Origin of the sequence: Streptomyces sp. NPDC001351 (assembly GCF_042896045.1) — a bacterium.
In the GTDB taxonomy this organism is placed as follows: domain Bacteria; phylum Actinomycetota; class Actinomycetes; order Streptomycetales; family Streptomycetaceae; genus Streptomyces.
On sequence record NZ_JBIAWS010000013.1, the window covers coordinates 30,681 to 141,665 of the forward strand.

The following is a 110,985-nucleotide window of genomic DNA, read 5'->3' on the forward strand; positions in this document are numbered from 1 at the left end:
TGCAGCACGGGGACCCGGCGGTGTCGTTGCGAGAACAGGGGGGCGAGTGACATGAACGCGGTGCCGGCTCCCTGGGTGCGGACGCGGCTGCGTGCCATGCCCGTGCCACGGGCGTCGGCCGAAGTGCCCGTACCCCACATCGCCGTAACGCTGGCGGCCGTGGCGGCGACCCCGCTGCTCATGACGGTGGCCCTGGCGGTGCAGCACGGGGACCCGGCGGTGTCGTTGCGAGAACAGGGGGGCGAGTGACATGAACGCGGTGCCGGCTCCCTGGGTGCGGACGCGGCTGCGTGCCGCGCCCGGTGCCGCCTGTGCGCTGGCGCTGCTGGTGGCGCTGACCGCCTGCCTCGCGGCCGCCTTCCCGCGGGCGGTCGACCGGTACGAGGACGCCGCTCTGCGCCGGGCCGTCGAGCGGGCGCAGCCTGCGACCACCGTCGTGGGTGTGTGGGCCGAGCAGCCGAGCCTGCTCCTGCCGCGGGAGCAGCGCGAGGAGGCGCTGCGTCCCGGCCCGCTCGCCGCGCAGTACGCGAAGGTCCGTGCCGCCGTGCCGCGGCCCCTCGTCGTGGATCCGGACCAGTCGACGTACGGGGCGCGCACCAAGCCCCAGGAGGTGCCGGACCGTTGGCTGCCCCGGCCGAGCGGTCTGCCGGCGCAGATGTCCCTCGCCGCGCAGCACGGCCTCGCCGACCACGCGACGGTACGCAGCGGACGCCTCCCGCACGCCGGCCGGGTCACCGCCGCCACCGCCGGGGTGGAGGCCGCCGTCACCGTCGAGACCTCAAAGAGCCTGCACATCAAGGTCGGCTCGGTCATCCACGTGCCCGGCCTGGAACGCGCCCCGCTGGCCGTCCGCGTCACCGGCATCGTCACCCCGCGCGACCCCGAGGGCGCCTACTGGTCCGCCCAGCCCCTCCTGCGCACCCCCGACCTCGTCCTGCTGCCGGGAAACGGCGCCGACCCCGACAGGTACTGGGCCGGTTCTCTGCTGCTCGCCCCCGAGGCGGCCCCGGCGATGCTGGGCACAACCGGAAGCACTTGGCGCTACTGGCAGTTGGCCCCCTCGCCCGCCGCCCTCCACGCCCACGATGCGGACCGCCTGAAATCCGCCGTCGCGTCCCTCGAATCCGGCCCCACCCTGCTCAGGATCCGCACGCTCACCGACCCGTCCACGACGGTGGACACCGACCTCGACACCGTACTGAACGGCTTCACCGGTCTCCGGTCCGACGTCCGCCCGCTCGTGGCCGTCGCCGCCTTCGGCACCGGCACGGTCGCCGCCGTGGTCCTGCTGATGGCGGGAGGCCTGGCCGCCGACCGCCGCCGCACCGAACTGACCCTGCTGCGCGCCCGCGGCGCGTCCCTGCCGGGCCTGGCGGGCCGTCTGCTCGCCGAGACCGCGGTGGTCGCCCTCCCCGCGGGCGCCGCGGGCCTGGCGGTCGCCCTGCTCGCGCTCCCCGGCGGCCGCGCCCCCTACGCGATCGCCGCGGCGGCAACGGTCACCGCGGTCGCCTGCGCGGCCCTGCCCCTGCGGGCGGCTGCCGCGCACCGGACCGTCCGTATCCATGGCGGCCGTTCGGACCTGACCTCCCTGCGGCCGTCCCGGCGCCGTACGGTCGCCGAGCTCACCCTGGTCGTGGTGGCCCTGGGCGCGGTCGAGACCCTGCGCAGACGGGGCACCTCGGGCGATCAACTGACGGCGCTGGCACCGGTGTTGGTGGGGGCGGTCGCGGCTCTCGTCCTCGTCCGTCTCTACCCGCTGCCGCTGCGCGGCCTGGCCCGTCCGGCGGCCCGGCTGCGCGGCGCGCTGGGCCATCTGTCGCTGGCCCGCGCGGGCCGCACCTCCGCCTCCGCGGTGCTGCCCCTGCTGGCCCTGCTCACCGCCCTCACCACGGCGGCCTTCGGCGGCTCGGTCCTCGCGGGCGTACGCGAGGCCCGCGACCAGGCGGCCCTCCTCGCCGTCGGCGCCGACGCCCGCATCGAGGCGACGTCCCCGCTGCCGCCGGGCCTGCCCGAACGGATCCGCCGGGCACCCGGCGTACAGGGGCTCGCCGTCGCGAGCATCACGTACCAGGCCAAGCCGACCGACCTCACCCGTTCGGTACCGCTGGCGGGGGTGGACCCGCGGGACTACGCAGAACTGGCGAGCCGAACGGGCCTGGGCCCCTTCCCACAGGGGCAGTTGAGGGACCGGCCGGGCCACGCCCCGCTTCCGGCCCTCGCCTCCCCTGCGGTGGCGCGGACCTACGGGGCACGGCCCTTCCCGGTACGCCTGGAGGACGGCACCTCGGTCACCGTCCGCATCGAGGTCGTCCGGGACCACACCCCGGCCGTCACCGGCGACAACTTCCTGGTGGTGGACCGCGCCGGCCTCAACGGGCAGGCGTCCCTGCCCACCGCACTGCTGCTGACCGGCACCCACCTGGACGGGCCCGCCCTGCGCAGCACAGCACCCCCCTCGGCGGAGGTACACCTACGCACCGAGGAACGCGCGCGATACGCCGACTCGCCCCTGCAGACCGGCGCCGAACGCGTCTACACGACGGCGGTCGCCGCGGGCGCCGGCTACGCCGTACTGGCCCTGCTCCTGTCCCTCCTGCGCACAGCCCCCGAACGCACGGCCCTGCTGGCCCGCCTGCGCACCATGGGCCTGACCCGCACCCAGGGCCGCCGCCTGCTGATCCTGGAGTCCCTGCCCCAGGCGGCCCTGGCGGCAGCAGGCGGCACCCTGACGGGCTGGGCGACGATCCGGCTCCTGTCACCGGGCGTGGACCTCACCACCCTCGCACTGGCCTCGACCCGAGCACCGACGACGGATGCGGTGCTGCGAACGGACGCGACGTCACTACTGCTCCCGGCAGCGGCGATCGTCCTGCTGACGGTGGGGGTCGCAGCGACTCAGGCTTGGTGGACCGGTCGGCGGGGAGCGGTGGCGGAACTGAGGGCGGGGGATGCCCGATGAGCCATCCGATCCTCACCGTCGCCTGCGGGCAGTCGTGCCGCTGGGGCGGCACGGGTGGGCGCAGGCGGCACCCCGCCAGCGCCGGCGAGCGCCCCACCCCCACAGCAACCCCCACACCGGGCCACTGTCGACCAACCCGACGCCCAGGAGACCCCGATGCCCCCGGCACATCCCACCCTCACCGACCTGACCACCCGCGCCGCAGCCCAACGCGCCCGCCCCACCTACGGCCACGACGCCCTCATCACCTGCGACCGCCTGGTGCGCATCTTCACCACGGACGGCACAGAGGTCCAGGCCCTCCAAGGCCTGGACCTCCTCGTCCACGCGGGCGAGCTCATGGCCCTCGTAGGCGCATCCGGCAGCGGCAAATCCACCCTCATGAACATCCTCGCGGGCCTCGACACCCCCACCGCCGGCACGGCCCGCGTAGCCGGCCACAACCTCCTCACCATGACCGCGAAGGACCGCCTGGCCTACCGCCGCACCACCGTCGGCTTCGTCTGGCAGCAGACCTCCCGCAACCTCCTCCCCTACCTCACCGCGGCCCAGAACATCACCCTCCCCATGCAGCTCACGGGCACCCGCAAAAAGCGCCGCCTGCACACCGAACGCGCCCTGGAACTCATGGAGTTGCTGGAGGTCGCCGACTGCCGCGACCGCCGCCCCCACCAGATGTCCGGCGGCCAGCAGCAGCGCGTCGCCATCGCCGTGGCCCTCGCCAACAACCCGGCGGTCCTGCTCGCCGACGAACCCACCGGCGAACTCGACTCCCACACCGCGCAGCAGGTCTTCGCCGCCTTCCGCACCGCGAACGAGCGCCTGGGCACCACCATCGTCATCGTCACCCACGACCAGGCGGTCGCCGGCGAGGTCCGCCGCACGGTCGCCATCCGCGACGGCCGCACCTCCACGGAGGTCCTGCGCCGCAGCGAGGTCGACGCGACGACCGGTCACGAGACGGTGGTCGCCCGCGAGTACGCGATGCTCGACCGCGCCGGCCGCCTCCAGCTCCCCGCCGAGTACACCGAGGCCCTGGGCATGCGTGACCGCGTGGCCCTGGAACTGGAGTCCGACCACATCGCCGTACGCCCGGACGACAGCGAGTGATCTGAGCGGAGACGCGGTGACTAGCGGACGCTGACGTCCAACGCCCCAAGGCCCGCACGGCGTACGGCAATCGACCCGTACGGCGTACGCAGCCGCAGCCAGGCACCCGACGAGACCAACGCCAGATCCCCGGCGCCCTGCGGGGAGCGGAGGAACCCCAGCGACTGTGCCGCGTGCGCGGCCCGTACCGGAAGGCGGGTGTCGCCGACCGTCCGGGACCAGATCTCCCGTCCGATGCGGTCGAGTTCGGCGCGGGTGCGCTCCTCGGGCGCCAACTCCCCCGTACGGGAGCGGAATTCGGCGACGGCCGCGCCGACCATGTCCCGCAGGGCATCGGGCGCGGGCAGCCCGGGCTCGGGACGCCAGCCGCCGCGCGGCGGGAGGACGCCCGCCCAGGGCGGCCCGGTGACCGCCGCCGGAACGCCGGCCGTGGCGGCCGGCTCGTCCACCGTCTCCAGGAGTTCACCGGCGGACACGGTCACGTCGAGCGTGACGTCGAGCCCCTTCTCGTACGGCTTGGCGAGCCGCACCGCGCGGATCGCCAGCACCTCGAAGGACGGCGGCCGCCCGAAGACGGCGAGCGCGGTTCCGGCGGCCTGGAGGCGCACCGCGGCCCCGCGGTCGTAGTGGAGCAGCCGCGAGAGGAAGGCCGCGAGGTCAGCCGCCTCCCCCTCGTCGGCAAGGTGGAGCACCGTCATGCGGCGACGGCCTCCTCCTCGGCGTCGTCCCGGTACCCCTCGAGGAACTCCCGCTCCTCGGAGGTGATCCGGCGCGGCCGCTGCGTCTCGAAGTCGAACGGCACGACGACGGTCAAGGCCCGTACATAGACCAGGTCCTCGTCCTTCACCTCGTAGGTGACGGTGAAGGACGCGGCCCTGATCTCGGTGACCCACAGCTCGATGTCCACCGGGTCGGGCCGGTGCACGAGCTGCCGCTTGTAGTCGATCTCATGGCGCGCCACCACCGACCCCTGCTTGGACTCCTTGCCCCGCAGGGACAGGAAGTCGATGCGGGCCTCCTCCAGATACCGGAGGAAGATCGCGTTGTTGACATGGCCGTAGGCGTCCATGTCCGACCAGCGCAGGGGACAGCGGAAGATGTGACGCAAGATCGATCAGCCCCGGGTCAGCTTCTTGTAGGTGGCGCGGTGCGGACGCGCGGCGTCCGGTCCGAGCCGCTCGATCTTGTTCTTCTCGTACGACTCGAAGTTGCCCTCGAACCAGAACCACTTGGAGTCACCCTCGTAGGCGAGGATGTGCGTGGCGACCCGGTCCAGGAACCACCGGTCGTGGGAGACGACCACGGCCGCGCCCGGGAACTCCAGCAGCGCATTCTCCAGGCTCGACAGCGTCTCGACGTCCAGGTCGTTGGTCGGCTCGTCGAGGAGCAGCAGGTTGCCGCCCTGCTTGAGGGTGAGCGCCAGGTTGAGGCGGTTGCGCTCACCACCGGAGAGGACGCCGGCGGGCTTCTGCTGGTCGGGACCCTTGAAGCCGAAGGCGGACACATACGCCCGCGACGGCATCTCGACCTGTCCGACGTTGATGTAGTCGAGCTCATCGCTGACGACGGCCCAGAGGGTCTTCTTCGGGTCGATGTTCTCGCGGCTCTGGTCGACGTACGAGATCTTGACGGTCTCGCCGACCTTGATGGAGCCGGAGTCCGGGGTCTCCAGACCCTGGATCATCTTGAAGAGGGTGGTTTTGCCGGCACCGTTCGGGCCGATGACACCGACGATGCCGTTGCGCGGCAGGGTGAAGCTCAGGTTGTCGATGAGGAGCTTCTCGCCGAAGCCCTTGCTGAGGTTGTTGACCTCGACGACCACATTGCCCAGACGCGGGCCCGGCGGGATCTGGATCTCCTCGAAGTCCAGCTTCCGCATCTTGTCGGCCTCGGCGGCCATCTCCTCGTAGCGGGCGAGACGCGCCTTGGACTTGGCCTGCCGCCCCTTGGCGTTCGACCGCACCCACTCGAGCTCTTCCTTGAGCCGCTTCTGCCGCTTGGCGTCCTTCTGCCCCTCGACCTTGAGGCGGGTGGCCTTGGTCTCGAGGTACTTGGAGTAGTTGCCCTCGTAGCCGTGCAGTCGGCCGCGGTCGACCTCGCAGATCCAGCCGGCGACGTTGTCGAGGAAGTACCGGTCGTGGGTGACGGCGACGATGGTGCCCTCGTACTTGGCGAGGTGCTGCTCCAGCCAGTTCACCGACTCGGCGTCGAGGTGGTTGGTGGGCTCGTCGAGCAGCAGCAGGTCGGGGGCCTCCAGCAGCAGCTTGCAGAGCGCGACGCGACGCCTCTCACCACCGGAGAGGTTGGTGACGGGCCAGTCGCCCGGGGGGCACCCGAGGGCGTCCATGGCCTGCTCGAGCTGGGCGTCGAGGTCCCACGCGTTCGCGTGGTCGAGCTCTTCCTGCAGCTTGCCCATCTCGTCGAGCAGCGCGTCCGAGTAGTCGGTGGCCATCAGCTCGGCGATCTCGTTGAACCGGTCGAGCTTGCCCTTGACCTCGGCGACGCCCTCCTGGACGTTCTCCAGGACGGTCTTGTCCTCGCTGAGCGGCGGCTCCTGGAGCAGGATGCCCACGGTGTAGCCCGGCGACAGGAACGCGTCACCGTTCGACGGCTGCTCCAGCCCCGCCATGATCTTCAGGATGGTCGACTTACCGGCACCGTTCGGGCCGACCACACCGATCTTCGCGCCGGGCAGGAAGTTCAGCGAAACGTCGTCAAGGATGACCTTGTCGCCGATTGCCTTGCGCGTCTTGCGCATGGTGTAGATGTACTCAGCCAAGAGAAACCGTCCGGCAGCTTGAAATCTGGCAGTGGGCAGATACACCCCATCTTGCCTGAGGTCCAGCCTTGGGTGGTAACCCATATGGCCGGGGGGCTGTGACCTGGGGTTTCACCGCCGCCCGTCCCGGCGCGTCTGTCACTGTCGGTCGCCCTTGAGTAGCCTCGGGCGCCGTCGCACGGCCCAGAGACGGCCCAGGGAACGGTCACTCGGCATACATCCGCCACTCATCCAGCCGGACCCTGACCTGGTGGTTGTGGGCGTGCCAGAAGACCTCCCCCTCGACGGAGGCCCCGATGGCAGGTAGCTCCATCCCCAGCGGCATGGCGGTGATCTCAGCCAGCGCCACGGCAGCGGGCACACCGTCTATACGTATGAAGACGCCGAAGGGCTGGCGGCCGATGACCTCTCCAGTGATACGGGTCCCGACCGGCAGAGCTGCGACGGTTGCCGCCCAGCTCCCGAGAACTACGTCTGCGGCCGGCAGGTCGGGGCCCGTAGGCCACGCGTACTCGTCCATCGGCAGATCATGACGCAGCGATGGGCCGACGACAGTCACCCTCGACGGCGGGCGTGACGACCGACCACGCACGCGTGTGCCTCGCCGCACCACCACCGGCCTCACCCGCGCTGCTGGTGCCGTCGACCGGAGCAAGGCGCGCCGGCAGACCCGTAGGGAGAACTCCGAAGCGGCTCGACTCCCAAAAACTCTCAGCTTGGGAGGCTCGGGCGCTTGAGGGAGGGATGGCTGCTGACCTGCGGGGCAAGGGCGCTGGTGTCTGATACCCGCAGGCCGGTTTCCCCCGCATTCCCAGTGGTTCCCCGCACTGTCTGGCACGAGCTGGGCGGGTGCGCGGGCAGTTGAGGCCCCCTGCCATCGTCTCCTGCGACAATGCCGCGATGCGACGCTGGTCGTGGGGTTGGGGAAGGGAACGGCGTTGATCATTCGTGGGGTGCTCGGACTGCTCATGTTGCTCGCGGTCGGCGTCTGCACGGCGGTGGCATGTGGCTACCGCGGTATCGACGTTTGGTTCTGGGATTGGGCAGACGTGGTAGTCACGCGTCGGACCCGGTACGGAACGCCCTGGAGGAGCCTTACCACCATGCGGATCTACTTCGGCGTCATGGGGATCTTCTTTTTGGCGGGAGGGCTGCATACTCTGGCCCGCTGACAGCACTGGGAGTCGCTGGCGTCAGCATTTACCGAGCATGCACAGGGTTCTGGGTCCGGCGGCTGGTCAGGGTGTCGGGCAAGTAACGGGGGCTGTGACCTGGGGTTTCGCTGCGGGGCCTCGGTGGTGACTGCCGGGTCTCGGCGGTGATCAGGCTCCGGGGTGCTGGTGGGGCTGCTGCGGCTGGGCGTAGGGCCGGCCGCCGGGAGTGCCTGCGGCCTGTGCCTGGAGCTGTTCGGCCTGTTCCCTGGTCACCTTCTGTTCCGTGCCGCAGAAGGTGCACTGCGTGGCGTACCTCGTCGAGATGGGGAACAGCGGCACGAAGAACAGCGTGAACTTCATGAGACGCTTCCTGAGCGTGTGCGCGGCAGGGTTGCCGCAGCCTCCGCACACCAGCGTGAGTATCGCGAGCTGGTACAGGTATCCCTTGGTGCCAAAGATGATCACGAGCTCGGCCCTTCTCGGGTCGGTGTCCGCCGCCGGTGGAAGACGCTGACCGAGATCTTCTCGCAGATCCACCCCCTCGGCGCCAGGATCACTGTCAGTGGTCGCCGTTCGCCTTGGGCAGCCCCTGAGGCAACAGCAGGGCAGCCACGGCCGCCGCCCCGACCACGCCCGCCGACCGGAAGGCACGGGAGGAACGCCAGGACAGCACCGACCACCGGGACTGCGCGGACAGCAGTGACCCTGTGCTCAGCCAGGATCCGGCCGAGATCAGCGACAGCGCCGAACCGATCGACCCGGCGGAGAGCGCGCTCCCGATCGACCCGACGGACAGGGCCGACCCGACGGACCCGATGGACAGCACCGACCCCACCGAGCCGATCGACAGCACCGAGTCCTTCGACCACAGGGACAGCACCGAGCCCGAGGAGGTGCACGGCGCCGGCGACACGGATGGCTTCGTCATGAGGCCATCCTGCCCATCGATCTCGCCGGGCTCCATGGATCCGGCCGAACACGTCCTGGAGAAGCGCGGGTTGGGGAGGTGACGGATCAGTTCAGTACAGAGCCGCGGCGAACTCGGCGCGGTGCTCCGCCGTGTAGTCGTGCTCGCGCTCGGACCAGGCGATGCGGGCGGCGATCAGGTCTTCGCCCGCGCGGCGCGGTCCGGGCCGGTCGAGTCGGCCGTGCCACCAGCGGGCGTTGCGGGTCTGGCGGTCCAGCATCGCGTCGACCAGGGTCGGGCGGCGCTGCGGAGCGAGGCCGTAGGCGTCGGCGAGGAGCCGTACCTGGGCGGCCTGGGCGCAGACCGGTCCTCGGTCCGGGCGGGACGAGACGCACCAGGTCCAAGCCATGTATCCCAGGTCTTCGAGCGGGTCACCGGGCGCCGCTGTGTCGAAGTCGATGAACGCGGCGGGCAGGTCGTCGTGGAAGCCGAAGACGACGTTGTTGGGGCCGGGGTCGTGGTGGCACACGACGGGGGCGGCGCCGGTGAGGTCGCTGCCGCGGGTGGCCTCGTGCAGCTCGCGCAGCAGGGTGCCGGCCGCGGTGACCTGCGGGTCCGTCCAGCGCCGGAAGCGGGACGGCACCCATCCGGAGAGGTACGAGAGCATGTCGCGTCCCTTCTCGTCGGTGCCGAGGTAGCGGGGTGCGCCGGTGAAGCCGTACCGCTCGAGATGGGTGAGCAGGGCGCCGACGAAGGCGGAGGACCCCGTTGAGGGCCGCCGCACCGTGTCTGCGACCCTCACCACCCCTTCCGTGACGCGTCCCCCCGCCAGGGGCACTTCCTCGTCGTCACGGGACACCATCTCGGGGACACCCCTTCCTCCGAGGGCTCAGTCCTGCGTCGGTGCGTCCTTCTTTCCCACAAGGACCAGGGCCGCGCCGCCGATCACCACGAGGGCGATGGCGATGCCCGCGATCAGTGGGGTCGTGCTGGAGCCGCCGGTTGCGGCGAGGTTGGTGTCGTCCGCCGTGCCGCCCACCGTCGCGGGGCTCGGTTCGCTGAGGATCTGGATCGCGTTGCCGGTCTGGGCGGTCTGGGTCCTGCAGTCGAGGATGCCGGTGAAGCGCTTCTGGAGGCCGGCGGGTCCCGTGATCGTGAAGTCGTAGGGCTGGTCCTCCTGCAGGGGGATCGTCACCGTGCGCGACCCGCCTGCCGGGATGGTGTGCTCGATCCCCATCAACTCGAAGGTGAACGCCTCGTCGCCCTGGTTGGCGGCGGTGATGTCCACCCCCTCCTTGGTGCAGTTCCTCGCGGCGGAGAGGGCCGGTATGGCGCCCTTCTTCGCCCAGGTCGCGTCGGCCGTCGCCGAGACCGTCGACTCGCTGGAGCCGGCCAGGATCTGCGTCTGGCTGCGGGTGTCGGAGGCGAAGGCGCGGCCCACGGGCACGGTGGTCGAGGCCTGCACGGTGAGTTCGGCCGAGCCTTCGGCGGCGTGCTCGGGCACGTCGAAGAAGACCTGGCTGCCGTCGGCCGCGGAGGTGAGGGGCTTGCGGTCCTTGCCGACGATCCGCACCCCGCTCGTCGCCGCGTCCGCCGGTGGCGTCACGGTCACACCGGCCGCGTTGGTGTGCACGGTCACCGGGCCGAGCAGTTCGCCGGGGTGGCCGGAGACCGCGGGCGGGTCCAGCGTCAGCGACGCCTCGGGCTCCGCCAGGCCGACCGCGCTCTTCTGCAGGTAGTCGGCGAGCTTCTCGGCCTGCGGGTCGACGGCGTCGACGTCGGCGTGGTCCGAATAGCGCCAGATGGCCACCTGGGTGCCGGCCGCCGCGTCCTGCTCGGTCAGGCCGCCCTGGACGCCCGCCTTCGCCGCGAGCGCCGCGAGGTCGTTGACCTGCGGGTAGGAGTTCTGCAGGATCCAGCGGATCCGGCCCGCGTTGTGGTTGGCGCCCAGCGAGGTGCCGCTCCAGGCGGTCTCGTGGTACTTGGCGTCCCGCTGGGTGGGGTTGTGGATGTCGACGCAGTACGTCTGCAGGGTGCCGCCTGCGTCGACGGACATCTCGAACAGGCCCGCCGAGACCTGCTGGTCCCCGGTCTTCTCGTGGATCACCGCGGTGCCGTATGTCTTGAGGCCGCCCATGGTGGCGGTCGCCCCGCCCTGGCTCTGCGTCGTCTCCTCCGCGGTGGCCGTACCGGATGCGGTGAGCACCCCGACGGCCACAAGACCGGACACCAGCGTCGCGGCGGCGAGACGCACGGACCCTCGCCTGCGCGCGGACGGCGCAGAGAAAGAAGAAAACACCAAATTCCCCTTCGAGCAGGACCATTGACGTGGGGGGTGCGGTCCCACCAGCAGAATCAGAAGCCCCGAGAGCTATGCCGGGCATCCTATGGACGCGGCGCACCACGCTTGCCGGTCATACCGTCGGACAAGCGATCCGACTCGGAATCGTTATCGCCAAGACGGCCCACGAGCAGGGCTTATCGACAAATCCACCGGACCGTTCGGAACGCATTTGCCGATAAGCCGCAGTACGGTCAGCTCGGGGCACCGCCTGACATCACGTCACCGCAGCGGGCTCCGGCTCCCGTTGGGCCGAACCGGCCGGTGAACCGCCGGGCGGGGTCTCCCAGTTGGGCTCGGGCTGCTGAGGCGCTGCGGCGGTCGTCTCCGGTTGCGGCCTGCCCGGCCGCCGGAAGGCCGAGGTCCCCCGAGTGAGGTCATGGCCGATCGCCACCGCCTCGAGGTCCGCCGAGACCCAGTTCTGCCCCTCGCGCACCTCCTCACGCACCTTGAGCCTGCCCTGCACGATGACGGGGTCGCCCACGTCGAGCGAGGCCGTCACGTTCGTGGCCAACTGCCGCCTGGCCCACACCGTGAAGAAGTTGGTGTGGCCGTCGGTCCACTCGTTCTTCTCGCGGTCCAGATAGCGCGTGGTCACCGCGAGCCGGAAGCGCGCCGACGGCCCCGACGCCAGATCCCGGAACGCCGGCTTCGTCGCCACGTTCCCCACGGCGCAGATGATCGTCTCGTTCATCACGACCCCCTCCCTCGCCCGGCCGCCGGGGCCGGGCGGACATGCCTACGGGCCCGTCCCGTACGGCTGTGTCTGCCGCGGCGACCGTGTACCTCGGTGTACCTCGCGCTCGCCGCACCGCCAGACTGCCTCCGTCGGGCCGAGCCCGCTGAGCCCTGTGGACCGTCCCCCGCCTGTGGAAAACTCCATCACCCGGACGAGTGAGTCCAGGAGGACCCCGACGAGTGATCATCTGCAGAAAGGCTCACCGTCACCCTCCGGAACCCACCGCCCCGTCCGGGTGTCACCGGGGCCCGGTCCCCACCCCCGTCACCCGGCCGTACTGCTCCCGCACCTCCCGGTAGCGCAGCAGCTCCGCCGCCACCGGATCCAGCACCCGGGCCCGGCCGCACCCGGCGGCCGCCTCCCGCAACCGCCGTTCCGCGTCGGTGCCGTAGCGGCGGGCCGGTCCGCGCGCCGCCATCCGGCAGCTCCACTCGACGATCGGGCCGCCGATGATGCCGGCCGCCATCAGCAGCACCGGCACCCCGAGGTTCGGCGCCATGAACCCGATGATCTGCCCCAGCAGCCACAGGCCGCCCACGACTTGAAGGAGCGTCATGGAGACCTGGGCCATGACGGCCAGCGGCCACCAGCCGGGCCGCGGTGGCCGGCCCGGCGGCAGACCCGCCCGTACCGCCAGTTCGTCGAGCGCCTCGGGCAGCCCGTGGGAGCCGCGTACGGCCGCCTCGCGCACCGCCTGGGCCCAGGGCGCGGGCAGCCCGGTCGAGGCCCGGTCGGCGAGCGTGCGCACCGCCTGCTCGACGCGCTGGCGTGCCGTGGCCTCCTCGTCCGTCTGGGCCGGCAACGGCACCCGCCCGGTGGTCGCTTCGGACCGGTCGCGGTACCAGCGCCACAGCCGCAGCCAGGGCGTTCCGCAGGCACGGTTGGCGTTGCGCAGCCAGGCGCGCTCGGCCGCCTCGCCGGCGGCGGAGGCACCCACCGCGTCCGCGAGCCGGGCGGAGAACTCGTCCCGCGCCTCCTCGCTCAGGCCGGTCCGCCGCCGCGCCGCGTAGAGGGGCCGCAACTCCTCTGCGGCCGCGTCGAGATCGGCCGAAATTCGCCGCGCCGGAGCGCCGCGTTCCGCCACAAACTGCCCGAGTGCCTCGCGCAGTTCACCGACGCCGTCCCCGGTGAGCGCGGACAGCGCGAGCACGGTGGCACCGGGATCGCCGTACTCGCCCAGTGCGATCCCGTCCTCGTCGAGCAGCCGCCGCAGGTCGTCGAGGACCTGGTGGGTGGCCTCGCCGGGCAACCGGTCGGTCTGGTTGAGCACGACGAACATGACCTCCGCGTGCCCCGCCATGGGCCGCAGATAGCGCTCGTGCAGGACGGCGTCGGCGTACTTCTCGGGGTCGACGACCCAGATGACGGCGTCGACGAGGGCCAGGACCCGGTCCACCTGTTCGCGGTGCTGTACGGCCGCCGAGTCGTGGTCGGGCAGGTCGACCAGGACCAGCCCGCGCAGTTGCGCCTCCGTCTCGGGGTTCTGCAGCGGGCGGCGCCGCAGCCGGGGCGGGATGCCGAGCCGCTCGATGAGGCTCGCCGCGCCGTCGCTCCAGCTGCAGGCGATGGGCGTCGCCGTGGTGGGGCGCCGTACGCCGGTCTCCGAAATCGGCACCCCGGCCAGGGCGTTGAACAGCTGCGACTTGCCGCTGCCGGTGGCGCCCGCGATGGCGACGACGGTGTGCTGGCCGGAGAGCCTGCGCCGCGCCGCCGACTCGTCGAGCACCCGTCCGGCCTCGGCGAGCGTCTGACCGTCCAGCCGGGTGCGGGAGAGCCCGACGAGCTCCCGCAGCGCGTCGAGCCGCGCGCGCAGGGGGCGGTCGTAGGTGAGCGGGACCGTCGGCTGGACGCTGAGCGCCCGTGTCTCCACCGCCGGGACGTGTTCGGACCCGGTGTTCTCCTCGGTCGCGCGCCGGGCGATCAGCCCGTCGTCCCAGGCGCTCGCGGAGTCCGTACGACGGGAGGTGCCGACGTCCACCACGCGCGCGTGGCCGCCTTTGTCACGCACGCGGGACTCCCGCTCGCCGGGCCCCTGCTTGGCCGTCCGGTCCCCTCCCGTCAGGCCCTTGGCGCTCTCTTCGGGGTGCTCGGCCCGGCCCGTGTGGTCCTCGTCTGTGACGGCAGTCACCGGTCACCTCTCCTTCTGCAGTAGGGACAGCGCGGCGATGAGTTCGGCCTGTGGTTCGGGGTGGATCTCGAGGGCGTCGAGGGGTGCGAGACGGCGCTCGCGTTCGGTGTGCATGACCCGGTCGAGGTGCTCGGTGAGCAGCCGCCCGCCCCGGTCGCGCAGCCGCAGCGCACCGTGCGCCCCGATCCGCTCGGCGAGCCCTTCGCCGGCCGGACGCGCCCGGCGGCCGCCCAGCAGCGCGGTGGTGACGAGGGCGGCGACGACCTCGGGGTCCGGCGCGACATTGCGGTCGAGGTCGCGGACCTCTTCCTCGGCGTACTCCTCGAGCTCGCGCCGCCATCGCCGTACGGCCATCCCGATGCGGTCCTCGGCGCTCTCCGCGGACGGTTCCTGTTCCGTCAGTTCCGGGGCGCTCGCCGCGGGCTCGCGCCGCCAGGCCTCCCGGATGCGCTCGTCGGCGGCGGTGACGGCGCACAGCAGAAGCGTGGCCAGGCTCTCCACGAGCGCGTCCAGGAGCTCTCCGGCGGAGCAGTCCAGGGGGAAGGCGCGCCACCGCTTGAGGGCGTCTCCGGCGAGTACGGCGCCGGCCTGCAGCCGCCCGCGCACACGCGCGTGCTCGCTGTCGTACGCGCCTTCGACGGCGTTGGTGAGGCGCAGGGCCGCCGCGTACTGGGCGGAGGCGGCACTGGCCAGTTCGGGCAGCCGGATCCTGAGGGAGTCGAGCATCCCGTTCGCGGTACGGGCCATGGCCTGCTGCCGGGCGGCCGGGTCCTGCGCCAGGTGGACGAGCCAGGTCCGCAGCGAGGCCACGGCGGTGGCCGGCAGCAGCCCGCTTCCCCAGGCGGACTCGGGCAGTTCGGGCACGGTGAAGCGCGGTACGTCGCCGAGTCCGGCCTTGGTGAGCAGCGCGCCGTACTGCCGGGACACCTCGGAGACGACCTGGTGCGGCACGCGGTCGAGCACCGTCACGAGGGTGGCGTCGTACTCCTTCGCGGTGCGCAGCAGATGCCAGGGGACGGCGTCGGCGTAGCGGGCGGCCGTGGTGACCATGACCCAGATGTCGGCCGCGCAGACGAGTTCGGCGGCCAGGACGCGGTTGTCGGCGATCAGGGAGTCGATGTCGGGGGCGTCGAGAAGGGCGAGCCCGCGCGGCATCGTGTCGGCGGTCTCGACGCGCAGCACGCGCGCGGGGTCCTCCCCGGGCAGCAACAGGTCCTCCCCGGCGTCCTGATGGGGCACCCACACGCGGGTGAGGTCGGGCAGCACCCTCATCCCGCTGAACCAGTGATGATCCTCCGGATGGCACACGAGCACCGGTGTCCGTGTGGTCGGCCGCAGCACGCCCGCCTCGCTGACCCGCCGCCCCACGAGGGAGTTGACGAGAGTCGACTTGCCGGCTCCTGTCGAGCCGCCCACGACGGCCAGCAAGGGCGCTTCGGGCTCCCGCAACCGGGGCAACAAGTAGTCGTCGAGCTGTGCGAGCAGTTCGTCGCGGTTGGCACGCGCGCGTGGAGCCCCGGCCAGGGGCAGCGGGAAGCGTGCGGCGGCGACACTGTCGCGCAGGGCGGAGAGTGCGTCGAGCAGCTGAGGCCGTACGTCCAAGGTCACCACATGCGGAGAATGCCCGATTTTAGGGGAATTCTGAAGCATATGAGCATGTCTGCGTGCCGATAGGACACAAGGGACGGAAGGGATGACTGGGGCGCAGGCACAGTCCAGGCATAACGAGTGCACAACACCCGGTGCGCGGGGGCCCAAAAGCGATGCACGATTCGTACCTGCCTGCGATTATCAGGACCGCTTCACTGAACCTCCACATCGAGCCACGGAGGCGAAGCAACAGGGACAAGGACACGGGAGCCCTATCCTTGTCCCCGGCAACGTCACGGAACGGCCCACACCCGGGCACCCACGACAGCGGCCACACACCGGCCCCCGTAGCTCAGTGGATAGAGCAGGCGCCTTCTAAGCGCTTGGCCGCAGGTTCGAGTCCTGCCGGGGGCGCCCAGTCTCCGCCCTCCTTCGGGAGGGCGTTTTTGCTGGTCAGAGTAGGTGGAATCCCTCACAGAAGAGCGCCAGACCACTCCCCATTGATCACGAGGAGGGTCCGGCGCTGTCCGGCTGTCACCGGGTTTCTGCGGGTGGCTGTGGCAAATACGTGGCGAAGCCTTCCGGCGCCGTCACGCCGTCTCAGGCAGCTCCGGAAGGTCCTCCCCCGCCTCCATGCGGCGCTTGAGGTCCCGAAGCTGCCCAGAGACGCAGCGGGCGTAAATGGCCAGCAAGACCGGGACACTGTTCCCCGCCCACTCAGCCACCTGTGCGGGCGGTACGCCGTCGTTCAGCCACCGGGTTAGGCACGTGTGCCGCAGGTCATACACCCTCTTGCCCAGCGGCGAGGCGAACTCCTCCGGCGTGAGGACTTCCTTACGTGCGCTTCGCCATGCCCGGCGGATGACGGAGCCCGCGAGCATCTCGCCCTTCTCTCCTTGGAACAGCAGATCCCCTGGCTTCAGGTGCTTCGTCTTGATGTGCTCACGGAGGATTCGTGTCAGCGAGGGGTGGCCCGGTACGACTCGGGTGTCGTCCGCAGCGCGCCCCTTCAGGCCGCGCTCTTCGTGGATCTCGCCGTCGTCAGTCCAGTTTTTCCCGACCTCGGGCTGAGCTGTGTGGAACAGCAACTCACACCATTGGTCGTCGGCTCCTTCCTCGGGTAGCCGGACGTCCGCCACGTCCATCGCTACCACTTCCTCCGGGCGTGGCCCGGCGTAGTAGAGCGTGGCGAAGAACGCGTGCAGCCTCTTGCCGCCCCGGGGGCGGCGTCGCACCCAGCCCAGCAGTCGGGCCGCCTGCTCAGGATTGAGCAGAGACCGTTTGTCGATGGCGGACGATGTCTTGGGTACCGAGCCTCGCCCCTTCGGCAGCGGGTTGGTCCGCAGGATCCGGTGCTTCACCGCGTACTCCATCGCGACGTTCAGGATCCGCCGGTTGCGCTTGACGGAACTGGCAGCGGCACGCGTGCCGTCCAGCTTCGTTCCCAGGGCGTGCAGGACTTCGTCCACCTTGGCCGGGTCCTCCCATGCGGCCATGGACATGGTGTTGCGTTCCACCCACTTCAGGATCGTGAGCACCTCGGCGGAGGCCTCTTCCCGACGGCGGGTGTTGAACGCGAACTCTCGCAGCGCGGTGCGCACGTCGACCGACTTGAAGGCGGCCGGCGGCGTGCGCAGAAGCGCGACGGTTGCTGTCATCAGGGCTTTGGCCGTGTTCTTCCGGCTGTTTCCCGCAGTGCGGTGCCACTGAGCATCCGCGAACTGGACGGCGAAGTTGTACCAGTTCACCGCGCTCGCCCCGGACTGATGGGAGACCGGGCGGCCCGTGGTGAGGCTGAAGGCCTCACCACGGCGCGTGGCACTGACCAGCTCGGAGCGGAACGCGTCTGCGAGCGCCCGTGTGTCGAAGGGTTGGCGCCACTCTCGACCGTCCAAGGACCAGCGCACGCTGTACGAGGTCTTCTGCTTGCCCCGGTAGACCCTGATGCTCCAGATCTTGACGTTGTACGTCGTCTCCATCAGGCGCGGTCCTCCCGGTCGTCCAGCCAGTGCTCGTAATCGCTGCGGCGGATCCGCAGGTCGCCGTTGGGCAGCTTGATGCAGCGCGGTGCGCGCCCCTTCGCGCGCCAGTCGTAGAAGGTGGAGCGCGAGATCTTCAGGTCCGTGCAGATCTCAGCGAGCGTGAGCTTGTCGTCTCGTGACCTGGGCAGGGCCGTCGTCACCGCGCGCTCCTTCCATCGTCGGAGTCGGACAGTCGGACACTGGGGGTCTGGGGGTGTCCGGTCTGTTCGTGCAGGTCAGAGGGAGTAATAGGACAGTCGGACACCTGGGACACCTCCGGGGGCGCGGTGTCCGGGTAGTAGCGGCCTGCCGCGTCCTTGGTGAGCTGTCCTGCCTCCGCCATGCGGGAGCAGTAGCGGCGGACGGTGTCCGCGTCGACGTCCGGCAGCGCGGCGACGATGTCCCGCGGCCGGACCCCTGGGTTCTCGCGGACGTGCCGCAGGATGGCCGCGCGGGTGTCGCCTATCGTGTGGTCCGAGACCGGGCCATCGAGCATCTGCCAGGCGCCTGAGGCGGCTTGGAACTTCAGGGCGTATTCGGCTTCGTCGACGTCGCGTCCCGTGACGTGCAGGATGCCGTCTGCCTGCCCGCGTGCCCGCTTGAGTACGAGGGTGGCGTCTGCGGCTCCTGCGATGCCGTTGGTGCCGGACACCTCGGTCAGGAAGTCGTCCGAGCCTGCCTTGCGGACGTGGTGCACGAGCACCACGGCGATGCCGTAGTGGTCGGCGATCCGCTTGGCGTAGCCGACAGCGACATAGTCCGCGTCATAGGCGGATACGCCCTGCGGGGCGGGGCCGCGCATCTTGGCGAACACGTCGATGACGACCATGCGCGCGTCCGGGTTGCGCTCCAGCCAGTTGGCGATGGCGTCGCTGCCGCCCTGGGGGAAGGGCGGGCATTCGGTGACCAACGTCAGTCCGGCCGGGGCGGGTTGTCCCCCGAGCATCTTGCGCATGCGGGTCTGGAGACGGCGCGGGGTGTCCTCCAGGGCGAGGTAGAGCACCGGTCCGCCGTCGACCGGCAGCGTGTCGAAGGCGTGCCCGCCGGCCGCGACCGCGAGGGCCAAGCCGAGGGACAGCCAGGACTTGCCCACTTTCGGGGGTCCGGCGAGCAGGTTGACGCCCTCGGCGAGGATGCCGGGCACGGCCCACTTCGGCTCCGGGAAGTCGGCGGCCATGAGCTGATCCGCGGTCCATGCGGTGCGCGGGCGCTCCCGCTTCGGCAGCTCCCGCGGGGCCGCCTCGGGATCGCTGGGCACGGAGTACAGGTGCAGGGGCGGGATGGGGTTGCTGTTCATGCCGCGACCGTCCGGGGGCGGTTGGCTCCGGCCCGCAGGCCGGAGGCGATGGTGCGGCGTGCCTCGCGCTCGCCCTGGCCGACGCTGAGCGCGGCTTCGGTGAGCTTCTCGGTCACCTCGTACACGTCCAGCTCTCCCCCGGCCACCAGTTGACCCAGCGCCACAGACGCGTAGTACAGCGCGTTGTTGTGCTGATGGGCACCGGAGTTGGTGACGCGGGCCAACTCGCCGTTGAGCGCGGCGTTGAGGAACTTGCCGCGCCGGTCGTGGGTGGTCAACGAGACCGTCACCGGGCGCTGCGGGGGCAGCGGGGCGGGCCGCAGCAAGGTGGTCAGCCAGTCCGGCAGCGGAGCCACGGGCGCGTCGTGAACGGTCGTGTAGGGGCGGCCGTTGACGATGCTGCCCGCGCCGACGACGTAGCCGCCGGCCGCGCGGGTGTCGACCTTCCAGCCGAGTTTGCCCGCAGTGTTGCGCAGCGGCTCGCCGTCGGGGGCGGCGTAGTAGAGGTGGGTGCCGCCGCTGGGGGTCTTCACGATGTGCGCGGCGGGCAGCAGCTCGGCGAAGCCGTCGTGCGGCGCGCACGCGACGAGGGGGCCGTCGTCGCCGTGGCGCTCGCGCAGGGCGAAGAGCACGCCCACCCCGTCGTGGATGTCGGGGTGAGTCCATGCGGGCGGCGGGGTGTCGTCCGGGCCCTTGGGAACGTCCAGGTCGACGACGACCAGGCGTGAGGGGCCGGTGGCGATGCCGACGTTGTAGGGGGCGTGAGTCCAGCAGCGGGTGATGCGTTCGCGGTCGGTGGTGGCGCGGGTCTCCCAGTCGGTGACGGCGGGGCGCTTGTCGCCGGGGATGAGGGGGAAGACGTGCCAGCCGCGCGACGCGGCGTCAAGCGCGGCGCTGAGCTGGGCAGAGCCGTCCTGTTGAGGCATGCTGGAGGTTCTCCTGTTCTGTCGAAGGGACAAGGGAGCCGGGGCGGGCGCGGTCTTGTGGTGAGAGGCGCCCGCCCCGGGCGCGTCTAGAACGGCGGTTCGTTGCCGGAGGCCGGCGTGCCCCATCCGCCGTTGGCCGGGGCGGCTCCGGCGGGGGCGGGGGTGTTCCACGCGTCGTTGGCCGGGCCGGAGGGGGCGGTGCCGTTGCGCTGCGCCTTGGCGACCTTGGCCGTGGCGAACCGCAGGGACGGGCCGATGTCGTCGACCTCCAGCGCGAGCATGGACCGCTTCTCGCCCTCGGGGGTCTCCCAGTTGTGCTGCCGCAGGCGACCGACCACGACCACGCGCGTGCCCTTGCCGAGCGTGTCGGCGATGTGGTTGGCCAGCTCCCGCCATCCGGTGCAGCGCAGGAACATCGCGGTTCCGTCCTGCCACTGACCGGACGTCTTGTCGTAGGAGCGCGGGGTGGAGGCGACGGTGAACTTGGCCGTGGCCACGCCGGAGGGGGTGTAGCGGAGTTCGGGGTCGTCGGTGAGGTTGCCGACGATGGTGATGGGGGTCTCGCCCACGGACATGTGGATCACTCGCTTTCGGTGTTGGCGGGGTTGGTGCCGGAGGTGCGGTGGTCGGCGGTGACGTACAGCCGCAGCCGTTTGCGGTCGCGGGTGGGGTACTGGCGTGCCGGGCCGGTGTCGAACGCGGCGGCCAAAGCGGTGCTGACGCGGTCGGCGTCGTCCGGCGTGCAGATGACGCGGATCTCGAACACGGCTCAGTCCGTCTCGGCGGCCATGTCGTCGATCTGCAGGAGCAGGTCTCCGAGGTGGCGGCGGGTGATGTCGCTGCTGTAGATCGTGGGCAACCCGTCGTTGTCCCAGCGCAGTTCGACGGTGACGACCTCGTCCGGGTCGATGTCCACGTCAGTGCTCCTTGCTGATGTCGACGGACGGGAGCGCGGGCAGCCCCGCACGCTCCAGCGCGGTGAGGTCGAAGCCGGGCAGCGCGGCGCGGGTGACGAGGGCCTGGGCGAGCTGTTCGGCGTAGGCGGCTCCGGTGCGGGCCACCTCGACCTGCGTCTGAGCGCGCAGGGTTTCGACACGTTCGATGTGGGCGTGTTCCTCGCGCCGCTCGCTCACCTGCCGCTCGAACGCGACCGTCTCGCGCCGGTCCTGGCGCCAGTGGCGGGCGGCGAAGCAGTAGGCGAGCACGGTCGTGAGCGCCCACAGCAGCAGCGGCAGGGACAGCCCGTCGGAGTATCCGGCGACCCCGGCGAGGGCGAGGCTGCCGGAGGCGGCGTAGCCGGTGGCGGCGAGCACGGGTTCGCCGGCGCGGGCCAGCGAGGCGCCGCCCGCTGCGGCCCCGGCGGCGAGCACGGTCATGAGGGCGGCGTTGCCGACGGAGTGTTCGGCGCCGTTGGCGTTCCAGATCCGGGCCAGCGCGAGCACGGTCGTGGTGGCGACGGCGGGCGCTGCCTTGGGGGCGGCGATGGTGAGCCAGTGCCGCGCGACGATGGGTTCGTTCACGGGGTCTCTCCTCAGTTGCCGAGCTGGGACAGGAACCGGGCGAAGGACGCCACCAGGTCATGAATGGGGCCGTAGGCGCCGGTCCCGGCGGTGAAGAAGCCGAACAGGAACAGCAGCACCGCGGCGCCCCCGTTCGCCGACCTGGTCTTGACGGCGAACACGGAGGCGACGCCGAAGAGCAGCACGGCGGAGATGGTCAGGGTCATCGCGAGCCCCCCGGGCGGGGGGTGTCGGTGCCCGCGCGGTAGATGCGGGCCCAGCGGTTGTAGAGCCAGCGGCCGGCGCGGATGCGCTTGCCGGTGGCGTGGCAGCGGCGGCAGTCCTTGCCGCGCTTGAGCTGTCCCTTGCGGTTGGTCTTGAGCTGGTGGCCCATGCCGTGGCACTTGCGGCAGTCGCCGAACGGCGAGGCCGCACACAGCCCGCTGTAACCAAGAGTGACGACGAGCAGGCAGGCGATAGCAAGGAGGATGGGGGTCATGAAGGGCCCTTCCAGGCGGTTTTCCGGGGTTTCCGCAGATGGGCCGCTATGCACTAGCGGCCTGATCAGACGGGGTTTGGGCCGCTAAGGGGGCCGCTAACGATAGCGGGGCGTACCGCTATCGATAGTGGCCCTCGGGCGTCAGCTCGCGTCCCGCTTTCCGTCACGCTCCGCAATCGCGGCCGTGATGTGCGAGCGGTCGACGCCACGCCGGTTGACGACCTTGCCGTCGATGCGGCGCCCCACTTGGATCGTGGAGATGCCCAGCGGCTTGAGCGCTGCGGCGAGGGTCTCGGGCTCCCAGCCCGTGTAGACCTCCGGGCGCAACTCGGCGAGCCGGGTCACGATCGTCTCGGACCATTCCTTGGCCTGCGCGGCGGGTACGACGGCGAGGATGTCGGCGAGCAGGTCGTAGGAGGGGCCCGTCACCGCCTCCGCACTCTCCCCGGCCGCGTAGCCGGAGAGCAGTCCAGCCTTCTCGCGGGCGGTGCGGGCGCGGGCGGCTACGGCCACGGCGCCGGGGGCGTCGAGGAACGTGCCGTAGACGATCCGGGCATCGGAGCCCTCACCCACGAAGTAGTGCAGGCCCTTGTCCCCCCAGGCGAACATGGTCGCGCGCACGCCCCGCTTGTAGCTGGAGGTTCCGAGCACCATGTCGTTCTCGGTCTGGCCCATCACCTTCAGGCACCAGCGGGCGCCGGCGTTCGCGCTGATGCCGGTGGGCAGCGACCTGGCGTCCGGGCGCTGGGTGGCCAGGAGCAGCACGATCCCGGTGGCGGGGCCGCGCTTGACCAGGTCGGTGGCGATCTCCTCGAACTCCTTGCCGTGCTCGGCGTGCTCGAACAGCACCTGGCACTCATCCACCCCGATCACGATCGGGTGCAGACCGAGCGAGCGCTTGTCCGCGAGCTGGCTGGTCACCTTGGACTCGGGGCAGATGTCCCGGGGCAGCGAGCGGATCACCTTCGTACGGCGCCGCAGCTCCTCGCGCAGGGCGCGGAAGTCGTTCAGCGCGTACCGGATCGTCTCGTCTTCCTCGCCGACGCCGTGCCGGTGCGAGACGGCCTCGCCGACCGGGTCCAGGTCGCCGGTGCCCTTCATGTCGTAGGTGTGCAGCTCAGCGCGCGGATCCAGGGCCGCGATGAGCAGCAGCAGCCGCAGGAGGAAGGTCTTGCCCATGCGGGGAATCGCGCCGATCACCCCGGCGATGAACATGAGGGTGACCTCGACCCAGCGTCCGCGCTGGTCGGTGCCGTACGGGATCGCCTTGAACAGGTCGACCGTGCCGGACTTCAGCAGCGGCCATACGGGCTTGGGCGCGGACTTCAGGTCCTGGTCACCGACCCACAGCACCAGGCGCCCGGTGTGCTCATCGGAGACGGCCTCCGGCCACACGCAGCCGAGCGGGCGGCGCAGGCCCGATGCGAGCCGTTCGCGGCGCTCGATCACGTCGGTCACGGTCACGCCGTAGGGCAGGTTTCCCTCCGCGCGCCAGCCCGGCCCGTCGCGGGTGATCGGGGCGGTGAACTCGAACCCGTCCCGCCCCTTGGCCTGCGCCTGGTTGATGGCGGGGATGCCCAGGGCCCCGAGCGCCCGCAGGACGATGTCCGAGGTGAGCTTGGTCGCCTTGGGAACTTCCACAGCCCTGTGGATAACCGGATCATCAGCCTTGCGTCCGGCGGCCCCGAACGCGAGCACCAGGGCGCTCACGGAGACGGCTTGCAGCCAGTCGGGGGCGAGCACGTAGATGGCGAGCGCGGCGCCCAACCCGACGAACATGCCGAGCACGGCCACGAGGGTGCGCAGTCGGACGCGGCCGTCACGCTGCCGCGACAGCTTCAGGTACTCGGCAGCGTCCTCGCGCCGCACCGCGGCGAGTCGGACCGGTTCGCCCTCGCGGTCGGCGACCCACCGCATGGTGCCGCCCACGAACCGGGCCAGACCCGTCGGGGCCTGCATGGTCAGCCGGGCGGCGTAGACCGGGGAGCGCAGCGCGTGGTACCCGGCGGTGTGGGCGTAGTGGCGGGCCACCCATCCGGCGGCGGTGCGCAGTTCGGCGGTCGACCGCATCCAGATGGGGATGACGTCCCGGCGCTTGGCTGCGGCCAGCCGACCGAGGTAGCCCGGACCGGCCGCCTTCGCGGTCGGCTGGTCGACCATCACGCGCGCGGTCGGGTCGGCCGACTCGTCACCCGACCGGTCCGCGTCGGAGTCGGGCGACCGGTCGGCGCCGGGTCCGGCACTCGGGTCGCCCGACTCGATACGGGCCGATCGGGCCTTGTCGAGGTCGACCACCTCGCCCCCGGAGTCGGCCATTTCGGCTTCCAGCCGGTTGAAGAGTTCGTTGTCGTCGTCGGGGTGCTTCACTGAGATTCCTTCCACTTCAGGGTGTGAGGGAGAGCGGGCCCGGCCGTCGCTGTAGGAGGTGGGCGGCCGGGCCCGTGGGCTTACATGCCGGGCGGGAGTGCGCTGCCGGTGGGGAACTCGAAGACCGTGACCAGGACTTCAAGGCCGGGGTCGTCGGGGTAGGCAACGCGGGTGTAGACGACCGTGAACGCGGTGCCGTCGCGGCCGGTGGTCGGATAGGCGCGGACGTCGTGGCCCCAGGCCCGGCGTCGGCTGACCGTGAACCGGGCGTAGGACGCCGGGATCACGCCGTGCACGCCGAAGTTGCGGCCGGACAGGCAGACGGCCCGCGCTGAGTCGGCCGGTAGCGGCCGACCGGCCGAGCCACCCGAGCCGCCGAAGAGACGGGTGATCCGTTTCAGGTTCACCACCAGCTCGACTTCCTCTTGGGCACGAGGTACGGGCAGCCGTTGCGCATGTGGTCCAGGCACGGCTGGCAGTCCTCGCGGGGGCGGAGCCTGCGGTGGATGCTCCGGTCGTAGGCGTGCTGCCAGCACTGCGGGCACTCACCGGGCGGCGTCTCGCGTGCGGCCACGGTCACCACCACCCCGAAGATTTCTTGGCGGCCTTCGCGGCGGCAGCCTCGCCCACGATCCGCTGCCGCTCCTTCTGCAGCGCGGCCAGTTCGCTGCTCAGCCGGGTCTGCACGGAGTTCCAGACCTGCTCAAGCACACGTTCCGCGCGCCCGGTGCTCTTGCCCCGCAGCGTCCGGTAGGAGCCGCCGGCCAGGGCGGCGACGACCTTGCGGCGCTCAGCGCCGGTCAGCGGCCACATCTCCTCATTCCGCACCGCTGTGAGCTTGCGTTCCGTCTGCCGGATCTCGCGGTCCAGACGGCTGGTGTTGGGCTTGGCCATAGTCAGCCCCTCCTCGGGGTTATCTGTCGTCGGTGGCGTGGCCATCAGCCAGATACGTGGCCGCGCCGACGGGGGCAGGGAGGTCGTCAGGCCGCGTTCGCGGCCGTGCGGCTGAGGGCGTCGACGACACGTTCGCCAAGCCACTGGGCGACGTTGCAGGACACGGCGTTTCCGGCCTGCATGGTCTGCTCGCCCTTGGTGCCGTGGACGATGTAGTCGGCCGGGAAACGCTGCGCGAGCAGCTGTTCGCGCGGCTGGATCATCCGGTAGTGGCACTCCTCCAGCACCGGCGCGGGGGAGGCGATCGCGGCGGAGTCGACCGTGCCCAGGGTGTGCAGCGGCTCCGCCGTGGTCTTCGCCGCGGCGTTGCGGTACGGGATGACCAGCCAGTGATGCCGGCCCTTCGCGGTGACCGTGTCCACCGGCTCGGCGACCGGCGTCGGAGTCGCGTTGCGGCGCAGGGTCACGATGAACGCGTCGTCGGCCTGCGGCGGTACGGCGAGTGCATGGCTGTCCCGGGCGGTGACGGTCCCGAACGGTTCGGTGATGCTGCGCACCAGGTCGGACGGGCGGGCGTTACCGCCGTAGTTCTTGACGTAGAACGCACCATCCGGGACCAACAGGGCGTCCCCGATCTTCGCCGTGCGGGCGGCGAGCGGCGCCGCGTCGGCGGGCACCGGGCGGCCGTCGTGACCGCCGTGGTTGACCGTAAGCACCATCCGCCGGGTGCCGAGCAGGTCCAGCCCGGTGCGGATGCGGCGGACGGTGTTCGCGGCGAGCGGCGGCAGCTTGTGCTGTGGCCGGTCGGCGATGCGTACCCCGAGGTTGGTCCAGTCGATGATGTCGGCGGCGGGCCGCACGTACGGTTCGACGACCGTGTGGCGGCAGCGCGGGCCGTTGGGGCAGCGGTAGACGTACTGCTGCCCGTACTTGCCCAACTGCCGGGCGCTGGGCTTCTTCCAGGACTGGAACGCGGCCACCGTCTCGCCGCAGGCCGGGCACCAGGCCAGCGGGCGCGGCTGCACGTCCGGCAGCGGGATGCCCTCGCGGGTCAGCACCACATAGATCCGGTCGCGCCACTGCGGCGCCGGGAGGTTGCCCTGCCCGCCCACGTGGGCGGAGGAGACGGACACGAACTGATGCCGGTAGCCGAGGGTGCGCATGCCGGAGAGCCAGACGTCGAACAGCTCCCAGTCCGCGGCCTCCGCCACGTTCTCGATCAGCACCACCGGGTAGCGGTGCACCTCGGCCGCCCGGATCACGTCCCAGAACGTGGCCCGGGTCCGCTCGTACAGGCCGGAGGAGACTGGCCCGTCCTCTTCCAGGGCGAGTTGCCCGGGCGAGATCTTCTTGCTGCGGCGGCGCCCGCCGGCCGGGGACAGCTCGGTGCAGATGGGCGAGGCCCACAGCACGTCCGTCTTGGGCAGGCGCCGCATGTCGTAGTGGTCGATGTCGGCGCACAGGTGGTCGGCGTCCGGGTGGTTGGCCGCGTGGGTCTCGATGGCCACCGCACTGTGGTTCGCTGCGAGCCGCAACTCCAGCCCGGCCGCGACCAGTCCGGTGGAGGAGCCACCGGCACCGCAGAACAGATCGGTGAACGTCAGGCTCATGCCTGAACTTCCTTTCGCAGCAGGGGGATTCACAGCTCGAACAAGCCGGGCGCGTCCTCGGCGGGCGCCGCGGCGGCGTGAGCCTTCCGGGCCGTGCGGGCGGCGGCGGTGTGGCACTCCGGGCACCAGGCCCGCAGTTGTGCCGACGGCAGCGCGGCGGCCTCGACGGGCGGCGTGAGCGGGTCGGCGGGCGCGGCCATCAGGCGGACGCGGTGACCGTGCTTGCTGGTGTAGCCGTCGTGCTCGCGCGGGCAGCGGCCACCGGCCTTGGCATGCGGGTTGCCGCACTCTCCCGCGCACTGGCAGCGGTAACCGGCCGCCTCCATCACCGGCCGCCACGTGCCGACCGCGGCAAGGGGCTGAGACTTCACGCCGCGACCCCCTCGGCACCGTCGCCGGACGCGTCGACGGGGTGCAGGGCGCGGCCGTCGGCCCGCTCGGCGAGCAGGGCGTCACGCACCTGCCGGGCGGGACGGGCGCCGCAGTGCAGCGCCTTGCGCAGCGCCTCGGCGTTGACCTGGCTGTCTTTCCAGTCGGCCGTGATGGTGCGTGCCTCGGCGAGCAGTTCGGCCGGAGTGCGCGGCGCCGCGGTGTCCTTGCTCTTGGCGGGCCGCTTGCGCGGCGGCCTGGGCGCCGCGGGCTTCGGCTCCTCGGGGGTCTGCTTCGGCTCCTCGACGGGCAGGTCGGCACCGGCGGGGGCGAGTTCGCCCATGCGCAGCTGCACGCGCTCGCGTCGGGGGGTCTTCCACCGCCACTGCCAGCCGAACCGCTCGTGCAGGTCCGCGCGGACCAGCAGGCGTTCCCGCTCGCATGCGAGGGCGTCGGTGTAGGAGGTGACCTCCCACAGCGTCATGCGGCGCCACAGCGCGAAGGTGGACAGCGGGGCCAGCAGCCAGCGGGACCACCGGATCTTCTCCATGCGGCGGCCGGTGACGGCGCCGATGCGGACGGCGTAGACGTGGGCGCCGATCTCGGAGAACACCACCCACAGCAGCGGCATCGTGCCGTGAGCCACCTTCGCGGATACGGTGTGCCCGGCCGCGATGTTCAGCCAGCAGGTGACCAGGGTCAGTACCCAGGGCACGAATCGCACCCACCCAAGCGCCATGTCCAGCCGGATCAACAGCAGGTTGGCCAGGGTGAACACCGGAATGGCGATGTCAATGGCGATGGGCAGCGTGTGCGGGGTGGTGAAACCCCACCGCGCCGCGGCCAGGGAGACCGCGTCGAAGGACGAATACAGGCCCAGGGCGCCGACCGCGGCGGCGGCGAGCGCGCCGACTCCGGCAAGCCCCATCTCCGGACGGGTCAGCGGCGGCACCGCCGGCCGCTCGACGGTCTGCTCGGCGGTCATGACGCACCCCCCTCGAACGGCGGGTTGACCAGGCCGGTCAGGGCGGCGATCTCGTCGCCGGTCAGCACGGTGCTCGCATCCATGACGTGCGCCACGGCGCGGATCTCGCGCCACAGGTGGCCGACCTTGCGGCGAGCCATCCCGCGCACCATTCCCCAAGACTTGCCGCCCTCCGGGACGGTCCAACGTCCGAGGCGGTAGCCGAACCGGGCGAGTACGTCGATCGCCAGCTCACGGTCATGGTCGGCAGCGCACGCGGCGGCACGCTGCGGCGTCCACAGCCCGTAGGTCATCAGGTAGTTGACGTGCGCGATCTCTCCGGCCGCGCACTGCGCGGCGTAGCGCCACGGCGGAGTGTCGTGGGTCTGGTGCGAGGTGCTGCCGGTGACGGCCCACTTGCCGGGTTCCGGCTCCCAGGCAATGACCTCGGACGTGATGACGTGCATGCCGTAGGCCATGGACAGCACCGCGTGCCCGGCCTCGTGGAAGGCCATGCCCAACCGAGCCTGGTCGTAGGTCAGCGGCATGTTCAGGAACGGGCGCGGCTTGCCGGTGTGGTCGGCCAGCAGCTCGGGAGCGGGGGCCATCGTCGTCATGCCGCCGCTCCCTTCCGGGAGACCCAGCGGCGCCCGGCCGGGCGGGTCAGCGGGACGACGTTGAACAGATCCGGGGCGTGCGCCTCGATCACCTCTGCGACCACGCGGGCCACGTCGTCCGGGAGCTCCGGGTTGTCGGCGAGGATGTCGCGCGCGGCGTCCAGCCGAGCCGCGGCCTCTTCCTCGGTCTCCCCCTCAACCCCGAGCCACAGCTCAGCCGGGGTGCCCAGGGCCAGTTCGATGAACTCGTTGACAGAGACGGCCTGATGACCGCCGATGTAGGCACGCATGGCAGCGCTCCTGTTTTGTCGAAGGGTTGGAGAGGTGCCGGGCGGTCGTGGCCTGGTGGTGAGAGGCGACCGTCCGGGATGTGCGGCCCCAAGCCGCTTCTGCGGCGGGACGGTGCCCCGGCCGGGAGTCGAACCCGGCCTTGCGACCATCGGGGCTGTCGTACGGCTCAGCGGTGGACGACGGGCTTGTTCAGGTCGCGGTGGGAGACGGTGACGCTGTGCCCCGACTCGCGCAGCCGCTCGGCGAGCGCGCGGGCGAAGGTGGGGGCGCGGTGACGTCCGCCGGCGCATCCGTCGGCGACGGTCACGGTCCCGGCGGTGGGACCGGAGGCGAACGCGGCAACCGCCGTGGCGGTGGCCTCCACCAGCTCCGTAATGCCGGGGGTGTTCAGCACCGCGGTGCGGACCGGCTCATCGTCGGCGGTCATGTACCGCAGCTCCGGCGACACGTGCGGGTCCCGGAAGTGGTGACGCAGGTCGATGGTCAGATGCGCGGCGGGCGGCGCGTCGTGCAGGTAGCCGAACGAGACGATCTCAACAACGGCCATGAGGGCTCCTCTTGCTGCGAAGGGACAGGGCGGCCGTGGTCTTGAAGTGGTGAGAGACGACCGCCCCTAGCGCCCCGGCCGGGAGTCGAACCCGGTCTGCGACCATCAGGGCGATTGCGCTGTTCAGCACACGGACCAGGGCCCGCGTGCGCCGCCTACTTGGCCGAGGAGAGGCGGCATGATCCCCATTCAGTTGTCAAGGAACGAACGCTTCCGACGGGTGCGGTAACCCCTGAAGGGACTCCCGTTTTCACGGGATCCGTCGGCGCGCGATTTCAGATTGACCTAGGTCAATCCGACTGTCAAGAGGGTTCGGGCGAAGAGCAGAGATTGACCTAGGTCCGGCTACTCTCGAACCCATGGAGCAGAGCCCAGAAGCGCCCAAGCACACGCCCACGGCCAAGGAGATCGCCGCGGAGTTCCGCGAGAAGATCACGGGCCCCGACCGCGAGTACGCCCCGGGGGATCAGCTCCCCGCGGCTCGCAAGCTCGCCAAAGACCTTGGCGTGCAGCTCATGACCGTGCAGAGCGCGTTCGGTCAGCTCCGCGACGAGGGGTTGGTCCTCACCCAGCAAGGCCGCGGGACATTCGTTCGCGACCCCTCGGTGCCGCTCGGCACCGAGCCGGGCAGCAGCCCGGCATTCACCGCGCTGTCCGCAGAGCTCAGCTCGATTCATGACGCTCTCCGCCTGCTCGGTGAGCGACTCGACCGCCTTGAACAGCTTGTCGGCGACGGCACTCCACCCTCGCCGTGAGTTCGTCCGCACGCCGCAGCAGTCGTTCAACCGTGGCGCGCGCCTCGCTCAAACTCGCTTCGATCAAGGCAAGTTCCGTGGGAGTCGGACCTCCCAACTCACCGCTTCGCTCATTGATCCCTGACATGGCAATGAGCATGCGACCGGAAATGGAAGAGGACCCGGACAGACTGTCCGGGTCCTCTTTCCTTGCAGGTCAGGCAGGTTGACGACTCGTCATCGCGTGGCTTCCTCCACGGCGTCCAACACTGCGGCCCACGGAAGTTCGCGCCCCGCCGGCGCCTCCCTCGGCTCGTACAGCGGCCAGACGTTGGGGCCATAGACGACGTGCACTCCCCCGGCACGAAGAGCGTCGATGTGGCCTTGCCACGCGGGGTGGCGAGCATGCGCAGCGTTCACCCGCGGGAAGACGACCACGGGCAGACCGAGGGTGCCGATAGCCTCGCCAACCTGGGTCAGCGCCTGGTTGTCCATCAGGCCAGTTGCGAGCTTGGCGACCATGTTGGCGGACGCGGGAGCGACCACGTAGCAATCAACCGGCGGGTGCGGCCGGGCCTCACCAGGCATGCGCGGTTCGTCGCGTACGGGGAGGCCGGTGAGCTTCTCCAGCCGCTCAACCTCCCCGATCATCCGCAGCCACTGACCTGCGGTCGGCGTCAGCGTGACAGCCACCTGCCATCCGCGATCCATCGCGGGTTCCACGAGGCCGGTACGCAATGCCTCGACGCCCCCGGCCGCCGACCCGACGACCCCGAGCACCCCGCGCTTTCCTGAACTCACTGCACCGCCCTGCACCGTTGCGCCATCACGAACACCTCGGACGAACGCGAGCCGCCCGTCACAGGAGACTGCTTGATCAGGTCCCGCAGCGTCTCGCGCACCCTCGGATTGTTGCGTACGAGCTGCGGCGACGTGCGCTCAGCCATCCGCAGCTCCGCAAACGCCTCGTCTCCCTGGCCGGCGAGCGACAGAGCCCGCGCGTAGTCGATGCGGTGGGAGACGCTGCGCTCCTGCGGCATGTGGTCGACGTTGATCCGGCCGTGTTCCACCACGTACGAGACGTTGTCGAGGTCCAGCTCAACGGACAGGCGGTGGAGCAGGACGTTCGTCGGCCCGAATCCGGTCTGCCAGTAGTTCTCATCCGACCCGAGGTCGTCTGCGAGTTCCTCGGCACGGTCCAATAGCCCCGTGGCGGTAGGCCGGTCTTGATGTCGCGCTGCCGCAACTGCGGCACGAAGGTGGATCATCCCGAGCAAGCTGAGCGCAGCCGGGTCGTTCTCTGTCACCTGGGACGACAGCCACCTTGCCGCCGTGTTGCCCAGTTCGAGTGCGTCGTCGTAACGCCCGTTGGCGAGCAGAGCGTGTGTGCCGGACCGGGCCGCGGATGCCAACACAAGCGGATCGTCCGACTCGTCAGCGGCCCGCATTGCGCGCTCGGCAGCGAGCCATGAAATGTCGGACTCACCGATCTTTGCGAGCGTCGTAGCGGCGAGATGGTGCGTACGGGCCGACACTGCCCAGCAATCGCTACGGTCGTCACCGCGACGTGCCGCGCGATCCTCCAACTCCTGTGCGGTCTGAAGCAGCGCGGGAAGAGCAGCGATGACGCTGCCGAGCCGTCCGCCCTGGTAGTCGTTCCATGCCTGCTCCACCCGTACGGCCGCCGGGGCAGGTGTCGGCAACTGAGTCTCAGCCTCGGGGCCGAAGAGCAGACGCGAGAGGCGACGCGGGGTCATGAGGGCGTCGCGTACAGCGGGGACGTCGTCCTGTTGGCGCTCGTCTTCCATGAGGACGGTCTGTCCGAGCAGGTCCCCGAGGGGCACGCGCAGGATGCGCGACAGCTCCGCGAGCATGTCGATACGGGGCGGCTTCCGGCGCCCCGTCTCGATCTTCGCGAGCCAATCAGTACTACGACCGACCAGACCGGCCAGCACCTCTTGCGTGTAGCCGCGGCGCTTCCGGTAGAACGCGATGCGCTCGCCGATGCTGAGGTGATCTCCAAGACCACGCATTGCGTGTTGCCTCCTGGCTGTAGGGGCCCGCTTCACGGTACCGAGCCGGTCGTCGAGCTGGACAGATAGCGCTGCCCGCCCGCTCGATCGTGAGGGGCGCAACGAGGCACGGCCCGGACAGTCTGTCCGGGCCGTGCTCTCCGTGATGAGGTTGATGGATGGCGGGTGTCTTACGTGTCCGACTGTCCGATTAAGGCTCTGACCTGCGCCAATGAACCGGACACCCCCGAAAGGCAAGTGTCCGGGTGTCCGGCCTGAAAGGCTGTAACACCCAGGGGGGGTTACTGGGTCCTACTGCACGATCGGTTTCGGGATGGGCAGCCATGGCGTCGCTGGCCGTTGGCGCTCAGGGAAGGATGGTCATCCCGTCGGTTTGACCTGCTGTAAGGGGCTGAGTAAACCCTCGAACCTCCGTCAGGTCTGCTCCGCAGAGGTCGGCCTCAGTCAGCGTCGCCCCGGACAGGTCAGCCTCAGTCAGCGTCGCTTCGGCCAGGTTGGCTTTGGTGAGCGTCGCTTCGGCCAGGTTGGCTTCGGTGAGCGTCGCCCCGATCAGGATGGCCTTTGTGAGCGTCGCCTCGCGCAGGTGTGCCCTGGTCAACGTCGCGTTGGCCAGGTAGGCCCCGGTGAGCGTCGCCCCATGCAGGTAGGCCCCGGTGAGCGTCGTCCCATGCAGGTCGGCATGGGTGAGCGTCGCCTCGCGCAGGTCGGCGTTGGTGAGTGTCGCCTCGCTCAGGTCCGCCCAAGTGAGCTCGGCATGGCTTAGTCGTGCGCCAGCGAGGTGGAGTCCGACGAGGTTGAGGACTTCCCGGGGGTCAACGTGGGTGCGTGATTCCGCGCGGGTGAGGGCAGTCAGGGCTGCCTGGACGTCGGCATCCGGCACATCGGGGAGTTTCTCGGCGACAGCGGGCGTGGTGGACAGTGCACTCTCATGGAGGTTCAGGACTGGCTTGGTGGGCACCGCCTTTGGAGCGCGGTCGCGGATGAAATGGCCCAGGACGCGGGCCGCATCGGTGGCAGCTTGCTCGGGCGCGTCCTGGACGATTTGTTCCAGGGCAAGGATGCCGCCAATGCGCACATACTGATGCTCCGAGCCGAGGCGCTCCAACGCCTTGGTAAATCGCTCAGTTATCTGGCCGCGCTGGGTGAGGCGGTAGGTTCGGGCGGTATAGACCAGGGCGCCAAAGGCCCCGATAGCGGCAACGCAAGCGACCAAGGCGGTGCGCAGGCCAGTAACCAGGGCAGCCGACCCCTTCGCTAGTTCGCCATCGTCCAGATACTTGCCGTCGAACATGTAGGGCCCTCGCCACAAAAGCCATGGCAAGCCGGCGAGTAAGACAAGGCCACCAACCGCGAGGAGCGAGACCATGCCCCAGCGGCGGGCCCGAGCCTTCTGTCGGACCCTGGTCCGCCGCTGATCCAGGAGTGTCAAAGCATCCCATTCAGCGCGGCGGAGCGCTCGTGCTTGGCGGATACGGCGGAGCGGGCGTGAGGACTCCATACCCGGTACACACCCATGCCCGGGGCCGCGGTTGCACACCACCCCAAACTTATGAACCCTGCTCGACGGGGTGCAGACCTAGTGTGTGGCCCCCCTGGGTGTTCCAGCCTTCTCACCATGCGGCCAACGTGGCGGTTTGTATGGCGCCGGAATCCGCCCCTCCGGCAAATGCGTGGCAAAACCGAACAGTGGGACGTACCGTTGCGAGTAAACACGCAGGTCAGAAGCCTGGAAGATCGAAAGCAAACACATCCCTTCTAAGCGCTTGGCCGCAGGTTCGAGTCCTGCCGGGGGCGCCCAGTCTCCGCCCTCCTTCGGGAGGGCGTTTTTGCTGGTCAGAGCGGGTATCACGCGGCACGACGAAGCCCCGGGCCCTCCCCTGACGATCAAGGGAGGGCTCCGGGGCTGTCCGGCTGTCACCGGGTTTTTGCGCGTGGCTGTGTCGAATACGTGTCGAAGTTCTTTGGCTGAAGATCAACCAGCGTCGGGCAGCTCGGGGAGGTCGCCGGCGGCTTCGAGGCGCTTCTTCAGGTCGGCCAGCTGACCATCGACGCACCGGGCGTACGTGGCGAGGAGCACCGGCACGCTGTTTCCTGCCCACTCGGCCACCTGTGCGGGCGGGATCCCGTCGTTGAGCCACTTGGTCAGGCGGGTGTGCCGGTTGTCGTACACGCGCCTCCCGGTCGGCGAGTCGAAGACGTGCGGAGCCAGAACCGCCCGGCGAGCACTGCGCCAGGCCCGGCGGATCACCGAGCCCGCGAGGATGCCGCCGTTCTCGCCCTGGAACAGGAGATCACCCGGCTTGAGCTCTTCATCCTTGATGGAGCGCTGGAACACCTCCGTGGACGACGCCTTCGAGGTGTTCCGGTCTTACGCCCGCTCCCGCCGCCTGCGCCTGTCGGAGCTGGCCACGCAGATCATCTCGGGCGACTTCGACACCTCCGCCATCCCGCGCCCGGCACCGGACCGGAGCGGCGACCACCGCGGCTGACCGCCGTCGCGCCCTGGCGCCGCCAGGCCGGTACCGGTGTCGATGAGGATCTGTTCGGCCTGTATCAAATTGTCGGCGCGGACGGCCTCGGCCATCGCGGCGCTCCTGGTTGGAGACAAGCCGCTCCTCGGGCAAGGACGGCCGCTGGAAGTGAGGCGATGGCCGGGAGCGGTCCGTTCGGCCTCTTCGGGGCCGGTGCGTGAAGTCATCGGGAGCACTTCGCGCACCGGCCCCGATCCCGGTGTCGTTCCTGGTGAGCAACGACACCGGACAACTGCCGACGCGCAGAGGTCCGGGGACGGGTTCGCATGATGTCCGCGACCACCGACCATCCGGCGCTGGGCGCCGTGCCCTTCAGGGCTCCGACCGCACGCCTCGCCCTCAAACCCGTGAGCCCCTCCCCGGGACAGGTCGAACTGGACGGCGCCTGGTGGCCCCGCTCACGTGACCTGAGCGACGAACTCCCCGCCCTGGCCGACGTACTGGACCCGCTGTGGGGACGGATCACCCGGATCGCTGTCAACCCCCGCTACTGGCCGATCATCCCGCACAGGATCTTCGTCAACGGCCATGTGGTGAAGGTCGGTTGGTTTACCTCGGAGCTGGACCCGCACAAGATTCTGCTGCTGTCCGGCACGTCGGGCCGCTGGGACCTCCTGGTGATTCCCCCGGAGACCACCGCTCCCTCGGCCGCCCGGCTGATGGCCGCCGCAAGCGCGAGCACCGCCGCGCAGTCGACCGCGACCGCTCTCATGACGGCGGAACAGGCCGGCGACGCTTCCGTGTCGTACGAAGCCACCACGGGACGGCTCCGCTGACTGGTGGCGGGGATGGGACGGTGACGTCACCGCCATGGCCGTCAGTGCCCTGGTGATTCGCCGGGCAGTGCGTGACAGGCCGGATCAGACGTGACCGCCCGCGGCAGCCGCCATGAGCGGCTCCGCGGCCTCCTCGGTGGTGTCCGGAGGCACGACCAGCAGGTCCCAGCGCCCCCTGCCTGGGGCGAGCAGGACGATGGTGTGCGGAGCTGATGCCGTCAGGCTCCTGCGCAATCGTATGACCTGGTTGAACACGAGCATCCGGCCGGGCACCGCGGACCAGGTCGCCCCGTTGACCGTGACGCTGGTGATGTGGCCCCATGCGCGCGGCAACCCGGCGAGCAGCCGTGGGAGTTCGGCCAGCAGGTCGTACGAACGCGGCCACCACGCTCCGTCGATCGGCCGGGGCATGCCGCCGCGCGGTGCCAGGCGCAGACGGAGGAGGGGGAGCGAGGGAAGCGGGGGTTGCAGTGCGGTGGTCATGAGGGCTCCTGCCAACTGCAGTACACGGACGAGTGGTTGATGTCAGGCGCGGCGGGCCGCGACCCGGTCCGGACTCGGCCAGCGCACGTCGTGCACCCAGCCGAGCCGTTCGAAGAGGCGGATGACGGCGGCTGACGGGTCGAGCTGGCCGCGGTCGACGCCGTGCCGGGCGCTGGTGGGGTCGGCGTGGTGGAGGTTGTGCCAGCTCTCGCCGAACGAGAGCAGGGCCAGCGGCCACAGGTTGGTGGCCCGGTCGTGGCGCCTGGTGCGGAAGGGGCGCTGACCGATCATGTGGCAGAGGGAGTTGACGCTCCAGGTGACGTGGTGGAGCAGGGCGATGCGGACAACTCCCGCCCACAGCAGGGCGGTTACGCCGTACAGCCAGGTGCCGCCGATCGCCCAGCCCAGCCCGAACGGCAGCGCGAGCGTGAGGACGCACAGCGCCGGGAAGGCGCGGTCGACCGCCCGGATGTCGCGGTCGGCGAGGAGATCGGGGGCGTACCGCTCGGCGGGTGTGCGGTCGTTGCGGAACAGCCAGCCGACGTGGGCGTGCAGCAGCCCGCGCAACTGGCCGCGCAGATGGGTGCCGTAGCGGTAGGGGGAGTGCGGGTCGCCGGGCCGGTCGGTGAAGGCGTGGTGGCGGCGGTGGGTGGCGACCCAGCCGATGACGTCGCCCTGGAAGCTCATCGAGCCGGCCACCGCGAGCGCGATCCGCAAGGGGCGGACGGCCCGGTATCCGCTGTGGGTGAGACCGCGGTGGAAGCCGACCGTGACGCCGAGGCCCGTGACCGTGTAGAGGACGGCGGCGAGCACGATGTCGGCGGGGTGGACAAGACTCCCCCACAGCAGCCAGCCGACCAGCCCGAGGGCCACGAACGGCAGGACGACGATCAGGGCCGTGACGACGACATACAGCCGCTCACCGCCGTCACGCGCGGGCAACGGGACGTCCGATGGAAAGGGGGACGTCCCGTCGTAGCCCTGGGACGGCGGGACGGTATCCGACGGTATGACCGTCGTGGACGTGGCGCAATCGAGCGACATGCGGGGCTCCTCGGCCTCGGTGCGGGTGGCGCGGCCGGGGTCAGGGGCTGCCCCTGTGACGGGTGATGCGAGGACAGGGCCGGTTCGGACGCCGGCGACGAAGGGCCCTCGCTTCCTTCACCGTACTCCCGCGCGCTCCGGAAGGAGACGGACCGGACAGCGTGGCCACCGCGTTGACATGGACCGTCGCCGGACGTTGACTGACAGCACGGTGCAGGGCCATGCCACTCCGGAACCCACGGCGAAGCATTCCGCCTACCCGCCTCGCCCAGACCCCGCGGGAACCCACCTACCGGACAACAGCGAGGCCGGCCATGACCGTTTCACGGACCATCAGGAACCAGGCGCAGACGGTGAAGGGAAGGATCACTGAAGAACTCGGCCGGGTCACCCGCAACAGGCGACTGCAACACCGGGGCAGGGCCGACCGGGTTTCCGGAAGCCTGAAGCAGGCCGTCGAAAAGGCCAAGGGCGCCTTCAGGCGGAACGGTAGCGGCCCCCGATGATGTACGACCAGACACGCGCCCGGCAGTCTGCGGATCACACCCGGGGCCGCACCGAGCGCCGTACCCCGGGCCCGGAGCCGCTGCTCCCGCCGGACGAACAGGACAAGGTCGTCCAGCGCCTCCGGCACGCCCTCAACACCTTCGCCGACGCCCCGCTCGAGGCGCTGGAAGAGGCCGAGAGCGCCTACGACGAAGCCACCGCCCAGCTCGTCAACGCCCTCGCGGAACGACGGCGTCTGCTTCGCGCCGACTGGCAGGACCAGGACCGCGAGACACAGTCCGAACAACTCCGGCACGCGCTGAGGCAGTACCGGGAGATCACCCAGCGACTGCTCCACATCTAGGCAGCCACTACTCCGCGCCACGGGGGAGCGCGGAGTACTGTTGACAGCACCGAGGGCATTTCGCACACCGGCTTCCACGCCGGGTCGTTCTCGGCGAGAGATGAAACCCGGGCCGCCGCAGAGGCGGCCCGGAGACGGGTCCGCATCATGTCGGCGACCTTGCACCCAACCCTGCCGCACCCCGAGCCCGTCGCGGCCCCGGCCGCGCGTCTCACCCTGAAGTCCGACGGCGCCTCCCGTGGACTCCTGGACGGTGCCTGGTGGCCCCGCTCCCGGGATCTGCTGAGCGAACTGCCCGCGCTGACCGACGCGTTGGACCCCTTGTGGGGCCGCATCACCCGCGTCGCCGTCAACCCGAAGTACTGGCCGGTCATCCCCCGCCAGGTTCCCGTGAACGGCCACATCGTCAAGGTCGGCTGGTTCACCCCGGAAATCGACCCGCACAAGCTGCTGCTGCTCTCCTACGGCACCGGACGCTGGGACCTGCTGATCATCCCGCCGGAGACCGGGGCGGATTCGGCGGCCCGGCTGATGGCCGTCGCGTCCGACTACGACGGCCCGCCCCTGACCGCGAGCGCGCTCATCGCCGCGGACGAGGCCCGGCACGGCGTCGCCGCGACCGACGAGCCACTGGACCCGGACGAGGCATGGGAGTACGAGGGCGGCGCCTCCGCGGTCTCCGCGGCCGTCCCGCACCAGCCCGGTCCGCCCAGCCGGGTCAATGACACCAGCCGGACCAGTCGCCTGATCGTCGGTATGTGAGGCGGCCGCCATGAACGCCTTCCTGACGGCCGCCGCCTTCAGCGTCCTCATCGCAGCGGCGGCATACGTGATCCACCGGCTCAACATCGAGTACGCCGACAGAATCGCCGTGCACCGGTACAGCGCCGCCCGGCCCAGCCGTCACGGACGCGGCACGCCGCAGCCCCCGGTGGAACCCGGTCGGTCCGAGCCGCCGACCTCCGGCGACCGACGGGACCACCGCGACGGGGGCCGTGGCCGAATTCCCGGCGCGGCGCCGCAGCAGCCGTACCGCTCACCACAGGTGACCAGCCGGTTTCCGTCACCGGGCCATCGACTCCACAAGGAGCGGCCGAGCCCCATGAACCGAGGCATCATGACTCTTCCGCAGCTGAACATCTACCGGCACGACCGGGGCACGCGAGCACTGATCACCCTGGCCGGCGAGATCGACCCGGTCACCGCGCCCCAGGTGCGGACGGCTCTGGAGCGGTGCCTGTATGACGGCATCACCACCATCGACGTCGACCTGACCACCGTCGGCCGCTGCGACACCAGCGGCCTGGGCGTCTTCCTCGACGCGTCGCGGCACGCCGCCGAGACCCACGCGTCCCTGCGACTGCACCACCCGTCCCCGCAGACCGCCCGACTCCTCGCGGACACCGGCTCCGATCGAGTGCTCCTCTGATGAACCGGGCCGGAACAGCGGTGCGCAGGAGCGGAGTCGATGAGCCGGTCCTCCCGAACGCGATCCGGCTGCGCCGGTTGAACCGAGGGCAGGCCGAGGACCTGCGGGAGAACCTTGCCGACCTGTATGTGAGGTCCGCCGTCGGGGCGGGCGGCCGAGAGTACCGCGACCGGGAAGGGTTCCTCCGTCGTCTGGCGGGTGACATCCGGCATCCGGGCTTCGCCCTGCTGCTCGCGGAGACCACGACCCTGGCCGGCTACACCTTCGGCTTCCCGGTCGGCCGCGACGGCTCCTGGTGGCGGGGCTTCGTCGGCGCACTGCCGTGGAGCATCGGGCAGCTCACCGCCGCCGGGCGGGTCTTCACCCTCACCCAGGTCGTGGCCCACCCGCACGAGCAGAACCGCGCCATCGCCGACCGACTGCAGGAACGCCTGCTGACCGACCTCCACGCCTCACTCGGGGTGACCCTGGTCCATCCGTACGACCGGGCCGCCCGCACCGCGTTCCAGTCCTGGGGGTGGCTGGAGATCGGCGCGATCGTACGGCTGCCCGGGCCGGTCGCACTACGGGTGCTGGCCCTGCCCGTGGCACGGTCGCCACGGCCGGATTCCCCGGCGAACCGCACACCGGACCGAACGGATGCCGGGAACTCCCCGCACTCCGCGACCCTCGTCCCGAGGAGCCTCGCATGCAAGCCCTGATCGTTCTCGTCGTCGTGATCGGCCTTCTGGCTTTCCTCGGCCTCGCCCTCTCCCTGAAGGTCGTCAAGCAGTACGAGAAGGGGGTGATGTTCCGCTTCGGCCGGCTCGTCGGGACCCGCGACGCGGGACTGCGGTTCATCATCCCGGTCGTCGACGTCCTGCACCGGGTGTCGCTCCGGGTCGTCACCATGCCCATCCAGTCCCAGGGCATCATCACCCGGGACAACGTGAGCGTCGACGTGTCCGCGGTCGCCTACTTCCGCGTGGTCGACGCGGTGAAGTCGGTCGTCGCCGTCGAGAACGTCCATGCGGCGATCAACCAGATCGCCCAGACCACCCTGCGCAAGGTCGTCGGACAGCACACCCTGGACGAGACACTGTCGGAGACCGACCGCATCAACCTGGACATCCGCCGAATCCTCGACGTCACCACCGTCGAATGGGGCGTGCAGGTCACGCTGGTCGAGCTGAAGGACATCCAGCTGCCGGACACCATGAAGCGCGCCATGGCCCGCCAGGCCGAGGCCGAGCGGGAGAAGCGAGCGAAGATCATCAACGCCGAGGGCGAGTCTCTGGCGGCCGCCGCGCTCGGCGACGCCTCGGACACGATGATGGCCCACCCCCTGGCCCTCCAACTGCGCAATCTGCAGAGCCTGGTGGAGATCGGGGTCGACAAGAACACCACCGTCGTCTTTCCCGCCCCCCTCATGAGTACCATCGGCGAACTGGGCTCGTTCCTCGCCCGGGAAACCGCGGCCGCCGCCCCCGCCACGGCGCTGCCGCCGTCCGTCCCCGACCGGACGGACAAGACACTCAGGCCGGCCACCGACGCGCCCGGCACGGCAGCATGACCGGTGCCGCACCGGGCATCGCCCGTAGGCAGTGGGGGCGCGAGCTCTCCGGAGGAGTCGCCCCCGGCACTCGTCCCTCGCTGGTCTCCGGTCTGTCCCCGTGCGGCGAGCGGACGTCGTCGACCAGGTGACTCCGCTCCGGGCGGGATGGTGCACAACGGGATGGAGAGCCATCTGTCCTGACCGTGTGTGACATGCCGCATCCGGCGTAATGAGCTGTTCGGGGTGGTCGGCCGCGTCACTCTGTGCAGGGTGTTCGCGGTCGTGTCAGCAGCTCGTGCGTACAGATCACGTGAGCGGGTCGGTTATGGCGGAAGGTGGGCGGCGGCCCGAGAAGGGCATGCTGGACCGGTCGGAAGGCTTCGGTGAGCGGCTGCTGGGGGTGCTGCTGGACCGGGCACACGAGATGCCGCCGCAGCTGATCGCACCGCTGATCGCGGAAGAGGTGACGAGGGTCGGTGGCCGCGACGTCTCGATCCTGCTGCAGGACTACGGCCAGATGGTGCTGGTGCCGCTGCCCGGTCGGCAGCTGACAGTCGGCGAGCCCGAGCCGATCGATGACTCTCCCGCCGGCACGGCCTTCCTGCAGGCGACCACTGTCGAGGTGCCGCAGTCCGACGGCGTCCGGATGTACCTACCCTTGCTGGACGGCAGCGACCAGGCGGGCGTGATGGCCATCACCCTGGACACCCTCGATGACGACGACCGGCGGCTGCTGCGCAGGCTCGCCGGCCTGGTCGCCGACATGCTGGTCACCAAGCACAGCTACACCGACCAGTTCTTCCTCGCCCGGCGCCGCGAACCGATGAGCGTGGCCGCGGAGATCCAGTGGTCCCTGCTGCCGCCGCTGGCGATGTCCGTCCCGCAGGTCGCGGTGGCCGGAATCCTGGAGCCCGCCTACAGCGTCGCAGGCGACAGCTTCGACTACGCCCTCAACGAGGACACCCTGCACGTGGCCATGGTCGATGCGATGGGCCACGGACTGGACGCCGCCACGATGGCGACCGTCGCCGTCGGGGCCTACCGGCACGCCAGACGTGCCGACATCGGCCTGTCCGAGATCTACGCGTTCATGGACCGGGCCATCGCCGAGCAGTTCGGGCCCGACCACTTCGTCACCGCCCAGATGATGCGGCTGAACCTCGCAACGGGCCACCTGCAGTGGGTCAACGCGGGCCACCCCGCACCGCTGCTGATCCGCAACCACCAGGTCGTACGGCAACTGACAGGCCCGACCACCTTGCCGGTCGGCTTCGGCGGTGAAGAGCCCCGGATCAGCGAGCAGATGCTCCAACGCGGCGACCGAGTGCTGTGCTTCACCGACGGCCTGATCGAGGAGCACGAAGCCGGCGAAGAACAATTCGGCGAAGAGCAACTCATCCGATGGGTCAACCGCATCGAACACTCGACGAAGGGCGTACGAGCGATGGTGCGCTCGCTCTCGCACACCCTGAAGCAGGAACGGGGCGGCCGGACCAGCGACGACGCGACCCTCTTCCTGATCGAATGGCGCGGGGGCGCCGCCGACCACCTCGCGGTCCTGGAGTGAGCCGACGATCACGTTCTCGCGGACCTCCGCGGCGACCTCGGTGAACCCACCCGCGCTCTTGTGCCGTCCATATCCTGGGACCGGGCGGCTTCGGACCGTCCTTCACCCGACGCGAGGACTACGCTGCTGTGCAGACGTCCCAGACCCCGGCGGCATGCTGTTACTGAACACAGATCGCTGGAGCGAGCGGAGCTTGCGTCCGCCACCCGGCGCATCCCAGGAGGGAACCGGGCGGGCTCACTGTCCTGCTGTGCAGGCTGTCGAACCAACCGTTGCCCTGCCTCCGCCGAACGTACACCCCTGCCGACAGCGCGCCCTGGGAGGCCGGGACTCCGGCGTCGCCGGGCCCGCTGCCGGATGGTCTTCCGAACCGAGGCGTCATGCCCCTCCCACAGCTCACCGTGTACCGCCATGACCGAAGGAAACGGGCACTGATCACCCTGGCCGGTGAGATCGATCTCGAATCCGCGCCGTTGGTGCGCGCATCCCTGGAGCGGTGCCTGCGGGACGACATCCGCACCATCGACGTCGACCTCACCGCCGTCGGCTTCTGCGACTGCAGCGGCCTCAACGCCTTCCTCCACGCCTCGCAGCAGACCACCGTGGCCGGCGGGACCCTGCGACTGCACTACCCGCCGGCGATGCTGGCTCTGATCCTCGACGTCACCGGCTGCGGGATCCTCCTCCTCGGTGTACCGTCCGGCCGGCTGACAGCTCCTCTCGGGGACGCCCCGGCCGCACCCGCTGCAGCCCCGCCGCATGGGTCCGTCCCGCTGGTGATGGTCCTCTCGGGCGATGTGCGATGACGACCGACCCCCGGCAGGGACGGTCATGGAAGCCAGAGGGCGGCGAGCCGTCCGCCGTGGCTCCGATGCGGCTGCGTCGGCTGAACCGTTGGCTGGTGGAGGGCCTGCGTGAGGATCTGGCCGATCTGTATGTGGACTCCCGTGCGACGGCGCCGGGTGATGCGTACCGCCGTCCCAGCCGCCAGAACTTCCTGAACCGTCTCACCGCGGACATGCGCCGACCTGGATTCGGCATGGTGATCGCCGAGACGGACGGCCTGAGAGGATGCGCTTTCGGATTCCCGGGACGCAGCGACGGCTCCTGGTGGCTCGGCTTCGACGGACCACTACCGCGCGCCATCGAGCAACTCACAGTGTCCGGCAGGGTCTTCACGTTCTCCGGCATCCTGATCCGGCCGCACCCGCAGGACCGTGGCCTCGCCCGTCGTGTGCAGGAGGGGCTGCTGACCGACCACCAGGCATCGCTCGGTGCCACCTTGGTGGACCGGGCCGATCGCCCAACCCTCGCTGCGCTCCGCTCCTGGGGATGGCTGGACGTCGGAGGGCTCCGCGGGCCGGCCGACCCCACCGTGTTCCGCGTACTGGTGTTCGGCGCATACCGAGCGGAGATCGACCAGGCCAGCGGGATGGTCATGGTCCAGCTCGGAGTCGGCATCGAGGAAGCCTTCGTAAGGCTCCGCGCCTACGCCTATGCACACGGACGCCGGCTCGCCGACGTGGCCGCGGACGTGGTGGCACGGCAGCTTCGTTTCCCACCGGACGCGGAGCCGGATCAGGCCGAGGAGAAAACCTGACGCAGCGGTGCCGGCCGAGGAACCTGCCGTACTTCCCGCCCCTTCCCGGCGGGACTAGTCTCAATCGAGGGTGCCCACGATGGATCAACAGCTCCTGGCCAAGACCTTCGTCGAGCTGGCCGACAACCTGGTCGCCGACTTCGACCTCATCGACTTCCTGCGCCTGCTGACCGACCGCTGCGTCGGCATGCTCGACGCGAGCGCCGCCGGGGTGCTGCTCGCCGACCGGGACGGCAAACTCCGCGTCATGGCCGCCTCCGACGAACAGGTGCGTGTGCTGGAGCTGTTCCAGCTCCAGAATGACGAAGGCCCCTGCCTCGATTGCTTCCGCACCGGCGCACAGGTGATCATCCACGACCTGACCCGGGAGGTCGACCGCTGGCCGCGCTTCGTCACGGCGGCCCACCGCAGCGGATTCGGGGCCGTCCAGGCCCTGCCCATGCGCCTGCGGGACGAGACCGTGGGCGCCCTGAACCTCTTCCGCGCCGCGCCCGGCCCCTTCGACCCGCCCGCCACACTCATCGCCCAGGCGCTGGCCGACGTCGCCACCATCAGCCTCCTGCAACAACGCACCGCCCACCGCAGCACGGTGCTCAACGAGCAGCTGCAGACGGCGCTGAACAGCCGGGTGCTGATCGAACAGGCCAAGGGGAAACTCGCCGAACGCCAGGGCATCGACATGGAACGGGCCTTCACCGCCCTGCGCGGCTACGCCCGCTCCCACAACCGGCGCCTGGCCGATGTGGCCCGCGCCTTCGTCGACGACTCCGAACCCCTTGCCGGTCTGGGGCCCTGACCCACGCCCTGGCGGGGCCCGCTACGGCTCTGCGCCGTCCTCGATCAAACGGCGGTGCAGTTCCGTGGTCATGACGTGGATGGCCCGCGTCAGCTCGGTGTTGGTCTTGAGTTCCAACTCCTGCTCGATGAAATCGTGGTCGGCCTTGATCTGTTGGAAGGCCGCTTGCCGGTTCTGACCGATCATGACGAACGTGGAGAGGAAGATCGCTTCCAGCGACACGACGAGCGTCAACGTGGGCCAGGGGCTGCCCTCGACGAACAGCATCCAGAGCACGAACGCGATCGCATGGATGTAGACGAACGGCATCGAACCGGCGAACTTGGTGATGGCGTCGGCGATCCGCAGTTGGGCATCCCCGGCGCGGCGGTTGCGGTGCGCGACCACTGCCGGATGATGCACGGCCTGGCTGTCCTGCTCGCTCATGGCGGCGCGCCTCTCGCGTTTCGGGGCTTCGCGGGGCACCGCCGACCACAGACAACGGCTCCCGCGCGTCCCTAGAGCCTAATCGTGGGCCTCGACCATCACCTGGTCGCGCAGGCGTGCACAGATGCGGATGATCAGACGGGAGACGCACATCTGCGAGAGACCGTCCTGCAGGGCGATCCGGTTCTGTGTCATCTCGCCGAAGAACCTCATGTAGAGGATCTGCCGCTCGCGTTCGGGCAGGGCCCGTAGCAGTGGGCGGAGCGTCTCACGGTTGACGATCAGGTCGAAGCCAGGCTCCAGGCCCCCGAGCGTGTCGGTCAGTGGGTGGCTGTGCCCGGAGCGGCCGGGAACGGCGTCCAGGGACACCGCGGTGAAGCTCTCCAGCGCCTCCTGGCCGAGCCGTACCTCCGCCTCGGTGAGGCCGGCGTGCGCAGCGATCCCACCGACGGAGGGTTCGCGTCCGTAGAGCGAAGCGAACTCATTCCCGGCGGAGCGGACCCGGCCGCGCAACTCCTGCACGCGTCGCGGCACATGCACGCCCCAGAGGTGGTCACGGATGTGCCGTTTCACCTCGCCGAGGATCGTCGCTATGGCAAAGCTCGGGAAGGCGGTGCCAAGGCTCGGGTCGAAGCGGGCCACCGCCTTGACCAGGCCGAGTCGGGCGGCCTGCTGGAGGTCTTCGAGGGACTCGCCGCGGTGACGGAAGCGCCGGGCGAGCCGTACGGCCATCGGCGCCCAGGCGCACACCACCTCCTGGCGCAGCGCGGTCTTCTCCGGGCCGTCCGGCAGGGCGGCGATACTGCGGAACGCGGCGTCGGTGTCCGGGGCGTCGTCGTGGGCGTAGGGATGTGCGCCTCTTGGGCTCTGTGTGCGTACGTCCGGCATGGGAACGTGTCTCCCCGATCGGTGGCGTCACTCACCGTGGGAGCCGACAGGCCGCAGCATGTTGGGGACCAGCGACAGCTGCTCGCACGGGCGTGCCTCCGGTCTGAAGCACAGCGCAGGGATTCCCGGGCAGCCCGCGTTCAAATACGGTTTCCGTCCCACGACTGCGGCTGTCCACGGATGGTGTGCGGACGAATCCGGTTCGTCGCCGCGTTCCTCTTCGTCCTTGACAAGTCGGTCTGCTCACTCACCGTTCAGTTGCCTGGGCCACAGCGGCCCCGTGCCCCCAACGGCCCCCGGCGCGGCGCCGATCCGGGGATATGCTGACGAACAGACGTCCCAGACCCCGCCGCCGCACCGCACATCGGCCACGATGGCACTCCCGCACATCTGCCGGTCTCCTGAACCGAGGCGCCCTATGCGCACTCCGCGGCAATCACACGAACCCGAAGGCTCGGAGCCGTCCGCCATGGACACGGTGCGGCTGCGCCGGCTGAACCGCTGGCAGGCCGAGGGACTGCGGGAGGACCTGGCGGATCTGTACGTGGAGTCGTCCGTCACCCCGCCCGGCGAGGAGTTCCGCGGCCGGCAGGAGTTCCTGTGGCGTCTGACGGACGGCGTGAAACTGCCGGGATTCGACATGCTGGTCGCCGAGGCCCGGTCCCTGACCGGCTGTGTCTTCGGATTCCCCGTGCCGCGTGACGGCTCCTGGTGGGAGGGGTTCGACGGGCCGCTGCCGCAGAACCTGGAGCAACTGACCGCGTCCGGACACGTCTTCGCGATCCTTGAAACCGTCGTCCATCCGCACCAGTACGCCCGCGGGCTCGCCCGCCGGCTCCAGCAGCGTCTGCTTGCCGACCATCAGTCTTCGCTCGGTGTCGCCTTGGTGGACCAGTCCGACGGTTCGGCCCGTGCCGCCTTGGAGGCGTGGGGCTGGCAGGAGGCGGGCCATGTCCTCCGCGCCCCGACCGTCCTGTGCGTACTGCTTCTGCCCCTCGGAGAGCGCACCACGGAGCATCCGGACGGCCTCGCGCACAATGACCGGACCCAACGGTCCGAATAGTCGCCTGCGTCGTCCGCGCCGGCCGGGTGCGTCGCGCGCGAAGACGTGGAAGCGTTGAGAAGCGGTGGAGGAACGCGTGGAGCTGTCGCCGGAGCAGGATGCGCGGCGGATCGCCGCGGTGCGTCGTTACGACATCCTGGACACTCCGCCCGACGGCGCCTTCGACCGGATCGCCGCGCTGGCCGCCCGCCTGTTCGACGCTCCGTCCGCCACGGTGACGATCGTGGACACCGACCGGGTCTGGTTCAAGGCCGCGTACGGCCTGGCGGGGGTCACACAGATCGGCCGGGACCCGGGGCTGTGCACCTCGACGATCCTCACCGGCGGCCCTCTGGTCGTCCCCGACACGCTCGACGACCCGGTCGCCCGCGCCCACTGTCTGGTGACCGGTCCGGCCCGGGTGCGCTTCTACGCCGCCGCCCCGATCACCACCGGCGACGGTCAGCGCCTGGGCACCGTGGACGTCCTGGACACAAGGCCGCGCCGCATCACACCGGACCAGGCCACCGCCCTGACCGATCTGGCCGCGCTCGTCATGGACGAACTCGAACTGCGGCTGTCCGCCCTGCGCATGCTCCGTGTGGAACGGGAACTGGTGGAGGTCGAACACGCGGCACGCGAGCGCGCCGAGCGGGACCGGTCGGAGATCGCCGCGTACGCCTCCACCCTGCAGCGCACCCTGCTGCCCCCGGCGCTCCCGGAGGTGCCGGGCCTGGAGGCCGCCTGCCACTACACCACCGCCTCGGTCCACGACGTCGGCGGCGACTTCTACGACGTCTTCCCGCTCGGCGCCGGGCGCTGGGCGTTCTTCCTCGGTGACGTCAGCGGCCGGGGCGCACCCGCCGCCGCGCTCACCTCGCTGATCCGCTACACCCTGCGCACCACAGCCCTGTAGGAACCGGACCCGTGTGCCGTACTGCGGACGCTCAACTCCGCTGCTGTCCGCATCCTCCGACGGCAGCGGCTTCTGCACCCTGGTCTTGGGTACCCTCGCACCCGGCCCTGCCGGCGGTTTCGCCCTCACCCTGGCCGGCGGTGACCATCTCCCGGCCCAGCATCTGCGGCCCGCCCGCCGTGATGGGCCCGAACGGGCGGTCGCCCGAACCGAGCCGGTGAGTCTGGCCGGAGGGATGCTCGTCGGCGCTCTGCACCACGCGGACTTCGTCTCCCGGACCGTTCAACTCCTGCCCGGCGAGGCGCTCTTCCTCTACAGCAACGGACTCACTGAGGCCCGTGCTCCCCGAGGCGCCCGGTTCGGCGAGAGCGGCCTGTCCTCCCACCTCACCCACCACGCCGCCACCAACCGAGCCCTCGGCGCCGCCGCGATCATCAGCGATCTCACCGTGCTGCTGAACGCATTCCCCGCAGGACCCGCCGACGACGTCGCCCTCCTCGCCCTCAGCGCCACTTCCACGACACCCGCCACCACACCCTACGGCGCCTCGGGCACCGCACACACCAGCGTGCCCCTCCCACTCCCCGACAGCACATGACCGGGCCGAACGGGCGATGAGCCGACAGGACGACCGCCGGGCGCGCACGCCGTCATCTCCGGTCCGCCGAACGGAGGCGCCGCAGTGCTTGGCGCAGCTCCTGTCGTACCCGTTCCGGGAGCGCCTCGTCCTTCGTCGTGGCGACCAGCGCCGCGGCCACGTCCCGGAGCTTGATGTTGCAGCGCTGCGACACGTCCACCAGCAGATCCCAGGCCCTCTCACTGGTACAGGGCGCCAGGGCCATCACCATGCCGCGCGCCTGGTCGATCACCGCACGGCTCGCTAGCGCCCGCCCCAACTGCTCGTTGCTGGCGCGCAGTTCGACGACCTCGGCCAGCAGAGCCGCAGTCGTAGCCGTCGACAGCGGCTGCTCCTCACGGGGCGTGGTCACCTGGTGCATGGTGCGTACCTCACAACGCAGTCATCCTGTCCATAGGCGGTCGGCGGCACGCCAGTGGTCGTTCGCCGGCCGCGGTGGACTGCTAGGGCGGGCCGTGTGTCGGTCACCTGCGGGGCTCGCTGTCCCGACGGACCTCGCGTCTCCGCCGCGCCCAATGCCGACGGCGGTCCCGGTACTCCCCGCGATCGGAACTGCCGCCACGGTCCCAGCCCCCGCCTTCACCACGGCGGCCGTATTGGGCGGCGCCGAACACCAGCACGACCGAGGCCGCGGCCACCCACCAGATGGGATTGAGGAAGCCGAAGCCGAACAGGACCACGATGAGGACGAGAAGCAGGACGAACACGACGGCCCCCCGGAGCGGAACAGAGCATCACTGCCGGGGGCCGGGGCCTGTTCGGACAGCCTAGCCCTGCCAGGTGACTGCTGGTAACGCCCCATGTAACGGTCTCGCACCCCGAGCGGACGGCCACTTGCCGGCTGTTCAGGGAGCGCGGCAAGGGCTGGTGTGAGCGCGGTACGCATGTACGCCTGATCGTTCCGGCTTCGATCCCCTTCGTCCTACTCGCCGTTGTGATGGCCCTGTCGTGGTGGGAGGACCGCATCCTGCCCGGGTGTCGACACCGCGTTGACAAGGGAGCTTGCCGGGCGTTGACCGGCAGCACGACGTAGGGCCATGCCACTCCGGATCATGCGGTCACCGCATTCCACCTTCCCGATTCGCCGGACTCCGCGGAACTCAGGAAATCGCCGCGATCCGGAGCCCGGCGATGATCTGGATGCAGGCTCCGGTACAGGCGCAGGTGGTCACCAGGGGAGGATCCGCTGCCGCCGCGGATGCTGACGGTGACGGCGGGCAGCGGCATCACCCCGGTGGCGGGAATGCTGCACACCCTCACGCGCCGCCGCGTCTCCGGGCCCGGCCCCGGCTCGTACTCCTACACGGCGAACCTGGCCCGGACGGGTTTCCTCTTCCGGCCTCGCGGAGCCGCGGCGCGTCCGCCACGAGGGCCGGCGGGACCGGACCGGGAGATCACGCAACGGTTGCTGCGCGGGTGAGCATGTCATGGACCCCTCGCACCGGTGTATCCATCAAGGGTGCGAGCCGCACCAGCCGCAGTAACATGGATCGTGGGTTGGCTCACTCTCACGTGCAGCCGCCCGGAAGGGCGACTCCGGCGTGGTTGCGCCGGAGTCGTTGGCACAGCCGCACGGCCGGTTCCGGCCAGGCCGCGACCTTCCAAGAGCCGCGGCCCGCATCGACCGGTGTCCCGCTCGGGAGGGACGGCGCATGATCCAGTCAGCCGACATCCGCGAATGGCGCACCCCTGACGTCGTCGACCCGAAGGGGCACAGGATCGGCGTGCTCGAAGCGGTCTACGTGGAGAGCCGTGGGACCGGGGCGTCGGACGAGTTGTCGTAGCCTGGCGCGGCTGTTGTGCTCGACGAGGATCGGCACGTAGCCGGCGATACGAGCGTTGCTGAGCGGCTGGTAGCAGTCCTGCACCACCTCCCGCACGACCGCGGGCGTCAGCAGGCCGGCGTAGGAGGCCGTCAGATGGTCTGCGAGCTTCAGAAGGGTGTCGGGTAACGCGGTCTCGGCCGTGTTCGCGCCCATGGCGCGCTCCTCACTGTCACAGACGGCCGACCGCGGCAGCCGATCGGTATCCGGGTGCTCGGCGTCGGCCCGTCCACTTCCCACACTTGCACGGATCGCGTCCGTGGAACGGCCCGCCGGATCTGTTCATCAACTGGCCATCTGGGACAGGTCGACCTGCGGGCGGGCCCGTACAGCCGGCCGGAGGAGTAGACTGGTGTTACCGAGGGTATTTCGAGCACCGGCCTTCATGCTTGTGTCGTTTTCGGCGATTGATTACACCGGGCCGGTTCCGACCGGCCCGGAGCAGGGTTCGCATCATGACCGCGACCGTTTCGTACGCGCCGACACTCGAAGACCGGCCCTCTTCTCCGTCTCTCCGCATGCCGCCGGCTCCCACCGGTTCGGCTGCGGCTGTGCTGGATGGCGCCTGGTGGCCCCGCTCCTGTTATCCGGGGGCGGAACTTCCCTCATTGACTGCCCTGCTCGATCCGCAGACGACTCGCGTCTCGGCCGCCTGGCTGATGGCAGCCGTGAGCGACCCGCTGCGCACGTCGGCCACGGGCCGGCTGATGGACGAGGCGGCGCGTCTGCGTACCGTGACGGCGACCGACCGGGCCGTGGAGGTCGTCTGGGACGCTGAAGGAGGCCGTGAGGCCCGCGGTCCGACCCCCCGTCCACGGATCCCGGCAGTTACTGCTCCGGTAGTTGCCATTCCGGCAGCCGCCCTGCCGACACCGCATCCGGCGAAGGGCAGGTGAGGGTCATGGAGACCTTCGTGGCCGTGATGGCACTCCTGGCGATGGTGGTTGTGGGCGTGCTCCTGATCCACCTGCTCAACAACCAGCACGACGAGCGCATCGCCGCTTTCCACTACGGCCGCTCCCGGTCCGCTGTCCGGGGGTTGGCACCATCGGCCCCGCAGAGGCATCGCGGCCGTGGCGGAACGAGTAGCGCCGGTGATCGCCGCGACCACCGCGACGGGGGACGCGGACGGCTCCGGCCACGGCGCCGGACCCGGACGGCGGGGAAGTGAGTCGCCATGCTCCCCGCCACGCACCCCGTCAGGCTTCTGGCGGACACCAGCAGTGAGCCGGTGCTTCCCGGCACCGCGGTCCTGCGGATGGAGACGACAGCCCGGCGCACGGGGACGTTCGACGGCGCGTGGTGGCCGCGGACACGCGACCTCAAGAGCCAACTGTCGGGTCTCCTCACCGCGCTGACGGCTCGCCTGGGCCCCATCGCCCGCGTGGGCCTCGACGCGAGCGACTGGGACGGGTCCCCCGGCCATCTGTTCGTCGACGGGCACATGGTCCGCATCGATTGGTCCGCCGTGGGCGACAACACCATGATCGTCACCCGTGGCGACCAGGACCACTTCCTGTTCCTCGTGATCCCGCCGGGAGCAGGTACCGGCCCCGCGCGTGCCGCGATGGCCATGGCCGTACAGGACGACAACGCCGTCTCGGCCGAGCGGATCCTGGCCGCCACCGGCATCACCCGGGCCGACCGGAGCGACGTAGCGCAAAGTTCGCCCGGCTGAACCGGGCCGATACAGCAGAGCCTGCGACAGCAGCCCGGGACCCCGGCCGCACCACGGACAACAGGCCGGGGTCCTCCCGTGCCGTCTGCCTTCCGGACCGCTCGGGTGCGGGGACGCCATCGACGCAAGGAATGTGAGAACCATGGGTGTTCTGATCACTGTGCTGGTGGTGTTCGCCGCGGTCGGGCTGGTCCTGGTCGCCCTGAGCCTGCGCAACGTCCAGCAGTACGAGAAGGGCGTGGTGTTCCGCTTCGGGCGGCTGCTGCCGGACATCCGCGGGCCCGGCCTGCGCGTCATCCGGCCGATCGGGGACCGGATGCGGAAGGTGTCGGTGCAGACCGAGGTGCTGTCACGTACCCAGTAGTAGTCGGTACCAGCGGGATCCTTCCCGAAAACGCCGGAAGATTCACTGACTACCGCTCAGGCCATCACGTAAGAGCAGGTCAAAGGCACAGCAGCCGTGCCCTCGCCAGGCGCCTTCTAAGCGCTTGGCCGCAGGTTCGAGTCCTGCCGGGGGCGCCCAGTCTCCGCCCTCCTTCAGGAGGGCGTTTTTGCTGTCAGAGCGGGTTTCCCAGTGCCATGACCGCTTTTCCGAAGACACGGCGTCCGCGCAGGGCCTCGGCGGCCTCTTCGAAGCGGTCCCAGGAGCCCTGCCAGCCGATCTCGACCCGGAGGAACCCCTCAGCGGCCAGCTCGGTGAGAACGGCCAGGTCCGCGCCGGCATCGCCCTCGATGACGAAGGAGTTCAGCGACTTGGCCGGGCCGACGGTCGCATACGGCGCGAAGACCGCCGGCTCCCCGGAAGTCCAGCCGACGCTCTGCACGCTGCCCCCGGGGGCGAGCAGGTTCCATGCGGCGACCAGCTGAGGGCCGCCGACGCTGTCGACGACCACGTCGACCGGTCGGTGGAGTCCCTCCAGTCCGATCAGCACCTCGTCGGCGCCGGCCTCGGTCAGCCCCGCCGCGCGGGCTGCCGAGCCCACCGACGCGATCACATGGGCACCGGCCCGCGCCGCCAGCTGGACCGCGAACCGGCCGACCCCGCCGGAGGCCCCGGTGACCAGCACCCTTTTGTCCGGTCCGAGCCCCGCGGCGCGCAGCGAGCGCAGTGCCGCCACTCCGGCGACCGGCAGAGCCGCGGCCTGCGCAGACGCCAGGCCCTTCGGCACTTCGGCGAGCGCACCCACGTCGATCGCCACGCGCTCGGCGAACGCTCCCGCGGTCAGCGCCACCACCCGGGTGCCCACCGCCGGACCGGTTCCGTCGGCCGCGGCCCGGACGACCACTCCGGCGGCGTCCGAACCGAGCACCGCGCCCACCGGGATGCGTCCGGAGCGGGCGTCGTTGAGGTCGCCGTAGTTCAACGAGGCGTGGGAGACGTCCACCAGGGCCTGGCCCGGCCCGGGCACGGGGTCGGGCACCTCGGCGAGGCGGACGGCCGCGGCTGCGGACGGATCGACGACGAGAGCACGAACGGGCATGTCTTCCCCCTTGGTTCACGACTTGTAACCACCGACTGAACCGCCGCCCTTTCGTCACCGCCGGTCCGCTTGCGCGGCTGCGGCTTCGCCCCGGACGCGCCGGACTCACGCAGCGGCAGAATCGATCAGGGCGCCGAGTCCTCCTTGCTCCTCGCCGCCGCGTACGCCTGGGACGGTGTCATCGGCACTCCGTTGATCTGCACCGTCTTGTACGGGCTGACCTTCGCGCAGGTCTTGGCCTTGTCGGCGGTCTGGGCGTGCGCGTCGGCGACCGCGGCGTGCGTGTCGGCGGGAGCGGCGGCCGACGAGCCGCCCGAGGAGCCGTACGCCGTGCCGCTCGGCCAGTCGCTGCCGATGACGAGGACCACGCCGCTGCTGCCGCCCTGGGTGAGGTGCGAGGCGGGCAGTCCGAGGGCGGAGGCCGCCGTCTGGGCCTCGGCCTTCTGCCCGGGGCCGTAGGTGATCGTCGTCCTCGACGACTGCGCGGGGGCGTTGCCCGTGGTGGTGTTCGAGCTGAAGCCCTTGGTGAGGAGGGCCTGCGCGATCACGGAGGCGCGTCCGCCGGTGGTGGTGCCGTTCTCGACCTGTACGGCGACCTCGGAGGCCGGCACGGTGGCCGCCGGCGACGCGGACGGGGACGCCGAGGACGTCTTCTTCTTGCCGCTGTCCGAGGTCAGGGACTGGTCGTTCGCAATGGTCGCGAACAGCGACCTCGCGGAGGCCGCGGGGACGACCCGGTTGGCGTTGGTCGGGTCGGCCGCGGTCTGCATCGTGGTGAACGTCATCCGCTTGGACGGGACCTTGTTCAGATCGGTCGCCAGGTTCACCAGCTTGGTGACGCTGCCCAGGCCGGTGTCCACGGTCAGCGCCTTGGTGGCGGCGTCCGCCAGCGAGTAGACCTTCCCCGGGTCCGTCAGGGTCCCCGCGCTCTTGAACTTGCGGATCATGGCGCTGAGGAAGAGGTGCTGGGAGACGGTACGGCCCAGGTCGCTGCCGTCGCCGAAGCCGTGCCGGGAGCGGACGAACTCGAGCGCCGCATCGCCCTGGAGGGTGTGGGTGCCCTTGGCGAGCTTCAGGTGCGAGTAGGTGTCGTAGACGTTGTCGCTGACGCAGACGTCGACGCCGCCGACCGCGTCGGACATCTTCACCACTCCGGCGAAGTCGAGCATCACGAAGTGGTCGATGGTGATGCCGGTGAGCTGGTGAATGGTTTTGACCTGGCAGGCCGCGCCGTACTGCAGCGCGCTGTTGATCTGGCCGTAGTAGCCGGACGTCGCCTGGCCGCTGTCCGGGTCCTTGCACGCGGGGACGTGGGTCATGGTGTCGCGCGGGACGCTCATCACGGTGGCGTTGGAGCGGTCGGCGGAGACGTGCACCACCATCTCCACGTCCGCGTTGTGCCCGACGGTCGCACTCGCCTTGCCGCAGCCGCCGCCCAGTTTGCAGTCGGCCGCGTTGTTGCGGCCGTCGGAGCCGATCACCAGGATGTTGATCGGGGTCCGCCCGAAGGCGTCGGCCTTCTCTTTCCCGCCGGCGCCGTCGTCGATCGCGACGCTCTTGATGTTGCCGTTCAGATGCTCGTACAGCCAGGCACCTGCTCCGGCCGTGACCAGGATCAGCGCCGCCACCGTGAACAGGGCTATGCGGCCGATCCTTCTGCGCCGGGCGACGGGCTTGGCCCGGCGGCCCGCGCCGCGCCCCCGGGAGCGTGCCGCCTGCCGGGCCGCGGCCCGGCCTCCGTGCGGTGGGCGGGACGTGCCGTCATCGGACTCGCGCTGACGCGGAACACTTGCTGAACGATCTCGGGTGGCCGCATGGCCACGATTTCCGCCCCAGGGGTCGCTCAACTCCCACTCCCTACGCTGTGGCCGACGCCAACCGACGGCGCCACGGCGCACCCCTCGGGTTGGTTGATTGCGCAATATAGCAAGCGTTATCCCGTTCGCAGGTGGGCTATGTCACACCTCCCACCTGCGCCGGGTCGGTACACCGTACCGGCACGCCTCTCCGGCTCAGCGAACCGTGCTGTCCTCGGTCACCGGACGGGCCGATGCGGCATCTCCCGGGGAGGACTGGATGACGCGGGCGGCCGTCGCGTCGGACGCCGGCTCGGACTGCGGCTGGGCGGCTGGCGCCGGGGCGGTGCCGTCCTCCTTCATCGCCTTCGCCTCGCTCTTGAGGATGCGCATGGACTTGCCCAGACCGCGGGCGGCCTCGGGCAGCTTCTTGGAGCCGAACAGCAAGATGATGACGATTGCCAGGACCAGCAGGTGCCAGGGTTCCAGTCCGTTGCGGAGCATCCCGCCCACCCCTTCTCACTTCTCGCATGGTTGCTACGTTGCGCAACTGTACAACCAAGGTGCCCTTCTGACAGCCACCAGTCCGACGGTGTACAGCGCGAGAACGGCGGCCAGCAGAAGGTAGTAGAGAAGCGGCAGCGGGGTCAGCCCGAGCAGCGAGCCGAGCGGTGAGACCGGCAGCAGCAGTCCTACGGCGGCCAGCGCGCCCGCCGCCCAGCCGATCGGCCCGGGTCCGCGCCCCACCGCGAGACGCCCCGTGCGCAGCAGGACCATCACCAGGGCCTGGGTGAGCAGGTTCTCGGTGAACCAGCCGGAGTGGAACACCGCCCGGTCGTCCAGCCCCCCGGGTCCGTGCAGCGCGAGCTCCAGCACGCCGAAGGTGGCCAGGTCGGCGACCGCGTTGAGGACGCCGAAGCCGATGATGAAGCGCAGCAGGTCACGCGGGCGCAGCAGCGTCGGGCGGCGCAGCACCGACGGATGCGGCCGGTCGTGCGCGAAGGCCAGTTGGGCGGCGTCGAAGCACAGGTTCTGCGCCAGCACCTGGGCCGGCAGCATCGGCAGGAAGGGCAGCAGGAGGCCCGCAGCGAGCATCGCGATGACATTGCCGAGGTTGGAGGAGAGGGTGATGCGCAGATACGTGGCGATGTTGCCGCCCGAGTACCGTCCGGCCGCGATGCTGTGGTCGATCGCGGTGAGGTCCTTGTCGGCTAGGACCACGTCGGCGCTCTCCCGGGCGACGGCCACGGCGCCGCGCGGTGCGATGCCGACGTCGGCCGCGCGCAGGGCGGGCAGGTCGTTGACCCCGTCACCGAGGTAGCCGACGGTGTGCCCGCCGGCCCGCAGGGCGGCGGCGAAGCGGGCCTTGTGCTCGGGGCTGCAGCGGGCGAGGACGACGGTCCGGGTGGCGGCCGCGGCGAGTTCGGCGTCGGTGAGCCGGTCGATGGCGTCGGCGGTGAGGACACCGTCCTGCGGTACGGCGATCCCCAGGTCGCTGCAGGCCCGGACGGCGGTGCCCGGGTGGTCGCCGGTGAGGATCCGGACGGCGACACCCCGGTCGGCGAGGACCTTGAGCGCTTCGGCGGCGGTGGGGGCGAGCGCGTCCTTGAAGGTGACGAAGCCCCGGAAGTCCAGGCCGCGTTCGTCGGCGGCCGTGTACGCGCGGATCCGCGCGGGACAGTGCGCGGTGGCCACGGCCAGCACCCGCAGCCCGTCGTCCGCGTGCCGCGCCGCGAGCGCGAGCAGCCGCCCGCGCTCGTCGTCCTCCAGTACGCAACGCTCCAGCACGGCCTCGGCGGCCCCCTTGACGGCCAGGGTGTGCGTGCCCAGCCGTCCCGGCGTGCGGACGACGGCGGTCGCGAGCCGCCGCAGCGGATCGAACGGAAGGGCCGCCACCCCGTCGTACGCCATGACGTCGTCCTCGTCGGCCGCGTCCAGGACCGCGTCGTCGAGGGCGTCCGGGGCGGGCAGATCGGCGAGCTGCAGGGTCCACCAGGCGTTCACCGCGGCCCAGCGCAGCACCTCGGGGTCCTCCCGGCCGTCCGGGCCGAGGGCCTGGTGGAGGACCGGCCGGTCCTGGGTGAGCGTTCCGGTCTTGTCGAGGCACAGCACGTCGACAGCGCCGAGGTCGTGCAGCGCGGGCAGCCGCTTGACGATCACCCCGTGGCCGCGGGCCAGCAGCGAGGCGCCGCGGGCCAGGCACATGGTGACGATGACCGGCAGCATCTCCGGCGTCAGCCCGACCGCCACCGCCACCGCGAACGGCAGCGTCTCCAGACCGCGGTCGCGCAGCGCGGCGTTGGCCATCAGGACCAGCGGCGGGGTCAGCAGCATGAACCGGATGAGGATCCACGAGATGCCGTGCACGGACCGGTCGAAGGCGCTGGCCTCGGGCCGGGCGTCGCCTCGGCCGTGCGCCGCGGCGAACCGGGTCCGCGCGCCGGTCGCCACGACGACCGCGGTGGCACTGCCGGACGCGATGCTGCTGCCCTGGAAGCAGAGCTCGGGCCGGTCGAACGGGCCCCCGGCCGCCACGCCCGGTCCGTCGGCGGCGTCCTTCGCCACGGGGGCCGACTCGCCCGTGAGCACGGCCTGATGCACGGTCAGGCCCTGCGCGCGCAGCAGTCGTACATCGGCGGGAACCAGGTCGCCGGGGCCGAGCCGGATCACATCGCCCGGCACCAGCTCCTCCACCGGGATCTCCCTGGCGTCCGGCGGGAGATCCTCCCCGGCGCGGCGCAGGACGGTGGCGGTGGTGGCGACCAGGCCGCGCAGGGCGGCCATGGACCGGCCGGCCCGGTGCTCCCCCGACGCGCGCAGCACACAGCTCACGGCGACCAGCAGGAGGATCACACAGGCGGTGCCCCAGGAGGCGACGGCCGCCGACACCAGCCCGAGGCACAGCAGCACGGCGGTGAACGGATCGCGCAGACTGCGCAGCAGCGCCCCCGGCCAGGAGGCTTCCCGGTGCGTCGGCAGAGTGTTGGCCCCGAAGCGGGCCTGCCGCTCCTCGGCCTGCGCCTCCGTCAGACCGCGCGGCCCGCTGTCCAGGCTCCGCAGCGTCTGCAGCAGGGTTGAAGGGCCCCGCCCCGCGTCGGCGACCGGTCCCGGCCCTTCTGCGGAATCGAACGCCCCGGGGCCCGGTTCCGGGGCCGCGCTGATGTCAGCCACCGGCCCCGCGCAGCGGGTGCACGGGCGCGGACGACCCGTCGGCACGCGCGGCCAGCTGCCCCACCATCACCCGGACCACGGTCACGACGTCGGGATCGTCGACGAAGTAGATCTGCCGCCGCCCCTCCCGCCGGGACCGCACGAGCCCCGCGAGCTTCAGCTTCGCCAGGTGCTGGCTGACCGCGGGCAGGGCCCCGCCCACCCGGTCGGCGAGGTGGGTGACATCGCTCTCGCCCTGCGCCAGCGCCCACACGAGGTGCAGCCGGGCCGAGGAGGCCAGCAGTCCGAAGGCGGCGGCCGCCTCGGCCAGTACCTCGGCCGACGGATCCTCGAAGCCCCCGATGTCTGCCGCCACAGTCCTCTCCCGTCCCACCCGATAGCCGCGCCGCACCGCGCGGGGCCATTCTAGGTGTCGGGCTGCGCCCGGACCTCCGTCTCGGTGCCCCCTGCCGCCGCGTCGTCCGGCTCGGAGCGGCCACGAGCCGCCATCAGGAACCAGGCGACGTCGCCGAGGGCCGTCCCGGCGGCCACCGCGCCGGCGACCAGCCCCGCCGTGATCAGCCCCTGTCCGACGTAGGGCCGCCCAGCGAACGCGTCGGCTCCGAACCCGAGGAACAGGAACACGGCGGCGGCAACGGCCGGCACACCGGTCACGAGCATGGCCCGTACGCACACGAACCGCATGTATCTCCCCCGATGGATGGACGCCTGCGGCATGGAGTGGCGAGTGTAATGGTTCTCGGCTTGCGCAATTTTTAAAGGCTTACTTGATCTACCCCGCCGACGAAAGGGACCTCCGTGCGGCTGCGCTGCGCTGTGCTCGACGACTTCCAGCAGGTGGCGACGGAGCTCGCCGACTGGTCGCCGGTGGCCGACCGGGTGGATGCCGTCAGCTTCGCCGAACACTTCGACACCGAGGACGCACTCGCCTCCGCCCTGACCGACTTCGACATCGTCGTCACCCTGCGCGAGCGCGTTCCCTTCCCGGCCTCACTGCTCGCCCGCCTGCCCCGGCTGAAGCTGCTCGTCGCCTCCGGCATGCGCAACAGCGTCATCGACTACGCCGCCGCCGAGGCGCACGGCGTCACCGTGTGCGGCACGGCGAGCACCTCGACACCGCCCGTCGAACTGACCTGGGCGCTGCTCCTCGGCCTCGCCCGCGGCATCGTCGAGGAGAGCAACTCCCTGCGCTCCGGCGGCCCTTGGCAGCAGACGGTGGGCGCCGACCTGCACGGCCGCCGTCTGGGACTGCTCGGCCTCGGCAAGATCGGCAGCCGCGTGGCCCGGGTCGGCACCGCCTTCGGCATGCACGTCAGCGCCTGGAGCCAGAACCTCACCAAGGAGTACGCCGACGAGGTGGGCGTCGAACTCGCCGCCTCCAAGGAGGAGTTGCTGGCCGACAGCGACTACGTCTCCGTCCACCTGGCCCTGGGCGAGCGCACCCGCGGTCTGCTCGGCCCCGCCGAACTCGCCCTCCTCAAGCCCACCGCCTATCTGATCAACACCTCCCGCGCCGCGATCGTCGACCAGGACGCCCTGCTCGCCGCGCTGCACGAGGGCCGGATCGCCGGCGCGGGCATCGACGTCTTCGACATCGAGCCCCTCCCCGCCGACCACCCGATGCGCACGGCTCCCCGGCTGCTCGCCACACCGCACCTCGGGTATGTGTCGCGGGCGAACTACGAGACGTACTACCGGGAGGCGGTGGAGGACATCCGGGCGTTCCTGGACGGCGAGCCGGTACGCCGGCTGGGCTGAGACGGCCGGCTCCCGCGGAAACGGTCAGGCATACCGGTAGATCCCGCTCACGTCCTCCATCTCGTCCGGTGTCACCCCCCACGGCGGCATCGGCTCGTGCCGGGCGACGATGCGCCCGCGCTGCCCGCTGCGGGGGCCGGGCGGCTGGGCCGGCAGATAGCGCGGGGCGCCGTTCCTGTGCAGTCGCTGCCAGCGGGTCCACTGCAGGTCGACGAAGGCGTGGTGGAGCCAGAACACGGGGTCGTTGACCGAGGCGCCGCCGAGCATGGCACCGCCGACCCAGCGGTGGACGCGGTTGTGATTGCGCCAGGCGACGCCGTCCTGCCCGGTCCCCCAGCCCTCCAGCTTGTTGCGGAACCCCTCGTCGCAGGTGGAGTCCCAGGGCGAGGTGTCGTAGACCGGGTCGGCGAGCGCCTCCTGGAGTTCCTCCTCGGTCGGCAGCTCGATGGGGTCGTCGGCCCGGCCCAGGTCCCGGGTGAGGAACTCGACGTCGATGACGCCCTCCCGGATGCGCCAGTAGCCCTGCGCATAGGCGAACGGCCCGGTGACCACCTGGTGGTCGCCGCTGCGCCCGTTGCCGCCGAGGAGGTCGTCGCTCCAGGGCACGGACGTCGTCGAACGGTCCCGCGTCCAGTCCCAGTACGGCACGGTCACCGAGGGGTCGACCCGTTGCAGCGCCCGCTCCAGGTCCAGCAGGAAACGGCGGTGCCAGGGCAGGAAGGAGGGCCCCATGTGGGCGGGACGCAGACCGGTCTCGCCGTCGGCCTGGTAGTACGCGATGTGCACCCGCACGAACTCGTCGTACTCTCCCCGCCATTTGATCTGGAGCAGCGCGTTGACGAGCCGTCGCCGCTCGTCGCGCGTCAGCGTGCTCACGTCCTTACGCACGTACACCATGGCGTTCCCCCATGTGCAGGTGCCCTCCGCCGAGCAGGCCAGGCGCCAGGTCGCGCAGCCGCTGCCCGGGGCCGAGCTCGTCGACGGCCGCCCGGGTGGCCTCCACCAGGGTCCGGTACGAGCAGTAGTGGTTGACCATGCTCAGCCAGCTGCCGTCGGAGCGGCGCATCAGATGCAGCGGGCGGCCGTCCACGGTGACCTGCCACGCACGGCCGTGGGCGCCGCATCCCGGAGCGGGGAGCAGGGCGCCCCGGATGCGACGGCCCCGGTAGATCTCGTCGAAGGCCGACTCGGCTGCCTCCACGGCGCCTCCCGTGGACCGTGGGGCGCGGGAGGCGGCGAGGACAGGGGCGAGCGCGGCGAGGCAGACGAGCACCCGGCGCCTTGTCGCCCGCCACCCCGGCGGCTCGGCGCCGCTCGGTACTCCACCGGCACTGACGACCATGGCTCGCTCCCTCGTAGGGTCAACACCAGTACGTTCATACGATGCTGTCTCCACGCGGAACGTCGGCGGAGCCGGTACGTCAGCTCGTCCATAAATCCCACAAACGGGTCAGGGTCGGCAGGCCGACGACGCCCTCAGCGCGGGGTGAGGGCCGGCAGGAGCACCTGAGCGGCGGCCCTCAGGGTCTGCTCGGCGCCCGCGAAGGCGGCCGGCGCCGCGGGCTCGATCGGCCGGCCCGGCCTGCCCGCGGGCCAGGGGCGCGCGGTGAACACGAGACAGGCGTAGCCGCGTTCGGCGACCGCCGGGAGTCACTCGGGCGGAGCGGCGCACCGGGCACCCAGCTCCGGCATGGTGCCGAAGGCCTGCCCGGCCTCGAGAAACAGGCTGACGGCGATCCGGTCCCCGGTGGTGCCGTCGACGAGGCCCCCGCCGACCCGCAGCCCGTTGCCGGCCGGCAGCCCCTCGACCGCGGCGGACATCGCACGCGGGCCGCCCTCGGCGTCCCCGAGGGAGTCGGCCGGCAGATACGGCAGGTCGCCCCCGTCGGCGGCCGCGCCGCTCCAGGGCAGCACGACGAGGGTGCCGAGGTCGGTCAGGCGGACAGGGCGCGTTTCGGTCGGGGTTGAGGTCATCGCGCGACCTTATCGACGGGCTGCCGAACCTCCCGCTGCCCTCTCACCCGAACGACCGACGGCCCGGGTGAGGTTCACCCGACCGTTGCCGCCGCGGCGAGGACCTTGCCCAGGGCGCTCACCATGCCGCTGACGGCCGGGGGGACCTTTTCGGCGTCGCCGGAGGTGGAGGCCACGATCAGGGCGTCGACCGCCTTCTTCAGAGCGGTCAGCGCATCCCCTTTGACCGCCTTGGTCCGCAGCGGGGTGGCCTTGGCGATGGCGTCCTTCACGGCGTCGCCGAGCTTCTGCGCCTCGACGACGGACAGCTGGCCGCCGTCGGCCTTCAGTACGGCGTTGAGCAGTCTGGCGACCGGAGTGAGCACACCGCCGATGTCGCCGAGTTTCTTGACCTGCGGGATCAGTTCGTCCGCCCCGGGGACGGGTCCGAGGGACGACATGCGGGTGCGTTCCCGGGCGGAGCCGGCCGCGACGGCGGCCGGGGCGGTGATGCCGACCAGGAGGGCGGCGCCAAGAGCGACGGACGCGATACGCCGTGCGGGCAGTGCACGCATGGGGGCTCCTTTCGAGAACACTCAGCGGTAGACGCGAAGGTGGGCGACGGCGAAGGTGAGGGGGCCCGGACCGGAGGGGGCCGGGTGGTACTGACCGGCGCTCAGCGACAGATTGAGGATCAGGTACGCCGACCAGTCGGCGCCCACTCCGGTGCGGTCGCGGAAGACCCGCTCGCCGTTGACGTACCAGTCGACGGAGTGCTCGCCGTAACAGCTGCCGATGGTCACCCACTCGGCCGGGGCGATCGTGTCGGCATCCGTGTGATACGCGCCGGCGTGGTTGACGTGGTTGGACAGCTCCAGCAGGTGCGGGTTGTCGGGGTGGTACTCGAAGGTGTCGATCTCGTTCCCGCCGTCCTTCCAGGTCCACAGCGCCGGCCAGGCGCCGGTCCCGGAGGGCAGTTTGACCCGGGTCTCGGCGTAGTCACCGGTGCGCACCTGGAAGCCCTCGGCGGAGTACTCGGTGGTGAGCAGGCCGGTGTGCCAGGCCTGTCGGCCGTTCTCCAGGGTGTGGCGGGCCGGGTGGGCCGTGAAGGTGGCCACGCCTTCGGAGACGGTCACACAGCCGGGGCTGAGCCAGTCGAGCTTGTTGTCGTCCGGATTGTGGTTGCCGTAGCGGTAGGCGCTGGTTCGGTCGCCGACCCATTTGGTCCCCCAGGCGATGGGGGCGTCGAACTCCTCCGACCAGGTGAGCGACTTGCCGCCGGCGAAGGCAGGGGACGCGGTCGGCACGGGCTGGGCGCTGTCGGCGGTCATGGCGGTGAGGGTAGGGCCGCGAAGCGGCCGCCCCGGCCGAAGCAGCGACTGCACCGCTGGAATTCCCCTTTCACACTACCCATCCGGCCGAAACCGCACCCACCATACGATCAATTGATTCACCGACCATCTGAATCCCTTTGACGGCACCGTAAGCAAAGCATTGTTCACCCCTCCGACTTTCATGCGTATGGAGTAACGCATCGCTTTTACGGAGGGCATGGACTGCTATGTTCTCCAGCCGTCGGATCAGAGGTAACTTTCAACCGAGGTGAATCATGAAGAAGGCAATTTTCACCACTGCGGCGTTGGCCATCGGCGCGGGCCTCGTGGGTGGGTCCGCCGTCGCGGCGTCGGCCGCCACTCCGCCGGCCGCACCGGCCGCGTCGGGCGGCCTGCTCGGTCTCATGTCCCCGACCAAGGTGACCCCGGCGGTGGTGCCCGCGGCCGACGTCGTCTCGCGGCTGGCCCGCAACGGCAAACTCGCCAACGGTAGCGCCTTCGACAAGCAGAAGACGCCGGGCGTCTCGGGCGTCTACCTCGACGGCATGGACCCGAACGCTTCCAAGAAGCCCACGATTCCGGTGCGGAACCCGGCCGGAAACGGCGTCGTTCAGGTGCACCCGCTGCAGGCCCCGACCTCCACGGGGCTGGGGAGCCTGCTCAGCAAGTGACAAGACGGAAACCGTAGGAGCCGGCCGTACCGGCGAAAGCCCTCATACGAAGCATTTGCCCGGCCCACCGGCCCTCTCCCCTCCGGTGGGCCGGACACATGTCGACGGCCGTTCCCTCTTCGGATTGTCGTTCATTTACGCCACAAGGATTCCGGATCCAATCAGGTCCGGCCCCCAGGAACCTGCGGCATTGCGCCATCCGACGGAATAAACCTTGTTTAGGTGCCCGTCCCGTGACTTATACGCGCATATCAAGGTTTCCTGGTATGCAAGCGTGCGCAACCGTGAATTGAGGAAGGAACTAAGTTGCCCAGGAAGTTCGCGGTCATCACTGCCCTCACCCTCGGCGCTATGGTCAGCAGCGTCGGTCTCGCCTCGGCCAACGACAGCAACACCACCGTCAAGGGCGGCAGCGGCTTCGCGGAGTCGCCGGTCGTCGTGAACGCCCCTCAGCAGGGCGTTCTGGTGGTCAACGGGACGCTCGTTGACGGCCGTTGCATCGCCCCGTGGTCCAACGGATCCGTCCTCGGCGGCATCGTGGCCCCGAATTCGCACTACGCCGCGTGCAACACGGCGGCCGTCGACCAGTCGCAGAACGCCCCCTACTCGGGCGGCCTGATCTTCTGACCTGCTCCGAGCACATCGGAGCAAGCGCATCACCCAAAACAGCCCGGAAAGGCGCATCCCATGCGTAACAAGGTTTCGGCCATTTCCGCCCTCGCCGCGGGCCTCGTCCTCGCGGCGGCCGGCACCGCCGCGGCCGAGGACTGCACCGACGTCAAGGGCGGCAGCGGCTTCTCGTCGTCCCCGGTCGTCGTCAACGCTCCCCAGCAGGGGGTTGCCGTCGTCAACGGCTCGGTCGCCGACCTCCGTTGCGTCGCGCCGTGGTCCAACGGTGCCGTCCTCGGCGGCGTCGCGGCCCCGAACTCGCACTACGCCGCATGCAACACGGCGAAGATCGACCAGTCGCAGAACGCCCCTTACACGGGCGGTCTGATCTTCTGACCTGCTCCGAGCACATCGAAGCACGGAAACCCCCATCGCCCCACCGAAAGGCGCATCCCATGCGTAACAAGGTTACGGCCATTACCGCCCTCGCCGCGGGCCTCGTGCTCGCGGCCGGTGGCGCCGCCTCGGCCAACGACTCCAACACCACCGTCACCGGCGGCAGCGGCTTTTCGGAGTCGCCGATCGTCGTGAACGCCCCTCAGCAGGGCGTCGCCGTCATCAACGGCTCGCTGATCGACGGCCGCTGCATCGCTCCGTGGTCCAACGGTGCCGTCCTCGGCGGCGTGGTGGCCCCGAACTCGCACTACGCCGCGTGCAACACGGCGGCCGTCGACCAGTCGCAGAACGCCCCGTACACGGGCGGCATCATCTTCTGAGCCGCGCATCACTCGATGGCGGTCCGCCGGAATTCCGGTGGGCCGCCATCGGCTTTTCCATGCCCGCTTTTCTACTCTTCGCTTTCCCGCTCTTTTTTAAGCTTCTTTTCCGGGATCCATACACGCCCGTGGGGCCTGTCCGCATCTGCAGCAGACAGGCCCCACGATCAGGAGGTGGCCGCCAAGGAGCGCGCCAACAAGGAGGGAAAGGCGCTCCAGCGGGTCATTCCAATAGGAACAACGGCGTCCTCCGCCTGTGGTCACCCCGAATCCATCGTTCGGCCCAACGCGCGAAGTGCGGACGCATATGCCGAAGGGCCGACCCCGAGGAATGCGGAGCCGACCCGAATCGCGGATCCCCCGGCTACTTGCCGATCGGAAGCCCGCCCAGCAGCTTGCCGCCGGCGGGGGTCGCCGGCAGGGCCGGGTTCGGCAGGGCGCCGCCGACGACGGGGCCCTTCATGCCCGCCTCCTTCATGCTGCCCTTCACGCTGTCCTTCACGCTCTGCGCCACCTGACCGACGTTGTCGCCCACGAAGCCCGTCGACACCTTGGCTGCCGTGGGGACACCACTCGCGACCGTCTTCCCGCTGTCCACGAGTCCACCGGCCGGCATGTCCGCCGCGCCGGCGGGCACGGCCACCCCGGCGAGGGCGAGGGAACCGGCTACGACGGCGGCAGCCTTCAGAGTCTTCATCGTGTGCCTTTCTTTCGTAAGTCGTCTTCGAGCGGCCTAACGAGAGTGCGGCTTCCGGGAAACCCTGTTGCCGTTGCCGTAAGTCCAAACGGGTGATCGGGGGCGACAAATAGCTCATTGAAACGCCACCATTCCGACACAGATGACCGGTCCGCAGATAAATACGGGTGAGCGGCTAGAGTGGCTCACCTCGTGATTTCAGCGATGCCGGTTGAACAACGAACCTCACGCTCTCGAACGGGTGCGGGTTTTTATATCAAGAAGCACGAGCCGCACGTCCTGGCCCCGGCTCGGACTCTTTTGTTCGGAAGGGCATCCTCTCCCATGCGTTTTTCCCCACGCGTGCCGCACATCCTGCATGTCACGCAGCCCGTCGAGGGCGGTGTCGCGCGGGTCGTGGCGGACCTGGTGGCGGCTCAGCTCGCCACCGGGCTGCGGGTGACCGTGGCCTGTCCGGAGGGTGGCACGCTGACGGACGCTCTGCGCGCGCCGGGCTGCACGGTGCTGCGCTGGGACGCGACCCGCTCGCCTGGGCACCGACTTCCGGGCGAGGTACGGCGGTTGGCGCGGATCCTGCGCGAGGTGCGGCCGCACCTGGTGCACGCGCACAGCGCGAAGGCGGGACTCGCTGCCCGGCTGGCCGTGCGCGGCACTCTCCCGACCGTCTTCCAGCCGCACGCCTGGTCGTTCGAGGCCGCGGAGGGAATCGTCGCTCGGCTGGCGCTGGGCTGGGAGCGGTCAGGGGCGCGGTGGGCGACGCGCATCGTGTGCGTCAGCGAGGCGGAGCGGCGGACCGGGCAGCGGTGCGGGATCAGCGCCCCGTGGCGGGTGGTCCCCAACGGTGTCGACACGCTCAGGTTCCGGCCGGAGGGGGACGTCTCCCGGTCCGGGCCGGGGCCGCTCGTCGTGTGCGTGGGCCGGCTGTGCCGCCAGAAGGGGCAGGACGTTCTTCTGCAGGCGTGGCCCGCGGTGGAACGGCAGGTGGCCGGGGCCCGGTTGGTGCTGGTCGGCGAGGGCCCGGACGCGGACCTACTGCGCTCCTGCGCGCCCGCTTCGGTGGTGTTCGCCGGTGCCGCGTCCGACGCGGCCCCCTGGTACCGGGCCGCCGACGTCGTGGTCCTGCCGTCCCGCTGGGAGGGCATGGCGCTCGCCCCGCTGGAGGCGATGGCGTGCGCCCGGCCGGTCGTGGTCACGGACGTGGACGGGGCGCGCGAGAGCCTGCCGCCCGAGCAACTGCCGTACTGCCTGGTGCCGCCCGAGGACCCCGGAGCGCTGGCGCGGGCGCTGACGGCGTTGCTCAGGGACGAGCCGCTGCGCGCGGCGCTGGGCGCGCAGGGCCGCCGGCATGTGCTCGCCGCCCACGACCTGCGGCAGACGGCGGACGCCGTGACCGACGTGTACCGCGAATTGCTCGGCGAACTGCTCGGCGTCGTTGTCGCGCCGGTCGCCGTACCCAACTAGAGCAGGAAGTGCATCACCAGATGACTGCGGAAAGTACCGTTCCCCCTCGTACGGGGCAGCAGCCGCGGGCGGCAGAGCACGCTGTCTCCGTTCTCGCCCCGCGCGGCCCCGCAGCCGGACGTCGACTGCCCGCCGGACGCAGAGAGAGCCGGCCGCGGCGGGCCTTTCGGGGGACCCTGCCGCTCGTCGACGGCGGCGCCGCCCTGCTGGGGGTCCTGGTCGTGCCCGGGGCCCCGCGGTATCCGCTGGTCGTCGCCCTGCTGGTGCTGGGGGTGCTCGGGCTGAACCGGCGGGCCCGCCTGTACGACAGCTCCCAGGTGCGCGGTGTGCTCGACGAACTTCCCGCCGTCTGCGGACGGATCGCCGTCGGCTGGGGGGCTGTCGGGGCGCTCTCACCGCTGCGCCCGCTTTCGCCGGCCGTACTGGCCGGCGCGTTCGCGGTGCAGTGTGCGGCGGCCTGCGCGGGCCGGGCCGCGGTGCACGGGCGGCGGGCGCGGCGGCGCCTGCCCGATCCCGCGCTGGTGGTCGGTCCCGTCGCGGTGGCCCGGAAGGTCGCGGCCGCGTTGCTGCGCCAGCCGGGCTGCGGAGTGCTGCCGGTGGGCGTGGTCGGCGACGGCCTCGACGTCCTCGCCCGGCCCGGTGAAGGCCACGAGCTGCCGCTGCTGACCACGGATCAGGCGGCGCGTCGGGCGGTCATCCAGAACGGTGTGGAGACGGTGCTCGTCGTGGGCGCCGCCACCCGGGTGGAGAAGACCGCTCTGCTGCGGGATCTCGCCGCGTACGGCTGCGTGGTGTGGGAGCTGGACGCGGACGCGCCCTCGTACGGCCTCGGCGGGCGCCGCGAAGCGGGCGGTCATCTGGCGGGCTTCCCGCGCAGGCTGCTGTGCCCGGGGCGCGGACGGCGGCGGGTCGGCGTGGGCAAGCGGGTGCTGGACGCGGTGCTGTCGGGCTCGCTGCTGCTGCTCGCCTGCCCGGTGCTGCTGGTGTGCGCGGCGGTGCTGCGGATCATGGACGGGCCCGGTGTGCTGTTCAGGCAGGAACGCATCGGCAAGGACGGGCGGCCGTTCACCCTGCTGAAGTTCCGCACCCACCGGCCCGCCAGCGCACATGAGGCGGCGACCCGCTGGAGCGTGGCGAACGACCAGGAGATGAGCCGCTTCTGCCAGTTCCTGCGCCGCACCTCGCTGGACGAGCTGCCGCAGCTGTGGAACGTCTGCCGCGGAGACATGAGCCTGGTCGGACCGCGGCCCGAACGGCCTTATTTCGTCGCCAAGTTCAGCCAGACCTATCCCGGTTACCGGGAGCGTCACCGGATGCCGACCGGGATCACCGGGCTCGCCCAGATCCACGGGCTGCGCGGCGACACCTCCATCGAGGACCGGTGCCGCTTCGACAACGCCTACATCGACAACTGGTCGCTGTGGCAGGACATCTGCATCCTGGCGCGTACGGCGGTCCTGTTCGTACGGCCGACGGGGAGCTGAGCGCGGGTGAGCACTCCCTCGGCGGTCTGCGTACCGCGCGTGCCGCAGCTTGCGGCGCTGCGCCGGGCCGCTTCCGTGCTGCCCGTCCTGGCGGTGATCGCCCTGCTGGGGCTGCCGGCCGAGGCGGGCAGCGGTGCCACACCCGCCGACGCGGCCTGCGGGGTGGTCGTGCTCTGGGCCGCCGTGTGCACCGTACGGCGGGCGCGGCGCCCGCTGACGCGGACGGCGGCGGTCGTACTCGGACTGCCCGTGGTGGGTATCGCGGTGTCCGCGACCGGGGCGGTGACGGCCGGCGACGCGGTCACCGGACTGGCCCGCTATCTCCAGGTGTTCGTGCTGGTGCCGCTCGCGATGGTGCTGCTGGTGCGCGACCGGCGCGACGCCCGGCTGGTGTTGTGGGCGCTGGCCGGTCTCGCGCTGTGGCAGGGGGCGGTCGGGGTGCACCAGTACCTCACCGGGACCGGGGCCTCGTACCAGGGTGCCGACATCCGGGCGGTGGGGACGTTCGGGCCGTCCGACGTGATGGGGATGGCGGCCGTCGTCGCGTCCGGAGTGGTGGCGCTGACCGGTCTCGCGCTCGGGGCCGCGCCGCGGCGGCAGCGGGTGCCGGCGGCGGTATGTGCGCTGGCGCTGCTCGTGCCGCTCGCGCTGTCCTTCAGCCGGGGCGCCTGGATCGCCACCGCCGTGACCTGCGGGGCGCAGCTGCTGCTCGCCGGGGTACGGCGGGCGGTGAAGGCGTTCGCGGCGGCGGCCGCGGCGGCGGTGGTGCTGGTGGGCGGGTTCGGGGTGGGCGGCTCGGCGCTGCAGGAGCGGCTGGACAGCATCGGCCAGGTGGCCGGCGCACCGGACCAGTCGGTCGTCGACCGGTACACCATGTGGGCGGCGTCCGTCGACATGTGGCGCGAGCACCCGCTGACGGGTGTGGGCCTGAAGGCCTTTCCCGCCTACCGCGACGCGCACGCCTCGCTCGCGCTGTCCTCGGGCAGCGACACGGAAGGCGCGGGCCAGGCCTTCCGCCGTCAGCCCCTGCTCTCCCCGCACAACATGTACATGCTGCTCCTGAGCGAGCAGGGTCTGCTGGGGCTGCTCACGGTGGCGGGCAGCTGGGCGGCCCTGCTGGTCTGCGCGCTGCGCCGGCTACGGCGGGCGGGGCCTGCCCGGGACTGTGCGCTCGCGGCCTGCGGGCTGCTGCTGTGGCCGCTGGTGAACTTCCTGTACGCCGACATCGGTGGCCCCTCCACCGTCCTGACGGCCGTCTGTCTCGGTCTCGCCGCCTGGTGGTCGCTGGCAGACGAAGCGACGAGGGGCCCTGCCGCCGAATCGGGCGGGCGATGAGGCCCGGACCCGCGAGGACCGCGGGCCCCGCCGACCACACGACCGGCGAGGACGTCCCGCTCCCGGCGGGCGGCGCTCACGCCGCGGCCGCCGCCCCGCGCGCGGACGCTCCCTCGGGCCGTTTCCTCGCCAAGGCGACGTTGTTGTCCGCCGCGCTGTCCATGGCCGGGGCGATGCTCGGCCTCGTCCGGGACCAGGCGCTCGCGCATCTCTTCGGCGCCGGCGCGGCGACCGACGCGTTCCTGGTGGCCTGGACGGTGCCCGAACTGGCGGCGACCCTGCTGATCGAGGACGGCATGGCCTTCGTGCTGGTGCCCGCGTTCAGCACGGCGCTGGCGCGGCGGGCGCTCGGGAACCGCACGCCCGACCCCGTACACGCCCTGATCGCCGCCTCCCTGCCGCGGTTGTGCCTCGCCTTCGCCGCCACGGCCGCCGCGACCATGGCCGGGGCACCGCTGCTGGTCTCCGCCCTGGCGCCCGGTCTGCCCGACCCGTCCCTCGCCGTCTCCTGCACGCGGCTGACCGCGACCTGCGTGCTGAGCATCGGGCTGGCCGGGTACTGCAGCGCGGCGTTGCGGGCCCACCGTTCGTATCTCGCGCCCGGCGCGATCAACATCGCGTACAACACCGCGATCATCGCCACGATGGTCGTCCTCGGTGAGCACTGGGGCGTACGGTCCGCCGCTCTCGGTGTCGCCCTCGGCGGCTGCCTCATGGTCGCCGTACAGGCACCGGCCCTGGTGCGGCGGATCGCACTGCGGCCCCGTCGGCCCGTCTCCGTCTCCGTCTACGACGGGGAGCAGGGCCGGCCGCTCGCGCCCGGTCTCGTCTGCGCGGTTCTGCTCTTCGCCCTGTGCCGGCAGTCACAGGTCCTCATCGAGCGCTACTTCGCGTCCGGGCTGCCGGCCGGTGCCATCTCCCACCTCAACTACGCCCAGAAGGTTGCCCAGTTGCCGATGTCGCTGTCCATGATGGTGTGCGTCGTCACCTTCCCGGTGGTGGCGCAGGCCGTCGCCGAAGGCGACACGCGGCGGGCCCGGGACCGGGTCGAGCGGGATGTGCTGCTGATGTCCTGTCTCGTCCTGCTCGGCGCCGCGGTGGTCGTGGCCTGCGCGCCGCAGATCGTGCAGCTCCTCTTCCAGCGCGGTGCGTTCACGGCTCGGGACACCGCCGCGACCGCCGCGGTGATGCGGGTGTACGCCGCCGGACTGCTCGGACAGACGCTGGTGGGGGCGCTCGTACGGTCGTACTTCGCGGCCGGCCGCACCACCTGGTTCCCGCTGGGCGCGATGGGCGTGGGCGCGCTCACCACCGTTGTCGTCGACGCCTGGGCCGTCCGGTACTGGGGGGCGCTGGGCATCGCTGCGGCCAATGCGACCGGCATCACCCTCGTCGCGCTGCTCCTGCTGCGCCGCCTGGGGCCGGCCAGCGTGCCCGTACGCGTCCGCCGGGTCGTCGTCCAACTGGTCCGGCCTGTGTGCGCGGCCGTGTGCGCCACCGCGGCCGGGCTGCTCTGCGCGGGGCTGTTCACCTCTCCCGCGGCGTCCTTCGCCGTCTGCTGCACCTGTGTGACCGCCGTCTTCCTGCTGCTGGCCTGGCTCCTCGACGCAGCCGGCGCCCGGTCCCTTCTGCTTCCCGTCCTGCAGTTCGTCCGTCACTCCGTCACACGAAAGCTGGGCCATGGTCGCTGACGTCTCCATCGCACCGCACACGCCCGCCAAAAGACGCTCCAAGCGGGGCCCCGCCGTCTGGGTGGCCATGTACCACTCCGTCTCGGACTACCCGGACGACCCGTACAACGTCACCGTCACCCCCTCGCAGCTCGAGCGCCAGCTGGCCTGGATGTCCCGCCGCGGCCTGCGCGGGGTGAGCATCCGGGAACTGCTCGCGGCGCGCGCCCGTGGCACGGAGCGCGGACTGGTGGGGCTCACCTTCGACGACGGGTACGCCGACTTCGACACCATGGCGCTGCCCGTGCTGTACCGCCACGGTTTCACCGCGACGGTGTTCGCGCTGCCCGGGCGGCTCGGCGGCGAGAACGCGTGGGAGCCGTGCGGGCCGCGCAAGCCGCTGCTCGACGAGGACGGCATCCGCCGTGCCGTCGCCGCGGGCATGGAGGTCGCCTCGCACGGTCTGACCCACCTCGATCTGACCAAGGTCACGGACGAGGTGCTGCACGCCGAGGTCAACGACAGCCGTCACGCACTCGCCGGGATCATCGGCGCCGACGTCGAGGGCTTCTGCTACCCGTACGGCTATCTCGACGAACGGGTCGCCGCCGCTGTGCAACGGGCCGGCTACCGATATGCCTGCTCGATCACCCCCGGTCCGGACGGCTGCGGTGACTTCGCGCTGCCTCGCATCCACGTCGGCCAGGCCGACCACCCGGCGCGGCTGGAGCTGAAGCGCCGCCTCGCCCGTGCGTTCGGCCGCACTGTGGAGGCCGTGTGAGGGCCCTGCACATCATCACCGGCCTCGGCGTCGGCGGAGCGGAACAGCAGCTGCGGCTGTTGCTGCGCCACCTGCCCGCGCAGTGCGACGTGGTGACCCTGACCAACCCCGGCCCGGTCGCCGCGGGCCTCGCCGCCGACGGCGTCCGCGTCACCCACCTCGGGATGGGCGGCAACCGTGATCTCGGCGCGCTGCCGCGCCTGACCCGGCTGATCCGCGCGGGCGGCTACGACGTCGTACACACCCATCTGTACCGGGCCTGTCTCTACGGCCGGATCGCGGCGCGGCTGGTGGGAGTGCGGGCCGTCGTGGCCACCGAGCACTCGATCGGCGCCACCCGGCTGGAGGGCCGGCCGCTGACCCCGGGCGTCCGCGCGCTGTACCTGGCCGGCGAGCGCCTCGGCCGCGCCACGGTCGCCGTGTCGCCGACGGTGGCCGAACGCCTGCGTCACTGGGGTGTGCCCGGGGCGCGCATCCGCGTCATCCCGAACGGCATCGACGCGCCGCTCTTCCGCTTCGACGAAGTACGCCGCAAGGAGGCCCGGGCGTTCTACGGGCTGCCCGAGGACGCGTATGTCGTCGGCGGGACGGGGCGCCTCGCCCCGGGCAAGCGCTTCGACCTGCTGGTGCGCGCGGTGTCCCGGCTCCCGCGCGACGTACGGCTGCTGCTGGTCGGCGACGGGCCTGAGCGGGAGGCGCTGCGGCGCACCGCACGGGCACTGGGGATCGCGGACCGGGTGGTGCTGACGGGCGAGCGGCCGTGTCTGCCCGACTCCCAGGACGGTGCGCCCGGCCTGGCCGCGCTGCTGTCCGCGATGGACGTGTTCGTCTCGCCGTCGGCGGAGGAGGCCTTCGGCCTGGCCGTGGTGGAGGCACTGGCCGCGGGGCTGCCCGTGCTGTACGCGAGCTGCCCCGCCGTCGAGGATCTGCCGCCGGACGCGGCACCCGGTGCGCGGCGCATCACCGGCGGCACCGGGGCGTACGTACGGGAGCTGCTGCGGCTGCGGGCGGCGGGACCGGGCGAGCGAACCGCCCCGGACGCCGTGCACCGCTACGACATCGCATGCAGCGCCCGGCAGTTGATGGATGTGTACACGGCCGCTCTGGCCGGCTCGACCCTGGAAGTGAGTTCCCCATGACCGACACCCCCGCTCAGCGCACACGGCCGGTCCGCCGGGGAGGTGCACGGGTGAAGCTGCTGTCCTCATGGTGGCTGCTGCCGGCCGGCGCTCTGCTCGGTGCCGTGGCCGGCGGCGCGTACGGCGAGTTGAAGCCGGCTCAGTACACGGCGACCAGTTCCGTCGTCGCCGTGGCGGCCGGCCGGTCCGACGTCGACTGCGCCGACGCGCTGGGCTTCGCGCAGGCGTACGGGCGCGTGGCCCCGCAGCTTGCAGTGCTCGGCGACGCGCAGGTGGCGGCGGGTGTGCCGGCCTCGAAGCTGCGGGAGAGCGTGCAGGTCGCGACCTCGCCGGACGCACCGATGGTCGCCATCTCGGCGACCTCGTCGAGACCGGGCGAGGCCGTCGAGATGGCCGACGCCGTCTCCGGCGCGCTCGTCACCCAGGCAAACCACACCAAGGCCACCACCGGCATCCGGCTCGAGCGCTTCTCGCGTGCCCTGAGGCCCTCCGAGCCGTCGTCCGCGTCCTGGCAACTGACCTCGCTCGTGGGGGCGAGCGCCGGCGGCCTGCTGGGCGGTCTCGCGCTGCTGGCACGGCCGCGGCGTTCGGCGGGCGAGGCCCCGGCGCAGGCCACGGTGCCCGGCCCGACCCATGCCGCGGACGCCCGCGGGACGCTCGGATGACCGCGTCCGGACACGGGCTGTCGGTGGAGGTGTGCACCGACGAGCGTACGTTCGGTGCACTCGCCGAGGAGTGGGGACGGCTGCAGGGGTCCTGCCCGTCGGCGACGGCGTTCCAGAGCCATGCCTGGTTGTACTCCTGGTGGCTGTCGTACGGCACACCGGACGGGCTGCGGCTCTTCCTGGTCCGCCGGGGAAACGAGCTGGTGGCCGCCGCACCGCTGATGCGCGTACGGCGGCCACTGCCCAAGCTGGTACCGATCGGCGGCACCCTCTCCGACTTCTGCGACGTGCTGGTCGACGAGGCAGCGGCCGAGCACGGCAGCCTCGCGCTGGCGGACGCCCTGGCCGACGCCGCCCACACCGCACTGATCGACTTCCGGGAGGTCCGGCCGGGCAGTGCGGTGGAGCAGGTCTACCGGCACTGGCGCGGCCCGCGCCGCCTCCTGCGGGACTCGACGTGCCTGGAGCTGCCCGCCCTGCCCATGAGCGAGCTGGTCAAACGGCTGCCGTCGGCACGCGCCCAGGGGGTGGTGCGCAACAAGATGAACAGGCTCGCCCGGCTCGGTGTCGAGTGGCATGTGGTGGACCATGACGAGACGGAGGCCGCGCTGCGGCGACTGCTCGAGTTGCACCGCTTGCAGTGGCAGGGCAAGAAGATCACGCCGGAGCACGCCCGGCCGCGGTTTCTGGAGCACCTGATCCGGTCGGTGGTCCCCATGGCCCGGTCCGGCCAGGCAGCGGTGACGGAGTTCCTCTTCGAGGGCGCGGTGGTGGCAGTCAATCTGACGCTGCTGTCGGGCAGGTTGGCGGGCATCTATCTGTACGGCTTCCACCCGCAGTTGCGGGAGCGCAAAGTGGACGTGGCGACGATGCTGGTGCGCGCGTCGAGCGAGCTTGCGTCCCAGAGCGAGAGCCGGGTCCTGAGCCTGCTGCGCGGCGACGAGCCGTACAAGTACCGCTGGTGCCCCGAGACGGTCTCCAACCAGCGTTTCCTGCTGGCCGCCCGACGCACGGTGCCGCTGCTGGCCGCCACCCTCTGCGATGCCGCCGCCCGGCGCGGGGCCAAGAAGCTCAAGCAAGTCCGGCTTTACTGCACATGAGATGAAAGGGATGGCATGACAGTGCCAGATCTCCAGTGTCCGGCGTGTCCGGGCCAGGGAAAATCACTGCGCATGGTCGTCGAAGGCCGGTATCGGTTGGTCCGATGCCGCGAGTGCCGCACCGAATATTTCCGGCCCGACCCGACGCTTTCCCCCTGTGAGCGAACAGAACCGGTCAGCGAGTACTGGGAGGAGTACAAATTCGGCCTGTACTCGAGTGACGATGTCCGGCGCGGCTACGAGCAGCGGTACGCGGCGACACTCGATCAAGCCGAACGACTGACCGGACCGATCGAAACGGTTCTCGATATCGGATGCGGGATCGGGAACTTCGTTTCCTTCGCCCAGAGCCGCTATACCCATTCATACGGAGTCGACGTGGACCCCGATGCCGTGGAGATGGCGCGCTCCCGCGGATTGCGGGTCGCCCTGAGCGAGGACCTGGACTCACTGCTGCCCGACGCCACGGCGGATGTGGTGACACTGTGGGATGTCATTGAGCATCTCTACGACCCGTTTCCCGTGGTGGGCCGGGCTCTGCAGAAACTTCGTCCGGGCGGCACGGTGATTTTCGAGACGCCGGATGCATCGTTCCCGGTGCGCCCCGTCGTTCTGGCGGTGAAGGCCGCGAGTGGCGGCCGGGTGGATCTGACACGCCATATGTACTACTGGGAGCACAAGATCTATTTCACGGAAGCCGGGATGCGCGGAATCCTGAGCCGGCTGGGCTGCAAGGTGATCTCCGTGCAGCGACCGACGTCACCTCGGGCGAAGATGCAGGAAATCTTCACTCGCTATGCGGACTCGTCCTGGCAGAGCCGCGCTCTGGCCCGTGCGTGGCCTCGACTCGAAAGCGCGGCCCGTCGCACGAAGCGCGGCAACAAGCTGATTGTCATCGCCCACCGCAACCCGGGGGCGGTGAGTTCCAGCCGCGTCCAGTGAGGCGGTCAGAAGGGCATGGGTGCCGGGGGCGTGGGCACCGGCGTCGGCAACGGCACCGGTGTCGGCTCTGGTGGCACGGGGATCACGGGGGCGGGCGGGACGGGCTCGACGGGCAGCGGCGTCGGCTCCGGCAGGACGGAGCTGGCCAGCACCGCACGGTAGGTGGCGGCGGCGCGGGGGTTCTCGGTGCACAGCCATACGCCGTGCGGGCAGTAGTCGGTGATCGTGTTGTACAGCGGCTTGTGCTCGTCCATCCAGGCGAGCATGCGCAGCATGTACGTGACGTTGTCGCCGTTGCGGTACAGACCCCACTCCGGATACGAGATCGGCTTGTGGTGCTGCCGCGCGAAGTCCACGTGGAACTGCAGGCCGTAGGGCTCCGACACCTCCTCGTCGAACGACATGCCACGCGGCTGGTCGTAGGAGTCCATGCCGACGATGTCGACGAAGTCGTCGCCGGGATAGCACTTCGGCCATGGAATCGCGTCCGCACCCCGGTTCGGGGTGAAGTCGAACCGGAACTTCTGGCCGGGAACCGAGCGCATGACGGTGACGATGCGCCGCCAGTAGCGGATCCAGTCCTCCGGGTCGGGGCCGCAGCGGTGGGTGTAGGTGACGCCGTTCATCTCCCAGCCGAGCACCAGGACCGTGTCCGTCGCACCCAGGTCGACCAGGCGCTTCGCCAGCAGCCGGAAGTGCTCGTCGAACTCGCCGGCCGCCGCGCGCCGCAGCAGCCGTGCGACGGCGATGTCGGAGACCTGCGCCTCGTTGTGCTCCATCAGCGGGACGTTGAGCACGAGCAGCCGGTCGGGCTTGGCCAGCCGCCACTTGGCCCAGCTGTCCAGGAAGTTGTAGCCGCCCTCGATGTTCTCCCACACGTCGCCCGGCAGATAGGTGTGCCCCACGCGCAGTTCGGTGCCGCCCAGCCAGCCGCTGAACTCCCTCAGGCGGACCAGCCCTTCGGGCTCGGAGTCGAGGAAGGCGCCGAACGCGGCGCGCCGCACGTCCGCCACCGAGTAGGCGCGCGCGTCGTTCGCGGGCTCGGGGCTGGGATCCAGTGCGCCGGGCATCACGGCACGCTGGGAGGCGGGGTGCCGTGCGGCATCGGCCGGGGAGGCCGGGCCCCAGGCGAGAGCTGCCGACGCGATCGCTCCTGCGGTGATGAACGCCAGCCGCCTGTGGGCGGACCGGCGGCGACGGGGGGTCATTCATCCTCCTTTGCCGCAATTCCGCACACTAATGACACATAGTCATATATCACTTAATTGCACCACTTGAGTCGAGTGACCGGACATGGATCACCCGCATGAGTGACCTGGTCGGGCCGTCAGCCGCCGTACAGCGCCTCGATCTCCTTCGCGTACGCCGCCGTCACGGCGTGCCGCTTGATCTTCAACGACGGGGTGAGCAATCCGTTGTCCTCCGTGAACTCACCCTCGACCAGGGCGAAGGCACGGACCGACTCCGCGCGGGAGACGGCCTCGTTGGCGTAGTCCACGGCCTTCTGCACGTCGGCGCGCATCCGCGGATCCCGGACGACCTGCGACATCGGCGTGTCCGCCGGCAGCTTGCGGACCGCCAGCCAGTGCGCGACGGACTCGGGGTCGAGGGTGATCAGGGCGGCGACGAAGGGGCGGTTGTCGCCGACGACGATGCACTGGCCGATCGGCGGGCGGCTGCGCAGCCGGTCCTCCAGGACCGCCGGGGAGACGTTCTTGCCGCCGGAGGTGACGAGGATGTCCTTCTTGCGGCCGGTGATGGCGAGGTAGCCGTCCTCGTCGAGGGAGCCGAGATCACCGGTCGCGAACCACTCGTCCCGCAGTACGGCGTCGGTGGCGGCCGGGTTGTTCCAGTACGCGCCGAAGACGACACCGCCCTTGATGAGCACCTCCCCGTCGTCGGCGATCCGCACCGCGGTGCCGGGGACCGGGACGCCGACCGTGCCCGGGCGGGGCCTCAGGGGCGGGACGATCGTGGCGGCCGCGCTCGTCTCGGTCAGGCCGTAGCCCTCGTAGACGATGATTCCGGCGGCGTAGAAGAACAGGTTGAGGTTGCGGTCCAGCGGGGAGCCGCCGCTGATGGCGTAGCGCATACGGCCGCCGAGTTCCTTGCGGACACGGCGGTAGACCAGCAGGTCGTACAGGGCCCAGGCGGCATAGAGGGCCGGGCTCGGGCCCTTGCCGGTCTCCAGGAACTTGTTCAGGTACGCCTGGCCGAAGCGGACGCCGATGCGGTCCGCGCGGTCGAAGGAGGCGCCGCGGCCGATCTTCTCGGCGGTCGCACGGCCCGTGTCGTGGATCTTCTCGAAGAGGTACGGGACACCGACCAGGAAGGTCGGGCGGAACTCCTTGAGGGCGGGCCGCAGTTCGTCGGGCTTGATGCTGGGGCAGTGGCCGATCTCGATGCGGGCCATCAGACAGGCGATCTGGAGGGTGCGGCCGAGGATGTGCGCGAGCGGCAGGAAGAGGAGGGTGGAGGCGACCTGGCGGGTGACCTCCTTGAAGATCGGGTGGAGCAGTTCGACCGTGTTGGCGGCCTCGGCGTGCAGGTTGGCGTGGGTGAGGACGCAGCCCTTCGGTTTGCCGGTGGTGCCGGAGGTGTAGCAGATCGTCGCGGTCGTGTCCGGGGTGAGGGCGGCGCGGCGCTTGGTGACCTCCTCGTCGGGGAGGTGGCGGCCGAGGGTGGTGAGGCCGGCGAGTGCTTGGTCGTCCAACTGCCATATGCGCGGCTGCCGCTCGTGGCGGGCCGTGCCCGTCGTCACCGTGGCGGCGTTCTCGGCGGTCTCGGTGACGACGAAGCGGGCGTCCGAGTCGCGGACGATCCACTCCACCTGCTCGGCCGAGGACGTGGCGTAGATCGGGACGGTCTGGCCGCCCGCCGCCCAGATCGCGAAGTCCAGGACCGTCCACTCGTAGCGGGTGCGGGACATGACGGCGACCCGGCCGCCCGGTTCGAGGCCCGCGGCGATCAATCCCTTGGCCACGGCGGTGACTTCGCGGGCGAAGGCGGCCGCGGTCACGGGCCGCCAGGTGCCGTCGTCGTGCTTTCGGCGCAGCACCACAGCCTCGGGGGCCTCGGCCGCGTTGGTGAAGGGGAGGTCGGCGGTGCTGCCGGTGGTCGGGCGCGGGGCGAGGGCGGGGGTGCGGGCCTCGCGCACGACTCCGTCCTCGTCCTTGACGACCTCGACCCTGGTGCGGGACGCGAGGTCGGTGCGCCGTTTTGCCCTTTTCAGGTCCTTGCGTACGCCCATGACGGCTCCCGGTCGGCTCTGACTGGGAGGTCAACTTACTCGCAAGTAAGGAAAGGTCAATGGGGCGGCGGTGAGTGGACTGACGTTCTAGCCCTGCTCGCGGTCGGCCTGGTCTATCGCGTCGGCGAGCTGCTGTACGTCCTTGTCCTCGGTCTTCTTCGCCAACTGCTCGGCCCGGTCGCGGAGTTCGCCGAGGCCGGGGTCGCCGGGGAGGGAGCGCCAGCGGTCGTCGCCCTGACGGAGGGCGTCGGCGAAGTAGGCGGCGACGGCGGTGACCTGGAAGCGGGGGCTCGCCTCCCGGAGGGAGTCGCTCAGGGCGCCGGTCTCCAGTTCGCCGGACTTCTCGTGCGGGTCGCGGGTGTCGGGGTCGAGCCAGCGGACGGTCGCCGTGGCGAGGTGGCCGTCGGCGCCGGGCCTGGTGCGGACGGCGTAGAGGGCGGTGACCGTGTGGCCGGGGCCGACCTCGCCGCCGTCGACGCGGTCGTTGCGGAAGTCGTCGTCGGCCACCTTGCGGTCGTCGTAGCCGACGAGGCGGAACTCGGCGACCGTGGCGGGATCGAAGGCGACCTGGGCCTTGGCGTCGCGGGCGGTCAGATCGATGTTCTGCGGGAGCTGCTCGCAGAACACCTTGCGGGCCTCGTCCTGACCCGACACGTACGCGGTGTGGCCGTCGCCCTTGTCCGCGAGGCGCTCCATCAGGGCGTCGCCGTAGTCGCTGCCGACGCCGACGCCGAAGAGGGTGATGCCGTACTCGCGGCGGGCCGAGGAGATGCGGTGCAGGATCGCGTCCGGGTCGGTGTCCCCGTCGTTGGCGAGGCCGTCGGAGATCAGGACGACACGGTTGGTGGCGTTCTTGCGGCGGCCCTCGACTGCGGTGGCGTAGCCGGTCTCGACGCCCGCGCCGAGGTTGGTGGAGTAGGTCGGCTCCAGGCCGTCGATCGCGTGGTGGATCTCGCCGCGGTGGCCACCGAGGCGGGTCATCGGCAGGACCTGCTCGGCCTTCTCGCTGAAGGTGACGATGGCGACCGAGTCGTCGTCGCGCAGCCGGTCCGTCATCGTGTCGAGGGACTTCTGCGCGAGGTCGAGGCGGCCGGGCTCGGACATGGAGCCGGAGATGTCGATGACGAAGGTGAGGGCCGCGGGCCGGCGTTCGCCGCCGTCAGCGGCCGGGCGGGTGGCGAGGCCGACGCGGACCAGGGACCAGTTCTTCTCGTCGGTGCGGGCGCCGTCGACGGTGACCGTGAAGCCGTTGCCGTCGGGGCGTTCGTAGTCCTGGCGGAAGCTGTTGACGAACTCCTCGGGCCGGATGGTCGAGGGGTCGGGGCGCCCGCCCTCGGCGAGGGTGCGGCGGGCGTAGCCGTAGGAGGCGGTGTCGACGTCGAGGGCGAAGGTGGAGAGGTAGTCGGTGGTCGGGGACGGGCTTGCGAACCTGTCCTCGCCCTTCTGCTCGCCGGCCGTCGGGGCGGCAGGGGCCGGAAAGCCCTTGTGCGAGCCGTCCGAGCTCTTGTTGCTGCTGTCGGAGCCGCCGCCCGCACCGCAGGCCGTGAGCAGCAGGCCGCTCGTCGCCGTGAGGGCGAGAAGAGCTGCGCGCAGCCGTCGGGTGCGTGGGTGTGGCGTGCCCGGCCGTGGTGTTCGGTACCGCTCCATCTTCCGTGCCCCCTCGGTGCGTTGACGTCGCCTTCTGTGACTGTGACGGCGCAGGGGGTCGGAATGTGCGGCACGGCGTGTTGCGGATGAATCTCAAGACGGCCACGATCATGGCCGGCCGAGACCGGTGGGTGATCCTCCGTTGACCTAGGACACCACGTCCTTGCGGGCGAAACCCCGGAAGGCCAGGGCGAACAGCACGAGCGCGTACGTTATGGAAATCGCCGTGCCCTGGATCATGCCGGACCACTCGGGATGCGGCTGGACGGCGTCCGCCCACGCGAACTGCCAGTGGGCGGGCAGGAAGTCGCGCCAGTGGCCGAGGGCCGTCACGGCGTCCAGGACATTGCCGACGATGGTGAGTCCGACGGCGCCGCCGACCGCCCCGAGGGGTGCGTCCGTCTTCGTCGAGAGCCAGAACGCCAGCCCCGCGGTGACCAGTTGGGACACGAAGATGAACGCCACGACCACCAGCAGGCGCTGGGCCGCCGTACCCGAGTCCAGCGCACCGCCGGTGGGGATCTGCAGCGGGCCCCAGCCGTAGGCCGCCGTGCCCACGGCCAGTGCCACCACCGGGAGCAGGATCATCGCGGCCAGGCTGAGACCGAGTCCGACGACGAGCTTGGACCACAGCAGGCGGGCCCGTGGGACCGGTGCGGCCAGCAGATAGCGCAGGGAGGACCAGCTCGCCTCGGACGCCACCGTGTCCCCGCAGAACAGGGCGACCGGGATGACGAGCAGGAAGCCCGCGGAGACGAAGAGGTTGACGGCGGCGAAGTTGGCCCCCGACGCGGTGGCCGTGTCCATCAGCGTCACCTGACCGTTGCGGCCGCTCGGGTCGCCGCCGATCGCGAAGGCGATCAGCAGCACGAACGGCAGCGCGGCGAGGATGCCGGCCATGATCAGCGTCCGGCGGCGCTTCAGCTGCCGGGCCAGCTCGACCCGTAGGGGCAGGGTTCGGGCGGCCCGGTAACCGGAGGCAGCGTGAAGGGGCTCGGTGTGCTCGGCCAGCGTGCTCATGCGGAACCTCCGATCAGGGTGAGGAAGGCGTCCTCCAGGCGGCGGTGGGGGCCGAGTGAAGCCACCGGGACTTCCAGGCGCACCAGCTCTACGAGGAGGTTGGCGGCGGTGCCGGTGCCCGGGCGGGCTGCTGGGGGCGGTTCGGTGAGTGCCACGGTTTGCTGTTGTCCGTCTGCGGCGCCGTTGTGGCTGGTCGCGCAGTTCCCCGCGCCCCTTAGGGCGGCTGCCGCACCGTCGGGGGCCAGTCGTACCAGGAGGCCCCCATCCGTCCGTACCGCCGAATCCACGCCCGGTAGGGCCGCCACCTTCTCGATCAGCGGGTCGGAGATGTCGGATGCCAGGCCGACGAGGAGGGTGTCGCCGGAGCCGATGATGTCGGCCACCGGGCCTGCCTGGATCAGGCGGCCGCGGTCCATGACGACCAGGTGGGTGCAGGACTGTTCGACCTCGGCCAGGAGGTGGCTGGAGACGATCACCGTGCGGCCGGCCGCCGCGTAGCGGATCAGCACCTCGCGCATCTCGCGGATCTGCGGCGGGTCGAGGCCGTTGGTCGGTTCGTCGAGGATGAGCAGGTCCGGGAGGCCGAGCATGGCCTGGGCGATGGCCAGGCGCTGGCGCATGCCCTGGGAGTAGGTGCGGACCGCGCGGGCCAGTGCGTCGCCGAGGCCCGCGATCTCCAGGGCCTCGTCCAGGTGGGCGTCCTCGGGCGGGCGGCCGGTCGCCTGCCAGTACAACTCCAGGTTCTCGCGGCCGGACAGGTGCGGAAGGAAGCCCGCGCCCTCCACGAACGCGCCGACCCGGGACAGGACCGGGGCGCCGGGGCGGATCGCCTGGCCGAAGACGCGGATCTCCCCGCCGTCCGGCCTGATCAGGCCCATCAGCATGCGCAGGGTCGTGGTCTTGCCCGCGCCGTTGGGGCCGAGGAGACCGAGCACCTGGCCCTTCTCCACCCGGAAGGACAGGTCCCGTACCGCGTAACGGTCCGCCGACTTGGCGTACCGCTTGCTCAGGTCCGTGATCTGGAGCGGGACTTCGGCCAATTCGGGCGCCGGGGCCGGCGCGATCGTGCGGCGGCGGCCCGTCAGCAGCAGGGCCAGGGCGAGCACCGCGCCGGCCAGCGGGAGCCACCACACCCAGGAGGGCAGCGGGGCTGCCGCGGTTCTCACGCCGGGTGCCGTCGGCACCTTCAGGTCGCCCTTGAGGGAGACGGTGTACGTCGCCGGGGCGGCCGGGGAGGCGTAGCCGAGGTCGGTGGAGGCGAGGACCAGGCGCAGCCGGTGGCCCTGCTCGACCTCGTGGTCGACGGCCGGGAGCGTGATCGTCACGTCCTTGCCGGACTTCGCGCCCTCGACGCGGACGGGGGCCACCAGCTGCGAGGGCAGCACGGGTGCGCCGCCGCCGGGACCGACGTCGTACACCTTCCCGAACAGCACGGCGTCGTCGCTCGTCGACTTCACGTGGACGGTGACCGTGGGCGAACCGGTGATGCGCAGGCCGCTGCTCACCGGTGCCGACTCGAATTGCGCGTACTGGCCGGGGAAGTCCAGTGACACCCCGACGCCGAGCGAGGAGAGCTGGGCGAGGCCGCCGGAGCCGCCGAGGCCGGGCAGGGCGGAGACGGCGGGCGGGCTGGCACCCGCAGGGTTGGCGAAGCTCTGCTGCGAGCCCCTCAGCCGCACGGAGCGCTGTCCGCTCTCCAGGCCGGGGTACGTGTCGTCGGTCGCTCCCCGCAGCACGGCCGCGCCGTCCGTGGAGTCGACGCCTCCGGTGCGGGTGATGCGGAAGGCCGGGCCGGTGTCCGTGCCCTTCTCGTCCTTGAGGTACTGGTCGAACCATGCACGCACGCGTGTCTGGACGCGGCTGGTCTCCATGTCGCCGCCGTCGTGCCCGCCGGCGATCCAGTCGACGTTGACCGGGGCGCCATGGGCACGGATGGCCTTGGCCGCCGCGTCCGCCTGGCCGAGCGGGAAGAGGGAGTCCGTCTGGCCCTGCACCAGGAGCGTCGGCACCTTGATGCGGCCGGCGACGGCGGACGGGGAGCGGGCGGCCAGCAGCTCACGCGCCTGCGCGTCCGGTGTGCCCGACTCAGCGACCCGCTCGTACATCCGGCACAGCTCGGGCTGGAACCTGCCGCAGCCGCCTCCGGAGTTGATGAAGATGCCCGCCCACAGCTTCTTGAAGACGTCGTTCGGGAACAGGGCGTCCGCCAGGTTCCAGTACGTGATCGCCGGGGCGATGGCGTCCACCCGGTGGTCGTACCCCGCTGCCAGCAGGGAGATCGCGCCGCCGTACGAGGCGCCCGCGACGCCCACACGGGGGTCGCCGGGCTTGTCGAGCTGGACCTGGGGCTGCTCGGCGAGCCAGTCGATCAGCTTGGAGACGTCGGCGACCTCGCCCTTCGGGTCGTTCAGCCCGATCTTGCCGGTGGACTTCCCGAAACCGCGGGCCGACCAGGTGAGCACCACGTAACCGTCCGAGGCCAGGTCCTCCGCCTGCTGCCGGACGTCCTGCTTGCTGCCGCCGAAGCCGTGGGCGAGCAGGACGGCGGGGTGGCGTCCGCCGGCCCCGCCAGGGGTGAAGTACGAGGTGTCGATGCGTACCCCGTCCAGCGCCATGATCCGGTCGGTCCGGTGCACCGGAGCCTTCTCGTCCGAGGCGACGGCCGTCCACGTTCCCGCGCCCGCGAGTACGACGACGGCGGCCCCGGCGGCGAGTAGCCTCCGGGGCCCCCGAAGCAGCCCTCGCAGGCGGGGCAGTCGAAGATCCATGTCTCAACGGTACGGGGCGTCTCTGACAGTTGGGGCAGTCCTCGGGGTGAACCGGGGGTATCCCGTGGGAGTACGGGGTGATCGGTTTGTACCGCAGGTGCTGTACGGCTACGAGCTCGATTGCTTCTGTGGTTTGCCGAGTGCGACTGCGTCGTGGCTTGTCGCGCCCACGCGGCGGAGCCGCATATCAATACAGCCTCGCGCCCCTCAAGGGCGCTGGTCCTCCGGGATGGACACCAGCCACCGCGTGTCCCTGCGCGGGCGCAGGTAGAAGGCCCAGTACAGGGTGGCTACCGCTGTGATGCCGCCCGTCCACAGGAGGTAGCTCGTCTCCTGCTGGCTGAGGATGTAGGTCAGGACCGCGATCAGGAGGATCGGCATGGCGGGCCACAGGGGCATGCGCCAGGCCGGCGTTTGTTTGTGGGAGCCGCGGCGGGAGAGGAGGGCGGCTACCGCCACCAGGAGGTACATGCCCGTCACCGAGACGCCCGTGACGCCGTAGAGGGTGTCCAGGTTCACGAAGCAGAGCAGGGCGCCGGGGACTCCGACGGCGAGGGTGGCGACCCAGGGGGAGCCGAAGCGGCCGAGCTTGGCGAAGACGTTGTTGACGGGCTGAGGCCAGGCCTTGTCCCGGGCCGAGGCGAACAGGACACGGGAGTTCTGGATGACCATGACGATGCCCGCGTTGATGATCGCGAGGGCCACGCAGAGGCTGACGAAGGTGCCGACCGCGGAGTTGGACCAGGCGGTGACCATGGAGCTGATGTCGCCGCCGGTCAGCGTGGAGAGGTCCGAGGCGCCCATGGTGATCGCCACCACCGGGACCAGGATGATCACCGTCGAGATGGCGAGGGTGGCCAGGACCGTGCGGGCGACGTTGCGGCGCGGGTGCTCCAGTTCCTCGGAGAGGTAGACGGCGGTCGAGAAGCCCTGGGTGACGAACAGGGCGATCGCCAGCCCTGACACCACCATCATCGCCGTCACCGTGTCCGTGTGGTGGCCGGAGCCCGCCACCTGCATGGAGACCAGGCTCCCGGCGCCCCGCCGGCTGTGTGCGAAGCCCAGGACCGCCACCACGGCCGCCGCGATGACCTCCAGGACCAGGAAGATGCCGGTGATCCAGGCGTTGGCCCGAAGGTCCAGCAGACCGGCGAGCGTCGCCAGGAGCATGACGCCGGCGCCCGCGACCGCCGGGTCCAGATGGACGACCGGCGCCAGGTAGTCCGCCGTGCCCATCGCGATCACCGGCGGGACGATCATGACGACCAGGAGGGAGAGGACGAAGACGAGCCAGCCCGCGAGCCGTCCGGCCATCGTCGAGACCATGGCGTACTCGCCGCCCGCGCTGGGGATGAGGGTGCCCAGCTCCGAGTAGCAGAACGCCACGGCGATACAGAGGAGCGAGCCGATGGCGATCGTCAGGGCGGTGGCGGTGCCGAGCGAGCCGAACAGGTCCGGGACGACCACGAAGAGCGTGGAGGCCGGGGTCACGCAGGAGAGGGTCAGCAGTGTTCCACCCACCACGCCGATGGAGCGCTTGAGCTTCTGAGGGCTGTGGGGCGCGTCGACGACGGTGTCGACGGGGCGGAGCGTGTCGGTCATGCGCGGTTCCGATCGCCAGGGGCAGCAGATTGCGCTGATGGAATCCCAACGAAAACCAGCGCGTCAATAGCCGTTTACCTACGAAATTCGTAGATCAAAACGGCCTTTGATCGCGGATACGGCACACCGTGCGGGAATTCGCAGCCTTTCGCTCGTACGGGAACCGTAGCCCCGAGGCGCAAAAAAATGGGGCCGTCCGCTATACGGACGGCCCCTGACGCCTTGGTCAGTGGTTGCGCGGGAAGCCCAGGTCGACGCCGGAGGGGGCGTCGGCGGGGTCGGGCCAGCGGGTGGTGACGACCTTGCCGCGGGTGTAGAAGTGCGTGCCGTCGTTGCCGTAGATGTGGTGGTCCCCGAAGAGGGAGTCCTTCCAGCCGCCGAAGCTGTGGTAGCCGACGGGGACCGGGATCGGGACGTTCACGCCGACCATGCCGGCCTCGATCTCCAGCTGGAAGCGGCGGGCGGCGCCGCCGTCCCGGGTGAAGATCGCGGTGCCGTTGCCGAACGGCGAGGCGTTGATCAGCGCCACGCCCTCCTCGTACGTGTCCACGCGCAGGACAGAGAGGACCGGGCCGAAGATCTCGTCCTGGTAGGCCTTCGCCGACGTGGGCACCTTGTCGAGGAGCGAGATGCCGATCCAGTGGCCGTCCTCGAAGCCCTCGACCGTGTAGCCGGTGCCGTCCAGGACCACCTCGGCGCCCTCGGCCGCCGCGCCTGTCACGTAGGAGGCCACCTTGTCGCGGTGGACCTTCGTGATCAGCGGGCCCATCTCGGAGGTGGGGTCGTTGCCGGGGCCGATCTTGATCTTCTCGGCGCGCTCGCGGATCTTCTCCACCAGCTCGTCGCCGATGGAGCCGACCGCGACGACCGCGGAGATGGCCATGCAGCGCTCGCCCGCGGAGCCGTAGGCGGCCGAGACGGCGGCGTCGGCGGCCGCGTCCAGGTCGGCGTCCGGGAGGACCAGCATGTGGTTCTTGGCGCCGCCCAGCGCCTGCACGCGCTTGTGGTTGGCGGAGGCCGTGGTGTGGATGTAGCGGGCGATCGGGGTCGAGCCGACGAAGGAGACGGCCTTGACGTCGGGGTGCTCCAGAAGGCGGTCGACGGCCACCTTGTCGCCGTGGACGACGTTGAAGACACCGTCCGGCAGACCGGCCTCGGCCAGCAGCTCTGCGAGCTTGATGGAGGCCGACGGGTCCTTCTCGGACGGCTTCAGCACGAAGGTGTTGCCGGTCGCGATGGCGATCGGGAACATCCACATCGGGACCATCGCCGGGAAGTTGAACGGCGTGATGCCCGCGACGACACCCAGCGGCTGGCGGATGGACGAGACGTCCACCCGGCTGGCCACCTCGGTGGACAGCTCGCCCTTCAGCTGCACGGTGATCCCGCATGCGAGGTCCACGATCTCCAGGCCGCGGGCGACCTCGCCCAGCGCGTCGCTGTGCACCTTGCCGTGCTCGGCGGTGATCAGCTCGGCGATCGCGTCCCGGTTCGCCTCCAGCAGCGCCCGGAACTTGAACAGGATCGAGGTCCGCTTGGCCAGCGAGGAGGTGCCCCAGGTCGCGAAGGCGTCCTTCGCGGCGGCGACCGCCGCGTCGACCTCGTCGACCGAGGCGAAGGCGACCTTCGTGGTGACCGCGCCGGTCGCGGGGTCGGTGACCGGCCCGTACGTGCCCGACGCGCCTTCGACGGTCTTGCCGCCGATCCAGTGGTTGACGATCTTCGTCATGCCCAGTTACTCCTTCACAGATGGCGGCGTCGGGTCGAGACGTGCCGTTCGTACAGCTCGCGGGCCTTCACCGCCGACGGTCGGGTCGCGGTCTCGGCCACAGGTACATCCCACCAGGCCTGCGCCGGCGGCGGGCCCGACACAGTGTCGGCCGTTTCGGTCTCGACGTAGACACATGTGGGTGTGTCGGCGGCGCGCGCCTCGGCGAGGGCCGTCCGCAGGTCCGCCACGGTCTTCGCGCGCAGTACGCGCATGCCCAGGCTGGCGGCGTTGGCGGCGAGATCCACGGGCAGCGGCGCCCCCGTGTACGTACCGTCGTCCGACGGGAAGCGGTACGCGGTGCCGAACCGCTCGCCGCCCACCGACTCGGACAGACCGCCGATGGACGCGTACCCGTGGTTCTGGATCAGGAGGACCTTGATCGCGACGCCCTCCTGCACGGCGGTCACGATCTCCGTCGGCATCATCAGATATGTGCCGTCGCCGACCAGCGCCCACACGGGCCGGTCCGGCGCGGCCAGCTTCACACCGATCGCGGCGGGTATCTCGTACCCCATGCAGGAGTAGCCGTACTCCAGGTGGTACTGGTCCCGCGAGCGCGCCCGCCACAGTTTGTGCAGGTCGCCGGGGAGGGAACCGGCCGCGTTGATGATCACGTCCGACTCGTCCACCAGCGCGTCCAGGGCGCCGAGGACCTGCGGCTGCGTCGGGCGTACGTCCGGCTCGTCGGCCTCGTAGCAGGCGTCGACGCGCTGTTCCCAGCGTTCCTTGTCCTCGGTGTACTCGGTGACGTAGAAGGCCGCGACCTCGTACGCATGCAGGTCGAGGGCCGCGGTCAGCTCCTGGAGGCCGCTGCGGGCGTCCGCGATCAGGGGCAGACCGGCGAGCTTGTGGCCGTCGAAGGGCGCGATGTTGAGGTTGAGGAAGCGCACGCCCTCGCCGGTGAAGAGGGTGCCGGAGGCCGTGGTGAAGTCGGTGTACCTGGTCCCCACGCCGATCACCAGGTCGGCGGTGCGGGCGAGTTCGTTCGCGGTCGCCGTGCCGGTGTGGCCGATCCCGCCGACGTCCTGCGGGTGGTCGTGGCGCAGCGAGCCCTTGCCGGCCTGGGTGGAGGCGACCGGGATGCCGGTGGCCCGGGCGAACTCGTCGAGGGCCTCCTCGGCGCGGCTGTGGTGCACGCCGCCGCCGGCTATGACGAGCGGCCTGCGCGCGGACCGGATCGCCCGTACCGCCTCGGCGAGTTCGGCCGGGTCGGCACCCGGACGCCGTACGACCCAGGTGCGCTCGGCGAAGAACTCGTCCGGCCAGTCGAAGGCCTCCGCCTGGACGTCCTGTGGGAGAGCCAGGGTCACGGCGCCGGTCTCGACGGGGTCGGTCAGCACGCGCATGGCGTTCAGGGCCGACGGGATCAGGGCTTCCGGCCGGGTGATGCGGTCGAAGTACCTCGACACCGGGCGCAGGCTGTCGTTGACCGACACATCGCCGGCGTACGGGACTTCGAGCTGCTGGAGCACCGGGTCGGCGGGGCGGGTGGCGAAGACGTCACCGGGGAGGAGCAGCACTGGGAGGTGGTTGATCGTGGCGAGGGCGGCGCCCGTGACGAGGTTGGTGGCGCCCGGGCCGATGGAGGTCGTGACCGCGTGCGTGGACAGGCGGTTCGACTGCCTCGCGTAACCGACCGCCGCGTGCACCATGGCCTGTTCGTTGCGGCCCTGGTGGTACGGCATGTCGTCGGCGTACTCGACGAGCGCCTGGCCGATCCCCGCCACGTTGCCGTGGCCGAAGATGCCCCAGGTGGCGCCGATCAGCCGCTGCCGGACGCCGTCGCGCTCAGTGTACTGGGCCGACAGGAAGCGGACGAGTGCCTGCGCGACCGTGAGCCTCGTCGTTGAGGACGTCATCGGTAACCCTCCGTGTGTTCCGGATGGAAGCAGATCCGCCACTCCCGGGTCCGACCCGGTCCCGCCATGACGTTGAGGTAGTACATGTCGTGACCGGGCTGGGCGATGGACGGGCCGTGCCATCCGTCGGGGACGAGGACGGCGTCGCCGGAGCGGACCTCCGCGAGGACGTCCGATCCGCCCTCACGGGAGGGAGATACGCGCTGATAGCCGAAACCGTTCGGGCCGTCGATCTCGAAGTAGTAGATCTCCTCCAGCTCCGCCTCCACGCCCGGCCGGTGCTCGTCGTGCTTGTGCGGCGGGTACGAGGACCAGTTGCCGCCGGGGGTGACGACCTCGACGGCGATCAGCTTGTCGCAGTCGAAGGCGTCGGCGGAGGCGAAGTTGCGGACGTGCCGCAACCGGTTGCCGCTGCCGCGCTCTTCGACGGGGACCTCCGGCGCGGGGCCGTAGCGGGCGGGGAGTCGTCGCTCGCACTTCGCTCCTGCCAGGGCGAAGCGGCCTCCCGCGCCGGAGGCGATCTGGACCCGGGCGTCACGGGGTGCGTACGCGAAGTCGGAGACCGACGCGAACACGCTGTCCCTGCCCAGGAGTTGGAACTCTTCGTCCGTTGTGCCGTCGGCTGTGCGCACGGTACATCCGCCCTGCAGCGGAAGCACGATCCACTCACTGTCGCCGGTGGTGAAGGTGTGTGTACCACCCGGCTCCAGCTCGACGATCCGCAGACTGCAGTACGCCCAGCCGGCCCGCTTGGGGTCGATGTCGAGCGCGTATTGGGCGTCCGCGGTGGTGCCCCGCGCGACGTACAGCTCCTTGCTGCTCATGCGGTCCTCACAGCAGTCCTACGGCGGTGTCCACGGCGGCGGCCACATCGCCGTCCGCCGGGTACAGCAGCGAACGGCCGACCACCAGGCCGCGCACGGTGGGGAGTTGGAGGGCGCCGCGCCACTTCTCGTATGCGCCGTCCTGATCGTCGCCGACCTCGCCGCCCAGCAGCACGGCCGGCAGCGTGGAGGTCTCCATGACCTCGGCCATGTCGTCCGGGTTCTCGGTGACCGGCAGCTTCAGCCAGGTGTACGCCGATGTGCCGCCCAGGCCCGAGGCGATGGCGATGGACTTGGTGACGGCCTCGGCGGACAGGTCGTTCTTCAGCCGGCCCTCGTCCGTGCGGCGGCTGAGGAACGGCTCGACGAAGACGGGCAGTCCGCGCGCGGCCATGTCGTCGATGGCGCGGGCGGTGGACTCCAGGGTGGTGAGGGAGCCCGGGTCGTCGTAGTCGATGCGCAGGAGCAGCTTGCCGGCGTCGAAGCCGAGGCGCTCGATGTCCTCGGCGCGATGTCCGGTGAAACGGTCGTCGAGCTCGAAGCTGGCGCCCTGGAGGCCGCCGCGGTTCATCGAGCCCATGACGACCTTGCCGTCGAGGGCGCCGAGGAGCAGCAGGTCGTCGAGGATGTCGGCGGTGGCGAGGACGCCGTCGACGCCGGGCCGGGAGAGCGCAAGGCAGAGGCGTTCCAGCAGGTCGGCGCGGTTGGCCATGGCGAACCTGCGCTCGCCGACACCCAGCGCGCCACGGGCCGGGTGGTCGGCGGCGACGATCATCAGCCGGCCGGAGTCGCCGAGGAGCGGCCTGCGGGTACGCCGGGCGGCGGCCTCCGCTATGGCCTCGGGGCGGTGGGCGCGGATGCGGACGAGCTCCGCCACGTCGACGGTCACAGTACGGCCCCTGCGGAGAGGGCGGCCTCGATCTCGGCGGTGGTCGGCATGGCGGACGAGCACTCCAGACGGGAGGCGACGATCGCGCCGGCCGCGTTGGCGTGCCGCATGATCGTCTCCAGGTCCCGGCCCTCCAGCAGACCGTGGCAGAGGGAACCGCCGAACGCGTCGCCTGCGCCGAGGCCGTTGAGGACGTTGACCGGGAGCGGCGGGACCTCGGCGGACTCGCCCTTGCTGTTGACGGCGAGGACGCCCTTGGGGCCCTGCTTGACGACGGCGAGTTCGACGCCCGCGTCCAGCAGTGCCTGGGCGGCGGCCTGCGGTTCACGCACTCCGGTGGCGACCTCCACCTCGTCGAGGTTGCCGACCGCGACGGTGGTGTGGCGCAGGGCCTCCTTGTAGAAGGGGCGGGCGGCGGCGGGCCCGCGGCGGGAGCCGCTGGTGTCACTGCTCCAGAACATGGGGCGCCAGTCGAGGTCGAAGACCGTCGTACCGGCCTTGGCCCGGTGGGCGAGGGCCGCCAGGGTCGCCGTACGGCTGGGCTCCTCGCTCAGACCGGTGCCGGTGACCCAGAAGATACGGGCGTCGCGGATGGCGTCGAGGTCGAGCTCGTGGGCGTCTATCTCCAGGTCGGGGGCCTTGGGCTGCCGGTAGAAGTAGAGCGGGAAGTCGTCCGGCGGGAAGATCTCGCAGAACGTGACCGGGGTGGGTAGACCCTGCACCGGCGTGACCCAGCGGTCGTCGACGCCGAAGCCCTGCAGGGCCTCGTGGAGATAGGCGCCGAAGGGGTCGTCGCCGGTGCGCGTGATCACCGCCGTGCGGCGTCCGAGGCGGGCCGCCGCGACCGCGACGTTCGCCGCCGAGCCGCCGAGGAACTTGCCGAAGCTCGTCACCTGCGGCAGCGGGACACCCGTCTGGAGCGGATACAGGTCCACTCCGATCCGCCCCATGGTGATCAGGTCGTACGCCATCGACTTCCCTTCGTTACGGCTCTCCCCGCGTTTCTAGCCCCGTACGCGGAGCCCTGTCAATGTTTTGTCCAGACATTCGGACGAGACCTTGACAGCGCTTACCGTCGCACCGAAGCTGACCGGCATGACGTCGTTGTCACCCTCTTCTTCCTCACTGTCCCGCATCCGGATCGGGTCGGCTCCCGACTCCTGGGGTGTGTGGTTCCCCGACGACCCGCGGCAGGTCCCCTGGCAGCGCTTCCTCGACGAGGTCGCGCAGTCCGGCTACGAGTGGATCGAGCTGGGACCGTACGGGTACCTGCCGACCGACCCGGCCGTTCTCACCGAGGAGACCTCACGGCGTGGCCTGAAGGTGTCGGCGGGGACCGTGTTCACGGGCCTGCACCACGGCGAGGCGGTGTGGGAGAAGACCTGGGCACACGTCGCGGACAACGCGGTGCTCGCGCAGGCCATGGGCGCGTCCCACCTGGTGGTCATCCCGTCTTTCTGGCGGGACGACAAGACCGGTGAGGTGCTGGAGCCGGACACGCTGACGGCCGAGCAGTGGCGGAACCTGACCTCGCTGACCGAGCGGCTCGGACGGGAGGTGCGGGAGCGTTACGGGCTGCAGATCGTCGTCCATCCGCATGCCGACACGCATATCGACAGCGAGGAGAACGTCGTCCGGTTCCTGGACGGGACGGACTCCGGACTGGTGTCGCTGTGCCTGGACACGGGGCACTACGCGTACTGCGGCGGGGACAGCGTCAAGCTGATCGAGACGTATGGGGAGCGGATCGGGTATCTGCACCTCAAGCAGGTGGACCCGGAGATTCTTGCTGACGTCCGGGCCAACCAGGTGCCGTTCGGGCCCGCGGTGGCGCGGGGCGTGATGTGTGAGCCGCCGGCGGGCGTGCCTGCGTTGGGGCCCGTGCTGGAGGCCGCGCAGAAGCTGGATGTGGATCTGTTCGCGATTGTCGAGCAGGACATGTATCCGTGTGAGCCGGACAAGCCGTTGCCGATTGCTCAGCGAACCCGGGCGTTTCTGCGGTCCTGTGGTGCGTGAGGTCGCCTGATCGTCTGCCGGGTTCCGCGCGCTTGCGGCCACAGGGTCGTCGCGGCTCGTCACACCCACGCGGCGGAGGCCGCAAGTTGACACTGTCCGGCGCACGGTGCTGGGCCGGGCCCGGCGAGGCGGTCCGGCCCACCTCGCCGATGTCAACGGCCCACACCCCTGAGCCCGCCGGTGCGTTTGCAGCGCTCGTGTCACAAACACCCCTTCCCTGTCACGGGTGTCGCAGGTGAGCGAGGCTTGTGTCACACCCGCCCCACAGACCCTGCCCTTCCCTCACGCTCCGTCGTTGACCAGGTACAGATCTGTGATCGCCAGCGCAGCGCCCGGTTCCCCCGACGGCCGTCCCCGGCCGCCCCCGCGGTGCGCGCGGGGAGGTGCTACCCATGACCGACCGAAGGCTCTGGTCGTACAAGGAGATCGCGGCGCACATCAGGGTGCAGCCGGACACCGTGCGGTCCTACCGCAAGCACGGGCTGCTGCCGCCGCCCGACCACGTCGAGGGCGGCAAGCCCTTCTGGTACGCGGACACGGTCCGGGCCTGGGTCGCCTCCCGGCCCGGAAACCGCGGCCGCAGAGACGACGAGACCCCCGACCACCCGTTCTCGTGACCTCCTGACCTCCTGACCTGCCGAAAAGGACCTGTGCCCTATCTGACCAGTGGGGCACAGTCGTCTCATGAGCGACTTCTCCGTGAAACCCGTACTGACCGGCGAGAAGACCGTCCTGCGGCCCTTCACCGCGGCCGACGCAGAGGTGATGCGGGAGATCATCGGGGACCCCGAGGTCATCCGCTTCACCCATGAGCCGTCGACCGAGCTCGGCCCGGAGCGACTGCGGGCCTGGTACGGCTCCCGGGCCACCGTCCTCGACCGGCTCGACCTCGCCGTCACCGACCCGGACAGCGGCGAACTTCTCGGCGAGGTCGTCCTGTACGACTGGGATCCGGCGGCGCGCGGCTGCACGTTCCGGACACTCATCGGGCCGCGGGGGCGTGGCCGCGGCATCGGCACCGAGGCCACCCGGCTCATCGTCGGATACGGCTTCGAGCAACTCGGCCTCCACCGGATCCAGTTGGAGGCCTACGGCCACAACCGGCGCGCCCTGCGCGTCTACGAGAAGGTCGGGTTCGTCGTCGAGGGTGTGCGGCGGGAGGTGCAGCTGCGGGACGGGGAGTGGGCGGACGAGGTGATCATGTCGATCCTCGACCGGGAGTGGGCCGCCCGCTCGTTCAGCTCCACGGCTCGATGACCGTCACCCCCGCTCCCGGCGCCGTCCCCATCGCCGCCAGCGCGTCGGGGGTCGCGTCCAGGGTGATCGTGGACGTGACCAGCAGGTCCGGGCGGAGCACTCCCGCTCTGACCAGCTCCAGCATCGGCGGGTAGGTGTGCGCCGCCATGCCGTGGCTGCCGAGGAGTTCGAGCTCCAGGGCGATCGCTCGGGCCATCGGGACGGGGGTCGTGCCGCTGGGCGACGGGAGCAGGCCCACCTGGACGTGGCGTCCGCGGCGGCGCAGGCCGTTCACCGAGGCGGCGCAGGTGGCGGGTGAGCCGAGGGCGTCGAGGGACAGCTGGGCGCCGCCGCCGGTCAGCTCGCGGATCGCCGCGGCGGTGTCCGGTGTCCGCGTCGCGTCCACACACTCCGTCGCGCCGAACTTCCGCGCCAGGTCCAGGGCCTGAGGCGATACGTCCACCGCGATCACCCGCGCCCCCGATGCCGCCGCGATCATCACCGCGGACAGACCCACACCCCCGCAGCCGTGCACCGCGACCCACTCCCCCGCAGCCACCCGGCCCTGCTGTACGACCGCGCGGAACGCCGTGGCGAACCGGCAGCCCAGCGCTGCTGCTGTGGCGAAGGACAGCTCCTGGGGTACGGCGACGAGGTTCACGTCGGCGTGGTCCAGCGCGACGTACTGCGCGAAGGAGCCCCAGTGGGTGAAGCCCGGCTGGGTCTGGCGTTCGCAGACCTGCTGGTCGCCGGCCGCGCATGCCGGGCAGCTGCCGCAGGCGCAGACGAAGGGGACGGTGACTCGGTCACCTGGGTGCCAGGCGGTCACTCTGTCGCCGACTGCCTCGACGACACCGGCCAGTTCGTGGCCCGGTACATGCGGCAGGGTGATGTCCGGGTCGTGCCCCTGCCAGCCGTGCCAGTCGCTTCGGCACAGGCCGGTGGCCTCGACGCGGACGACCACTCCGTGGTCCGCCGGCTGAGGATCCGGCACCTCTCGTACCTCAGCGGGCTCCTGGTACTGCTCGAACACCACTGCCCGCATGTGCGCTCCCATCACCATTTTCGTCTGCGGGTACATCGTGGCTGGTCGCGCCGTTCCCCGCGCCCCTATCGGGGCGCTCATCCTCACCCTCGGACAGGCCGAACCGTTCGTGGAACCTCCGCAACGGCCCCGGTGCCCACCAAGTCGCCCTGCCCGTCAGTCTCATCACCGCCGGCACCAACAGGCTCCGTACGATCATCGCGTCCATCAGTACCGCCAGGGCGATGCCCAGGCCGAGCATCTTGGTGTTGGTGACCCGGGAGGTGCCGATGGCGACCATCACCACCGCCAGGATCACGGCCGCCGCTGTGATCAGGCCGCCCGTGCGCTGCAGGCCGTGGCGGACCGCCTCGTTGTGGTCGCCCGTTCTGTCGTACTCCTCCTTGATGCGGGAGAGCAGGAAGACGCCGTAGTCCATGGAGAGGCCGAAGGCGACGCAGAACATCAGGACCGGCAGGGTGGTCTCTATGGAGCCGGGGCTGGTGAAGCCGAGCAGGCCGGACAGGTGGCCGTCCTGGAAGACCCAGACCACCGCGCCGAACATGGCGGTCAGGCTGAGCGCGTTGAGCACCACCGCCTGGACCGGTATCAGCACGCTGCCGGTCAGCAGGAAGACCAGGAGCAGGGTGACGATCGCGATGAAGGCGGCCGCCCAGGGCAGGCGCTCGGCTATCGCGTGCTTGGAGTCGACCAGGACGGCCGCCGTGCCGGTCACCTTGGTGTCGAAGGGAGCTTGGGTGGCGCGCAGGTCACCCACCAGGCGTTGGGCCGCGTCGTCCACGGCCTCCCCCTTCGGCAGCACGGTGAAGTACGCCGACTGCCCCTTCACCAGCGGGCCGTCGACCCTCAGCACGCCGGGCAGATCCGCTATCCGGTCCTTGTACGCGGTGTACTGGGCGGGGGTCGAACGGCCCTCGGCGAGCACCTCCAGGCCGCCGCCGGGGCTGCCCGGGAAGCCGTCGCGGATGTGCTGCTGCACCACGTGGGACTCAGCCGTCGACGGGAGCTGACGGTCGTCCGCGGTGCCGAACTTCACGCCCAGGAAGGGCAGTCCGAGGACGATCAGGACCGTGGTGGTCGCCACGGCGAAGAGCGGGGCCCGGCGCATCACGAGGGTCGCCATGCGCGCCCAGGCCGTGCCTTCCTCTCCGGAGGCCTTCGGCGCCCTTCCGCGCCGGAACAGGCGGCGCAGATCCAGGGAGTTGACCCGGTGTCCGAGCAGCACCAGGGCTGCCGGGAGCAGGATCAGCGCGGCCGCGGCGGCCAGCAGGACGACCGCTATGCCGGCGTATGCGAAGGACCGCAGGAAGTACTGCGGGAAGAGCAGCATCGCCGCGAGGGAGACCGCGACCGTGAGGGAGGAGAAGAGGACGGTGCGGCCGGCTGTGCGCAGGGTGGTGCCCACCGCCGTCAACGGGTCGGCGCCTGTGGACAGTTCTTCACGGAAGCGGCGGACGATGAACAGTGCGTAGTCGATGGCCAGGCCGAGGCCCAGGGCCGTGGTGAGGTTCATCGCGAAGACCGAGACGTCGGTGAACTCGGTCAGGCCGCGCAGCACCGCGTTCGTGCCGAGGATCGCGACGATGCCGATGCCCAGCGGCAGCAGGGCGGCGATCGCCGACCCGAAGACCATCACCAGCAGCACGAGCGTCACCGGCAGGGCGATCATCTCGGCACGGGTCAGGTCCTCCTTGATGATCGTCTGCATCTCGTGCCGCACGGCGACGAGGCCGCCGACCTTCACCTGCACCGCGCCGTGTGTGCCGCGGTAGTGGGGCGCGATGCGGTCCAGGGTGTCGCCCATCGCCTTCTCGTCGCCTGTGATGTGCGCGGCGATCAGCGCCTCGTGGCCGTCCTTGGCCCGGAGGGCGGGCGATGCGGACTGCCAGTACGAGCCGACGCCTATGACGCCCTTCTCACCGGCCAGGCGCGCGGTGAGGCGCCGGGCCTGGGCGGCGACGGCGGGATCGTCCACCGAGGAGCGGCCCGCGTCGACGAGCAGCAGCAGGTTGGGCTGGGAGTCCGGGAACTCGCGCTCCAGCGCCTTGGTCGCATACGTCGACTGGGCGGCCGGGTCCTCCCAGCCGCCGCTGCCCAGGCGGTCGGCGACCCCGCTGCCCGCCAGCACGGCGAGCGCGGTGATGACCAGGGCCACCAACAGCGACAGTCGCGGGCGGGCGGTCACGAAGCGGGTCCAGCCCCCGGGGCGCGGTGGTTTGTTGACTTCGGTCATCGTGCGGTGTCCCCTTCACCGTGGAAACCATAAACTGGCAAACACGAGAGAGCGCTCGCGTTTCAACTGGATCCAGAATGCGAGCGACCGCTCGTGTTTGTCAATCGCGTTCGGAGAACTGGGGATAACGCGTGCCCGAGAACTCACAGAAGGAACAGCCGCGCCGCCGCCAGGCACGCGGCGAGCGCCGTATCGCCCAGCTCCTGGCGGCCGCCGCCTCGGTCTTCTGCACCACCGGCTACACGGCCGCCAGCACCAACGCCATCGCCCGCGAGGCCGGCGTCTCGCCGGGCACGCTGTACCAGTTCTTCCCGAACAAGGAAGCGATCGCGATCGAGCTGGGTGACCGGCTGATGCACGAGATGCGGGAGACGTACGGCGAGGCGCTCGCGCCGGTCGACCCGGCGACCCCGCTGGAGGAGGCGGTCGGTGCCGCCGTGGACCGGTTCATCGCCTTCAACTGCGACCACCCGGTGTTCTTCGCGCTGATGCACGGCCCCGACATCCCGGGGCGTATCGCCGAGGAACACGACGCCCTGCACGCGACCCTGGTCTCCCGGATCGAGGCCCTGCTGTCCTCACTGCTGCCGGACGCACCCCCGGCCGACGTCACCCGCACCGCGCATGTCTGCCTCGGCATGTACAAGGCGGGCCTGGAGCTGGTGCTCGCCCACGAGGGCGCCGAGCGCGACGCGTACACCCGGGAGATCAAGAACGTACTGATCCGCTACCTGGAGCCTCTGGTCGGCGACCGGCTGGGCACCCGGGAGGCCCCGGACACCGCCACGACTCGCACCGCCTGAGTGCCGCACCCCTCCTTGGATGGGTACCCCCTAGGGGTATAGTGTGAGAAGTGGAGGGCCTCCCGTGGGTCCCCGCAGCCCCACACGCCTCGACGAGGAGAACGACATGACCGCCCAGACCGACACCCCGGGTACCGTCACCGCCGTCTACAAGGTGAGCGGCATGAGCTGCGGACACTGCGAGGGTTCCGTCTCCAGCGAGATCCTCGAGCTCCCTGGCGTCAGCTCGGTGACGGCCGTCGCCGCGTCCGGTGAGGTCACCGTCGTCTCCGCGGCTCCGCTCGACGAGGCCGCCGTGCGCGCCGCGGTGGACGAGGCGGGCTTCGAGCTCGTCGGCCAGATCTGACAGCAGCCGGGGAACCCGCGATGAGCAGCACCACCACCGAGACACCGGCATCGATACGCACGGCAGCGGACGCCTCCGAGGTCGAGCTGCTCATCGGCGGAATGACCTGCGCCTCCTGCGCGGCCCGCGTCGAGAAGAAGCTCAACCGCATGGACGGCGTCACCGCCACGGTGAACTTCGCGACGGAGAAGGCGAAGGTCACCTACCCGGCGGGCATCCAGGTTGCCGACCTGATCGCCACCGTGGTGAAGACGGGCTACACGGCCGAACAGCCGCCCCCGCCGCAGCCGGAGCCCGCCGGGGAGAGGGCCGCCGAGGACCCGGAACCGGCCTCCTACCGGCAGCGCTTCACCGTCTCCGCCCTGCTCGCACTACCCGTCGTACTGCTGTCGATGATCCCGGCCCTGCAGTTCGACGACTGGCAGTGGCTGGCGCTCACGCTCGCCGCTCCTGTCGTCGTCTGGGGCGGGCTGCCGTTCCACCGCGCCGCCTGGACGAACGCCCGGCACGGCGCCGCCACCATGGACACACTGGTCTCGGTCGGCACCCTGGCCGCGTTCGGCTGGTCGTTGTGGGCGCTGTTCTTCGGCGACGCGGGCATGCCGGGCATGCACGACGAGTTCAGGTTCACCGTCTCGCGCATGGACGGGGCCTCCACGATCTACCTCGAGGTCGCCGCGGGCGTCGTCGCCTTCATCCTGCTCGGCCGCTATCTGGAGGCCCGCTCCAAGCGCCGCGCGGGCGCGGCGCTCAGGGCGCTGCTGGAGCTCGGCGCCAAGGACGTGTCCGTCCTGCGGGACGGCCGCGAAACGCGCATCCCCGTGTCCCAGCTGGCCGTGGGGGATCGCTTCGTCGTACGCCCCGGCGAGAAGATCGCGACCGACGGCACCGTCGTCGAGGGTGCGTCCGCCGTGGACGCCTCGATGCTGACCGGCGAGTCGGTACCGGTGGACGTGGGCGTGGGCGACGCCGTCACCGGGGGCACGGTCGACGCCGGCGGGCGGCTGGTCGTCGAGGCCACCCGGGTCGGCGCCGACACCCAGCTGGCGCGGATGGCGAAGCTGGTGGAGGACGCGCAGAACGGCAAGGCCGAGGTGCAGCGGCTCGCCGACCGGATCTCGGCGGTCTTCGTGCCGGTCGTGATGCTGATCGCCGTCGGCACGTTCGGGACGTGGCTCGGCGTCACGGGCGACACCGTGGCCGCGTTCACCGCGGCCGTCGCGGTCCTGATCATCGCCTGCCCGTGCGCGCTGGGCCTGGCCACCCCCACCGCGCTGCTGGTCGGCACGGGGCGTGGCGCCCAGCTCGGGATCCTGATCAAGGGCCCGGAGGTCCTGGAGTCCACGCGCCGCGTCGACACCGTCGTGCTCGACAAGACCGGAACGGTCACCACCGGCCGGATGGCCCTGCACGAGGTGTACGCCGTCGCCGGCACCGACGCGAAGGAGGTGCTGCGGCTCGCGGGAGCCGTCGAGCACGCCTCCGAGCATCCCGTCGCCCGGGCGATCGCCCTGGGCGCCGAGGAGCGGGCCGGGCGGCTTCCTGCAGTCGAGGAGTTCGAGAACGTGCCCGGGCGGGGCGTACGCGGCCGCGTGGAGGGCCGTGAGGTGGCCGTGGGGCGGCTCTTCGAAGGGCTCCCCGAGGAACTGGCCCGCGCCAAGGCCGAGGCCGAGAGCGACGGACGTACCGCCGTCGTGGTCGGCTGGGACGGGGTGGCACGCGGTGTCGTCGCCGTCGCCGACGCGGTCAAGGAGACCAGCGCCCAGGCGGTGCGCGAGCTGCGCGCCCTGGGGCTCACGCCGGTGCTGCTGACCGGGGACAACCGGGCGGTCGCCGAGGCGGTGGCGCGCGAGGTCGGGATCGAGCAGGTGATCGCGGAGGTCCTGCCCGAGGACAAGGTTGCGGCCGTACGGCGGCTGCAGGCCGAGGGGCGTACGGTCGCCATGGTCGGCGACGGGGTCAACGACGCGGCCGCGCTGGCCACCGCCGATCTGGGCCTGGCGATGGGGACCGGGACGGACGCGGCGATCGAGGCGGGCGATCTGACGCTGGTGCGCGGGGATCTGCGGGTCGCCGCGGACGCGATCCGGCTGTCCCGCAGGACCCTGGCCACGATCAAGGGCAATCTGGTGTGGGCCTTCGGGTACAACGTGGCCGCGCTGCCGCTGGCCGCCGCCGGCCTGCTGAATCCGATGATCGCCGGGGCCGCGATGGCCTTCTCGTCGGTGTTCGTGGTGACGAACAGCCTCCGGCTGCGGACGTTCCGTTGAACCGCGGCAAGGTTACCGGCGGTTAGTCGAAGTCGAGGTGAGAGCACCTCTGGAGTCCGGCGCCAGCCTCACATAAGCTCTTCACAAGGCTCGCGCATCATCCTTACGCTTGGGCACCGATCGCTGGATCGGGGCTCTTGCGTATCTAACGGACAAATGCAAGAGACGCAGATCACAGTGATGTGAACGTAACCATCGAAGGGGTTCGAAGGTCTAAGTTGACGATGTCAGGCAGCGTCTTGGGGGGCGTTTCCTGGCATCTGAGGATGTCTTGGGGGACTTCCTCAGAGTTGCGTTGCCGGGGCCACGTACACCGGGGTGCTTTGAGCGGCCCTCCCGAGCGTGCGTTGTCCCGGCAGACCGCACAACCATGAGTACGGCGAGTTTTGCTCATTCTGCTCAACGCTCGCCGCACTCGACAGCGATTCAGGCGCTGGCTTCACAGACGCCCGGCCGGATCCCGTGGGGGGAATCCGCACCGGGACATGGGAAGGCGCCCTGGACGTCGGCCCGTGGGGGGACCGGCGCCAGGGCGCCTTCTGCTTTTGTCTCAGTTGCCGGGAGCGTGCTTACCCCTCGGCCGGCAGCAGCCGCCCAAGGGGCGCGGGGAACGGCGCCCCCACCGGCAGGTGTCAGCGCTCCTCGACCGGGACGAAGTCCCGCTCCACCACGCCCGTGTAGATCTGGCGCGGGCGGCCGATGCGGGAGCCCGGCTCCTTGATCATCTCGTGCCACTGGGCGATCCAGCCCGGAAGGCGGCCGAGGGCGAACAGGACCGTGAACATCTCGGTCGGGAAGCCCATGGCGCGGTAGATCAGGCCCGTGTAGAAGTCCACGTTCGGGTAGAGGTTGCGCTGGATGAAGTAGTCGTCCGAGAGCGCGTGCTCCTCCAGCTTGAGCGCGATGTCCAGCAGCTCGTCGGACTTGCCGAGGGCCGAGAGGACGTCGTGCGCCGCCGCCTTGATGATCTTCGCGCGCGGGTCGAAGGACTTGTACACCCGGTGGCCGAAGCCCATCAGGCGGACGCCGTCCTCCTTGTTCTTCACCTTGCGGATGAAGGAGTCGACGTCGCCGCCGCCCGCCTGGATGCCCTCGAGCATCTCCAGGACGGACTGGTTGGCGCCGCCGTGCAGCGGGCCCCACAGGGCGTTGATGCCGGCCGAGATCGACGCGAACATGTTCGCCTGCGAGGAGCCGACCAGGCGGACCGTGGACGTCGAACAGTTCTGCTCGTGGTCCGCGTGCAGGATCAGCAGCTTGTCGAGGGCGGCGACGACGACCGGGTCGAGGTCGTACTCCTGCGCCGGGACCGAGAAGGTCATGCGCAGGAAGTTCTCGACGTAGCCGAGGTCGTTGCGCGGGTAGACGAAGGGGTGGCCGATCGACTTCTTGTACGCGTACGCCGCGATCGTCGGAAGCTTGGCGAGCAGGCGGATCGTCGAGAGGTTGCGCTGCTTCTCGTCGAACGGGTTGTGGCTGTCCTGGTAGAACGTGGACAGCGCCGAGACGACCGAGGACAGCATGGCCATCGGGTGGGCGTCGCGCGGGAAGCCCTTGTAGAAGTTCTTGACGTCCTCGTGCAGCAGGGTGTGCTGCGTGATGTCGTTCTTGAACACGGAGAGCTCGTCGACGGTCGGGAGCTCACCGTTGATCAGCAGGTAGGCGACCTCCAGGAAGGTGGAGCGCTCCGCCAGCTGCTCGATCGGGTAGCCGCGGTACCGGAGGATGCCCGCCTCGCCGTCGAGGTAGGTGATGGCGGATTTATAGGCGGCGGTGTTCCCGTAACCGCTGTCCAGCGTCACCAGACCGGTATGGGCGCGGAGCTTCCCGATGTCGAAGCCCTTGTCGCCGACGGTGCTGTCGATCACCGGGTAGGTGTACTCGCCGTCGCCGTACCGCAGTACTACAGAGTTGTCGCTCACGTCTTCCCTCACCGACGTAGTGCCTCATCTTCGAGGTTGCCCTGACTGTCTCTACCATCCCCCAATTGGCTCAGGAGAGTGCACTCGGGGTCGACCATCGGGCCTATTGACGGCACTGAGTGCCGTCAACTTGCTCATCCTGCCCCCTTGATTCCCCATCCGGAAGTGCTATGTGACCTTCACGACTCATTTGATCGATCATTTTTCGTGATGCCTGTCTCAAACCCGACTCGGCGGGGCCGCACGGGGGTCGAGGGAGCCCTCACAGGGGTCTCGGGGAGAGCCGGAAGTCGAGTGCCGTGCAGCGTCGCCCGGCCGACACCGTGCGCACCGCCTGGCCGATCGCCTTGCGCGAACCGACCAGCACGACCAGCTTCTTGGCCCGGGTCACCGCGGTGTACAGCAGGTTGCGCTGCAGCATCATCCAGGCTCCGGTGGTGACCGGGATCACCACGGCGGGATATTCACTCCCCTGGGAGCGGTGAATGGTGACGGCGTACGCGTGGGCCAGCTCGTCCAGTTCGTCGAACTCGTACGCGACCTCCTCGTCCTCGTCCGTCAGTACCGTCAGGCGCTGGTCGACCGGGTCGAGCGAGGTGACCACGCCGACGGTGCCGTTGAAGACACCGTTCTTGCCCTTCTCGTAATTGTTGCGAATCTGGGTGACCTTGTCGCCGACCCGGAAGACCCGGCCGCCGAACCGCTTCTCCGGCACATCGGGGCGGCCCGGGGTGATGGCCTGCTGGAGCAGACCGTTGAGCGTGCCGGCGCCGGCCGGGCCGCGGTGCATGGGCGCGAGGACCTGCACGTCCCGGCGCGGGTCGAGCCCGAACTTGGCCGGAATCCGACGGGCGGCCACATCCACCGTGAGCCGCCCCGCCTCCTCCGTGTCGTCCTCGACGAAGAGGAAGAAGTCCTTCATGCCCTCGGTGACCGGGTGGTGCCCGGAGTTGATCCGGTGCGCGTTCGTCACGACGCCCGACTGCTGGGCCTGGCGGAACACGCGCGTGAGGCGCACGGCGGGGATCGGGCTGCCGTCGGTGAGCAGGTCCCGCAGCACCTCGCCGGCGCCCACGCTGGGCAGCTGGTCGACATCCCCCACGAAGAGGAGGTGGGCGCCCGGCGGGACCGCCTTCACCAGTTTGTTGGCGAGGAGCAGGTCCAGCATGGAGGCCTCGTCGACGACCACCAGGTCCGCGTCGAGCGGGCGGTCCTTGTCGTACGCGGCGTCGCCGCCGGGCTTCAGCTCCAGCAGACGGTGGACGGTGGAGGCCTCGGCCCCGGTGAGCTCGGCCAGGCGTTTGGCGGCGCGGCCCGTGGGGGCGGCCAGGACCACCCTCGCCTTCTTGGCGCGGGCCAGCTCCACGATCGAGCGGACCGTGAAGGACTTGCCGCAGCCGGGGCCGCCGGTCAGCACGGCGACCTTCTTGGTCAGCGCCAGCTTGACGGCGGCCTCCTGCTCGGGGGCGAGATCGGCGCCCGTACGGTCCTTCAGCCAGGCCAGCGCCTTGTCCCAGGCCACGTCGTGGAAGCCGGGCATCCGGTCCTCATCGGTGCGCAGCAGGCGCAACAGCTGGGCGGAGAGGGAGAGTTCGGCGCGGTGGAAGGGGACGAGGTACACGGCCGTCACCGGGTCGCCGCCGTCCGGTCCTGGCACCTTCTCCCGTACGACCCCGGGGTCCTCGCCGTCCTCGGGCGGCTGGGCGAGCTCCGCGAGGCACTCGATGACCAGGCCCGTGTCGACCTGCAGCAGCTTCACCGCGTCGGCGATCAACTGCTCCTCGGGGAGGTAGCAGTTGCCCTGGTCGGTGGCCTGTGACAGTGCGTACTGCAGGCCTGCCTTCACGCGCTCCGGGCTGTCGTGCGGGATGCCGACGGACTGGGCGATCTTGTCCGCGGTGAGGAAGCCGATGCCCCAGACGTCGGCCGCGAGGCGGTACGGCTGGTTCTTGACGACGGAGATCGAGGCGTCGCCGTACTTCTTGTAGATGCGCACGGCGATGGAGGTGGACACCTCGACGGTCTGGAGGAAGAGCATGACCTCCTTGATCGCCTTCTGCTCCTCCCAGGCTTCGGCGATCTTCTTGGTGCGCTTGGGGCCGAGGCCGGGGACCTCGATGAGCCGCTTGGGCTCCTCCTCGATGATCTGCAGGGTGTCCAGGCCGAAGTGCTGGGTGATGCGGTCGGCGAAGACGGGGCCGATGCCCTTGACCAGCCCCGAGCCGAGGTAGCGGCGGATGCCCTGGACGGTGGCCGGGAGCACCGTCGTGTAGTTCTCCACCGTGAACTGCTTGCCGTACTGCGGGTGGGAGCCCCAACGGCCTTCCATGCGCAGGGATTCGCCGACCTGGGCGCCGAGCAGGGCGCCGACGACCGTGAGCAGGTCACCGCCGCCCCGGCCGGTGTCCACACGGGCGACCGTGTAGCCGTTCTCCTCGTTGGCATACGTGATCCGCTCGAGGACGCCCTCGAGTTCGGCCAGTCGCCGCTCGTCCGTCGGGTTCCCCGCTTCTTTTGCCATGGTCCGACGGTATCGGTGAGGTGTGACAGCGGCGGGGCCGCCGGTCGTCGCCTGGTAACCCGCCGACTGGGACCGCACCAAGGGCCTCGACGTTTCTCAGCGCTTCGACGGCACCCCGGACGATCTGAGCGCGGTCAAAGCGGTCACTCTGTATGCATCTGTGACCCAGCAGCCGACGGAACTCGGCAGAATCGCGGTACAGAACGCACTGAAGGTCGCCGAGGGGAAGAAGGTCACGAAGTCCGTGATGGTGCCGGTGAAGGTGGTCACGAAGGGGAACGTGGCCGGGTTCAGAGGCTGGCGAGGCGGCTGACAAGGGGAATTGGGTGTCATCTCTCAGGGGAGTCATTTGATGTACGACTACGACCTGCTGGTCGTGGGATCCGCCAACGCCGACCTGGTGATCGGCGTCGAGCGGCGGCCGGGCGCCGGCGAGACGGTGCTCGGCTCCGACCTGGCCGTCCACCCGGGCGGCAAGGGCGCGAACCAGGCCGTCGCCGCCGCCCGCCTCGGGGCCCGTACGGTCCTGCTGGCCAGGGTCGGCGACGACGCGTACGGCAGGCTGCTCCTCGACTCGCAGCGGGCGGCCGGCGTCGACACCGTGGGGGTGCTGGTGAGCGGGGCGCCGACCGGCGTCGCGCTCATCACCGTCGACCCCTCCGGGGACAACAGCATCGTGGTGTCGCCGGGCGCGAACGGCCGGCTGACCCCGCAGGACGTCCGGACCGCCGCAAGCCTGTTCCTGGCCTCACGTGTGGTCTCGACACAACTGGAGATCCCGCTGGAGTCCGTCGTGGAGGTCGTACGGAACCTGGCGCCGGACAACCGCTTCGTACTGAACCCGTCGCCGCCGCGGCCGCTGCCGCCCGAGGTGCTGGCGGCCTGCGACCCGCTGATCGTCAACGAGCACGAGGCGAAGGTGGTCCTCGGTGACGCCTACGTCTCCGACCGCCCGGAGGACTGGGCGCGCCTGCTGCTCGCCAAGGGCCCGCACTCGGTCGTGGTCACCCTGGGCGCGGAGGGCGCGCTGGTGGCTTCGTCGGCCGGGGTGACGCGGGTGCCTTCGGTGAAGGTGGACGCGGTGGACACGACGGGTGCGGGCGACGCGTTCACGGCGGCGCTGGCGTATCGGCTCGGGTCGGGGGCGTCCCTTGTGGAGGCCGCGGCGTACGCGGCCCGGGTCGGCGCGGCCGTCGTCACCAAGGAGGGCGCGCAGGTGTCCTTCCCGACGGCCGAGGAGGTCGACGCCCTGTGAAGGAGGCGGGACTCCTGAACCGTCATCTCTCCGGCGCCCTGGCGGAGCTGGGCCACGGGGACGCGGGGTGCCGGTGTGCGACGCGGGCATGCCGACACCGCAGGGCTCGCGGGTGGTGAACCCGGCCTTCCGCGCCGGGGTGCCGTCCTTCGCGGAGGTGGCGGACGGTCTGCCGGCCGAGCTGCGCTCCGCGAACGGAAAGTTCACCGTCGACGAAAGCGGCGTGGCCGCCGCCGGCCCGTAGAGAAACGGTGTCTCACGAATTCGAGGGGGCCCAGTCAGTCGACCGGGCCCCCTCGGCTTTTCCCCTCCGCCATCAGAACCCCCGCGATCCCCCCAGATCCCCCTCCGAGAAGTCCTGACGCCAAGTACGACCCGCGGGGTGCGGGAAGGGTTGCACGGCGTCTTCGGATTTTTTTCGGACGGCCGGGGTCCGGCCTGTCGGCGGGGGTGGTCCCGCTGGTCGGCGGAGTGATCGCCTCAGGGAGTCGCGCTGGGATGGAGGTGCGGTTCACCACCGCGTGCCGGGCTCCGGCCGGCATCGACCAGCTGACCGTACACAGGAGACTCGAATGAGATACCGGAAGACTCTGCCCTGGCTTGCTGCCGTGGCCTGCGCCGCGACCGCCTGCAGCGGCGCGTCCGGCACCGCCCCGGCCTCTCCCTCGACGACATCCGCCGCTGCCCGCTCGTCCCATGCCTCCGAGGAGCGGAACAAGGCGCTCGTTCTGCGCCTGTACTCGGAGGCGTTCCATCAGAACAAGACCGCCGTGGTGAAGGAACTCGTCGGCGCCGGCTATGTGCAGCACGACAAGTCCTTGCCGGGCGGAGCCGACGGGCAGATCAAGGAGTTCGAGAACCTCGAGGCGAAGATTCCCGGTGTCGTGGCGACCGTCAAGCACGTGGCCGCTGACGGTGACCTGGTGGCCGTGCACTGGCAGGCGTCGGCCACCCCGGCGAACGAGGCGACCGGCCAGGCCAGGGCCGATCTGTACCGGGTCGCCAACGGCAAGCTGGTCGAGCACTGGGGCATCGCGCAGACGGTCCCGGCGAAGACGGCCAGCGGGAACTCCTTGTTCAGCGACGTGTACCGGTACCCGAAGGGTGCACCGGCCCTGACCGAAGCGCAGGAGGAGAAGAACCGGAAGTTCGCGGTCGAGGCCTACCGCAAGCTCTCCGACGGTGACGTGAACGTACTCGGCACGGGTTGGGATCCGCGGTACTACCAGCACAACCCGGCGATCGCGAACGGAACGGATGCGCTGAAGCAACTGCTGCAGCAGGGCGCGCGGAGCTCCCCCTCTGCCAGCAGCGCTGCCCAGGGAAGCACCCGGTTCGGCAACACCCTTGCCGACCGGGACCTGGTGTGGGTTTTCAGCTCCGACTACTCCGTCGCGGACATCTTCCGGGTGGTCGACGGGAAGATCATCGAGCACTGGGACATCGCCGCCGACGGGCAGTAGCCCGGCCGTGTGCTAACCCGCCCGCCACAGCACGGGTTTCACGCTCTTGCCCTCCCCCTCGAACGACACCATCGCCGGGCGGTCGCCCTTGGGCAGCAGATGGATGGTGCAGAGGGTCAGCGTGGAGTCCGGTTTCAGACGGGTGTTCGGGATTTTGCCGCGGCACTGGTCGATGCCGTCTCCGGCCCCGGAGAAGGACAGGTCGAGCAGGGCGAGCGGTCGCGCCTCGTGGCCCCCGGCGCTGCGGACGCCCACCTTGTCGCCCATGACCGGGAGAAGCGTCTGTTCGCCGGCATTGCGATAAGTGATCGTCACGAACCACGGCACGGTGTTCTTCGAGGTGTCACCCAGGTCGTAGCCGCGCAGGTCGGCGAGGCTTCCGGCGCGCACGCTGCGCGGAGTGGCGCGGATCGGGACGGCGATGCCCTCGGTGGTGTCGTCGTCCCAGGACGTCTCGGCGGTGGTGCCCGCCGGCAGCAGTCCGTCGCCGTCCCCCTTTCCGTCACCGACCTTCCACAGGAGGGTGCCGCCGTTGTCGTCGGAGTAGGCGACGGTTGCGGGCTCATGTCCGCCGGGGAGCATGACCAGTTGGCACACCGTGACGGTGGCGTGCGGGGCGACCGAGGCCGGGCCGGCCTTGTCGCAGCCGTCCGGGATGCTCGAACTCGACCGAGTGGCAAGGGTGTTCATGTTCCACAGCGCGACCGCCTTGCCCGGGGTGCCGTCGGCCAGGGTGACCGTGAAGTCGTCCTGGGGGCCGAGCCGGGTCAGCTGCTTTGCGCCGGTGTTGGTGTAGCGGACGGTCAGGTCGTACGGGATCATGCCCCTCAGGTCGCCGTCGAGCCGCACCCCGTCCAGGTCGGCCGCCGTGCCGCGCGCGAGCCGCTCGGGCGCGAGCGTCAGCCGGTGCGTGGCGTTTCCGCTGGTCCAGGTCGTCTTCCGGACGGTTGAATCGACGTGCAGCATCACAGGCTTGCCGGCGCCCTTGTGGGAGTCGGCTCCCGGACCGGTGTCGGGTCGTGAGGCG

Annotated in this window: 113 protein-coding genes, 1 tRNA gene and 6 pseudogenes (1 of these 120 cut by a window edge); 50 read left to right on the forward strand and 70 right to left on the reverse strand. The window is 70.7% G+C overall.

Features of this window, described 5'->3' with window-relative positions; all coding sequences use genetic code 11:
- Positions 1–96 precede the first annotated feature (96 nt).
- From ACFY1U_RS37415 to ACFY1U_RS37425, 3 genes are all read left to right on the forward strand, one after another.
- Entirely contained in the window at positions 97–249 is a 153-nt protein-coding gene (locus ACFY1U_RS37415; protein WP_390698504.1) for a hypothetical protein, read from the forward strand.
- Position 250: 1 nt separating this feature from the next.
- The gene (locus ACFY1U_RS37420; RefSeq protein ID WP_390698505.1) at positions 251–2,959 is read left to right on the forward strand and encodes an ABC transporter permease; all 2,709 of its coding nucleotides are present in this window, start codon (positions 251–253) and stop codon (positions 2,957–2,959) included.
- A gap of 156 nt (positions 2,960–3,115) precedes the next feature.
- Positions 3,116–4,069 (forward strand): ABC transporter ATP-binding protein, encoded by a 954-nt coding sequence (locus tag ACFY1U_RS37425; RefSeq protein ID WP_390698506.1) that lies wholly within the window; start codon positions 3,116–3,118, stop codon positions 4,067–4,069.
- 20 nt (positions 4,070–4,089) lie between these two features.
- Here ACFY1U_RS37425 and ACFY1U_RS37430 read toward each other — a convergent pair whose 3' ends face one another.
- The 11 genes from ACFY1U_RS37430 to ACFY1U_RS37480 form a co-directional block, all read right to left on the reverse strand.
- Positions 4,090–4,767, reverse strand: coding sequence for a hypothetical protein (locus ACFY1U_RS37430; RefSeq protein WP_390698507.1), 678 nt, complete (start codon positions 4,765–4,767; stop codon positions 4,090–4,092).
- On the reverse strand, positions 4,764–5,177 hold the full coding sequence (locus tag ACFY1U_RS37435; protein WP_390698508.1) for an acyl-CoA thioesterase: 414 nt from the start codon (positions 5,175–5,177) through the stop codon (positions 4,764–4,766). The genes ACFY1U_RS37430 and ACFY1U_RS37435 overlap by 4 nt, the downstream gene beginning before the upstream one ends.
- A gap of 6 nt (positions 5,178–5,183) precedes the next feature.
- Complete coding sequence (gene ettA / locus ACFY1U_RS37440; protein ID WP_390698509.1) at positions 5,184–6,848, reverse strand: energy-dependent translational throttle protein EttA; 1,665 nt, start codon at positions 6,846–6,848, stop codon at positions 5,184–5,186.
- 205 nt (positions 6,849–7,053) lie between these two features.
- Positions 7,054–7,368 (reverse strand): hypothetical protein, encoded by a 315-nt coding sequence (locus ACFY1U_RS37445; RefSeq protein ID WP_390698510.1) that lies wholly within the window; start codon positions 7,366–7,368, stop codon positions 7,054–7,056.
- Positions 7,369–8,170: 802 nt separating this feature from the next.
- Entirely contained in the window at positions 8,171–8,467 is a 297-nt protein-coding gene (locus ACFY1U_RS37450; RefSeq protein WP_390698511.1) for a zinc-ribbon domain-containing protein, read from the reverse strand.
- A 94-nt stretch (positions 8,468–8,561) separates the two neighbouring features.
- Positions 8,562–8,930: a hypothetical protein gene (locus ACFY1U_RS37455; RefSeq protein WP_390698512.1), complete on the reverse strand. Its 369-nt coding sequence runs from the start codon at positions 8,928–8,930 to the stop codon at positions 8,562–8,564.
- Positions 8,931–9,021: 91 nt separating this feature from the next.
- On the reverse strand, positions 9,022–9,711 hold the full coding sequence (locus ACFY1U_RS37460) for a phosphotransferase family protein (protein WP_390698513.1): 690 nt from the start codon (positions 9,709–9,711) through the stop codon (positions 9,022–9,024).
- 87 nt (positions 9,712–9,798) lie between these two features.
- On the reverse strand, positions 9,799–11,208 hold the full coding sequence (locus ACFY1U_RS37465; protein WP_390698514.1) for a Cys-Gln thioester bond-forming surface protein: 1,410 nt from the start codon (positions 11,206–11,208) through the stop codon (positions 9,799–9,801).
- A gap of 259 nt (positions 11,209–11,467) precedes the next feature.
- On the reverse strand, positions 11,468–11,944 hold the full coding sequence (locus ACFY1U_RS37470) for a single-stranded DNA-binding protein (RefSeq protein ID WP_390698515.1): 477 nt from the start codon (positions 11,942–11,944) through the stop codon (positions 11,468–11,470).
- Between the two features lie 283 nt (positions 11,945–12,227).
- A complete protein-coding gene (locus ACFY1U_RS37475) occupies positions 12,228–14,117 on the reverse strand; it encodes a GTPase (protein ID WP_390698516.1) in 1,890 nt (629 codons plus the stop codon).
- Positions 14,118–14,120: 3 nt separating this feature from the next.
- Positions 14,121–15,728 carry a dynamin family protein gene (locus tag ACFY1U_RS37480; protein ID WP_390698517.1) on the reverse strand — a complete coding sequence of 536 codons (1,608 nt, stop codon included), beginning with the start codon at positions 15,726–15,728 and terminating at the stop codon, positions 14,121–14,123.
- 320 nt (positions 15,729–16,048) lie between these two features.
- Here ACFY1U_RS37480 and ACFY1U_RS37485 point away from each other — a divergent pair.
- Positions 16,049–16,121 (forward strand) — tRNA-Arg (locus ACFY1U_RS37485).
- A gap of 176 nt (positions 16,122–16,297) precedes the next feature.
- Here the strand turns inward: ACFY1U_RS37485 and ACFY1U_RS37490 are convergent.
- The 20 genes from ACFY1U_RS37490 to ACFY1U_RS37585 all read right to left on the reverse strand — a co-directional run bounded on the left by ACFY1U_RS37490 (position 16,298) and on the right by ACFY1U_RS37585 (position 29,608).
- The gene (locus ACFY1U_RS37490; RefSeq protein WP_390698518.1) at positions 16,298–17,455 is read right to left on the reverse strand and encodes a tyrosine-type recombinase/integrase; all 1,158 of its coding nucleotides are present in this window, start codon (positions 17,453–17,455) and stop codon (positions 16,298–16,300) included.
- Between the two features lie 230 nt (positions 17,456–17,685).
- Positions 17,686–17,889, reverse strand: coding sequence for a helix-turn-helix transcriptional regulator (locus tag ACFY1U_RS37495; RefSeq protein ID WP_390698519.1), 204 nt, complete (start codon positions 17,887–17,889; stop codon positions 17,686–17,688).
- Positions 17,886–19,025: an AAA family ATPase gene (locus ACFY1U_RS37500; RefSeq protein WP_390698520.1), complete on the reverse strand. Its 1,140-nt coding sequence runs from the start codon at positions 19,023–19,025 to the stop codon at positions 17,886–17,888. The genes ACFY1U_RS37495 and ACFY1U_RS37500 overlap by 4 nt, the downstream gene beginning before the upstream one ends.
- Positions 19,022–19,951 carry a bifunctional DNA primase/polymerase gene (locus tag ACFY1U_RS37505; RefSeq protein WP_390698521.1) on the reverse strand — a complete coding sequence of 310 codons (930 nt, stop codon included), beginning with the start codon at positions 19,949–19,951 and terminating at the stop codon, positions 19,022–19,024. Before ACFY1U_RS37505 ends, ACFY1U_RS37500 begins: the two co-directional genes overlap by 4 nt.
- A gap of 86 nt (positions 19,952–20,037) precedes the next feature.
- On the reverse strand, positions 20,038–20,526 hold the full coding sequence (gene ssb, locus ACFY1U_RS37510) for a single-stranded DNA-binding protein (RefSeq protein ID WP_390698522.1): 489 nt from the start codon (positions 20,524–20,526) through the stop codon (positions 20,038–20,040).
- Positions 20,527–20,531: 5 nt separating this feature from the next.
- Complete coding sequence (locus tag ACFY1U_RS37515) at positions 20,532–20,717, reverse strand: hypothetical protein (protein WP_390698523.1); 186 nt, start codon at positions 20,715–20,717, stop codon at positions 20,532–20,534.
- A gap of 3 nt (positions 20,718–20,720) precedes the next feature.
- On the reverse strand, positions 20,721–20,867 hold the full coding sequence (locus ACFY1U_RS37520; RefSeq protein ID WP_390698524.1) for a hypothetical protein: 147 nt from the start codon (positions 20,865–20,867) through the stop codon (positions 20,721–20,723).
- Between the two features lies 1 nt (position 20,868).
- Positions 20,869–21,471, reverse strand: a complete 603-nt coding sequence (locus ACFY1U_RS37525; RefSeq protein ID WP_390698525.1) for a hypothetical protein — start codon at positions 21,469–21,471, stop codon at positions 20,869–20,871.
- An 11-nt stretch (positions 21,472–21,482) separates the two neighbouring features.
- A complete protein-coding gene (locus ACFY1U_RS37530) occupies positions 21,483–21,677 on the reverse strand; it encodes a hypothetical protein (protein WP_390698526.1) in 195 nt (64 codons plus the stop codon).
- A complete protein-coding gene (locus ACFY1U_RS37535) occupies positions 21,674–21,949 on the reverse strand; it encodes a hypothetical protein (protein WP_390698527.1) in 276 nt (91 codons plus the stop codon). The genes ACFY1U_RS37530 and ACFY1U_RS37535 overlap by 4 nt, the downstream gene beginning before the upstream one ends.
- A 141-nt stretch (positions 21,950–22,090) precedes the next feature.
- Positions 22,091–24,316: a cell division protein FtsK gene (locus ACFY1U_RS37540; RefSeq protein WP_390698528.1), complete on the reverse strand. Its 2,226-nt coding sequence runs from the start codon at positions 24,314–24,316 to the stop codon at positions 22,091–22,093.
- A gap of 80 nt (positions 24,317–24,396) precedes the next feature.
- Positions 24,397–24,726 carry a hypothetical protein gene (locus tag ACFY1U_RS37545; RefSeq protein ID WP_390698529.1) on the reverse strand — a complete coding sequence of 110 codons (330 nt, stop codon included), beginning with the start codon at positions 24,724–24,726 and terminating at the stop codon, positions 24,397–24,399.
- Positions 24,720–24,890 (reverse strand): pRL2-8, encoded by a 171-nt coding sequence (locus ACFY1U_RS37550; RefSeq protein ID WP_390698530.1) that lies wholly within the window; start codon positions 24,888–24,890, stop codon positions 24,720–24,722. Before ACFY1U_RS37550 ends, ACFY1U_RS37545 begins: the two co-directional genes overlap by 7 nt.
- A 2-nt stretch (positions 24,891–24,892) precedes the next feature.
- Positions 24,893–25,210 carry a hypothetical protein gene (locus ACFY1U_RS37555; protein WP_390698531.1) on the reverse strand — a complete coding sequence of 106 codons (318 nt, stop codon included), beginning with the start codon at positions 25,208–25,210 and terminating at the stop codon, positions 24,893–24,895.
- A gap of 86 nt (positions 25,211–25,296) precedes the next feature.
- Positions 25,297–26,820, reverse strand: a complete 1,524-nt coding sequence (locus ACFY1U_RS37560; RefSeq protein WP_390698532.1) for a DNA cytosine methyltransferase — start codon at positions 26,818–26,820, stop codon at positions 25,297–25,299.
- A 29-nt stretch (positions 26,821–26,849) separates the two neighbouring features.
- Positions 26,850–27,191, reverse strand: a complete 342-nt coding sequence (locus tag ACFY1U_RS37565; protein ID WP_390698533.1) for a hypothetical protein — start codon at positions 27,189–27,191, stop codon at positions 26,850–26,852.
- Entirely contained in the window at positions 27,188–28,174 is a 987-nt protein-coding gene (locus tag ACFY1U_RS37570; RefSeq protein ID WP_390698534.1) for a DUF2637 domain-containing protein, read from the reverse strand. The genes ACFY1U_RS37565 and ACFY1U_RS37570 overlap by 4 nt, the downstream gene beginning before the upstream one ends.
- Positions 28,171–28,770 carry a hypothetical protein gene (locus ACFY1U_RS37575; RefSeq protein ID WP_390698535.1) on the reverse strand — a complete coding sequence of 200 codons (600 nt, stop codon included), beginning with the start codon at positions 28,768–28,770 and terminating at the stop codon, positions 28,171–28,173. The genes ACFY1U_RS37570 and ACFY1U_RS37575 overlap by 4 nt, the downstream gene beginning before the upstream one ends.
- Positions 28,767–29,060, reverse strand: a complete 294-nt coding sequence (locus ACFY1U_RS37580) for a hypothetical protein (protein ID WP_390698536.1) — start codon at positions 29,058–29,060, stop codon at positions 28,767–28,769. Before ACFY1U_RS37580 ends, ACFY1U_RS37575 begins: the two co-directional genes overlap by 4 nt.
- Positions 29,061–29,227: 167 nt before the next feature.
- The gene (locus ACFY1U_RS37585; RefSeq protein WP_390698537.1) at positions 29,228–29,608 is read right to left on the reverse strand and encodes an ATPase; all 381 of its coding nucleotides are present in this window, start codon (positions 29,606–29,608) and stop codon (positions 29,228–29,230) included.
- A 359-nt stretch (positions 29,609–29,967) separates the two neighbouring features.
- Here ACFY1U_RS37585 and ACFY1U_RS37590 point away from each other — a divergent pair, with 359 nt between their 5' ends.
- Complete coding sequence (locus ACFY1U_RS37590) at positions 29,968–30,363, forward strand: GntR family transcriptional regulator (protein ID WP_390698538.1); 396 nt, start codon at positions 29,968–29,970, stop codon at positions 30,361–30,363.
- A 216-nt stretch (positions 30,364–30,579) separates the two neighbouring features.
- Here ACFY1U_RS37590 and ACFY1U_RS37595 read toward each other — a convergent pair whose 3' ends face one another.
- The 4 genes from ACFY1U_RS37595 to ACFY1U_RS37610 all read right to left on the reverse strand — a co-directional run bounded on the left by ACFY1U_RS37595 (position 30,580) and on the right by ACFY1U_RS37610 (position 34,710).
- Entirely contained in the window at positions 30,580–31,122 is a 543-nt protein-coding gene (locus ACFY1U_RS37595) for a flavoprotein (protein WP_390698539.1), read from the reverse strand.
- Between the two features lie 17 nt (positions 31,123–31,139).
- Entirely contained in the window at positions 31,140–32,375 is a 1,236-nt protein-coding gene (locus ACFY1U_RS37600) for a helix-turn-helix domain-containing protein (RefSeq protein WP_390698540.1), read from the reverse strand.
- Between the two features lie 346 nt (positions 32,376–32,721).
- Positions 32,722–33,666: a pentapeptide repeat-containing protein gene (locus ACFY1U_RS37605; RefSeq protein WP_390698541.1), complete on the reverse strand. Its 945-nt coding sequence runs from the start codon at positions 33,664–33,666 to the stop codon at positions 32,722–32,724.
- Positions 33,667–34,347: 681 nt separating this feature from the next.
- Positions 34,348–34,710, reverse strand: coding sequence for a hypothetical protein (locus tag ACFY1U_RS37610; protein WP_390698542.1), 363 nt, complete (start codon positions 34,708–34,710; stop codon positions 34,348–34,350).
- A gap of 4 nt (positions 34,711–34,714) precedes the next feature.
- Here ACFY1U_RS37610 and ACFY1U_RS37615 point away from each other — a divergent pair, with 4 nt between their 5' ends.
- The gene (locus ACFY1U_RS37615; RefSeq protein ID WP_390698543.1) at positions 34,715–34,864 is read left to right on the forward strand and encodes a hypothetical protein; all 150 of its coding nucleotides are present in this window, start codon (positions 34,715–34,717) and stop codon (positions 34,862–34,864) included.
- A 308-nt stretch (positions 34,865–35,172) separates the two neighbouring features.
- On the forward strand, positions 35,173–35,682 hold the full coding sequence (locus tag ACFY1U_RS37620) for a DUF5994 family protein (protein ID WP_388716962.1): 510 nt from the start codon (positions 35,173–35,175) through the stop codon (positions 35,680–35,682).
- 84 nt (positions 35,683–35,766) lie between these two features.
- Here ACFY1U_RS37620 and ACFY1U_RS37625 read toward each other — a convergent pair whose 3' ends face one another.
- The gene (locus ACFY1U_RS37625; protein ID WP_388716965.1) at positions 35,767–36,165 is read right to left on the reverse strand and encodes a DUF5994 family protein; all 399 of its coding nucleotides are present in this window, start codon (positions 36,163–36,165) and stop codon (positions 35,767–35,769) included.
- Positions 36,166–36,207: 42 nt separating this feature from the next.
- A complete protein-coding gene (locus tag ACFY1U_RS37630) occupies positions 36,208–37,209 on the reverse strand; it encodes an acyl-CoA desaturase (RefSeq protein ID WP_390698544.1) in 1,002 nt (333 codons plus the stop codon).
- A gap of 314 nt (positions 37,210–37,523) precedes the next feature.
- Between ACFY1U_RS37630 and ACFY1U_RS37635 the strand changes: the two genes are divergently transcribed.
- The 10 genes from ACFY1U_RS37635 to ACFY1U_RS37680 all read left to right on the forward strand — a co-directional run bounded on the left by ACFY1U_RS37635 (position 37,524) and on the right by ACFY1U_RS37680 (position 44,985).
- Positions 37,524–37,715: a CsbD family protein gene (locus ACFY1U_RS37635; protein WP_390698545.1), complete on the forward strand. Its 192-nt coding sequence runs from the start codon at positions 37,524–37,526 to the stop codon at positions 37,713–37,715.
- Positions 37,712–38,059, forward strand: coding sequence for a hypothetical protein (locus ACFY1U_RS37640; protein ID WP_390698546.1), 348 nt, complete (start codon positions 37,712–37,714; stop codon positions 38,057–38,059). Before ACFY1U_RS37635 ends, ACFY1U_RS37640 begins: the two co-directional genes overlap by 4 nt.
- A gap of 147 nt (positions 38,060–38,206) precedes the next feature.
- Positions 38,207–38,821, forward strand: a complete 615-nt coding sequence (locus tag ACFY1U_RS37645; RefSeq protein ID WP_390698547.1) for a DUF5994 family protein — start codon at positions 38,207–38,209, stop codon at positions 38,819–38,821.
- Positions 38,822–38,831: 10 nt separating this feature from the next.
- Complete coding sequence (locus ACFY1U_RS37650) at positions 38,832–39,488, forward strand: STAS domain-containing protein (protein ID WP_390698548.1); 657 nt, start codon at positions 38,832–38,834, stop codon at positions 39,486–39,488.
- Positions 39,489–39,508: 20 nt separating this feature from the next.
- Entirely contained in the window at positions 39,509–40,189 is a 681-nt protein-coding gene (locus tag ACFY1U_RS37655; protein WP_390698549.1) for a hypothetical protein, read from the forward strand.
- Positions 40,177–41,040, forward strand: a complete 864-nt coding sequence (locus ACFY1U_RS37660) for a slipin family protein (protein ID WP_390698550.1) — start codon at positions 40,177–40,179, stop codon at positions 41,038–41,040. The genes ACFY1U_RS37655 and ACFY1U_RS37660 overlap by 13 nt, the downstream gene beginning before the upstream one ends.
- Before the next feature lie 307 nt (positions 41,041–41,347).
- Positions 41,348–42,589, forward strand: coding sequence for a PP2C family protein-serine/threonine phosphatase (locus ACFY1U_RS37665; RefSeq protein ID WP_390698716.1), 1,242 nt, complete (start codon positions 41,348–41,350; stop codon positions 42,587–42,589).
- A gap of 380 nt (positions 42,590–42,969) precedes the next feature.
- Positions 42,970–43,395: an STAS domain-containing protein gene (locus ACFY1U_RS37670; RefSeq protein WP_390698551.1), complete on the forward strand. Its 426-nt coding sequence runs from the start codon at positions 42,970–42,972 to the stop codon at positions 43,393–43,395.
- Complete coding sequence (locus ACFY1U_RS37675; RefSeq protein ID WP_390698552.1) at positions 43,392–44,189, forward strand: ANTAR domain-containing protein; 798 nt, start codon at positions 43,392–43,394, stop codon at positions 44,187–44,189. The genes ACFY1U_RS37670 and ACFY1U_RS37675 overlap by 4 nt, the downstream gene beginning before the upstream one ends.
- Positions 44,190–44,268: 79 nt before the next feature.
- Positions 44,269–44,985, forward strand: coding sequence for a GAF and ANTAR domain-containing protein (locus ACFY1U_RS37680; protein WP_390698553.1), 717 nt, complete (start codon positions 44,269–44,271; stop codon positions 44,983–44,985).
- Positions 44,986–45,006: 21 nt separating this feature from the next.
- On the opposite strand, the gene ACFY1U_RS37685 is transcribed toward ACFY1U_RS37680, so the two are convergent.
- A complete protein-coding gene (locus ACFY1U_RS37685) occupies positions 45,007–45,411 on the reverse strand; it encodes a DUF1003 domain-containing protein (RefSeq protein ID WP_390698554.1) in 405 nt (134 codons plus the stop codon).
- Between the two features lie 78 nt (positions 45,412–45,489).
- On the reverse strand, positions 45,490–46,299 hold the full coding sequence (locus ACFY1U_RS37690; RefSeq protein ID WP_390698555.1) for a SigB/SigF/SigG family RNA polymerase sigma factor: 810 nt from the start codon (positions 46,297–46,299) through the stop codon (positions 45,490–45,492).
- Positions 46,300–46,768: 469 nt separating this feature from the next.
- On the opposite strand from ACFY1U_RS37690, the gene ACFY1U_RS37695 reads away from it, so the two are divergent.
- The 3 genes from ACFY1U_RS37695 to ACFY1U_RS37705 all read left to right on the forward strand — a co-directional run bounded on the left by ACFY1U_RS37695 (position 46,769) and on the right by ACFY1U_RS37705 (position 48,855).
- The gene (locus tag ACFY1U_RS37695) at positions 46,769–47,362 is read left to right on the forward strand and encodes a hypothetical protein (protein ID WP_390698556.1); all 594 of its coding nucleotides are present in this window, start codon (positions 46,769–46,771) and stop codon (positions 47,360–47,362) included.
- Positions 47,363–47,438: 76 nt separating this feature from the next.
- Complete coding sequence (locus ACFY1U_RS37700) at positions 47,439–48,257, forward strand: PP2C family protein-serine/threonine phosphatase (RefSeq protein ID WP_390698557.1); 819 nt, start codon at positions 47,439–47,441, stop codon at positions 48,255–48,257.
- Between the two features lie 13 nt (positions 48,258–48,270).
- The gene (locus ACFY1U_RS37705; protein ID WP_390698558.1) at positions 48,271–48,855 is read left to right on the forward strand and encodes a PP2C family protein-serine/threonine phosphatase; all 585 of its coding nucleotides are present in this window, start codon (positions 48,271–48,273) and stop codon (positions 48,853–48,855) included.
- Positions 48,856–48,907: 52 nt separating this feature from the next.
- On the opposite strand, the gene ACFY1U_RS37710 is transcribed toward ACFY1U_RS37705, so the two are convergent.
- Positions 48,908–49,255 (reverse strand): ANTAR domain-containing protein, encoded by a 348-nt coding sequence (locus ACFY1U_RS37710; protein ID WP_390698559.1) that lies wholly within the window; start codon positions 49,253–49,255, stop codon positions 48,908–48,910.
- Between the two features lie 103 nt (positions 49,256–49,358).
- A complete protein-coding gene (locus ACFY1U_RS37715) occupies positions 49,359–49,601 on the reverse strand; it encodes a hypothetical protein (protein ID WP_390698560.1) in 243 nt (80 codons plus the stop codon).
- Positions 49,602–50,092: 491 nt separating this feature from the next.
- On the opposite strand from ACFY1U_RS37715, the gene ACFY1U_RS37720 reads away from it, so the two are divergent.
- Both ACFY1U_RS37720 and ACFY1U_RS37725 read left to right on the forward strand, forming a co-directional pair.
- Positions 50,093–50,314 (forward strand): hypothetical protein, encoded by a 222-nt coding sequence (locus ACFY1U_RS37720; protein WP_390698561.1) that lies wholly within the window; start codon positions 50,093–50,095, stop codon positions 50,312–50,314.
- Between the two features lie 232 nt (positions 50,315–50,546).
- Positions 50,547–50,645, forward strand: a pseudogene (locus ACFY1U_RS37725) (PRC-barrel domain containing protein); the annotation flags it as partial.
- Positions 50,646–50,687: 42 nt separating this feature from the next.
- Here ACFY1U_RS37725 and ACFY1U_RS37730 read toward each other — a convergent pair.
- Positions 50,688–50,873: pseudogene (locus ACFY1U_RS37730) on the reverse strand (three-helix bundle dimerization domain-containing protein); the annotation flags it as partial.
- A 362-nt stretch (positions 50,874–51,235) separates the two neighbouring features.
- On the opposite strand from ACFY1U_RS37730, the gene ACFY1U_RS37735 reads away from it, so the two are divergent.
- From ACFY1U_RS37735 to ACFY1U_RS37750, 4 genes and pseudogenes are all read left to right on the forward strand, one after another.
- A complete protein-coding gene (locus tag ACFY1U_RS37735; protein WP_390698717.1) occupies positions 51,236–51,613 on the forward strand; it encodes a DUF5994 family protein in 378 nt (125 codons plus the stop codon).
- A 5-nt stretch (positions 51,614–51,618) separates the two neighbouring features.
- Positions 51,619–51,888 (forward strand): hypothetical protein, encoded by a 270-nt coding sequence (locus ACFY1U_RS37740; protein ID WP_390698562.1) that lies wholly within the window; start codon positions 51,619–51,621, stop codon positions 51,886–51,888.
- A gap of 6 nt (positions 51,889–51,894) precedes the next feature.
- Positions 51,895–52,395, forward strand: a complete 501-nt coding sequence (locus tag ACFY1U_RS37745; RefSeq protein WP_390698563.1) for a DUF5994 family protein — start codon at positions 51,895–51,897, stop codon at positions 52,393–52,395.
- 142 nt (positions 52,396–52,537) lie between these two features.
- Positions 52,538–52,744, forward strand: a pseudogene (locus ACFY1U_RS37750) (SPFH domain-containing protein); the annotation flags it as partial.
- Positions 52,745–52,952: 208 nt separating this feature from the next.
- On the opposite strand, the gene ACFY1U_RS37755 reads toward ACFY1U_RS37750, so the two are convergent.
- The 6 genes from ACFY1U_RS37755 to ACFY1U_RS37780 form a co-directional block, all read right to left on the reverse strand.
- Positions 52,953–53,876 (reverse strand): zinc-binding dehydrogenase, encoded by a 924-nt coding sequence (locus tag ACFY1U_RS37755; RefSeq protein WP_390698564.1) that lies wholly within the window; start codon positions 53,874–53,876, stop codon positions 52,953–52,955.
- Positions 53,877–54,001: 125 nt separating this feature from the next.
- Positions 54,002–55,723, reverse strand: a complete 1,722-nt coding sequence (locus tag ACFY1U_RS37760) for an LCP family protein (protein WP_390698565.1) — start codon at positions 55,721–55,723, stop codon at positions 54,002–54,004.
- Between the two features lie 165 nt (positions 55,724–55,888).
- Positions 55,889–56,176 (reverse strand): Sec-independent protein translocase subunit TatA, encoded by a 288-nt coding sequence (gene tatA, locus ACFY1U_RS37765; RefSeq protein WP_390698566.1) that lies wholly within the window; start codon positions 56,174–56,176, stop codon positions 55,889–55,891.
- Between the two features lie 33 nt (positions 56,177–56,209).
- Positions 56,210–58,843, reverse strand: a complete 2,634-nt coding sequence (gene mgtA / locus ACFY1U_RS37770) for a magnesium-translocating P-type ATPase (RefSeq protein WP_390698567.1) — start codon at positions 58,841–58,843, stop codon at positions 56,210–56,212.
- The gene (locus ACFY1U_RS37775; protein ID WP_390698568.1) at positions 58,836–59,198 is read right to left on the reverse strand and encodes an ArsR/SmtB family transcription factor; all 363 of its coding nucleotides are present in this window, start codon (positions 59,196–59,198) and stop codon (positions 58,836–58,838) included. Before ACFY1U_RS37775 ends, mgtA begins: the two co-directional genes overlap by 8 nt.
- Positions 59,199–59,248: 50 nt before the next feature.
- Positions 59,249–59,527, reverse strand: coding sequence for a hypothetical protein (locus ACFY1U_RS37780; protein WP_390698569.1), 279 nt, complete (start codon positions 59,525–59,527; stop codon positions 59,249–59,251).
- Between the two features lie 114 nt (positions 59,528–59,641).
- Here ACFY1U_RS37780 and ACFY1U_RS37785 point away from each other — a divergent pair, with 114 nt between their 5' ends.
- Entirely contained in the window at positions 59,642–60,601 is a 960-nt protein-coding gene (locus ACFY1U_RS37785; protein ID WP_390698570.1) for a D-2-hydroxyacid dehydrogenase family protein, read from the forward strand.
- A 24-nt stretch (positions 60,602–60,625) separates the two neighbouring features.
- Here the strand turns inward: ACFY1U_RS37785 and ACFY1U_RS37790 are convergent, their stop codons facing one another.
- The 5 genes and pseudogenes from ACFY1U_RS37790 to ACFY1U_RS37810 form a co-directional block, all read right to left on the reverse strand.
- A complete protein-coding gene (locus ACFY1U_RS37790) occupies positions 60,626–61,498 on the reverse strand; it encodes a tyrosinase family protein (RefSeq protein ID WP_390698571.1) in 873 nt (290 codons plus the stop codon).
- A complete protein-coding gene (locus tag ACFY1U_RS37795; RefSeq protein WP_390698572.1) occupies positions 61,482–61,943 on the reverse strand; it encodes a tyrosinase family oxidase copper chaperone in 462 nt (153 codons plus the stop codon). Before ACFY1U_RS37795 ends, ACFY1U_RS37790 begins: the two co-directional genes overlap by 17 nt.
- 134 nt (positions 61,944–62,077) lie before the next feature.
- Positions 62,078–62,575 (reverse strand): annotated as a pseudogene (locus ACFY1U_RS37800) (DUF5949 family protein).
- Positions 62,576–62,649: 74 nt separating this feature from the next.
- A complete protein-coding gene (locus ACFY1U_RS37805; protein ID WP_390698573.1) occupies positions 62,650–63,129 on the reverse strand; it encodes a hypothetical protein in 480 nt (159 codons plus the stop codon).
- A 21-nt stretch (positions 63,130–63,150) separates the two neighbouring features.
- Positions 63,151–63,885 carry a beta-glucanase gene (locus ACFY1U_RS37810; RefSeq protein WP_390698574.1) on the reverse strand — a complete coding sequence of 245 codons (735 nt, stop codon included), beginning with the start codon at positions 63,883–63,885 and terminating at the stop codon, positions 63,151–63,153.
- Between the two features lie 278 nt (positions 63,886–64,163).
- On the opposite strand from ACFY1U_RS37810, the gene ACFY1U_RS37815 reads away from it, so the two are divergent.
- From ACFY1U_RS37815 to ACFY1U_RS37830, 4 genes are all read left to right on the forward strand, one after another.
- Positions 64,164–64,559, forward strand: a complete 396-nt coding sequence (locus tag ACFY1U_RS37815) for a hypothetical protein (RefSeq protein WP_365831223.1) — start codon at positions 64,164–64,166, stop codon at positions 64,557–64,559.
- Between the two features lie 306 nt (positions 64,560–64,865).
- A complete protein-coding gene (locus ACFY1U_RS37820) occupies positions 64,866–65,186 on the forward strand; it encodes a hypothetical protein (RefSeq protein ID WP_389070865.1) in 321 nt (106 codons plus the stop codon).
- Between the two features lie 60 nt (positions 65,187–65,246).
- Positions 65,247–65,564, forward strand: a complete 318-nt coding sequence (locus tag ACFY1U_RS37825; protein ID WP_390698575.1) for a hypothetical protein — start codon at positions 65,247–65,249, stop codon at positions 65,562–65,564.
- Positions 65,565–65,623: 59 nt separating this feature from the next.
- A complete protein-coding gene (locus tag ACFY1U_RS37830) occupies positions 65,624–65,944 on the forward strand; it encodes a hypothetical protein (protein ID WP_389070871.1) in 321 nt (106 codons plus the stop codon).
- Positions 65,945–66,308: 364 nt separating this feature from the next.
- On the opposite strand, the gene ACFY1U_RS37835 is transcribed toward ACFY1U_RS37830, so the two are convergent.
- On the reverse strand, positions 66,309–66,641 hold the full coding sequence (locus ACFY1U_RS37835) for a hypothetical protein (protein WP_390698576.1): 333 nt from the start codon (positions 66,639–66,641) through the stop codon (positions 66,309–66,311).
- A 324-nt stretch (positions 66,642–66,965) separates the two neighbouring features.
- On the opposite strand from ACFY1U_RS37835, the gene ACFY1U_RS37840 reads away from it, so the two are divergent.
- The 9 genes from ACFY1U_RS37840 (at position 66,966) to ACFY1U_RS37880 (ending at position 77,218) form a co-directional block, all read left to right on the forward strand.
- On the forward strand, positions 66,966–68,102 hold the full coding sequence (locus tag ACFY1U_RS37840; protein ID WP_390698577.1) for a glycosyltransferase: 1,137 nt from the start codon (positions 66,966–66,968) through the stop codon (positions 68,100–68,102).
- A gap of 20 nt (positions 68,103–68,122) precedes the next feature.
- Positions 68,123–69,586 carry an exopolysaccharide biosynthesis polyprenyl glycosylphosphotransferase gene (locus tag ACFY1U_RS37845; protein WP_390698578.1) on the forward strand — a complete coding sequence of 488 codons (1,464 nt, stop codon included), beginning with the start codon at positions 68,123–68,125 and terminating at the stop codon, positions 69,584–69,586.
- 6 nt (positions 69,587–69,592) lie between these two features.
- The gene (locus tag ACFY1U_RS37850) at positions 69,593–70,921 is read left to right on the forward strand and encodes an O-antigen ligase family protein (protein ID WP_390698579.1); all 1,329 of its coding nucleotides are present in this window, start codon (positions 69,593–69,595) and stop codon (positions 70,919–70,921) included.
- Entirely contained in the window at positions 70,918–72,612 is a 1,695-nt protein-coding gene (locus ACFY1U_RS37855; protein WP_390698580.1) for a lipid II flippase MurJ, read from the forward strand. The genes ACFY1U_RS37850 and ACFY1U_RS37855 overlap by 4 nt, the downstream gene beginning before the upstream one ends.
- Entirely contained in the window at positions 72,602–73,372 is a 771-nt protein-coding gene (locus ACFY1U_RS37860) for a polysaccharide deacetylase family protein (protein ID WP_390698581.1), read from the forward strand. Before ACFY1U_RS37855 ends, ACFY1U_RS37860 begins: the two co-directional genes overlap by 11 nt.
- A complete protein-coding gene (locus tag ACFY1U_RS37865; protein ID WP_390698582.1) occupies positions 73,369–74,511 on the forward strand; it encodes a glycosyltransferase in 1,143 nt (380 codons plus the stop codon). The genes ACFY1U_RS37860 and ACFY1U_RS37865 overlap by 4 nt, the downstream gene beginning before the upstream one ends.
- Entirely contained in the window at positions 74,508–75,176 is a 669-nt protein-coding gene (locus tag ACFY1U_RS37870; RefSeq protein ID WP_390698583.1) for a lipopolysaccharide biosynthesis protein, read from the forward strand. The genes ACFY1U_RS37865 and ACFY1U_RS37870 overlap by 4 nt, the downstream gene beginning before the upstream one ends.
- On the forward strand, positions 75,173–76,276 hold the full coding sequence (locus ACFY1U_RS37875; protein WP_390698584.1) for a GNAT family N-acetyltransferase: 1,104 nt from the start codon (positions 75,173–75,175) through the stop codon (positions 76,274–76,276). The genes ACFY1U_RS37870 and ACFY1U_RS37875 overlap by 4 nt, the downstream gene beginning before the upstream one ends.
- A 72-nt stretch (positions 76,277–76,348) precedes the next feature.
- Positions 76,349–77,218 (forward strand): class I SAM-dependent methyltransferase, encoded by an 870-nt coding sequence (locus ACFY1U_RS37880; protein ID WP_390698585.1) that lies wholly within the window; start codon positions 76,349–76,351, stop codon positions 77,216–77,218.
- Positions 77,219–77,223: 5 nt separating this feature from the next.
- On the opposite strand, the gene ACFY1U_RS37885 is transcribed toward ACFY1U_RS37880, so the two are convergent.
- The 11 genes from ACFY1U_RS37885 to iolC form a co-directional block, all read right to left on the reverse strand.
- Positions 77,224–78,426, reverse strand: a complete 1,203-nt coding sequence (locus ACFY1U_RS37885) for a glycoside hydrolase family 26 protein (RefSeq protein WP_390698586.1) — start codon at positions 78,424–78,426, stop codon at positions 77,224–77,226.
- Between the two features lie 119 nt (positions 78,427–78,545).
- Positions 78,546–80,468 carry an AMP-dependent synthetase/ligase gene (locus tag ACFY1U_RS37890; RefSeq protein WP_390698587.1) on the reverse strand — a complete coding sequence of 641 codons (1,923 nt, stop codon included), beginning with the start codon at positions 80,466–80,468 and terminating at the stop codon, positions 78,546–78,548.
- An 87-nt stretch (positions 80,469–80,555) separates the two neighbouring features.
- Entirely contained in the window at positions 80,556–82,115 is a 1,560-nt protein-coding gene (locus ACFY1U_RS37895; protein WP_390698588.1) for a von Willebrand factor type A domain-containing protein, read from the reverse strand.
- A gap of 147 nt (positions 82,116–82,262) precedes the next feature.
- Complete coding sequence (locus tag ACFY1U_RS37900; protein WP_389070901.1) at positions 82,263–83,135, reverse strand: ABC transporter permease; 873 nt, start codon at positions 83,133–83,135, stop codon at positions 82,263–82,265.
- Positions 83,132–85,903, reverse strand: a complete 2,772-nt coding sequence (locus ACFY1U_RS37905; protein WP_390698589.1) for a CocE/NonD family hydrolase — start codon at positions 85,901–85,903, stop codon at positions 83,132–83,134. Before ACFY1U_RS37905 ends, ACFY1U_RS37900 begins: the two co-directional genes overlap by 4 nt.
- 207 nt (positions 85,904–86,110) lie before the next feature.
- The gene (locus ACFY1U_RS37910) at positions 86,111–87,505 is read right to left on the reverse strand and encodes an APC family permease (RefSeq protein WP_390698590.1); all 1,395 of its coding nucleotides are present in this window, start codon (positions 87,503–87,505) and stop codon (positions 86,111–86,113) included.
- Between the two features lie 226 nt (positions 87,506–87,731).
- Complete coding sequence (gene mmsA, locus ACFY1U_RS37915; protein WP_390698591.1) at positions 87,732–89,234, reverse strand: CoA-acylating methylmalonate-semialdehyde dehydrogenase; 1,503 nt, start codon at positions 89,232–89,234, stop codon at positions 87,732–87,734.
- A gap of 14 nt (positions 89,235–89,248) precedes the next feature.
- On the reverse strand, positions 89,249–91,135 hold the full coding sequence (gene iolD / locus ACFY1U_RS37920; protein ID WP_390698592.1) for a 3D-(3,5/4)-trihydroxycyclohexane-1,2-dione acylhydrolase (decyclizing): 1,887 nt from the start codon (positions 91,133–91,135) through the stop codon (positions 89,249–89,251).
- The gene (gene iolB / locus ACFY1U_RS37925; protein WP_390698593.1) at positions 91,132–91,959 is read right to left on the reverse strand and encodes a 5-deoxy-glucuronate isomerase; all 828 of its coding nucleotides are present in this window, start codon (positions 91,957–91,959) and stop codon (positions 91,132–91,134) included. Before iolB ends, iolD begins: the two co-directional genes overlap by 4 nt.
- A 7-nt stretch (positions 91,960–91,966) precedes the next feature.
- The gene (locus tag ACFY1U_RS37930) at positions 91,967–92,848 is read right to left on the reverse strand and encodes a deoxyribose-phosphate aldolase (protein WP_390698594.1); all 882 of its coding nucleotides are present in this window, start codon (positions 92,846–92,848) and stop codon (positions 91,967–91,969) included.
- Positions 92,845–93,819 (reverse strand): 5-dehydro-2-deoxygluconokinase, encoded by a 975-nt coding sequence (gene iolC, locus ACFY1U_RS37935; protein WP_390698595.1) that lies wholly within the window; start codon positions 93,817–93,819, stop codon positions 92,845–92,847. Before iolC ends, ACFY1U_RS37930 begins: the two co-directional genes overlap by 4 nt.
- A gap of 124 nt (positions 93,820–93,943) precedes the next feature.
- Here iolC and ACFY1U_RS37940 point away from each other — a divergent pair, with 124 nt between their 5' ends.
- The 3 genes from ACFY1U_RS37940 (at position 93,944) to ACFY1U_RS37950 (ending at position 96,121) form a co-directional block, all read left to right on the forward strand.
- On the forward strand, positions 93,944–94,864 hold the full coding sequence (locus tag ACFY1U_RS37940) for a sugar phosphate isomerase/epimerase family protein (protein ID WP_390698596.1): 921 nt from the start codon (positions 93,944–93,946) through the stop codon (positions 94,862–94,864).
- 392 nt (positions 94,865–95,256) lie between these two features.
- Positions 95,257–95,481 carry a helix-turn-helix transcriptional regulator gene (locus ACFY1U_RS37945; RefSeq protein WP_390698597.1) on the forward strand — a complete coding sequence of 75 codons (225 nt, stop codon included), beginning with the start codon at positions 95,257–95,259 and terminating at the stop codon, positions 95,479–95,481.
- A 67-nt stretch (positions 95,482–95,548) separates the two neighbouring features.
- Complete coding sequence (locus ACFY1U_RS37950; RefSeq protein ID WP_390698598.1) at positions 95,549–96,121, forward strand: GNAT family N-acetyltransferase; 573 nt, start codon at positions 95,549–95,551, stop codon at positions 96,119–96,121.
- Here the strand turns inward: ACFY1U_RS37950 and ACFY1U_RS37955 are convergent.
- Both ACFY1U_RS37955 and ACFY1U_RS37960 read right to left on the reverse strand, forming a co-directional pair.
- Positions 96,102–97,145: a zinc-dependent alcohol dehydrogenase family protein gene (locus ACFY1U_RS37955; RefSeq protein ID WP_390698599.1), complete on the reverse strand. Its 1,044-nt coding sequence runs from the start codon at positions 97,143–97,145 to the stop codon at positions 96,102–96,104. The genes ACFY1U_RS37950 and ACFY1U_RS37955 overlap by 20 nt on opposite strands.
- A complete protein-coding gene (locus ACFY1U_RS37960) occupies positions 97,105–99,378 on the reverse strand; it encodes an MMPL family transporter (RefSeq protein WP_390698600.1) in 2,274 nt (757 codons plus the stop codon). The genes ACFY1U_RS37955 and ACFY1U_RS37960 overlap by 41 nt, the downstream gene beginning before the upstream one ends.
- 131 nt (positions 99,379–99,509) lie before the next feature.
- Between ACFY1U_RS37960 and ACFY1U_RS37965 the strand changes: the two genes are divergently transcribed.
- The 3 genes from ACFY1U_RS37965 (at position 99,510) to ACFY1U_RS37975 (ending at position 102,797) form a co-directional block, all read left to right on the forward strand.
- Positions 99,510–100,181, forward strand: a complete 672-nt coding sequence (locus ACFY1U_RS37965; protein WP_390698601.1) for a TetR/AcrR family transcriptional regulator — start codon at positions 99,510–99,512, stop codon at positions 100,179–100,181.
- A gap of 106 nt (positions 100,182–100,287) precedes the next feature.
- A complete protein-coding gene (locus ACFY1U_RS37970) occupies positions 100,288–100,527 on the forward strand; it encodes a heavy-metal-associated domain-containing protein (RefSeq protein ID WP_390698602.1) in 240 nt (79 codons plus the stop codon).
- A 20-nt stretch (positions 100,528–100,547) separates the two neighbouring features.
- Positions 100,548–102,797, forward strand: a complete 2,250-nt coding sequence (locus ACFY1U_RS37975) for a heavy metal translocating P-type ATPase (RefSeq protein WP_390698603.1) — start codon at positions 100,548–100,550, stop codon at positions 102,795–102,797.
- A 632-nt stretch (positions 102,798–103,429) separates the two neighbouring features.
- Here ACFY1U_RS37975 and ACFY1U_RS37980 read toward each other — a convergent pair.
- Both ACFY1U_RS37980 and ACFY1U_RS37985 read right to left on the reverse strand, forming a co-directional pair.
- Positions 103,430–104,719: a citrate synthase gene (locus tag ACFY1U_RS37980; protein WP_390698604.1), complete on the reverse strand. Its 1,290-nt coding sequence runs from the start codon at positions 104,717–104,719 to the stop codon at positions 103,430–103,432.
- A 262-nt stretch (positions 104,720–104,981) separates the two neighbouring features.
- Positions 104,982–107,240 carry an ATP-dependent RecD-like DNA helicase gene (locus ACFY1U_RS37985; protein ID WP_390698605.1) on the reverse strand — a complete coding sequence of 753 codons (2,259 nt, stop codon included), beginning with the start codon at positions 107,238–107,240 and terminating at the stop codon, positions 104,982–104,984.
- 58 nt (positions 107,241–107,298) lie between these two features.
- Here ACFY1U_RS37985 and ACFY1U_RS37990 point away from each other — a divergent pair.
- The 4 genes and pseudogenes from ACFY1U_RS37990 to ACFY1U_RS38005 all read left to right on the forward strand — a co-directional run.
- Positions 107,299–107,553: pseudogene (locus ACFY1U_RS37990) on the forward strand (transporter); the annotation flags it as partial.
- Between the two features lie 39 nt (positions 107,554–107,592).
- Complete coding sequence (locus ACFY1U_RS37995; protein ID WP_390698606.1) at positions 107,593–108,495, forward strand: ribokinase; 903 nt, start codon at positions 107,593–107,595, stop codon at positions 108,493–108,495.
- Positions 108,492–108,679: pseudogene (locus ACFY1U_RS38000) on the forward strand (RbsD/FucU domain-containing protein); the annotation flags it as partial. The gene ACFY1U_RS37995 and the pseudogene ACFY1U_RS38000, both read left to right, overlap by 4 nt.
- 388 nt (positions 108,680–109,067) lie before the next feature.
- Complete coding sequence (locus tag ACFY1U_RS38005) at positions 109,068–109,958, forward strand: ester cyclase (protein ID WP_390698607.1); 891 nt, start codon at positions 109,068–109,070, stop codon at positions 109,956–109,958.
- Positions 109,959–109,970: 12 nt separating this feature from the next.
- Here ACFY1U_RS38005 and ACFY1U_RS38010 read toward each other — a convergent pair whose 3' ends face one another.
- Positions 109,971–110,985, reverse strand: partial view of a hypothetical protein gene (locus ACFY1U_RS38010; RefSeq protein WP_390698608.1) — the 3' portion only. 83 nt of this gene lie beyond the right edge of the window; the window shows 1,015 of its 1,098 coding nt (coding positions 84–1,098); its start codon lies beyond the right edge, outside the window; its stop codon occupies positions 109,971–109,973.

Excerpts from the sequence above, each read along its gene's own strand:
- ACFY1U_RS37600 (WP_390698540.1), bottom strand. The coding sequence starts at position 32,375 with ATGCGTGGTCTTGGAGATCACCTCAGCATCGGCGAGCGCATCGCGTTC.
- ACFY1U_RS37470 (WP_390698515.1), bottom strand. The coding sequence starts at position 11,944 with ATGAACGAGACGATCATCTGCGCCGTGGGGAACGTGGCGACGAAGCCG.
- ACFY1U_RS37740 (WP_390698562.1), top strand. The coding sequence starts at position 51,619 with ATGGAGACCTTCGTGGCCGTGATGGCACTCCTGGCGATGGTGGTTGTG.
- ACFY1U_RS37830 (WP_389070871.1), top strand. The coding sequence starts at position 65,624 with ATGCGTAACAAGGTTACGGCCATTACCGCCCTCGCCGCGGGCCTCGTG.
- ACFY1U_RS37635 (WP_390698545.1), top strand. The coding sequence starts at position 37,524 with ATGACCGTTTCACGGACCATCAGGAACCAGGCGCAGACGGTGAAGGGA.
- mmsA (WP_390698591.1), bottom strand. The coding sequence starts at position 89,234 with ATGACGAAGATCGTCAACCACTGGATCGGCGGCAAGACCGTCGAAGGC.
- ACFY1U_RS37815 (WP_365831223.1), top strand. The coding sequence starts at position 64,164 with ATGAAGAAGGCAATTTTCACCACTGCGGCGTTGGCCATCGGCGCGGGC.
- ACFY1U_RS37665 (WP_390698716.1), top strand. The coding sequence starts at position 41,348 with ATGGCGGAAGGTGGGCGGCGGCCCGAGAAGGGCATGCTGGACCGGTCG.
- ACFY1U_RS37745 (WP_390698563.1), top strand. The coding sequence starts at position 51,895 with ATGCTCCCCGCCACGCACCCCGTCAGGCTTCTGGCGGACACCAGCAGT.
- ACFY1U_RS37675 (WP_390698552.1), top strand. The coding sequence starts at position 43,392 with ATGACGACCGACCCCCGGCAGGGACGGTCATGGAAGCCAGAGGGCGGC.
- ACFY1U_RS37870 (WP_390698583.1), top strand. The coding sequence starts at position 74,508 with ATGACCGACACCCCCGCTCAGCGCACACGGCCGGTCCGCCGGGGAGGT.
- ACFY1U_RS37780 (WP_390698569.1), bottom strand. The coding sequence starts at position 59,527 with ATGCGGTTCGTGTGCGTACGGGCCATGCTCGTGACCGGTGTGCCGGCC.
- ACFY1U_RS37690 (WP_390698555.1), bottom strand. The coding sequence starts at position 46,299 with ATGCCGGACGTACGCACACAGAGCCCAAGAGGCGCACATCCCTACGCC.
- ACFY1U_RS37570 (WP_390698534.1), bottom strand. The coding sequence starts at position 28,174 with ATGACCGCCGAGCAGACCGTCGAGCGGCCGGCGGTGCCGCCGCTGACC.
- ACFY1U_RS37875 (WP_390698584.1), top strand. The coding sequence starts at position 75,173 with ATGACCGCGTCCGGACACGGGCTGTCGGTGGAGGTGTGCACCGACGAG.
- ACFY1U_RS37680 (WP_390698553.1), top strand. The coding sequence starts at position 44,269 with ATGGATCAACAGCTCCTGGCCAAGACCTTCGTCGAGCTGGCCGACAAC.
- ACFY1U_RS37560 (WP_390698532.1), bottom strand. The coding sequence starts at position 26,820 with ATGAGCCTGACGTTCACCGATCTGTTCTGCGGTGCCGGTGGCTCCTCC.
- ACFY1U_RS37790 (WP_390698571.1), bottom strand. The coding sequence starts at position 61,498 with ATGGTGTACGTGCGTAAGGACGTGAGCACGCTGACGCGCGACGAGCGG.
- ACFY1U_RS37855 (WP_390698580.1), top strand. The coding sequence starts at position 70,918 with ATGAGGCCCGGACCCGCGAGGACCGCGGGCCCCGCCGACCACACGACC.
- ACFY1U_RS37735 (WP_390698717.1), top strand. The coding sequence starts at position 51,236 with ATGCCGCCGGCTCCCACCGGTTCGGCTGCGGCTGTGCTGGATGGCGCC.
- ACFY1U_RS37670 (WP_390698551.1), top strand. The coding sequence starts at position 42,970 with ATGCCCCTCCCACAGCTCACCGTGTACCGCCATGACCGAAGGAAACGG.
- ACFY1U_RS37660 (WP_390698550.1), top strand. The coding sequence starts at position 40,177 with ATGCAAGCCCTGATCGTTCTCGTCGTCGTGATCGGCCTTCTGGCTTTC.
- ACFY1U_RS37755 (WP_390698564.1), bottom strand. The coding sequence starts at position 53,876 with ATGCCCGTTCGTGCTCTCGTCGTCGATCCGTCCGCAGCCGCGGCCGTC.
- ACFY1U_RS37895 (WP_390698588.1), bottom strand. The coding sequence starts at position 82,115 with ATGGAGCGGTACCGAACACCACGGCCGGGCACGCCACACCCACGCACC.
- ACFY1U_RS37420 (WP_390698505.1), top strand. The coding sequence starts at position 251 with ATGAACGCGGTGCCGGCTCCCTGGGTGCGGACGCGGCTGCGTGCCGCG.
- ACFY1U_RS37825 (WP_390698575.1), top strand. The coding sequence starts at position 65,247 with ATGCGTAACAAGGTTTCGGCCATTTCCGCCCTCGCCGCGGGCCTCGTC.
- ACFY1U_RS37910 (WP_390698590.1), bottom strand. The coding sequence starts at position 87,505 with ATGACCGACACGCTCCGCCCCGTCGACACCGTCGTCGACGCGCCCCAC.
- ACFY1U_RS37535 (WP_390698527.1), bottom strand. The coding sequence starts at position 21,949 with ATGACCCCCATCCTCCTTGCTATCGCCTGCCTGCTCGTCGTCACTCTT.
- ACFY1U_RS37580 (WP_390698536.1), bottom strand. The coding sequence starts at position 29,060 with ATGCGTGCCTACATCGGCGGTCATCAGGCCGTCTCTGTCAACGAGTTC.
- ACFY1U_RS37985 (WP_390698605.1), bottom strand. The coding sequence starts at position 107,240 with ATGGCAAAAGAAGCGGGGAACCCGACGGACGAGCGGCGACTGGCCGAA.
- ACFY1U_RS37695 (WP_390698556.1), top strand. The coding sequence starts at position 46,769 with ATGGACACGGTGCGGCTGCGCCGGCTGAACCGCTGGCAGGCCGAGGGA.
- ACFY1U_RS37720 (WP_390698561.1), top strand. The coding sequence starts at position 50,093 with ATGCTGACGGTGACGGCGGGCAGCGGCATCACCCCGGTGGCGGGAATG.
- ACFY1U_RS37575 (WP_390698535.1), bottom strand. The coding sequence starts at position 28,770 with ATGACGACGATGGCCCCCGCTCCCGAGCTGCTGGCCGACCACACCGGC.
- ACFY1U_RS37970 (WP_390698602.1), top strand. The coding sequence starts at position 100,288 with ATGACCGCCCAGACCGACACCCCGGGTACCGTCACCGCCGTCTACAAG.
- ACFY1U_RS37975 (WP_390698603.1), top strand. The coding sequence starts at position 100,548 with ATGAGCAGCACCACCACCGAGACACCGGCATCGATACGCACGGCAGCG.
- ACFY1U_RS37945 (WP_390698597.1), top strand. The coding sequence starts at position 95,257 with ATGACCGACCGAAGGCTCTGGTCGTACAAGGAGATCGCGGCGCACATC.
- ACFY1U_RS37810 (WP_390698574.1), bottom strand. The coding sequence starts at position 63,885 with ATGACCGCCGACAGCGCCCAGCCCGTGCCGACCGCGTCCCCTGCCTTC.
- ACFY1U_RS37425 (WP_390698506.1), top strand. The coding sequence starts at position 3,116 with ATGCCCCCGGCACATCCCACCCTCACCGACCTGACCACCCGCGCCGCA.
- ACFY1U_RS37955 (WP_390698599.1), bottom strand. The coding sequence starts at position 97,145 with ATGCGGGCAGTGGTGTTCGAGCAGTACCAGGAGCCCGCTGAGGTACGA.
- ACFY1U_RS37845 (WP_390698578.1), top strand. The coding sequence starts at position 68,123 with ATGACTGCGGAAAGTACCGTTCCCCCTCGTACGGGGCAGCAGCCGCGG.
- ACFY1U_RS37445 (WP_390698510.1), bottom strand. The coding sequence starts at position 7,368 with ATGGACGAGTACGCGTGGCCTACGGGCCCCGACCTGCCGGCCGCAGAC.
- ACFY1U_RS37555 (WP_390698531.1), bottom strand. The coding sequence starts at position 25,210 with ATGGCCAAGCCCAACACCAGCCGTCTGGACCGCGAGATCCGGCAGACG.
- ACFY1U_RS37840 (WP_390698577.1), top strand. The coding sequence starts at position 66,966 with ATGCGTTTTTCCCCACGCGTGCCGCACATCCTGCATGTCACGCAGCCC.
- ACFY1U_RS37605 (WP_390698541.1), bottom strand. The coding sequence starts at position 33,666 with ATGTTCGACGGCAAGTATCTGGACGATGGCGAACTAGCGAAGGGGTCG.
- ssb (WP_390698522.1), bottom strand. The coding sequence starts at position 20,526 with ATGTCCGTGGGCGAGACCCCCATCACCATCGTCGGCAACCTCACCGAC.
- ACFY1U_RS37630 (WP_390698544.1), bottom strand. The coding sequence starts at position 37,209 with ATGTCGCTCGATTGCGCCACGTCCACGACGGTCATACCGTCGGATACC.
- tatA (WP_390698566.1), bottom strand. The coding sequence starts at position 56,176 with ATGCTCCGCAACGGACTGGAACCCTGGCACCTGCTGGTCCTGGCAATC.
- ACFY1U_RS37625 (WP_388716965.1), bottom strand. The coding sequence starts at position 36,165 with ATGACCACCGCACTGCAACCCCCGCTTCCCTCGCTCCCCCTCCTCCGT.
- ACFY1U_RS37885 (WP_390698586.1), bottom strand. The coding sequence starts at position 78,426 with ATGACCCCCCGTCGCCGCCGGTCCGCCCACAGGCGGCTGGCGTTCATC.
- ACFY1U_RS37505 (WP_390698521.1), bottom strand. The coding sequence starts at position 19,951 with ATGCCTCAACAGGACGGCTCTGCCCAGCTCAGCGCCGCGCTTGACGCC.
- ACFY1U_RS37860 (WP_390698581.1), top strand. The coding sequence starts at position 72,602 with ATGGTCGCTGACGTCTCCATCGCACCGCACACGCCCGCCAAAAGACGC.
- ACFY1U_RS37995 (WP_390698606.1), top strand. The coding sequence starts at position 107,593 with ATGTACGACTACGACCTGCTGGTCGTGGGATCCGCCAACGCCGACCTG.
- ACFY1U_RS38005 (WP_390698607.1), top strand. The coding sequence starts at position 109,068 with ATGAGATACCGGAAGACTCTGCCCTGGCTTGCTGCCGTGGCCTGCGCC.
- ACFY1U_RS37835 (WP_390698576.1), bottom strand. The coding sequence starts at position 66,641 with ATGAAGACTCTGAAGGCTGCCGCCGTCGTAGCCGGTTCCCTCGCCCTC.
- ACFY1U_RS37960 (WP_390698600.1), bottom strand. The coding sequence starts at position 99,378 with ATGACCGAAGTCAACAAACCACCGCGCCCCGGGGGCTGGACCCGCTTC.
- iolC (WP_390698595.1), bottom strand. The coding sequence starts at position 93,819 with ATGGCGTACGACCTGATCACCATGGGGCGGATCGGAGTGGACCTGTAT.
- ACFY1U_RS37500 (WP_390698520.1), bottom strand. The coding sequence starts at position 19,025 with ATGAACAGCAACCCCATCCCGCCCCTGCACCTGTACTCCGTGCCCAGC.
- ACFY1U_RS37530 (WP_390698526.1), bottom strand. The coding sequence starts at position 21,677 with ATGACCCTGACCATCTCCGCCGTGCTGCTCTTCGGCGTCGCCTCCGTG.
- iolB (WP_390698593.1), bottom strand. The coding sequence starts at position 91,959 with ATGAGCAGCAAGGAGCTGTACGTCGCGCGGGGCACCACCGCGGACGCC.
- ACFY1U_RS37710 (WP_390698559.1), bottom strand. The coding sequence starts at position 49,255 with ATGCACCAGGTGACCACGCCCCGTGAGGAGCAGCCGCTGTCGACGGCT.
- ACFY1U_RS37415 (WP_390698504.1), top strand. The coding sequence starts at position 97 with ATGCCCGTGCCACGGGCGTCGGCCGAAGTGCCCGTACCCCACATCGCC.
- ACFY1U_RS37950 (WP_390698598.1), top strand. The coding sequence starts at position 95,549 with ATGAGCGACTTCTCCGTGAAACCCGTACTGACCGGCGAGAAGACCGTC.
- ACFY1U_RS37880 (WP_390698585.1), top strand. The coding sequence starts at position 76,349 with ATGGTCGTCGAAGGCCGGTATCGGTTGGTCCGATGCCGCGAGTGCCGC.
- ACFY1U_RS37795 (WP_390698572.1), bottom strand. The coding sequence starts at position 61,943 with ATGGTCGTCAGTGCCGGTGGAGTACCGAGCGGCGCCGAGCCGCCGGGG.
- ACFY1U_RS37650 (WP_390698548.1), top strand. The coding sequence starts at position 38,832 with ATGAACGCCTTCCTGACGGCCGCCGCCTTCAGCGTCCTCATCGCAGCG.
- ACFY1U_RS37890 (WP_390698587.1), bottom strand. The coding sequence starts at position 80,468 with ATGGGCGTACGCAAGGACCTGAAAAGGGCAAAACGGCGCACCGACCTC.
- ACFY1U_RS37805 (WP_390698573.1), bottom strand. The coding sequence starts at position 63,129 with ATGCGTGCACTGCCCGCACGGCGTATCGCGTCCGTCGCTCTTGGCGCC.
- ACFY1U_RS37940 (WP_390698596.1), top strand. The coding sequence starts at position 93,944 with ATGACGTCGTTGTCACCCTCTTCTTCCTCACTGTCCCGCATCCGGATC.
- ACFY1U_RS37585 (WP_390698537.1), bottom strand. The coding sequence starts at position 29,608 with ATGGCCGTTGTTGAGATCGTCTCGTTCGGCTACCTGCACGACGCGCCG.
- ACFY1U_RS37430 (WP_390698507.1), bottom strand. The coding sequence starts at position 4,767 with ATGACGGTGCTCCACCTTGCCGACGAGGGGGAGGCGGCTGACCTCGCG.
- ACFY1U_RS37645 (WP_390698547.1), top strand. The coding sequence starts at position 38,207 with ATGTCGGCGACCTTGCACCCAACCCTGCCGCACCCCGAGCCCGTCGCG.
- iolD (WP_390698592.1), bottom strand. The coding sequence starts at position 91,135 with ATGACGTCCTCAACGACGAGGCTCACGGTCGCGCAGGCACTCGTCCGC.
- ACFY1U_RS37685 (WP_390698554.1), bottom strand. The coding sequence starts at position 45,411 with ATGAGCGAGCAGGACAGCCAGGCCGTGCATCATCCGGCAGTGGTCGCG.
- ACFY1U_RS37590 (WP_390698538.1), top strand. The coding sequence starts at position 29,968 with ATGGAGCAGAGCCCAGAAGCGCCCAAGCACACGCCCACGGCCAAGGAG.
- ACFY1U_RS37640 (WP_390698546.1), top strand. The coding sequence starts at position 37,712 with ATGATGTACGACCAGACACGCGCCCGGCAGTCTGCGGATCACACCCGG.
- ACFY1U_RS37900 (WP_389070901.1), bottom strand. The coding sequence starts at position 83,135 with ATGAGCACGCTGGCCGAGCACACCGAGCCCCTTCACGCTGCCTCCGGT.
- ACFY1U_RS37620 (WP_388716962.1), top strand. The coding sequence starts at position 35,173 with ATGATGTCCGCGACCACCGACCATCCGGCGCTGGGCGCCGTGCCCTTC.
- ACFY1U_RS37455 (WP_390698512.1), bottom strand. The coding sequence starts at position 8,930 with ATGACGAAGCCATCCGTGTCGCCGGCGCCGTGCACCTCCTCGGGCTCG.
- ACFY1U_RS37905 (WP_390698589.1), bottom strand. The coding sequence starts at position 85,903 with ATGGATCTTCGACTGCCCCGCCTGCGAGGGCTGCTTCGGGGGCCCCGG.